The organism is Sphingomonas radiodurans, assembly GCF_020866845.1.
GTDB lineage: Bacteria > Pseudomonadota > Alphaproteobacteria > Sphingomonadales > Sphingomonadaceae > Sphingomonas > Sphingomonas radiodurans.
Map to the genome: position 1 here is coordinate 2,880,001 of NZ_CP086594.1, position 111,763 is coordinate 2,991,763.

The 111,763-nt window shown below is 63.9% G+C and carries 113 protein-coding genes, 1 tRNA gene, 2 rRNA genes and 2 pseudogenes (2 of these 118 running past the window's edge); 52 read left to right on the plus strand and 66 right to left on the minus strand.

Annotation, left to right across the window (positions count from 1 at the left end):
* The 3 genes from LLW23_RS13465 to LLW23_RS13475 form a co-directional block, all read left to right on the plus strand.
* Window positions 1-1,390: ribosomal RNA gene (locus LLW23_RS13465) — 23S ribosomal RNA — on the plus strand (it extends 1,399 nt beyond the left edge of the window).
* A gap of 194 nt (window positions 1,391-1,584) precedes the next feature.
* A 5S ribosomal RNA gene (gene rrf, locus LLW23_RS13470) occupies window positions 1,585-1,699 on the plus strand.
* A gap of 121 nt (window positions 1,700-1,820) precedes the next feature.
* Window positions 1,821-1,897, plus strand: a tRNA-Met gene (locus tag LLW23_RS13475).
* On the opposite strand, the gene LLW23_RS17700 is transcribed toward LLW23_RS13475, so the two are convergent.
* Window positions 1,854-3,521, minus strand: a complete 1,668-nt coding sequence (locus LLW23_RS17700) for a recombinase family protein (RefSeq protein ID WP_408642050.1) — start codon at window positions 3,519-3,521, stop codon at window positions 1,854-1,856. The genes LLW23_RS13475 and LLW23_RS17700 overlap by 44 nt on opposite strands.
* Before the next feature lie 278 nt (window positions 3,522-3,799).
* On the opposite strand from LLW23_RS17700, the gene LLW23_RS13480 reads away from it, so the two are divergent.
* The gene (locus LLW23_RS13480; RefSeq protein WP_228946013.1) at window positions 3,800-4,387 is read left to right on the plus strand and encodes a helix-turn-helix domain-containing protein; all 588 of its coding nucleotides are present in this window, start codon (window positions 3,800-3,802) and stop codon (window positions 4,385-4,387) included.
* A 210-nt stretch (window positions 4,388-4,597) separates the two neighbouring features.
* On the opposite strand, the gene LLW23_RS13485 is transcribed toward LLW23_RS13480, so the two are convergent.
* The 5 genes from LLW23_RS13485 to LLW23_RS13505 form a co-directional block, all read right to left on the minus strand.
* Complete coding sequence (locus LLW23_RS13485) at window positions 4,598-5,743, minus strand: phage N-6-adenine-methyltransferase (protein WP_228946014.1); 1,146 nt, start codon at window positions 5,741-5,743, stop codon at window positions 4,598-4,600.
* A 102-nt stretch (window positions 5,744-5,845) separates the two neighbouring features.
* Window positions 5,846-6,598: a ThiF family adenylyltransferase gene (locus tag LLW23_RS13490; RefSeq protein WP_228946015.1), complete on the minus strand. Its 753-nt coding sequence runs from the start codon at window positions 6,596-6,598 to the stop codon at window positions 5,846-5,848.
* A gap of 5 nt (window positions 6,599-6,603) precedes the next feature.
* Window positions 6,604-7,011, minus strand: a complete 408-nt coding sequence (locus LLW23_RS13495; protein ID WP_228946016.1) for a hypothetical protein — start codon at window positions 7,009-7,011, stop codon at window positions 6,604-6,606.
* Between the two features lie 2 nt (window positions 7,012-7,013).
* The gene (locus tag LLW23_RS13500; RefSeq protein WP_228946017.1) at window positions 7,014-7,967 is read right to left on the minus strand and encodes a P-loop NTPase family protein; all 954 of its coding nucleotides are present in this window, start codon (window positions 7,965-7,967) and stop codon (window positions 7,014-7,016) included.
* Window positions 7,964-8,437 carry a hypothetical protein gene (locus LLW23_RS13505; protein WP_228946018.1) on the minus strand — a complete coding sequence of 158 codons (474 nt, stop codon included), beginning with the start codon at window positions 8,435-8,437 and terminating at the stop codon, window positions 7,964-7,966. The genes LLW23_RS13500 and LLW23_RS13505 overlap by 4 nt, the downstream gene beginning before the upstream one ends.
* A 316-nt stretch (window positions 8,438-8,753) precedes the next feature.
* Here LLW23_RS13505 and LLW23_RS13510 point away from each other — a divergent pair, with 316 nt between their 5' ends.
* Entirely contained in the window at window positions 8,754-9,386 is a 633-nt protein-coding gene (locus tag LLW23_RS13510) for a hypothetical protein (RefSeq protein WP_228946019.1), read from the plus strand.
* Here LLW23_RS13510 and LLW23_RS13515 read toward each other — a convergent pair.
* Window positions 9,373-10,122, minus strand: coding sequence for a hypothetical protein (locus LLW23_RS13515; protein WP_228946020.1), 750 nt, complete (start codon window positions 10,120-10,122; stop codon window positions 9,373-9,375). The genes LLW23_RS13510 and LLW23_RS13515 overlap by 14 nt on opposite strands.
* Window positions 10,123-11,312: 1,190 nt before the next feature.
* Here LLW23_RS13515 and LLW23_RS13520 point away from each other — a divergent pair.
* The 8 genes from LLW23_RS13520 to LLW23_RS17555 all read left to right on the plus strand — a co-directional run bounded on the left by LLW23_RS13520 (window position 11,313) and on the right by LLW23_RS17555 (window position 20,972).
* Entirely contained in the window at window positions 11,313-12,041 is a 729-nt protein-coding gene (locus LLW23_RS13520) for a response regulator (protein ID WP_228946021.1), read from the plus strand.
* Window positions 12,042-12,079: 38 nt separating this feature from the next.
* Window positions 12,080-13,417, plus strand: coding sequence for an ATP-binding protein (locus LLW23_RS13525; RefSeq protein ID WP_228946022.1), 1,338 nt, complete (start codon window positions 12,080-12,082; stop codon window positions 13,415-13,417).
* A 113-nt stretch (window positions 13,418-13,530) separates the two neighbouring features.
* Window positions 13,531-14,970, plus strand: coding sequence for an efflux transporter outer membrane subunit (locus tag LLW23_RS13530; RefSeq protein WP_228946023.1), 1,440 nt, complete (start codon window positions 13,531-13,533; stop codon window positions 14,968-14,970).
* Entirely contained in the window at window positions 14,967-16,067 is a 1,101-nt protein-coding gene (locus tag LLW23_RS13535; protein WP_228946024.1) for an efflux RND transporter periplasmic adaptor subunit, read from the plus strand. The genes LLW23_RS13530 and LLW23_RS13535 overlap by 4 nt, the downstream gene beginning before the upstream one ends.
* Window positions 16,067-19,174 carry an efflux RND transporter permease subunit gene (locus tag LLW23_RS13540; RefSeq protein WP_228946025.1) on the plus strand — a complete coding sequence of 1,036 codons (3,108 nt, stop codon included), beginning with the start codon at window positions 16,067-16,069 and terminating at the stop codon, window positions 19,172-19,174. Before LLW23_RS13535 ends, LLW23_RS13540 begins: the two co-directional genes overlap by 1 nt.
* Window positions 19,175-19,457: 283 nt before the next feature.
* Window positions 19,458-20,213, plus strand: coding sequence for a GGDEF domain-containing protein (locus LLW23_RS13545; protein ID WP_228946026.1), 756 nt, complete (start codon window positions 19,458-19,460; stop codon window positions 20,211-20,213).
* A complete protein-coding gene (locus LLW23_RS13550; protein ID WP_228946027.1) occupies window positions 20,188-20,607 on the plus strand; it encodes a diguanylate cyclase domain-containing protein in 420 nt (139 codons plus the stop codon). Before LLW23_RS13545 ends, LLW23_RS13550 begins: the two co-directional genes overlap by 26 nt.
* A 236-nt stretch (window positions 20,608-20,843) precedes the next feature.
* Window positions 20,844-20,972 (plus strand): hypothetical protein, encoded by a 129-nt coding sequence (locus tag LLW23_RS17555; protein ID WP_270049238.1) that lies wholly within the window; start codon window positions 20,844-20,846, stop codon window positions 20,970-20,972.
* A gap of 267 nt (window positions 20,973-21,239) precedes the next feature.
* Here LLW23_RS17555 and LLW23_RS13555 read toward each other — a convergent pair whose 3' ends face one another.
* From LLW23_RS13555 to LLW23_RS13600, 10 genes are all read right to left on the minus strand, one after another.
* Window positions 21,240-22,145 carry a glycosyltransferase family 2 protein gene (locus tag LLW23_RS13555; RefSeq protein ID WP_228946028.1) on the minus strand — a complete coding sequence of 302 codons (906 nt, stop codon included), beginning with the start codon at window positions 22,143-22,145 and terminating at the stop codon, window positions 21,240-21,242.
* An 11-nt stretch (window positions 22,146-22,156) separates the two neighbouring features.
* Entirely contained in the window at window positions 22,157-22,741 is a 585-nt protein-coding gene (locus LLW23_RS13560; protein WP_228946029.1) for an SAM-dependent methyltransferase, read from the minus strand.
* Complete coding sequence (locus tag LLW23_RS13565; protein ID WP_228946030.1) at window positions 22,725-23,405, minus strand: PIG-L deacetylase family protein; 681 nt, start codon at window positions 23,403-23,405, stop codon at window positions 22,725-22,727. Before LLW23_RS13565 ends, LLW23_RS13560 begins: the two co-directional genes overlap by 17 nt.
* Window positions 23,402-24,499 (minus strand): acyl-CoA dehydrogenase family protein, encoded by a 1,098-nt coding sequence (locus LLW23_RS13570; protein WP_228946031.1) that lies wholly within the window; start codon window positions 24,497-24,499, stop codon window positions 23,402-23,404. Before LLW23_RS13570 ends, LLW23_RS13565 begins: the two co-directional genes overlap by 4 nt.
* Before the next feature lie 2 nt (window positions 24,500-24,501).
* On the minus strand, window positions 24,502-25,197 hold the full coding sequence (locus LLW23_RS13575; RefSeq protein ID WP_228946032.1) for a glycosyltransferase: 696 nt from the start codon (window positions 25,195-25,197) through the stop codon (window positions 24,502-24,504).
* Window positions 25,198-25,523: 326 nt separating this feature from the next.
* Window positions 25,524-26,441 (minus strand): glycosyltransferase, encoded by a 918-nt coding sequence (locus LLW23_RS13580; protein ID WP_228946033.1) that lies wholly within the window; start codon window positions 26,439-26,441, stop codon window positions 25,524-25,526.
* Window positions 26,438-27,556 carry a glycosyltransferase gene (locus LLW23_RS13585; RefSeq protein WP_228948588.1) on the minus strand — a complete coding sequence of 373 codons (1,119 nt, stop codon included), beginning with the start codon at window positions 27,554-27,556 and terminating at the stop codon, window positions 26,438-26,440. Before LLW23_RS13585 ends, LLW23_RS13580 begins: the two co-directional genes overlap by 4 nt.
* A gap of 985 nt (window positions 27,557-28,541) precedes the next feature.
* The gene (locus tag LLW23_RS13590) at window positions 28,542-28,889 is read right to left on the minus strand and encodes a DUF2200 domain-containing protein (protein WP_228946034.1); all 348 of its coding nucleotides are present in this window, start codon (window positions 28,887-28,889) and stop codon (window positions 28,542-28,544) included.
* A gap of 205 nt (window positions 28,890-29,094) precedes the next feature.
* Window positions 29,095-29,868, minus strand: a complete 774-nt coding sequence (locus LLW23_RS13595) for an SDR family oxidoreductase (RefSeq protein WP_228946035.1) — start codon at window positions 29,866-29,868, stop codon at window positions 29,095-29,097.
* A 277-nt stretch (window positions 29,869-30,145) separates the two neighbouring features.
* A complete protein-coding gene (locus tag LLW23_RS13600) occupies window positions 30,146-30,469 on the minus strand; it encodes a metalloregulator ArsR/SmtB family transcription factor (RefSeq protein ID WP_228946036.1) in 324 nt (107 codons plus the stop codon).
* A 79-nt stretch (window positions 30,470-30,548) separates the two neighbouring features.
* Here LLW23_RS13600 and LLW23_RS13605 point away from each other — a divergent pair, with 79 nt between their 5' ends.
* The 4 genes from LLW23_RS13605 to LLW23_RS13620 all read left to right on the plus strand — a co-directional run bounded on the left by LLW23_RS13605 (window position 30,549) and on the right by LLW23_RS13620 (window position 34,710).
* Window positions 30,549-30,884 (plus strand): hypothetical protein, encoded by a 336-nt coding sequence (locus tag LLW23_RS13605; RefSeq protein WP_228946037.1) that lies wholly within the window; start codon window positions 30,549-30,551, stop codon window positions 30,882-30,884.
* A gap of 14 nt (window positions 30,885-30,898) precedes the next feature.
* Window positions 30,899-31,549, plus strand: coding sequence for a hypothetical protein (locus tag LLW23_RS13610; protein ID WP_228946038.1), 651 nt, complete (start codon window positions 30,899-30,901; stop codon window positions 31,547-31,549).
* Window positions 31,546-32,925 carry an SRPBCC family protein gene (locus LLW23_RS13615; protein WP_228946039.1) on the plus strand — a complete coding sequence of 460 codons (1,380 nt, stop codon included), beginning with the start codon at window positions 31,546-31,548 and terminating at the stop codon, window positions 32,923-32,925. Before LLW23_RS13610 ends, LLW23_RS13615 begins: the two co-directional genes overlap by 4 nt.
* Before the next feature lie 234 nt (window positions 32,926-33,159).
* Window positions 33,160-34,710, plus strand: a complete 1,551-nt coding sequence (locus LLW23_RS13620) for an MFS transporter (RefSeq protein WP_228946040.1) — start codon at window positions 33,160-33,162, stop codon at window positions 34,708-34,710.
* A gap of 154 nt (window positions 34,711-34,864) precedes the next feature.
* On the opposite strand, the pseudogene LLW23_RS13625 reads toward LLW23_RS13620, so the two are convergent.
* The 4 genes and pseudogenes from LLW23_RS13625 to LLW23_RS13640 all read right to left on the minus strand — a co-directional run.
* A pseudogene (locus LLW23_RS13625) lies at window positions 34,865-34,999 on the minus strand (tyrosine-type recombinase/integrase); the annotation flags it as partial.
* A gap of 44 nt (window positions 35,000-35,043) precedes the next feature.
* Entirely contained in the window at window positions 35,044-36,750 is a 1,707-nt protein-coding gene (locus tag LLW23_RS13630; RefSeq protein ID WP_228946041.1) for a putative bifunctional diguanylate cyclase/phosphodiesterase, read from the minus strand.
* Between the two features lie 286 nt (window positions 36,751-37,036).
* Window positions 37,037-37,564: a DUF1440 domain-containing protein gene (locus tag LLW23_RS13635; protein ID WP_228946042.1), complete on the minus strand. Its 528-nt coding sequence runs from the start codon at window positions 37,562-37,564 to the stop codon at window positions 37,037-37,039.
* A gap of 220 nt (window positions 37,565-37,784) precedes the next feature.
* Complete coding sequence (locus LLW23_RS13640; protein ID WP_228946043.1) at window positions 37,785-38,342, minus strand: hypothetical protein; 558 nt, start codon at window positions 38,340-38,342, stop codon at window positions 37,785-37,787.
* A gap of 85 nt (window positions 38,343-38,427) precedes the next feature.
* Between LLW23_RS13640 and LLW23_RS13645 the strand changes: the two genes are divergently transcribed.
* Window positions 38,428-39,558 (plus strand): winged helix-turn-helix domain-containing protein, encoded by a 1,131-nt coding sequence (locus LLW23_RS13645; protein ID WP_228946044.1) that lies wholly within the window; start codon window positions 38,428-38,430, stop codon window positions 39,556-39,558.
* A 103-nt stretch (window positions 39,559-39,661) separates the two neighbouring features.
* Here LLW23_RS13645 and LLW23_RS13650 read toward each other — a convergent pair whose 3' ends face one another.
* Window positions 39,662-40,279: a glutathione S-transferase family protein gene (locus LLW23_RS13650; RefSeq protein ID WP_228946045.1), complete on the minus strand. Its 618-nt coding sequence runs from the start codon at window positions 40,277-40,279 to the stop codon at window positions 39,662-39,664.
* A gap of 397 nt (window positions 40,280-40,676) precedes the next feature.
* Between LLW23_RS13650 and LLW23_RS13655 the strand changes: the two genes are divergently transcribed.
* Window positions 40,677-42,797: a TonB-dependent siderophore receptor gene (locus tag LLW23_RS13655; RefSeq protein WP_228946046.1), complete on the plus strand. Its 2,121-nt coding sequence runs from the start codon at window positions 40,677-40,679 to the stop codon at window positions 42,795-42,797.
* A 78-nt stretch (window positions 42,798-42,875) separates the two neighbouring features.
* Window positions 42,876-44,060 carry a PepSY-associated TM helix domain-containing protein gene (locus tag LLW23_RS13660; RefSeq protein WP_228946047.1) on the plus strand — a complete coding sequence of 395 codons (1,185 nt, stop codon included), beginning with the start codon at window positions 42,876-42,878 and terminating at the stop codon, window positions 44,058-44,060.
* A 197-nt stretch (window positions 44,061-44,257) separates the two neighbouring features.
* On the opposite strand, the gene LLW23_RS13665 is transcribed toward LLW23_RS13660, so the two are convergent.
* A complete protein-coding gene (locus LLW23_RS13665) occupies window positions 44,258-44,632 on the minus strand; it encodes a hypothetical protein (RefSeq protein ID WP_228946048.1) in 375 nt (124 codons plus the stop codon).
* Between the two features lie 399 nt (window positions 44,633-45,031).
* On the opposite strand from LLW23_RS13665, the gene LLW23_RS13670 reads away from it, so the two are divergent.
* Both LLW23_RS13670 and LLW23_RS13675 read left to right on the plus strand, forming a co-directional pair.
* On the plus strand, window positions 45,032-45,757 hold the full coding sequence (locus tag LLW23_RS13670) for a hypothetical protein (protein WP_228946049.1): 726 nt from the start codon (window positions 45,032-45,034) through the stop codon (window positions 45,755-45,757).
* 41 nt (window positions 45,758-45,798) lie between these two features.
* On the plus strand, window positions 45,799-46,305 hold the full coding sequence (locus LLW23_RS13675) for a hypothetical protein (protein ID WP_228946050.1): 507 nt from the start codon (window positions 45,799-45,801) through the stop codon (window positions 46,303-46,305).
* 116 nt (window positions 46,306-46,421) lie between these two features.
* Here the strand turns inward: LLW23_RS13675 and LLW23_RS13680 are convergent, their stop codons facing one another.
* The 3 genes from LLW23_RS13680 to LLW23_RS13690 form a co-directional block, all read right to left on the minus strand.
* Window positions 46,422-47,330 (minus strand): TrmH family RNA methyltransferase, encoded by a 909-nt coding sequence (locus LLW23_RS13680; RefSeq protein WP_228946051.1) that lies wholly within the window; start codon window positions 47,328-47,330, stop codon window positions 46,422-46,424.
* An 81-nt stretch (window positions 47,331-47,411) separates the two neighbouring features.
* Window positions 47,412-48,302 (minus strand): metallophosphoesterase, encoded by an 891-nt coding sequence (locus LLW23_RS13685; protein WP_228946052.1) that lies wholly within the window; start codon window positions 48,300-48,302, stop codon window positions 47,412-47,414.
* On the minus strand, window positions 48,226-48,552 hold the full coding sequence (locus LLW23_RS13690; protein ID WP_228946053.1) for a hypothetical protein: 327 nt from the start codon (window positions 48,550-48,552) through the stop codon (window positions 48,226-48,228). Before LLW23_RS13690 ends, LLW23_RS13685 begins: the two co-directional genes overlap by 77 nt.
* A gap of 352 nt (window positions 48,553-48,904) precedes the next feature.
* Between LLW23_RS13690 and LLW23_RS13695 the strand changes: the two genes are divergently transcribed.
* Window positions 48,905-50,317, plus strand: coding sequence for a nitrilase-related carbon-nitrogen hydrolase (locus LLW23_RS13695; protein ID WP_228946054.1), 1,413 nt, complete (start codon window positions 48,905-48,907; stop codon window positions 50,315-50,317).
* Between the two features lie 170 nt (window positions 50,318-50,487).
* Here the strand turns inward: LLW23_RS13695 and LLW23_RS13700 are convergent, their stop codons facing one another.
* The 7 genes from LLW23_RS13700 to LLW23_RS13730 form a co-directional block, all read right to left on the minus strand.
* Window positions 50,488-51,507 (minus strand): acyl-CoA thioester hydrolase/BAAT C-terminal domain-containing protein, encoded by a 1,020-nt coding sequence (locus LLW23_RS13700; protein ID WP_228946055.1) that lies wholly within the window; start codon window positions 51,505-51,507, stop codon window positions 50,488-50,490.
* A gap of 11 nt (window positions 51,508-51,518) precedes the next feature.
* Window positions 51,519-52,304, minus strand: coding sequence for a DUF4386 domain-containing protein (locus LLW23_RS13705; protein WP_228946056.1), 786 nt, complete (start codon window positions 52,302-52,304; stop codon window positions 51,519-51,521).
* The gene (locus LLW23_RS13710) at window positions 52,301-52,738 is read right to left on the minus strand and encodes a hypothetical protein (protein ID WP_228946057.1); all 438 of its coding nucleotides are present in this window, start codon (window positions 52,736-52,738) and stop codon (window positions 52,301-52,303) included. The genes LLW23_RS13705 and LLW23_RS13710 overlap by 4 nt, the downstream gene beginning before the upstream one ends.
* Window positions 52,710-52,955 carry a helix-turn-helix domain-containing protein gene (locus LLW23_RS13715; RefSeq protein ID WP_228946058.1) on the minus strand — a complete coding sequence of 82 codons (246 nt, stop codon included), beginning with the start codon at window positions 52,953-52,955 and terminating at the stop codon, window positions 52,710-52,712. The genes LLW23_RS13710 and LLW23_RS13715 overlap by 29 nt, the downstream gene beginning before the upstream one ends.
* A 2-nt stretch (window positions 52,956-52,957) precedes the next feature.
* Window positions 52,958-53,419: a DUF2975 domain-containing protein gene (locus tag LLW23_RS13720; protein WP_228946059.1), complete on the minus strand. Its 462-nt coding sequence runs from the start codon at window positions 53,417-53,419 to the stop codon at window positions 52,958-52,960.
* 481 nt (window positions 53,420-53,900) lie between these two features.
* A complete protein-coding gene (locus LLW23_RS13725; RefSeq protein WP_228946060.1) occupies window positions 53,901-55,226 on the minus strand; it encodes a S41 family peptidase in 1,326 nt (441 codons plus the stop codon).
* Window positions 55,227-55,547: 321 nt separating this feature from the next.
* Complete coding sequence (locus LLW23_RS13730; RefSeq protein WP_228946061.1) at window positions 55,548-55,997, minus strand: MarR family winged helix-turn-helix transcriptional regulator; 450 nt, start codon at window positions 55,995-55,997, stop codon at window positions 55,548-55,550.
* A gap of 87 nt (window positions 55,998-56,084) precedes the next feature.
* Between LLW23_RS13730 and LLW23_RS13735 the strand changes: the two genes are divergently transcribed.
* Window positions 56,085-56,510 carry an organic hydroperoxide resistance protein gene (locus LLW23_RS13735; protein ID WP_228946062.1) on the plus strand — a complete coding sequence of 142 codons (426 nt, stop codon included), beginning with the start codon at window positions 56,085-56,087 and terminating at the stop codon, window positions 56,508-56,510.
* Between the two features lie 50 nt (window positions 56,511-56,560).
* Here LLW23_RS13735 and LLW23_RS13740 read toward each other — a convergent pair whose 3' ends face one another.
* The 5 genes from LLW23_RS13740 to LLW23_RS13760 form a co-directional block, all read right to left on the minus strand.
* Window positions 56,561-58,579 (minus strand): M3 family metallopeptidase, encoded by a 2,019-nt coding sequence (locus tag LLW23_RS13740; protein ID WP_228946063.1) that lies wholly within the window; start codon window positions 58,577-58,579, stop codon window positions 56,561-56,563.
* A gap of 365 nt (window positions 58,580-58,944) precedes the next feature.
* A complete protein-coding gene (locus tag LLW23_RS13745) occupies window positions 58,945-59,832 on the minus strand; it encodes an alpha/beta hydrolase (RefSeq protein WP_228946064.1) in 888 nt (295 codons plus the stop codon).
* A gap of 339 nt (window positions 59,833-60,171) precedes the next feature.
* Complete coding sequence (locus LLW23_RS13750; protein ID WP_228946065.1) at window positions 60,172-61,245, minus strand: Na/Pi cotransporter family protein; 1,074 nt, start codon at window positions 61,243-61,245, stop codon at window positions 60,172-60,174.
* Window positions 61,246-61,305: 60 nt separating this feature from the next.
* Window positions 61,306-62,760: a CYTH and CHAD domain-containing protein gene (locus LLW23_RS13755; protein WP_333473804.1), complete on the minus strand. Its 1,455-nt coding sequence runs from the start codon at window positions 62,758-62,760 to the stop codon at window positions 61,306-61,308.
* A 348-nt stretch (window positions 62,761-63,108) separates the two neighbouring features.
* A complete protein-coding gene (locus tag LLW23_RS13760) occupies window positions 63,109-63,423 on the minus strand; it encodes a hypothetical protein (RefSeq protein WP_228946066.1) in 315 nt (104 codons plus the stop codon).
* A 54-nt stretch (window positions 63,424-63,477) separates the two neighbouring features.
* On the opposite strand from LLW23_RS13760, the gene LLW23_RS13765 reads away from it, so the two are divergent.
* From LLW23_RS13765 to LLW23_RS13780, 4 genes are all read left to right on the plus strand, one after another.
* Entirely contained in the window at window positions 63,478-63,846 is a 369-nt protein-coding gene (locus LLW23_RS13765) for a hypothetical protein (protein WP_228946067.1), read from the plus strand.
* Between the two features lie 399 nt (window positions 63,847-64,245).
* On the plus strand, window positions 64,246-66,408 hold the full coding sequence (locus tag LLW23_RS13770) for a TonB-dependent receptor (RefSeq protein WP_228946068.1): 2,163 nt from the start codon (window positions 64,246-64,248) through the stop codon (window positions 66,406-66,408).
* Between the two features lie 376 nt (window positions 66,409-66,784).
* On the plus strand, window positions 66,785-66,982 hold the full coding sequence (locus tag LLW23_RS13775) for a hypothetical protein (RefSeq protein ID WP_228946069.1): 198 nt from the start codon (window positions 66,785-66,787) through the stop codon (window positions 66,980-66,982).
* Between the two features lie 165 nt (window positions 66,983-67,147).
* On the plus strand, window positions 67,148-67,312 hold the full coding sequence (locus LLW23_RS13780; protein WP_228946070.1) for a hypothetical protein: 165 nt from the start codon (window positions 67,148-67,150) through the stop codon (window positions 67,310-67,312).
* Window positions 67,313-67,340: 28 nt separating this feature from the next.
* Here LLW23_RS13780 and LLW23_RS13785 read toward each other — a convergent pair whose 3' ends face one another.
* From LLW23_RS13785 to LLW23_RS13805, 5 genes are all read right to left on the minus strand, one after another.
* Window positions 67,341-67,703 (minus strand): DUF6481 family protein, encoded by a 363-nt coding sequence (locus tag LLW23_RS13785; protein ID WP_333473774.1) that lies wholly within the window; start codon window positions 67,701-67,703, stop codon window positions 67,341-67,343.
* A gap of 143 nt (window positions 67,704-67,846) precedes the next feature.
* Window positions 67,847-68,017, minus strand: a complete 171-nt coding sequence (locus tag LLW23_RS13790) for a hypothetical protein (protein ID WP_228946071.1) — start codon at window positions 68,015-68,017, stop codon at window positions 67,847-67,849.
* An 82-nt stretch (window positions 68,018-68,099) separates the two neighbouring features.
* Entirely contained in the window at window positions 68,100-68,309 is a 210-nt protein-coding gene (locus tag LLW23_RS13795) for a hypothetical protein (RefSeq protein WP_228946072.1), read from the minus strand.
* A 118-nt stretch (window positions 68,310-68,427) separates the two neighbouring features.
* Complete coding sequence (locus LLW23_RS13800) at window positions 68,428-68,634, minus strand: cold-shock protein (protein WP_228946073.1); 207 nt, start codon at window positions 68,632-68,634, stop codon at window positions 68,428-68,430.
* A gap of 424 nt (window positions 68,635-69,058) precedes the next feature.
* Window positions 69,059-69,586: a sensor histidine kinase gene (locus LLW23_RS13805; protein WP_228946074.1), complete on the minus strand. Its 528-nt coding sequence runs from the start codon at window positions 69,584-69,586 to the stop codon at window positions 69,059-69,061.
* Window positions 69,587-69,594: 8 nt separating this feature from the next.
* On the opposite strand from LLW23_RS13805, the pseudogene LLW23_RS13810 reads away from it, so the two are divergent.
* Window positions 69,595-70,271: pseudogene (locus LLW23_RS13810) on the plus strand (IS5 family transposase); the annotation flags it as partial.
* A 139-nt stretch (window positions 70,272-70,410) separates the two neighbouring features.
* On the opposite strand, the gene LLW23_RS13815 reads toward LLW23_RS13810, so the two are convergent.
* On the minus strand, window positions 70,411-72,000 hold the full coding sequence (locus LLW23_RS13815; RefSeq protein ID WP_228946075.1) for a peptidase dimerization domain-containing protein: 1,590 nt from the start codon (window positions 71,998-72,000) through the stop codon (window positions 70,411-70,413).
* 165 nt (window positions 72,001-72,165) lie between these two features.
* Here LLW23_RS13815 and LLW23_RS13820 point away from each other — a divergent pair, with 165 nt between their 5' ends.
* A complete protein-coding gene (locus LLW23_RS13820; RefSeq protein ID WP_228946076.1) occupies window positions 72,166-73,362 on the plus strand; it encodes a GGDEF domain-containing protein in 1,197 nt (398 codons plus the stop codon).
* A 96-nt stretch (window positions 73,363-73,458) separates the two neighbouring features.
* Here LLW23_RS13820 and LLW23_RS13825 read toward each other — a convergent pair whose 3' ends face one another.
* A complete protein-coding gene (locus tag LLW23_RS13825; protein ID WP_228946077.1) occupies window positions 73,459-73,881 on the minus strand; it encodes a lipocalin-like domain-containing protein in 423 nt (140 codons plus the stop codon).
* Window positions 73,882-74,023: 142 nt separating this feature from the next.
* Between LLW23_RS13825 and LLW23_RS13830 the strand changes: the two genes are divergently transcribed.
* Both LLW23_RS13830 and LLW23_RS13835 read left to right on the plus strand, forming a co-directional pair.
* The gene (locus LLW23_RS13830) at window positions 74,024-74,539 is read left to right on the plus strand and encodes a TspO/MBR family protein (protein WP_228946078.1); all 516 of its coding nucleotides are present in this window, start codon (window positions 74,024-74,026) and stop codon (window positions 74,537-74,539) included.
* A 100-nt stretch (window positions 74,540-74,639) separates the two neighbouring features.
* Entirely contained in the window at window positions 74,640-75,089 is a 450-nt protein-coding gene (locus LLW23_RS13835; protein ID WP_228946079.1) for a DUF3617 domain-containing protein, read from the plus strand.
* An 8-nt stretch (window positions 75,090-75,097) separates the two neighbouring features.
* Here LLW23_RS13835 and dinB read toward each other — a convergent pair whose 3' ends face one another.
* From dinB to msrB, 3 genes are all read right to left on the minus strand, one after another.
* Window positions 75,098-76,201, minus strand: a complete 1,104-nt coding sequence (dinB, locus tag LLW23_RS13840; RefSeq protein WP_408641966.1) for a DNA polymerase IV — start codon at window positions 76,199-76,201, stop codon at window positions 75,098-75,100.
* Window positions 76,202-76,273: 72 nt separating this feature from the next.
* The gene (gene msrA, locus LLW23_RS13845; RefSeq protein ID WP_228946081.1) at window positions 76,274-76,795 is read right to left on the minus strand and encodes a peptide-methionine (S)-S-oxide reductase MsrA; all 522 of its coding nucleotides are present in this window, start codon (window positions 76,793-76,795) and stop codon (window positions 76,274-76,276) included.
* Window positions 76,792-77,241 carry a peptide-methionine (R)-S-oxide reductase MsrB gene (gene msrB, locus LLW23_RS13850; RefSeq protein ID WP_228946082.1) on the minus strand — a complete coding sequence of 150 codons (450 nt, stop codon included), beginning with the start codon at window positions 77,239-77,241 and terminating at the stop codon, window positions 76,792-76,794. The genes msrA and msrB overlap by 4 nt, the downstream gene beginning before the upstream one ends.
* 112 nt (window positions 77,242-77,353) lie before the next feature.
* On the opposite strand from msrB, the gene LLW23_RS13855 reads away from it, so the two are divergent.
* On the plus strand, window positions 77,354-77,599 hold the full coding sequence (locus LLW23_RS13855; RefSeq protein ID WP_228946083.1) for a glutaredoxin domain-containing protein: 246 nt from the start codon (window positions 77,354-77,356) through the stop codon (window positions 77,597-77,599).
* 6 nt (window positions 77,600-77,605) lie between these two features.
* Here the strand turns inward: LLW23_RS13855 and LLW23_RS13860 are convergent, their stop codons facing one another.
* The 5 genes from LLW23_RS13860 to LLW23_RS13880 form a co-directional block, all read right to left on the minus strand.
* Window positions 77,606-78,217 (minus strand): hypothetical protein, encoded by a 612-nt coding sequence (locus LLW23_RS13860; protein ID WP_228946084.1) that lies wholly within the window; start codon window positions 78,215-78,217, stop codon window positions 77,606-77,608.
* 9 nt (window positions 78,218-78,226) lie between these two features.
* Window positions 78,227-79,375 carry a zinc-dependent alcohol dehydrogenase gene (locus LLW23_RS13865; protein WP_228946085.1) on the minus strand — a complete coding sequence of 383 codons (1,149 nt, stop codon included), beginning with the start codon at window positions 79,373-79,375 and terminating at the stop codon, window positions 78,227-78,229.
* Window positions 79,376-79,472: 97 nt separating this feature from the next.
* A complete protein-coding gene (locus tag LLW23_RS13870; RefSeq protein WP_228946086.1) occupies window positions 79,473-79,775 on the minus strand; it encodes a hypothetical protein in 303 nt (100 codons plus the stop codon).
* A gap of 43 nt (window positions 79,776-79,818) precedes the next feature.
* Window positions 79,819-80,610, minus strand: a complete 792-nt coding sequence (locus tag LLW23_RS13875; protein WP_228946087.1) for an ABC transporter permease — start codon at window positions 80,608-80,610, stop codon at window positions 79,819-79,821.
* Window positions 80,607-81,539 (minus strand): ABC transporter ATP-binding protein, encoded by a 933-nt coding sequence (locus tag LLW23_RS13880; RefSeq protein ID WP_228946088.1) that lies wholly within the window; start codon window positions 81,537-81,539, stop codon window positions 80,607-80,609. Before LLW23_RS13880 ends, LLW23_RS13875 begins: the two co-directional genes overlap by 4 nt.
* Window positions 81,540-81,682: 143 nt before the next feature.
* Here LLW23_RS13880 and LLW23_RS13885 point away from each other — a divergent pair, with 143 nt between their 5' ends.
* Genes LLW23_RS13885 through LLW23_RS13895 form a run of 3 tightly spaced genes read left to right on the plus strand, consistent with a single transcriptional unit; the run spans window position 81,683 to window position 84,188 of the window.
* A complete protein-coding gene (locus tag LLW23_RS13885; protein ID WP_228946089.1) occupies window positions 81,683-83,293 on the plus strand; it encodes an NAD(P)/FAD-dependent oxidoreductase in 1,611 nt (536 codons plus the stop codon).
* Complete coding sequence (locus tag LLW23_RS13890; protein WP_228946090.1) at window positions 83,290-83,829, plus strand: pseudouridine synthase; 540 nt, start codon at window positions 83,290-83,292, stop codon at window positions 83,827-83,829. The genes LLW23_RS13885 and LLW23_RS13890 overlap by 4 nt, the downstream gene beginning before the upstream one ends.
* On the plus strand, window positions 83,826-84,188 hold the full coding sequence (locus LLW23_RS13895; protein ID WP_333473775.1) for a reverse transcriptase-like protein: 363 nt from the start codon (window positions 83,826-83,828) through the stop codon (window positions 84,186-84,188). Before LLW23_RS13890 ends, LLW23_RS13895 begins: the two co-directional genes overlap by 4 nt.
* 140 nt (window positions 84,189-84,328) lie before the next feature.
* Here the strand turns inward: LLW23_RS13895 and LLW23_RS13900 are convergent, their stop codons facing one another.
* The 7 genes from LLW23_RS13900 to LLW23_RS13930 form a co-directional block, all read right to left on the minus strand.
* Entirely contained in the window at window positions 84,329-84,733 is a 405-nt protein-coding gene (locus tag LLW23_RS13900) for a hypothetical protein (protein WP_228946092.1), read from the minus strand.
* A gap of 130 nt (window positions 84,734-84,863) precedes the next feature.
* The gene (locus LLW23_RS13905) at window positions 84,864-85,475 is read right to left on the minus strand and encodes a TetR/AcrR family transcriptional regulator (protein ID WP_228946093.1); all 612 of its coding nucleotides are present in this window, start codon (window positions 85,473-85,475) and stop codon (window positions 84,864-84,866) included.
* Between the two features lie 47 nt (window positions 85,476-85,522).
* Window positions 85,523-86,050, minus strand: coding sequence for a molybdenum cofactor biosynthesis protein B (gene moaB, locus LLW23_RS13910; protein WP_228946094.1), 528 nt, complete (start codon window positions 86,048-86,050; stop codon window positions 85,523-85,525).
* A 31-nt stretch (window positions 86,051-86,081) separates the two neighbouring features.
* Entirely contained in the window at window positions 86,082-86,780 is a 699-nt protein-coding gene (locus LLW23_RS13915) for an enoyl-CoA hydratase/isomerase family protein (RefSeq protein WP_228946095.1), read from the minus strand.
* Complete coding sequence (locus LLW23_RS13920; protein ID WP_228946096.1) at window positions 86,777-87,607, minus strand: 4-(cytidine 5'-diphospho)-2-C-methyl-D-erythritol kinase; 831 nt, start codon at window positions 87,605-87,607, stop codon at window positions 86,777-86,779. The genes LLW23_RS13915 and LLW23_RS13920 overlap by 4 nt, the downstream gene beginning before the upstream one ends.
* Entirely contained in the window at window positions 87,604-89,208 is a 1,605-nt protein-coding gene (locus LLW23_RS13925; protein WP_228946097.1) for a tetratricopeptide repeat protein, read from the minus strand. The genes LLW23_RS13920 and LLW23_RS13925 overlap by 4 nt, the downstream gene beginning before the upstream one ends.
* Complete coding sequence (locus LLW23_RS13930) at window positions 89,183-90,844, minus strand: electron transfer flavoprotein-ubiquinone oxidoreductase (protein ID WP_228948591.1); 1,662 nt, start codon at window positions 90,842-90,844, stop codon at window positions 89,183-89,185. Before LLW23_RS13930 ends, LLW23_RS13925 begins: the two co-directional genes overlap by 26 nt.
* Before the next feature lie 123 nt (window positions 90,845-90,967).
* On the opposite strand from LLW23_RS13930, the gene LLW23_RS13935 reads away from it, so the two are divergent.
* From LLW23_RS13935 to LLW23_RS13955, 5 genes are all read left to right on the plus strand, one after another.
* Window positions 90,968-91,726, plus strand: a complete 759-nt coding sequence (locus LLW23_RS13935; protein ID WP_228946098.1) for a uracil-DNA glycosylase — start codon at window positions 90,968-90,970, stop codon at window positions 91,724-91,726.
* Complete coding sequence (locus LLW23_RS13940) at window positions 91,723-93,522, plus strand: lytic transglycosylase domain-containing protein (RefSeq protein ID WP_228946099.1); 1,800 nt, start codon at window positions 91,723-91,725, stop codon at window positions 93,520-93,522. Before LLW23_RS13935 ends, LLW23_RS13940 begins: the two co-directional genes overlap by 4 nt.
* Before the next feature lie 295 nt (window positions 93,523-93,817).
* Window positions 93,818-94,906: a recombinase RecA gene (gene recA / locus LLW23_RS13945; protein WP_270049239.1), complete on the plus strand. Its 1,089-nt coding sequence runs from the start codon at window positions 93,818-93,820 to the stop codon at window positions 94,904-94,906.
* Window positions 94,907-95,265: 359 nt separating this feature from the next.
* Window positions 95,266-96,111 carry a class I SAM-dependent methyltransferase gene (locus LLW23_RS13950; RefSeq protein ID WP_228946100.1) on the plus strand — a complete coding sequence of 282 codons (846 nt, stop codon included), beginning with the start codon at window positions 95,266-95,268 and terminating at the stop codon, window positions 96,109-96,111.
* Window positions 96,108-96,740 (plus strand): glutathione S-transferase family protein, encoded by a 633-nt coding sequence (locus LLW23_RS13955; protein ID WP_228946101.1) that lies wholly within the window; start codon window positions 96,108-96,110, stop codon window positions 96,738-96,740. Before LLW23_RS13950 ends, LLW23_RS13955 begins: the two co-directional genes overlap by 4 nt.
* Here LLW23_RS13955 and LLW23_RS13960 read toward each other — a convergent pair whose 3' ends face one another.
* Both LLW23_RS13960 and LLW23_RS13965 read right to left on the minus strand, forming a co-directional pair.
* Complete coding sequence (locus tag LLW23_RS13960; RefSeq protein ID WP_228946102.1) at window positions 96,741-97,373, minus strand: cupin domain-containing protein; 633 nt, start codon at window positions 97,371-97,373, stop codon at window positions 96,741-96,743.
* 63 nt (window positions 97,374-97,436) lie between these two features.
* Window positions 97,437-98,786: a dicarboxylate/amino acid:cation symporter gene (locus tag LLW23_RS13965; protein ID WP_228946103.1), complete on the minus strand. Its 1,350-nt coding sequence runs from the start codon at window positions 98,784-98,786 to the stop codon at window positions 97,437-97,439.
* Between the two features lie 194 nt (window positions 98,787-98,980).
* Here LLW23_RS13965 and LLW23_RS13970 point away from each other — a divergent pair, with 194 nt between their 5' ends.
* The 4 genes from LLW23_RS13970 to LLW23_RS13985 all read left to right on the plus strand — a co-directional run bounded on the left by LLW23_RS13970 (window position 98,981) and on the right by LLW23_RS13985 (window position 104,704).
* On the plus strand, window positions 98,981-100,249 hold the full coding sequence (locus tag LLW23_RS13970; protein ID WP_408641967.1) for a M24 family metallopeptidase: 1,269 nt from the start codon (window positions 98,981-98,983) through the stop codon (window positions 100,247-100,249).
* Window positions 100,250-100,394: 145 nt separating this feature from the next.
* A complete protein-coding gene (locus LLW23_RS13975; RefSeq protein WP_228946104.1) occupies window positions 100,395-101,690 on the plus strand; it encodes a sulfotransferase family protein in 1,296 nt (431 codons plus the stop codon).
* 64 nt (window positions 101,691-101,754) lie between these two features.
* Window positions 101,755-104,409 (plus strand): alanine--tRNA ligase, encoded by a 2,655-nt coding sequence (gene alaS / locus LLW23_RS13980; RefSeq protein ID WP_228946105.1) that lies wholly within the window; start codon window positions 101,755-101,757, stop codon window positions 104,407-104,409.
* Window positions 104,410-104,485: 76 nt separating this feature from the next.
* Entirely contained in the window at window positions 104,486-104,704 is a 219-nt protein-coding gene (locus LLW23_RS13985; protein ID WP_228946106.1) for a hypervirulence associated TUDOR domain-containing protein, read from the plus strand.
* A 38-nt stretch (window positions 104,705-104,742) separates the two neighbouring features.
* Here LLW23_RS13985 and LLW23_RS13990 read toward each other — a convergent pair whose 3' ends face one another.
* Window positions 104,743-105,309 carry a hypothetical protein gene (locus LLW23_RS13990; RefSeq protein ID WP_228946107.1) on the minus strand — a complete coding sequence of 189 codons (567 nt, stop codon included), beginning with the start codon at window positions 105,307-105,309 and terminating at the stop codon, window positions 104,743-104,745.
* A gap of 162 nt (window positions 105,310-105,471) precedes the next feature.
* On the opposite strand from LLW23_RS13990, the gene LLW23_RS13995 reads away from it, so the two are divergent.
* Window positions 105,472-106,176: a glutathione S-transferase family protein gene (locus LLW23_RS13995; protein ID WP_228946108.1), complete on the plus strand. Its 705-nt coding sequence runs from the start codon at window positions 105,472-105,474 to the stop codon at window positions 106,174-106,176.
* Here the strand turns inward: LLW23_RS13995 and LLW23_RS14000 are convergent.
* Genes LLW23_RS14000 through LLW23_RS14010 form a run of 3 tightly spaced genes read right to left on the minus strand, consistent with a single transcriptional unit; the run spans window position 106,173 to window position 107,316 of the window.
* Complete coding sequence (locus tag LLW23_RS14000) at window positions 106,173-106,613, minus strand: DNA-deoxyinosine glycosylase (RefSeq protein WP_228946109.1); 441 nt, start codon at window positions 106,611-106,613, stop codon at window positions 106,173-106,175. The two genes, LLW23_RS13995 and LLW23_RS14000, sit on opposite strands and share 4 nt — an antisense overlap.
* Before the next feature lie 44 nt (window positions 106,614-106,657).
* Complete coding sequence (locus LLW23_RS14005; protein WP_228946110.1) at window positions 106,658-107,050, minus strand: type II toxin-antitoxin system VapC family toxin; 393 nt, start codon at window positions 107,048-107,050, stop codon at window positions 106,658-106,660.
* The gene (locus LLW23_RS14010; RefSeq protein ID WP_228946111.1) at window positions 107,047-107,316 is read right to left on the minus strand and encodes a type II toxin-antitoxin system VapB family antitoxin; all 270 of its coding nucleotides are present in this window, start codon (window positions 107,314-107,316) and stop codon (window positions 107,047-107,049) included. The genes LLW23_RS14005 and LLW23_RS14010 overlap by 4 nt, the downstream gene beginning before the upstream one ends.
* Before the next feature lie 101 nt (window positions 107,317-107,417).
* Between LLW23_RS14010 and LLW23_RS14015 the strand changes: the two genes are divergently transcribed.
* The 6 genes from LLW23_RS14015 to LLW23_RS14040 all read left to right on the plus strand — a co-directional run.
* The gene (locus LLW23_RS14015) at window positions 107,418-108,398 is read left to right on the plus strand and encodes a cysteine synthase A (protein WP_228946112.1); all 981 of its coding nucleotides are present in this window, start codon (window positions 107,418-107,420) and stop codon (window positions 108,396-108,398) included.
* Between the two features lie 47 nt (window positions 108,399-108,445).
* A complete protein-coding gene (locus tag LLW23_RS14020; RefSeq protein WP_228946113.1) occupies window positions 108,446-108,715 on the plus strand; it encodes a hypothetical protein in 270 nt (89 codons plus the stop codon).
* Window positions 108,716-108,969: 254 nt separating this feature from the next.
* Window positions 108,970-109,530 carry a division/cell wall cluster transcriptional repressor MraZ gene (locus LLW23_RS14025; RefSeq protein ID WP_228946114.1) on the plus strand — a complete coding sequence of 187 codons (561 nt, stop codon included), beginning with the start codon at window positions 108,970-108,972 and terminating at the stop codon, window positions 109,528-109,530.
* Window positions 109,527-110,516, plus strand: a complete 990-nt coding sequence (rsmH, locus tag LLW23_RS14030; RefSeq protein ID WP_228946115.1) for a 16S rRNA (cytosine(1402)-N(4))-methyltransferase RsmH — start codon at window positions 109,527-109,529, stop codon at window positions 110,514-110,516. The genes LLW23_RS14025 and rsmH overlap by 4 nt, the downstream gene beginning before the upstream one ends.
* Complete coding sequence (locus LLW23_RS14035; RefSeq protein WP_228946116.1) at window positions 110,513-111,157, plus strand: hypothetical protein; 645 nt, start codon at window positions 110,513-110,515, stop codon at window positions 111,155-111,157. Before rsmH ends, LLW23_RS14035 begins: the two co-directional genes overlap by 4 nt.
* A gap of 5 nt (window positions 111,158-111,162) precedes the next feature.
* Window positions 111,163-111,763: the 5' end (the start) of a peptidoglycan D,D-transpeptidase FtsI family protein gene (locus LLW23_RS14040; protein ID WP_228948594.1), read on the plus strand. Its footprint extends 1,118 nt past the window's final position; the window shows 601 of its 1,719 coding nt (coding positions 1-601); it begins with the start codon at window positions 111,163-111,165; its stop codon lies off the right edge, out of view.

A 111,763-nucleotide genomic window follows, 5' to 3' on the forward strand; every position in this document is an offset into this window, starting at 1 on the left:
GTAGTCGATGGGAATGCGGTTAATATTCCGCAGCCTGGTGGTGTGTGACGGATGGTGTGTGTTGTTCAGCCTTAACGGATTGGCTGGGCTTCGAAACTGTCCCGGGAAATAGCCCCACCGTATAGACCGTACCCGAAACCGACACAGGTGGTCAGGTAGAGTATACCAAGGCGCTTGAGAGAAGTGTCCTGAAGGAACTCGGCAAATTGCCTCCGTACCTTCGGAAGAAGGAGGCCCTCACAGCGGGCAACCGTTATGAGGGGGCACAGGCCAGGGGGTAGCGACTGTTTAGCAAAAACACAGGGCTCTGCTAAGTCGGCTTCAAGACGACGTATAGGGCCTGACGCCTGCCCGGTGCCTGAAGGTTAAGAGGAGGAGTGCAAGCTCTGAATTGAAGCCCAGGTAAACGGCGGCCGTAACTATAACGGTCCTAAGGTAGCGAAATTCCTTGTCGGGTAAGTTCCGACCTGCACGAATGGCGTAACGACTTCCCCACTGTCTCCAGGACATGCTCAGCGAAATTGAATTCTCCGTGAAGATGCGGAGTACCCGCGGTTAGACGGAAAGACCCCGTGCACCTTTACTGCAGCTTCAGAGTGGCATTAGGAAAGAACTGTGTAGCATAGGTGGGAGGCTTTGAAGCATTGGCGCCAGCTGATGTGGAGCCATAGGTGAAATACCACCCTGTTGTTTTCTGATGTCTAACCTCGATCCATGAAACTGGATCAGGGACCCTCTGTGGCGGGTAGTTTGACTGGGGCGGTCGCCTCCTAAAGAGTAACGGAGGCGCGCGATGGTGGGCTCAGGCCGGTCGGAAACCGGCTGTTAGAGTGCAATGGCATAAGCCCGCCTGACTGCGAGACTGACAAGTCGAGCAGAGACGAAAGTCGGTCATAGTGATCCGGTGGTCCCTCGTGGAAGGGCCATCGCTCAACGGATAAAAGGTACGCCGGGGATAACAGGCTGATAACCCCCAAGAGCTCATATCGACGGGGTTGTTTGGCACCTCGATGTCGGCTCATCACATCCTGGGGCTGGAGCAGGTCCCAAGGGTTTGGCTGTTCGCCAATTAAAGTGGTACGTGAGCTGGGTTCAGAACGTCGCGAGACAGTTTGGTCCCTATCTGCCGTGGGCGTCGAAATTTGAGAGGAGTTGACCCTAGTACGAGAGGACCGGGTTGAACGTACCTCTGGTGTACCTGTCGTCGTGCCAACGGCGCAGCAGGGTAGCTATGTACGGACGGGATAACCGCTGAAAGCATCTAAGCGGGAAGCCTCCCTCGAGATAAGATTTCACAGGACGGTCGGAGACCACGACCTTGATAGATCGGGTGTAGAAGTGCGGTAACGCATGGAGCTAACCGATACTAATCGTCCTATTCGCGCTTGAGAGTCCCACCATCAACGACAACCCTGGTTGTTCAAGATACGTGGATGATTGAGTTCGACGCCAGAATTTGGGTACGTCCCGTGGCACCGTCTGCCACGAGACAAACATCGGCTGGGCGCTCTTGCAGCCAGCCGACAACAAAGCACTCCCCTGCATCGATTTTAGAACTGTTCATCACACGCACAGGCCTTATTGCTTGGTGGCCATAGCGTCGGTGTCCCACCCGATCCCATCCCGAACTCGGCCGTGAAACCCGACCGCGCCAATGGTACTATCGCTCAAGCGATGGAAGAGTAGGTCGCCGCCAGGCATTGCGGCCTGTGCGCGTCATGAACAACACGAACCCATTCACAAACGTCTCGTCCACAAAGGACACCGTCGCCCCCGCCCAAAAGCGGGGGCGTTCGTGTCTCTCAAGGACCATATGGTGACGCGGGGTGGAGCAGCCCGGTAGCTCGTCAGGCTCATAACCTGAAGGTCACAGGTTCAAATCCTGTCCCCGCAACCACCGCTGTAGAACTGACAACGCCGCCCTTCGGGGCGGCGTTGTCGTTCGTGGCCCAGGTCAGCAAATCCGCCACCTTCGCTACGACCTCCGCCTCGGGGCCATGCTCCCCATCGGGGTAGATCGTCACGCTCTCGATAAGGGTCGATATGATTTCCGCCGCTTCCCCGCGAATGGGCTCGTCGTCCAGTGTTTCGCGTAGCTTGCCGACTTTCTCCTCGAACCTGCGCAGCAGGGCAGGATGCGGCAGGACGGTGGCCGTTGGGACCGAAGCCGCATTGCGAGTGAGCAGCATCTCCAATCGATCTTTCTCGGCCTCCCGGTCTCCGAGCAGTCGGATCAATGTCGGGCTGAGCACGCCGGTGAGCATGTTCGCGGCGAGATTGTCGATCTCGTTCGAGACCACGGCTAAACGATCGGCGGACGCCTGATCCTTCTGCACCGTGGAGTCCGCGAGACGCGCCATCTCCCGCCGAAATTCCTCTGCAAACAGCTGGGCATGATCCTCGGTTAGCAGATGGTGTTGAAGCACGGAGAGGGCTGCGGTTTCAAGCGGACCCTTGCGTACGGACACCGTGTTCGAGCACGTCCCACGCTCCTTCTGTCCGGCGCAGCGATAATAATCCTTCCCCGTGATCGTGTAGCCCGATCCGCAGCAGCTGCAGCGGATGAGGCCCGATAGTAGGTGCTTCTTCCGGTTCTGACGGGCGACCGGCACCAGCGCGTTGGGGCGACGACGCCGTTCAATTTCAGTTTGCACCGCCTCCCACTGCTCGTCGGCCACGATGCGCAGGTCCGGCACGGCGACTTCGACCCACTCCGATCGATCACGTAACCGATACCGGCGCTCGCGCTTTTCGCTGTCGGGGTTGCGGCGCCACTGACGGCGTCCCCATACAAGCCGCCCAACGTAGAGTGGATTGTTGAGAATGCCGGTAGCCTTCTTCGGGTCGCCGCGGATCGTCGATGCATTCCACTGTCCACCGCGAGGTCCGGGGATCCCGTCGGCATTGAGACCCGTGGCGATCTGAATGGACGAGGCCCCGGCGGCAAATTCTGCAAAGATGCGGTCAACAATAGGGGCTTTGTCCTCGTCGATCTCGAGCAGGCCGCGGATGAGTTCGCCGCGAGCATCGAGGCTGATCACGCGCTTGTAGGCGTAGGCCCGGCCGCCCGCGAACCGACCGGCGAGGACAGCAGCCTCCATGCCGCGCGCGGTCTTGTCGATCAGGTGCTTGAGGAAGATCGCGCCGAGGAGACCAGCGACCGCAAACTTGATCTCGTCGACGTGGCCTTCTGAGACCGTGTGCAGCGCCACGCGGTGATACACCAGCTTCTTGCCCGGGAAGGCAACGTCTTCGGCATCACGGACTAGCCGGTCAAGTGCCTCGCATACGACCATGTCGACCGCGCCTGTCTCGATGTCACGCAACATCTTCATCAATCCTGTTCGATTGCGGCGATAGCCAGATTGTTCGGGGTCCAGGTATGTCGCGACCACCGTGCCTCCGAGATAATCCACCAGCTTCATGCACGGTGCCGCCTGATCGGCGCTCGATGTCGCGGTCTGCATTGCGGTCGAGTGGCGGCCGTAGAGCGCGATGCGAGGTGGGGACTTCATCAGCATGACGGAGGGGCTCCGGTTAGATAGTTTGGGAGGGGTGAGTCGTCGCGCTCGAACCGGAAATGCTCCTGCGCGGCTTGGCGGGCGAGTAAACGGACAAGCGCTTCAAGCTGTTCGTTGAAGCTGGTGTCCGCGATTGGCTGTAGAGTGTTGCTCGACAACGGACGCAGCTCATCCCCGGCTCGGGCGCGCCCGACCGCATCGATGTCAGACGAGGATGTTCGTCGCGCCATGCCATGGTTATGGGATTGGCAACTTGGGTCTATGCAAGAACGTCACGCATGACGTCGATTCCGCGCCATACTTTTCCGAAAGACGCCATCCCGAACAACGTCGGAACCGAAATCTGTCGTTTGCGTGAGGTCCGTGGGTGGACGAAAGCGGAGCTTGCGGCTCGCAGCGGCTTGCTTCGGGAGACGATCAGCCGCATCGAGACAGGCAAGCGACCTCCGCGGGCAGATACGCTGTTGCGGCTGGCGAGGATCCTGCTGGCCGACCAGGATGATGTGGAGCTTAGCGACATCGTGCCCGGCTGGCCGGAGACGGATGGACGGCAGGTCGTCGGCCATGGTCCACGCAGCCGGGTGCGCCGTCAGCAACTTAAACTGACCGAGGCGGAGGTGGCGAAGAAAGTGGGCGTGAGCATCTCCACACTCTCGAGGTTCGAAGGCAACACCCGCGCCACGCCGACGCTCCTCGTGACCAGAACGACCCCGCACGGTGATGTCATCCAACTGCTGCGTAGCAGACAACTGGCGCAAGCCCTTCGATTCGCCGATCTCGCCGACCATGAGGCGTTCTGCGCTGCAGAGGACTGGCTCGATTGGCCGGTGGATCCGATTGACGATGCTGCAGCAGAAGACCGATGAAGTCCTTCGAACGAAGGGGCGAACCCCTAAACGAACGCTGGTCGTTCGCCTCATACGGGCTTGCTCATCGGGTGGGACGATCTGTTCTCCATGCTTTGCGAGCGTCTCGCACCGCTATCCAACGAGGGAACCCTAACGGACGCCGCCAGCTTGCCGACATCCTGCTGCCCTTAGCGACATCAAGAACCGTGCGGCGAGGCGTCCGCGCGCCTAGATTGTTCTAGGTCCGCAGCAAACGCGCACCCACTGGCTATCCAGCGCCTTGAAGGGGCAATCGCAGCGCGCCTCGCTGACCGTCCGCCAGACCGGTCGTCCCCGCACCTTCCGCCACCCTATTGAGGTCGCCTGCCGAGCTAGATCCGCAGCAACGGCGCTCGCCTTAACCCAGAGGCCCGGGACCCGCTTGGCGAAGTTGGCCTTCTGCCGGTCAGTGATCCCGTACGCGACCAGCATGAGGCTGAACGGCGTGGTCCGCGACTTGCCCGCCCTGTTCGAGAACGGCAAGCCACCGCGGAGGAGGTAGATGTCGGCGGCTGCCGCGACCTTGGTCTGGAAAAAGTCGCTGTCGGTCCTGACCGGCACCAGGCACAGCGCGACCTCGACCCGGCCTGCCGACCACTCGCCATACGCCCGGGTCATCCAAGGCAAATAGCCAGAGTAGGGCGGGTTCATAAAGACGAGTCGGCCGGACCAGGGGTCCTTAAGACCGTCGTCGCCTTCTGCCAGCAGGAAGCGGCGCCGCGCTGCAACCGGGCTTAGAGCATGTCCGCACGGATCGAGGTCGATCGGACCGAAGACCTCGACCATCGGCTTCAGGAATCTCTCCGGCGTGAACCGTGCGTCACGATCCTTCTTGTCGCCGGGGCCCCAGTGGGACCGCTCCTGAGCGTGCCGGCGCACTTTGGGGGCAACGGTGGCGAGCAGAGACAGCAAGTTCTCTACCGAACCCTCTCCGGCCTCGAGCTCGACGATTTGGTCGGGCAGCAGCGCGGCCTTCACCGCGAGCTCTTCGACCGACAGCTCGAGCGCGTCGCGGCGGTTCCGCAGCTTCTCCGCCAAATCTTCGCCTTGTGCTAGGCCCGCAACCTTGAATGGCAGCGCTTTGAACACCGCAGTCAGCGTGGCAACCGGTCCTCGGCCGGCTTCCAGCTCGACGATCGCTTCGGGAGCGACATCGGCCATCTCGGCTAGGTTCGGAACTGATCGGAATTCCGCGACGCGCGCCTTGACGAGCTCGTCGATCAGATTGCTGCGACGAGGGGCGCGTCCCCGCGGCTTCACGGCTGGGCCCACGGTCTCACCATCTGCTACGGTCTTGGTCGGCCCGTTTTCTGGTGCAACGATGCAGTCGGCCATGATGATCTCCTTCAGTGATATTCAGCTCAGCCCGCGCACCCGACCGTCTAGCCGGGTTGAGTGTCGTCCCTTCGGATTCGACGCGAACATGGACGGCCGGGGTCAGCGCGCCGCCCCGCGATGGTCTTCGTTAAGGATGCAATTGCCATCGACCGCGTAGGTCGCGTGATACTCACCTTCGAGATCGAGGTAGAATCCGCGCAGCCGCTTCCAGCGCATGACTGCAAGCGCCGCAGCCAGCGCGTTCATGTCGGCGATCTGGATGTTGCTGCGGTAGATCTCGAGGTCGCCGCCCTGCATCGGGATGCGATCCCGATCGTGAACATGCGCGCGCATGGCCGGCGTGCTAGTGGTGACGCGCACGAGCCCCATCAGCCGATCATCGACGATCGACAGCCCGACGCCAGCATCGATGAATGGTAATCCCAGATCTTCCAGCGCGGGGACGAGGAACGCGCGCGCCTCGACGCTGTCGATGCACAGGAACACGAAGTCGGCAGCGTCGAGTAGCGCGAGGTTGTCCGGTGCCAGGTGCGTAGCATGTGTAACGATTCCGGCGTGCATGCGCCCGTAGATGCGTGCGAAATACTCCACCTTGGGCAGGTTTCTACCGACGTCCTCCAGCGAAGCCGCGCCGGGGCTGCGAAACGCATTGTGCGGCTGCATGACGTCGCCGTCGATGAGGTGAATGGCATCGGCCGACGTCTTCGCGAGCTGATCGAGAATGTATGACCCGGTGCCGCCAAGGCCCAGGATCGCGACACTGCCGCCGACCAGCTTCTGCGACACCGCTTCGATCCCGGCGCGGGTCGTTGCAGTGTCCGGATAGATGAAAGGGCTGGGCGTCGGCCGCATGGCGATCAGCTCAGCACGGTGGCGTTGGCGTTGAAGAGCATGCCCTCAACGATCGGCACCACATCACCGGGGTTGAGCGACCCGGCCGTGCGGTCGGGCGCGCCGCGCCGGTAGGTGACCGAAAGCGAGGTGACGGTCTGGCCCGGGTTGACGGTGATGGCGAGGCCGACAATCTGCTCGAAAGTTGCCATGTCCGCACGCATCGCATGCCACTTGCCGTTGAGGCAGATCATCGTCCGCTCGGCCGCGACGGCCGGCTTGGCTGCCGAACGGTCCTCCTCCCCAACAAGGTACAGAGCGCGACGCCGAATGGTGGCGGGCTCGGACGCGGCGACGGGGCGGACCGCCGCTGGCGGCGAGGGAAGGCGGGTCGATGCGGTGCCTGCATGCTGGATCATGATGCTCTCCTTCATTTCTAATGGCTGTCGCCCGCGCCGCCGAGCCGCGCGGCGGCAGCGTCGTACTGGGCCTCAAGGACCGCCGTCCTGAGCTGGTCGTAGGTGTCGCGCGGCGAGTGCCACGACCCGGCCCACCAGCCAGGACGCAAGTTGCGGAAACGCGGTTCGTCTCCGCCTGCAGAGCGGCTCGACTGGCAGCGCTTCACGATATCTTGCCAGCGAACCGCCGGGTCGGCAGGCGAGATGTCTAGGTCGGCGAGCACCTCGGCTAGGAGCGAGACCATGATTTCGCTGCGCTCATGAAGGGGCACGCTCTGAATCGGGATCGTAGCGAGCTTGTCGGCGAGCGGCGCCGGCAGGCGCTCGGGCGCGTCTGCCTGAATGAGCCAGGTGACCTCGCCCAGGTCGACCACGGTCCCGATCCTCTCCTCCATCCATGCACGGCCGAGGACCGGGTCAACCATCGACGCCAGCGCGACCGCGGCATCGGCGTTGACGTCGGCGCCGATCACCGACACGACCGGGTTCGCGCACCGGGTCGCTGCCATGGCGGTGACGATCGGCGACACCCACAAAGCTTCGCTCATGTCGGTCGAGCCGGAAATGCTGGCGCCGATCACAGGATCGGACAGGTTGAGGAAGATGTGGAGCACACCAGCTGCGCGGGCGAGCGATCGCGCCGCGTGCGAGCGACCGGCACCGGCAGGTCCTGCCAGCAGCGCAGGTGCCATGCGGAACCAGGGACGGCCGGCTGCTACTAGGTCGTCACACGCGGTGCGTACGGAATGAAGGAAGGCTGGCTGCCACTCGTGTCCGACCAGGAATGGGATACCGGCGGGTCCGAGCCGATCGCCGCCCAAGAGGGCGAACGGCTCACTTAGCCCAAGCGGCGGTACGCCATCGCTCACCGAATGGCCGATGATCATCGCCGGGGTCGCCGGCTGGAAGACGCTGGCGAGGTCGGCGGTCATTCGCCCCTCCACATCCGCAGCGGTCGCGTGCCGCCGGCCCCGCGCCCTTTACGCTTCACGCAAGTCTCGGTCTCGAACATCTCCTCGACCATGCGCTTCTCCAGCGCATCCGCACCGTGCTCGGCCGCATAGTCGAGAAACTCGAGGAAGCGGTCGCTCTGCCAGCGTAGCCAGTCGCGCAGACGCTCCCGCTCGGCACGCCCTCGGTACGCGATCGACCATTCCGGCTTGCTCGCGCTGTCCCGCTGCAGCGTTAGACAGAACCAACCCTTCTTGTCCGACGCGTAGCATGACACGCGCATGTTGGCCGCGGCCTTCTCCAGCGCCTCGGCGTGTTCCTTGGCGGCACGCTCGCGTTCGGCGACGATCATCGTATCGACCTCGATGTCGAGCGTCGCTGGACCGAGCAGCAGTACCAAGCGCTCAAAAAACGCTGCTCCATCACCGTGCTCTTCCAACTGGAGGATCACCGTCTCAGCTTCGGTGGGGCAGGCGCATTCGCGCGACCAGACGGCCTGCGCCGCCGCAGCGCTGCCAACCGGTTGCAGTAGCAGAACAACGCGCCCGCCCCATACTCGCGCGAAGCGGAACGCCGAAACCGGGGCCGTGGGCGGCTGGACGCTGCTCGGTCGGGGAAGGTGTCGAAACAAGCTCATAGACGCACACCAATGTAGAGAACCATACACTCCCGTTAAAGGCTCCCGCATCATCGCGCAAGGAGAAAGTGGAGACCTGTACACTTATACGGCGCTTGTTGAAACGCACTTCGACCGGCAAGCACGAGCCATGGCGACTCAGGACGATACACCCGCTATCCTACTCGACTTCAGCGAGGCCCTACGCGTCCTCATGTCGGCGCTTGGCATGGAAGGGGTGACTCGATCGGCGTTCCAGTCTCGCGTCCGTCAGCTGCAGCGCATGGGGCTGCTGAGTCGCGAGGAGGGACGTACCTATGAGCGATTCAGTTATGGTCTGCTCGAATTGGCCCGGATGGCGATCGCGTTCCGGATGATGTCGGCGTTCATGCTACCGAGCGTTGCCGTCCGCTACGCGACCGAACGTTGGGCGGAAATCGTTCCGTCCCTGATCGGCGGTCTGGATGAGGCCGATGCCCGGAATCGCTGGAGCGGCGATAGCGCGCGGCACACACCCGTGCTTGCAATTGAGGGGGTGGCGCTGTCCCGGCTGGGGCAGAAGGCCGCGAGCGACAGCCGGTACGATGGCCCTCTTGGGCGCGTCATCGCTCATTCCGGCGAGACCGATCTGATCGGTGTATTGACCACCACTATGACCGAAGGGGTGGTGATCGACACGCGCTCGTTCATGTCCCGGCTCGTTGGAGAGCTACGTCGTCTCGATTACGTGTCGGAGGCCCAGGTCGCGAATGAGGTTGATCGGCTGCGCTTCAGCGCCCCCTAACCGCAACCGGCGGCATCCAGACGCGTATCGCCTCCAGCTCTCGCGGCGTCAGCTCCCATGGCCGACCCAAATCGGCGTCGGGTGGCACCACGCGCATCGCTGAGACCGGGACCGGCGCGAGCGTGACGTAGCCCGGCTCCATCGCCATCTCCACGGCTCCATCCACATTCGCAAGGGTGGTGATAGGCGGATCGTAGGCGGTGACGAACGGATGGTCGATGACGTCGCTGAGGCGCCGGCCACGATTGCTGTGATCTCTCGGCCCGTCGATGCTTACGACGACCGTCTCGGGCAGTGCTGACTGTGCGATGACGATCTTGGGCGCAGGTTCGTCCATATACTGGCACACCGGCCGCTCGCTGAGTGCGAGCACGCCGGTGAGCGTTCCCATGTAGATGCCGCCGCACAGCGAGGTCGCATGCGCTCCGACCGCTCGGTGCACTTCGACGCGGCCGCTGGACAGCGGCTGGTCGTTGTTCGCTCGCGCCGCTGCGATGATCGCGTGGAGGCATGATGTCCAACCGATCCACGCCGCAACCAGCGGGCGGGCCGAAAGCATCCAAGCCGGCATCGGTGCGGATGCAACGTCTGCTGCCTCCAGCATGGCGCTGGCGCGCGCTGCGCGGAGACGACGGGCGACCCTGCTTTTCGCGCGACTGAGTTGGAGCGCGCCGCTTAGCTGCGCCGCGCCTGATACTGCGATCTCGTCGGTGAGTAGGTTGTCGATCGCGTCCATAGGCCATAAAAGTGGAAGAGGTGAGATAGGTGTTCATGCGGTGGCTTCAGCCGACATGGGGAGGTGTCGCTGAATTTCACCTGAGAACCGTTCCGTTAGCAACTTGAGCAGTCCCGTGGTGAGGAGGGTCGCCTGAGCGGCTGTTCAGAACTAAGGCGGGTTGACGCACGTGTCGCGCTGTGTAGCGGAAATGGTTTCGTCAAAGCAGCAGCGATGCTCTCGAACAACCCGGATGGCAGAAGCTGAAGAATTTGGAAGGGCTGCTCCGAAAGTGCGCGGACGTGCATTCATGGTGGAAACCGGACTGGCAGCTTTCGGCAGGCGCTCGCGGTAAGTAGTCTTTCCTTCATAACGCTGCCCATGGCGGCTATCTGTTCACACCCGCGGTTCAGTGGGCTGCGTAGTTGTCGTCGGGACGATGGGTGGTGATCCGCCGGGTCGGATAGGCGGCGGTGCCGCCGCCGGGTGATCTACCGCCGCCTACCCTATTGGACCAGCGTATCGACTACAGGCGACAGCGTTGCCTTGCTCGCCCGCGCCCGGGACTGTACGTATCGGTGCGCCGGACGTAGGACTTGTAGCGGCGCGCACGCTGTCCGATGGGCATTGGATCGCTGATTCTGAACGTTGCGAGGTTGGGTCTGTCGGCCGCGTGCCGGCTGCGCCTGGGCTGCCCGGGGTGGCTGCGGGGCATTTTTCAGGCAGGTCTCGACATAGCGGCTGTCCTGCCGGTCGGGCGAGCGCTGCGCCTCGCCAGGGGCCGCGAGCAGCATCATCGCTGCAGCAGCCATCGTCATGCTAAATCTGAACATATTTTGTCATCCTGTGGTTGAGCCGTTCGATAGCCTGGGCGCCTTGATCGTCCGATTTCCGTGCGGAGTTCGAATGACGAAGGCGCGCGAACGACTATCGCCGATCAGCGTATGGGGGCTCGGGTCGGCTGATCGCCGAACTTGTCTCCACCACCAATATGTCCGGCGAATTTCGTCCACACGGGTGCGCCGGATCAGAACGGGGACAGAAATACCGCGGTAACGTCGATTGCCCAGCGGAGACATTTGCCGGAAGCTCGATGCCTCTTAGCGGTTGGCTGAAATATAAGCGAGTAGGTCTAGCGCACGAAAGCGCAGCAGGCGCCGATCTCTATGCCGCTATTACGATGTCACTCAGCCGAATTTGTCGAAATGGAGATGATTTCGAACCTCGAACGCGGAATATCGCTGGAAGAGCAAGTAGTCATTCTTGTCGTCGACGACGATGCCGATATCCGTGATCTTCTGGTCGAATATCTTTCATCTAGGGGCTATCGGGCCTTTGCCTGCAAGGACGTGCTTGCCATGGAGGCCGTACTGGCGCGCGAAACGGTCGACCTGGTGCTGCTGGACGTCATGATGCCGGGAGAGGACGGCTTGTCGGCCTGCCGCCGCCTTTCGGACCAGGCCGGGCCGCCGGTCGTGATGCTGAGCGCGCTTGGCCGCGAACATGACCGTATCCGTGGCCTGGAAGTTGGAGCAGGGCATTATTTGTCAAAGCCCTGCAGCGCGCGCGAAGTGCTTGCTACCGTGCAAGCCGCGTTGCGCTCGCGTGGCGCGGTCACGCTCTCGGGACACGGGTACGTCTTCGAGGGTTGGCGGATCGACGTCGAAGCGCATGAGCTCGTCGACCCTGACGGCGTGCTCGTGCAGCTGACCGATGGCGAATTCGCGTTGCTGCGCGCGATGATCGAGCGACCTCGCCGGGTCCTGACGAGGGATCAGTTGCTGCATTTCGCGCGCGGCCCGGACAGCGACGCCTTCGACCGCGCGGTCGACGTCCAGATCAGCCGGTTAAGGCGCAAACTACGTGCGCCGGGCGATGCGTTGATCCGAACCGTAAAGAACGAGGGATATGTGTTCGCCCCGCATGTGCGACGCGCATGATGTGGCACCGATCCATTCGCCCGCCATTGTATCTGCGGATGTTCACCATTGTCCTGGCCTGTGTGGGCGCCGTTCAATTGCTGAACGTGGCGTTCGTCGTACTCATCGGGCCACCATTACCGCGTATCTATACGGTCGCCCAGGTAGCCAATGCCCTGCGTCGCGGCGCAGACGCAGGCGGCGAGATCATCATTACGCCTGCTAGGGCAATACAGAGCGACGACAATCCACGCGCTGCGGCGCTGCGCAGGGCCGTCGCTCGCCAACTGGCGCTTCCCCTTGACCACGTTCGGATCTCCGGCGTGCTGATGCCGTCCCGCGACCTGCCGTTGTTTTCCAATCCGGGAGCGCGGCAGCAGGATATTCTGCAGGAGGTTCTCCTTGGCGGCTTCACGGTGTCAATTCGTCGCGCGGACGGCAACTGGGTGTCTGCGCGCCCAGCCCGGACCGGATTCGAGCGGTGGCGGATCGGCGCGCTCCTGCTCATTACCTCGTCTCTGCTCGCGGCGATCGGTTTTGCTTGGCTGCTTACGCGGCGCGCGGCGCGTCCAATCACCCTGTTCGCCGACGCCGCCGATCGGCTGGGCAAGGACCCCAGTAGCGCGCCGGTTCCGCTAGAAGGGCCGCCCGAAATCGCGCACGCTGCCAAGGCGTTTAACGAGATGCAGCGGCGGCTCAATCGGTATGTCGAGGATCGGACGATCATGATCGCCGCGATCGCGCATGACCTGCGCACGCCCCTGATGCGCCTTTCGCTGCAGATGGAACGGTTGCCCGAACAGCATCGGCCGCCCATTGCGCGGGCAATCACCGAAATGGACGCGATGATCGGTGCCGCGACGAACTATGTTCGCGACGTCAGCGAGCCCAGGGTGCGCCGCCGGCTCGACCTTCGTGCGCTTGTCGAAGCCGTCGTGGACGATTTCGTCGATCTTGGGGGCGATGTGAGGGTCGAGCCCGGAGAAGCGCTGATCATCGATGCGGACCCGGTGGCGCTGCGGGCGGTGCTGAACAATCTGATCGGGAACGCGCTGCGGTACGCCGGCACTGCGTGCGTCGAATTGCTGCACGCACAGGGCACGGCTGAAGTTCGGGTCAGGGATTACGGCCCCGGCATCGCGATCGAAGATCTCGATCGCGTGTTCGAACCATTTTTCCGGGGCGAACGGTCGCGGAACCGCGAAACCGGCGGCGTCGGCCTAGGGCTGGCAAGCGTGCGCGGCATGGTGCGGGCGCACGGCGGCGACGTGACCGTGCTGAACCATCCAGAAGGAGGCGTGATCGCCACCGTAAACCTGCCTTCCCAAGAACGAGACGAAACGAAATTCGGCAGACACACCGCGCAAACAGGAGGGCTGAGTTTCTTCAAGCAATAGGCGGCGGCATGCCCGCCTCTGCGCAGTTTCGAGATCGAATGAGCATCAACATCTATCGTCACGCGGGCGTCCGAGCGTCGGGAGCGAGGCCTGATCTAAGACATTGGACCATCTTGGCGGGGGCGAGCCTGCTCGCGGCATGCGGAACCCCGCTGCGGCGCGCCGACATTCAGCTGCCGCCAGCGTTCCAGGTCCAGGCGGATACGCTCGACGCGTCAGCGCTCGATCGGTGGTGGGTGTTGTTCGACGACCACCAGCTGGCGGTGATGATCGAGCAGGCGCTGGCCAGCGCGCCCGACGCGCGGTCCGCGATCGCCGTATTGGACGAAGCGCGAGCGAACCGCCGACAGGCGATGGCGCAATATGATCCACAAGGTGGCCTCAGCGGGTCTGTGACTTATCAGCGAAGCACGATCTCCGGCCTGAACACCGGCACCGGCGACGATTCCGATGGCACTAGTCTCGTCGGCGCGCTCACCGGGGCGGGGCAGACGACGACCTATAGCGGCGGCTTCAGCCCGAGCTGGGAACTGGGGCTTTTCGGGCGGCGCTCGGCGCTGCGGTCGAGCGCCGACGCCGATCTGGCGGTCGCGCGCTTCACCTATGAAGCCTCGCGCCAAAGCTTGGCGACCAATGTCGCCGGCGGGCTCTTCGAGGCACGCGGGTTAGCGGTTCAGCTCGAACAGGCCAGGGAAACCGAACGTGTCACGCGCGAGCTTGCCGATATCGGTCGCAAGCGGGTTGCGGTCGGCATCGGCGCCCCGGTCGATTCCGCAACGCTCGATTCCGATCTGGCCACCGCGATTGCCAGCCGGCAGGCGCTGGAAGCCCAGCTGACGGTTTCGAAGCGCACGTTGCTGGTTTTGCTGGGCCGCGGCACCGATCCTGTCGAGCAACTGCAGATCGAAGCCCGGCTCGGCACGCCCCCGGCGGTCCCCCAGACAACCCCCGGCGAATTGCTGATGCGACGCCCCGATGTTCGCGAAGCCGAGGCGCGCGTGCGCTCGGCGATGGGCAATCTGAAGCTGGATCAGCTGGCGCTGTTCCCCAGCTTCACGCTAAGCCCAAGCGCGACCCAGACAAAGATTACTGGCGACAATGCCTATTCTTCCGGCCTGTGGTCGATCGGCGCCAATTTCCTGATGCCGATCCTGGATCGCCCCCGGCTGTTGGCCGAAATTCGCGCCGAGCGGGCGCGAGGCGAGCAGGCGGTAATTGCCTACGAGAAGGCGGTGCAGACTGCTTATGGCGAAGCCGAAAACACGATCACCACCTACACGGCCGACCGGGCTCGCCTGCAACAGCTTGCGGTTGCCGAGGAGCGCGCCCGCTATGCTTTCAATGCCCAGCGGACGGGTTACCGCGCGGGGATCACCGATCTCACGACGCTTCTTACCGCCGAGCGCAGTTGGCGCAGCGCGACGACGCTGCTTTCCCAGCTTCAGTCCACGACACTTACCGACGCGGTGAACGTCTATCGCGCGCTCGGGGGCGGTTGGACCGCCGGCGACGCCACGACCACGGCTCTCAATGCTTCCAAGGGGTCCCAATGAAACGCCTGCCACGTACCAGCTGTATCGGCGCCGTGCTGCTTTGTACGGCCGCGCTGGCGGGCTGTTCGCAGCAATCGACCGACGTCGGCAAAGAAGCTGCCACGCCCCGAACCGTCAAATTCGTAACCATCGATAGCCGGGCGATCGAAAGCGGCATCGCCGCTTCGGGCCAACTGGCCGCGCGAGAGGAAGCAGCGGTAGCGCCGCAGCTTTCGGGCTATCAGGTCGAGCGGGTGATGGTGGACCAAGGTGATTGGGTTACCGCCGGTCAGCCGCTGGCCGTCCTTGACGACACACTGTTGCGATCCGAGATCGCGCAGCAGCAGGCCGCGGTAACGCAGGCCCGCGTGAGCGCCGAGCAGGCGCAAGCGCAATCGCAGCGAGTAGCCAGCCTCGACGACAGTGGCGTGCTGTCGGCCGAAGCCATTCAGGAGCGGCGGCTGGGCGCCCGCACCGCCCAGGCACAATTGGCACAGGCGCAAGCCATGCTGACCGACAAGCGCGTGCGCGAGCGATTGATGATTATCCGCGCACCGGTCGCTGGGCGCATCCTCGAGCGGACCGCGCGGCCCGGTGATGTTTCCTCGCCCCAGACCACGCTGTTCCGGATTGCGCGCAACGGGCAGGTCGAATTGAACGCCGAGATCCCCGAGCAGAGCATCACCCTGATACGTCTGGACCAGGCTGCCCAAGTAACGCTGGCCGATGGTGCCGAAGTGACGGGCCGGGTACGGCTGATTGCCTCCGAAATCGATGCGCAAACCCGGTTAGGCCGGGTGCGCATCACGCTGCCGGCGCAAAGCAACATACGCGCCGGCGGCTTCGCCAAGGCGATCCTGCAGGCTGACAGCGCGAAGGTGACCGCGGTACCCGAGGCGGCGATACGCTTCGGCGCCGATGGCGCGACCGTCACGACCATCGGCCAAGGCAACAGGGTGCGCGAAGTGTCGGTGAAGGTAGGGCGCCGAGGCGGCGGCTTTGCCGAACTGATCAAAGGACCGGCAGCGGGTACTCGGGTACTTCTGCGCGGCCAGAGCTTCGTTCTGGAGGGCGATCAGGTCAAGCCGGTTGCTGCCAGTGCGCAGGAGCTTCGCTGATGTATTTGTCCAGCTGGGCCATCCGCAATCCCATTCCGGTGGTGTTGATGGTGATCGCGCTGACACTCGCGGGTATTGCGAGCTATCGGTCGCTGGTCGTCAAGCAGTTCCCGAACATCGATTTTCCCAGCGTCCAGGTCACGGTCACTCAGAACGGTGCCGCGGCTTCGGAGGTCGAGACCCAGATCACGCGCCCGATCGAGGATGCGCTGACTGGCATCGCCGGCCTGCGCCATGTCAGTTCGACGGTTACCCTCGGCTCGTCGGTGACGACCGCCGAATTCGAGCTTGGCAGCGAAATGCAAAAGGCCACCGACGATGTCCGGACCGCAGTCGAAACGACCCGGGCTAACCTTCCACAAGGCATCGATGCCCCCAGCACCAGCCGGGTGGACCAGTCGAGCGCGCCGATCCTGACCTATGCGGTCAGCGCGCCAGGCATGTCCGATGTGGATTTGTCGTGGCTTGTCGACGACACGATCGCGCGCTCCGTCCAGGCGGTCGGCGGTGTCGCGCAGGTCACGCGGGTCGGCGGGGTCGACCGTGAGATCAACGTCACGCTCGATGCCGATCGGCTCAGTGCCTGGAGTTTGACGGCGGCCGACATCAACACGGCTTTGGCTAATCTCAACCGCGACGATACCGGCGGCCGCGCCGATATTGGCACGCGCGAACAAACGATTCGCGTGCTGGGCTCGGCGACGACGGTGGCCGCACTTAACGACGTCACCATACCGGTGTCGAACCGCTATGTCCGGCTGGGCGACGTCGCCACCATTTCTGATGGCAGGAGCGAGAAGCGCGGGTTCGCGCGGCTGGACGGCCGGCCTGCGGTGGCCTTCCAAGTCAGCAAGACCACCAATTCGAGCGATGTCTCGGTCGAGCGTGCGATCGACGAAGCCGTGCAGCAGCTGGACTCCAGGCGAACCGACATCGAGATACGCAAGATCGTGTCGACGGTGAAGGAAACGCGCGAGAGCTATTCGGCCACCGTCCATGTCCTGATCGAAGGCATGGTGCTGGCCGCGCTGGCGGTGTTTCTGTTCCTGCGCAACTGGCGGGCGACGCTCATCGCCGCGGTGGCGATGCCGCTGTCGCTCGTCCCGACCTTCGCGGCGATGCTGGCGTTCGGGTTCAGCCTCAACATCATTACGCTATTAGGCCTGACGCTGGTCATCGGCATTCTCGTCGATGACGCGATCGTCGAGATCGAGAATATCGAAAAGCGTATCGAGCGGGGTGAGAGCCCCTACCGCGCATCGCTGATCGGTGCTGATGCGATCGGCCTGGCGGTGATCGCGACCACGATGGCAATCGTCGTGGTCTTCACGCCGGTATCGTTCATGAGCGGGCAGGCGGGGCAGTTTTTCAAAGAGTTCGGCGTAACCGTCTCGGTTGCGGTCTTGTTCTCGCTGCTCATTGCCCGCTTCGTGACGCCGTTGATGGCAGCCTATTTTCTGCGTCCGCTAAAACATGAGGTGCCTCACCGGCCGCTGCCGCGTTTCTATGCCAGCGCACTCGATGGTGCGCTCAAGCATCCCTGGCTGACGATCCTGCTCGGCACGGTTGCGCTCTTTGCATCGCTTGCACTTGCCTCGACGATGCCGACCGGATTCCAGCCGACCTCGGACCCAGGCTATTTCTATCTCGAAGTCGAAGGGCCGCAGGGCGCCACGACCGCCGACATGGACGAGGCGGTTCGGCACGCTACCCACAAGCTTCTTGCCCGGGCGGATGTCGAAACCGTGTTCGCGCAGGTCGGCTCGATCAGCAGCGGCGGCATGGGCGGCAGCGGCGGGTCGTCGGGGGTTAGTTCGGGCACGTTGACCGTGGTGCTCAAGGATGACCGGTCCAAAACCACCGACGCGTTCCAGCGGTCGATCACAGCCATGCTGCGGACCATTCCTGATGTTCGCATTACCAACCAGGGCGGTTTCGGGTCCGCCGGCGTCGAGATCGTGCTTGCAGGATCAGACCCGGAAACGCTTCAGCAGGCGCAGAGCAAATTGCTGGGACAAATGCGCACCGTCAAGGAAGTGCTTGAACCGCGACCGTCGCCGCCGCCATCGGCGCCCCAGCTGGTGATCCGGCCGATTTCCGAGGCTGCGTCGCGCCTCAATGTTTCCTCGCAGGCGATAGCGCAGGCCGTCCGCGTGGCAACGATCGGTGACATCGACGCGAACACTGCGAAATTCTCCGAAGGTGAGCGGCAGATACCGATACGCGTGAGGCTGCCGCGGACCGCGCGCGAAGACCTGACGTCGATCGCCAGCCTACGTATTCCGACACTGGACGGGAAAACCACGACGCTGTCGTCGATCGCTGACATTTCTTTCGAAGCCGGGCCCGGCGAGATCATTCGATATGATCGCGAACAACGGCTGTCGGTTAAAGGTGATCTGAACGACGTTACGCTGGGCGAAGCGCGCGAAGAAATCATGAAACTGCCGATCATGCAGAATTTGCCGTCCGGCGTGCGGGAAGCCCCCACCGGCGACACCGAAGCTATGAACGAGTTGTTCGGCAATATCATCGGTGCAATGGCGTCGGGCGTATTCCTGATCTATTTTGTCCTGGTCCTGCTGTTTCGTAGCTTCTTCAAGCCGGTCACGATCCTGTCGGCACTGCCGCTCACGATCATTGGCGCGTTTGTCGCCTTGAAGCTTGCCGGGCTGGCGATCACGATGCCGGTGCTTATTGGATTGCTCATGTTGCTTGGCTTGGCGGCGAAGAATTCGATCTTGCTGGTCGAGTTCGCGATCGAGGATGAACGCGCCGGCCAGGCACAGCGCGATGCCATCGTTAATGCCTGCAAGGAGCGGGCGCGGCCGATCGTGATGACGACGATCGCGATGGGCGCGGGCATGCTGCCGACGGCGATCGGCATCGGCGAAGGGGCAACCTTTCGCCAACCAATGGCAGTTGCGGTGATCGGGGGGCTGCTGAGCTCGACCGTCCTCTCGCTGGTGCTCGTCCCGGCGGTATATGAGCTTATCGATCGCTTCGAGATGCGCATCCGGCCAAAGCTAGCGCGCTTTGTCACGCCCAAACAGCCTGGAGATGACGATCCCGTCACGTTCGTCGAACGCGCACCGGCAAGGGCGTAGGATTGTTCATCCGCCGCCTTGGCTACGCAGGCAGCCTGGTTCCGGCCAAGCCGATCTCAATCACGGCATCGCGGCAACCGGAGCGACTGACGGATTTGTTGGACGCGCTGGCGGGTGTCATCTTACGGGATGTGTCGATCGCGTCGTCAATGGCTAGGATTGGGTCTTATTGTCTGGCTGTTGTTCGGCTTCTGCTCCGAAGCGCACGGAGCAAGCTTAATGAAATCTCAATGGCGCAGACCTTAGGATCGTTGCTTCATCAAGCCCAAACAAGGACGGCACGTTGAGCCTTCTTCGACGGCTTTTTCCACCAGCGCCGGCGGCAATTGAGGTTGAACTGACCTCTAAACTGCTGAGCGGTGGCGGCGGGATTGGGCTGGTGGGTGCGATCGCCTGCGGAACAGGTGCGCAAGCGGCGCTCAACCGCGATTTGGTACCGGCAGTTCTCCTCCTAATGATCGCCCTCGTGTCGGCTGCTCGCCTGATCTTGATGCAACGTATGCGACAAACCGGCGGCTCGCATCCGCGCGATCTGTTGTCAGCGCGTCGCCGGGAGCTCGGCTATGGCTTGGGCAGTTGCATCACCAGCCTTCTCCTAGGCATCACCAACCTGCACGTGTTGTCCTACCGCGATCCGGCGCTGACGCTGCTCGTCGTGTGTGGGCTGTGCTGCTACGTCTTCTCCTTGATTTTGCGGACGGCGATACGGCCGTTGGTGTGCCTGCCGAGCATTATGCTGGCGCTGGTCCCGACAATCATAGGATTGATGTCGTTCCTCGACCACGGGACGCGACTTGATCCTACCTTCACCTTGCTCGCGTTGGCCACAATCGCGATCGTGCTATTCGTTGCATCGGTGCAGCTGACTAGGCATCTGTACGAGACGACGCTTGATCAGTTGGTGTCGCAGCGAGACCTGATGCAGTTTGCGCGTCGTGATCCGCTCACCGGGCTGAACAATCGTTTGGCTCTGCGCGAACATTTTGACACGTTGTTTCGGCCCAGTGCGACCAATGGCCCTGCTCTATCTCGATCTTGACGGATTCAAGCCGGTGAATGACCTGCACGGGCATCAGCTTGGGGACGCGCTGTTGAGCCAAGTCGCCGCCCGATTATGTGCCTGCCTCGGCCCTGGTGAGGATGCGTTCCGAATTGGGGGCGACGAGTTTATCGTGATCCTTTCTAGGGTCCGGCACCAGAGCGAAGTGACAGAGATGGCGCGACGGTTAACGGCGTGCGTGTCCGAGCCCTTTGCCCTTGGCCCTGAGGCAGTACGGGTCGGTGCATCGATCGGCATCGTGCTTTCCGAGACATCTGTGGAGTTGGATGATTTAATGGCCCGTGCAGATGTTGCGCTTTATGAAGCGAAACGAAGCGGCCGGGGCATGTTTCGCTTTGCAAAGGATGCGTCTGCGCTGCGGCTGGCGAGCTGAGCGGTTCCAATCATCGGTGTGTAGCGCAATTGTCGTTTTCAGGCTGAGGTTGCGTGTGCCGACATCTTCTTCTGTGCCTCCTGTGGAGGAGCCTCACCAGCGCAGTTATACCCGCAAGCCCGCTGCTGGTAATTCTGCCACACTCTAGCAAACGCGCGCTCAACGCGTTTATCAGAGTGGTTCCTTGTTGCGCCAGCAGGTCACAGGTCCTCCACCTTTCCACAATCGTGGCCTGGATGGCGACGTTCAGGCCCAATGGGAGGATCGACAGCGACTACGTCGGCGTGGAGATCATGCGCCCGAAGCGGCTACTGCACACCGACGCAGCAGAGCGCGGCACCGAACGCGCCATCGCCGAGCGGTAGAAGGGGCCCGCGGTTGAGATCCTGCACGAATTAGCATTGGAAACGCGGGTTAGCAGCGAGTTCCTCGGCGACCGTCCCGTGGCAGACGCGCAATGAACAAATGCCCGAAACTGGGTAACGGGCAGGAAGGTCTGAACGTCTGAAATGGGTCGAATCTGTTGTGATTAGTAGACGAACGAATTATCCAGGTGATTGGCGACCTAGCGCCCTTCCGCGTCCGTCCGTCAGCATTTTGAATGAGCTTAGCAAAAGCCTCTTTGTGGTACATCAACCAGTGCTCGCAATAGCGCTTACAACTCCGCAGCTTTGCAGCTTCGACGGAAGCGGGTTTGCAATAGGTAACAAGGTGTTCTGGACAACTTGCGCTTTGACGATCTCTGCTGGGTCGGGCGACCGAAGCACTATAAGACGGTCATCTTCAAAGGCTATAAGGCCAATAGCTTGAAAAGCTTCCAGCCAACCTTCCATCGGCCAGACGCTCCAAATCGTCTTAAACAGCTGCGCATTTCTGATGATATCGTTGAAGTGCTGCAGCGGTGGATTGTAGACGGGGTGATGTTGGTGGCAGGCGATCGCTCCGCCAACGAACAGTAGCGGAACGCCCGCCGCATCAGCGCGAAAACCGAAGTCGGTATCTTCAGCGCCATAGCCGCTGAAACGCTCGTCGAAGCCGCCCAGCGATGCAAAGCGCGCCCGATGCATGGCAAAGGTCAGTGACCAGAACAGTCCGGCGTTGCGCTCGCGTCGAACGCCGTTAGTTGGAAACGGACGTGCCGGATGCGACCTGCCTGCTTGCAACAACTCAACGTCAGTCCAATCGTTACCGGCATCACCAGGGCCCAGATACCGAACGTCGGCGCAGAGCAGGGCATCATTAGAGTCAAGCGCAGCGTTTAGCGTAGCGAGGCATTCGCGCAACGGGATGCAATCCACGTCTAGGAAAAGCAGTCGCTTGCTCGTCGCGGCACCGGCAGCGCGATTGCGCGCCATGGCGAGGGGCAGGCCGGTGGTCGGCAGGCGCAGTATCTTCACCGGGAACGTCGTTGACGGCGCAGCGATCGGCTCATCGCTCATGTCGACAACGACAAGCTCGGTTGGTTGCAGCGACGAACGCCGCAGTCCCTCGACCAAATTGACGAAATGCGCGGTCCGGTTGCGGACGATCGTCAGCACGCTTAGCCCAGTCACCGGCGCGTCCACATATCGAGCCGATATCGCTCGGCGCGGTCGGCGTGGACAACGGCTACCGCACTTCCCAGTATCTCACGCAGCTTCGTCGTCGCTTCGTCGCCGGTCTGCGGATAGTCGGTTTCGCCGATGTAGTGCACCAGTAGGATCCGGCCACCAGGTGCAATGTTCTGGCTCAGCCAATCTCCTGCCGCCGACAGATCATGGTCGCTCCAGTAGTAGGCGACCTCGGACAATACGACCAAGTCGAGCCCGCCGACCGCCGGTGCTTCGCGTGGAAACGCTAGCCGATCAAAGCGTACCTGAAGCAGCTTGGCGCATCGCTTGCGCGCGGCGTCGATGGCACCTTGCGCAATGTCTATCGCCAACAAGCGCGTGCAAAGCGGGGCAAGCTTCTGCGTGAGCACGCCGTGCGCGCACCCAATCTCGAGCGCAGAAACATAGCGGCGATCGTCCAGCATGCGCACGGTATGCGCGAATTTGGCCGCCTCATAATCGCTGCTAGCAAGCGACCACGGATCATCGTTACCAGCAAAAATGCCATCGAAGTAATTGGCGTCGAGGCTATTCCCGGACGACATGGCGCACCTCGTTCAAATGCAGGACATCGAAGGCCGGCATCCGCCGTGCAGCAGGAGCAAGGCGGAACCCCTTACCATATACAGCGCTCGTCTGGCTTCGGTGGGCCATCAATGCGTGACGACGTATTCCTGAAGACATTGCACGAGTACGGAAGGTTCGCCTTGCGGCCGCCAGTGCTGGATCACTCCATACGCGGTACTCGAACAGCGCGACGGACCGGCAGGCCGAGTAGATGGCCGCCGTGGCGAGTGCATGAAATGCGGCATGGTCGCAATGCGGCTCCTGGGCCCCGGTGACGGCGACTGCATCAATGCGGAGGGTACGGATGAGCATGGCAAGCCGGCGAACGGTCGACCGCCATGCCGCGCTTTCGGGGTCGTGCGGATGCGCGTCGGCCCATTTTAGGAACTCAGGCCGTCCGCTGTATCCCAAGCGACGTGCCGCAAGCCTTGCCTCGCGTTCTCGAACCCGCGCAAGCCACGGCCCGCCAGCGCGATGCGACGCTGCGCCGTCGGTTAGATACACCAATCCCGCCAAGCGATCCGCCGCGGCGGTTTCGGAGATGAGAGCGCCGGCGCCTAGCGTTTCATCGTCGGCATGGGGCGCCAGCACCAACCATCGTGCACGCGCATAGCGGCTCGTCAGCAGCAGCGGCGCGATCACCACAGCGGATCCTCGCCCCAGCAATCATGCTCAATCCAGTCGCGAACTGCGGTATCGCGAACTTGATCGGGGCCGGCTTGACGCAAGTACAGACTGAGATCGCGAGTGATCTTGTCGACACGTTGCTCAGTGAAGGCGCTGCGGGTGCCGACCAGCCGGGCCGCATGCTCCATCACGTCGAGCGCCGCGCGTTCCACCACGCCGCGGGTTATCCGCACAAAAGCCGCTGCGTCGGCATCTTCGCGACCGGCACGCAGAGCGGCCTCGCGCACCCATAGCCAAGCCGTTCGTGTCGCCACAATTGCGTGACCCAACGCTGCGCGCGACAGTGCATCGGCGCGAGCGGCATCTGACAGCATGGCTCGCGTTTCTGCCAGGAGCGCCTCGATCCCGCCAAGCTGCACCGCCGTGAACCGCCAAGCACCGGCCGTGAACCGCGGTTCGCGGTCGTAATCGCCCGGGGCGCCGAGCAGCGCGGGGTCATCGATCCGATATCCGGTCAGATCATACGTCCCGCTCATGCTCGCGCGCATCCCTCGAACCCGCCAGCCGCTCGCATCCGTTCGTTCAGTTTCATTTGCGGCGACGATCGCGAGACGTCGTGTTCCATCTGCGGGACGGACGGTAACGATCGCGAAGTCGATGCCGCCAGCACCGCTTGCGAAGCTTTTGGCACCTTGCAGCCGCGCACCGTCGTCATCTTCAATCAACGTCACGCCGGGTGCCGGTTGCGTCGCCCAAACGCCGAATACCGCATCCTGATCGAGTAGCTCGCGCAGCCACGCATTCTGGTCAGCCGTCGCATACCAGTCGAACAAAGCTAGCGCGTTAACGTGCCCTTCGAAGAGCCTCCCAACGCTGAGATCACCGCGGCCGACGCGGCGTAGCGCATCAAGCATTGCATAATGACGCTCTACCGGATCGCCGAACTTGTCGCCGCCAGACGCGACCGGCGCGAAACGTCGAAGGAGTCCCGAACGCGCCAGGACCGCAATACTATCGACCGGGTAGCCAGGCGCGTCGTCATAGCCGACCCCAAGCCGTGCCAACTCGCCGACGAGCGGGTCGTCCAAAACCTTTGGTAGGTCGGTCATGTTCACTCTCGGTCCGCAAGCGCAATCAGATGTGCCATCGCGCGCGCCGCCCCGTCGGGCGTATCCAGCGCTGCTGCCGCGGCAGGGTTCAGGCGTTCGGCGGCCGCAATCAACATGGGCCAGTCCGCAGCGGCAGCATCCTCGCACACCACCGCTGCACCGGCTGCAGCCAGGCCGCGCGCGTTCGAGTGCTGCTCGCCGAACGGGCGGTCTTCCGGAACGCACACGAACGGCCGACGCGCTGCCAGCACGATACCGATCACGCCATTTCCAGCACCTCCGATCACGACGCCTGCGCGCGCGATCCATGCCGCCGCATCGCCGACCCACCCAAGGATCAACAAGTTGATCGGAAGATCAGTCGCTTGCTCACACGGGCCGATGACGACCCATTTGCGATCGGGGACGACACGCGCCGCGCGCCCCCAAAAAGCAGCGTCAGTGGACGAGCCCCCGCCGCCCAGAACGACCAGCACCGTGTCGGTCGCCACCGTGACCGATGGCGGACGTGGGCTCAGCCCCGATATGTAGGTGGTCTTGTCGCTGACCCATCCCAGCATCGCCGGATCGTCGAGTGGCGATGCGAACGGTGCGACGATGGAGATCGCAGCGTTGAAGGCCTCGACATGCGGAGCATCGTCCCGCCTTCCTCCAAGCCGCACATAGACGATGGGCACCGAAGCGAGCCGTGCAAGCATTGCGACTTCGCATGACACATCGACAACCATCAGCGCGGGTCGCGCCTCGGCTATCCACGCACTGATCGCGGCAACCCGGCGGCGGATGTTATCATGATCTATCGGCGCGTAATGGAGCGCGGCCGGGCGGTTTACCTCGCCATCCCCGTTATTGAACGCGGTATCGATGCGGTCATCCGGCAAATCGACAAAGGGGTGTGATCCCGTTTTCCCTGCCAGACCCGTACCAAGCATCGTGACCCTGCCATTCCCTTCATCGGAAATAGCCAGAGCGCGGGCGCGATGGCCGACGCCGTGGTGATGAACATAATAACCGATCGGCCGAGTCATCGCACAACGTCCCAAAGCGCCATGTCCTTCGGCATCGGTGGCAAACGACTTTCATGGGCCAGCATTGCCGATATGCCCTTTTGCCGACGTTCCTCGCGCCGCCAGGCCGCTCGGCGCGCCCAGTGTTCCAATGCCGCCACCCGCGGCGCTCCACCATCGTTGATCGTGTCGGCAAGCTCGGCCATGGACGTGGCCATCCCACCGGCAGCGCGCCCTTCGGTCCGCGCGGAGACACGGGTCCAAACCGGCAGCGGGTGCACGAGCCGCGCACCCGCCGCGACCGCGGCGGTCACCAGCGCGCGATCCTCACCGCACGGGATTGCCGGCACGCCACCTATCGCATGATACATATCGGCGCCGATCGCCAGGCTGGCACCGGTGTGATCGCCATGGCGGGGCGACGGATCGTGCGGCACCGGATCGATCGCATCCTCGATCTCGCGCACCATTGCCCAATAACGATCGAACTGGGTGACGACCGACATCACGGCCATCGAGACTGGCTCAAGGTTATCCAGCACGATTCGTCCGCCGACCACGTCCGCACCCGCGTCCATTGCCGCCAGGTTGGCCGCGATCCAACCATCTGGCGGCCGGCAATCAGCATCGGTCGAGATCAGCACGCCGCGATCGCCGACGATGTCCGAACCGACGTGCATGGCGCGCCGCCTTGCCGTTCCCACATGCGCCTCGTCAGGCGCTAGCACGCATCCGTCGATCCGCACGTTGAGCCTTGAGCCGCGATGCGTGGCCAGATCCGCCGCAATCGATGCGCTCTCGTCATCGCTGTTGTTGATGCACAGTGCGACATGGATGGTTCCGGTGTAGGTTTGTGCTGCAAGCGCACCGAGCAGGATCGGCAGACGCGCCGCTTCGTTGCGTGCAGGTACGCAGATGCACACCGCCTTGTTCATGAGTTGTCGACAAGGCTCAGGGCAGAAGGACCGCTATCGTTTTCGGCCTGCAACGCGAGAGAGCGGGGCGCGACCAGCTCGTTGTACAAGGCTTCGTATCCGTCAATCATGGCGCCTGCATCGCAGATCGCTTCGGCTCGCGCACGGCAAGTCGCCCGGTCGAGGGCCATCGCCCGTCGGGCGGCATCGGCGAGCGATACGACATCTCCCGGCGTCGCCAACGCGCCGCTATCGGCATCGACCAGATTGGGTATCTCACCCCGGGCGAATGCCGCCACCGGCGTGCCGCACGACAGCGCCTCGGCGACGACCAGACCGAAAGGTTCATCCCAGCAGGGCGTGCACAGGAACGCTCGTGCACCCGCGATCTGCCGCGACAGGCTCTCATGATCGAGATGCCCGATGTGCCGAATGTTATCGTCGAGGTGAGGCTCGATCTCGGCCGCGAAATAGGCCGGGTTTGATATCGGACCCGCGATGCGAAGCGGCAAACCTACCAGTCGCGCGGCGGCAATGGCCAGATGCGCGCCCTTTTCGGGCACGATGCGGCCATACCAGATGAGGTAGGGCTCAGCGTCGGCTTTGGCGCGATACGAAAACTTGCCTAGATCGATGCCATTGCCGACCACACGGTCGATGGGAACGATTGGTGACCAGAGTTCACGAATCGTCTGGGACACCGCGACGAACCGAGTGCTCTTAGCGCGGCATAGCCGGATGCCGCTCTCCAACCAGCAGAACGGCGGGGTGTGAAGCGCCGTTACCATCGGCATCGGCAACGTGTCCGCCATCGCGACCGGCAGATAGTGCAGCGAATTGTTGTGGACGATGTCGAACGTGCTGCGGCGTAGATTAGACATCAGCCCCAGATATGCGTGGTGTTCGCGGAAGAACATGACATCGGATGCCTCGGCGAGGCCAGCGGCGTTCAACGTCGTTTCGTCGCATATCGCCTCAAGCCCGATCGTCGGATCGGATCGCGTCGAAGCGAATACGGTTACCGCATGTCCCCTGCCACGCAGCGACTTGGCCAGGCGGTGGGTATGCATTTCAAGCCCACCCGGGAACGGTTCGCTGATGGCATGCTTCAGGTGTGCAACCATCGCTATCCGCATCAATCCGTCTTCCTACAGTGAAAGGCCCGTACGAGCCGGACGGTGTGTTTGTTTGCGCACCGATCGGCAAATGAGGCGGACCATCGACGGCGGTTGAACGCTAAAACGGATAACGAACCGCAATTCAAAAATGATCCATAACCGAAATGATTTTCAGCCGGTGGTTTCGAAGGCCGCGTCGGAGAGGTGAAATGTTTTGAACGCGCTGACATAGTCTTCTGTGGTTGCGCGGTGACTAGCCACGACGCGGCTATTAAAACGTGCGGCACCGCTCATCAGGCCACTTAAAAGAGGTAAAGCTCCTATATCGTCTGCGGGCCCGAAATGTTTTGTGGTAATATTCCTGAGAATAGGATGAACAAACGTCGAGCGCTGAGAAAGCAAGGGAGACTGCCCAGCGTCGGAAAATTTATCCTCACTGCCGCTCCGACTACTCCAATGCTATCGACTATTCAGGCACAGGGCTTGTTAAAGTATCGCATGGACCGTCGATGATCGTCGTAACGCCGCATCCGCCCAAGATCTCGCCGCCATGTCGCAATAGAGGGGCATTGCTTCAAGATCCTCCTCTATGATGAGTGCGCGGTTGCTTAGAAGCTCCCAGGCAGCTCGACGAAGTCTTCGCCCTTGCGGGGAAGTACGTAGGGGCGGAGGCTGGCCTACAGGTGCTCTGACGATCACGCGCTACCCACCCCGCCGGTAACCAGATCGCCGTCGCAAAGCCCAATGAGCATCGCGGATAGAGCGATCCGCGTTGCACCGACAGCACCCCACCGCTGTATTCATCCAGTCGGCCGCACGACCGTCGTGCCCGTCATTCGATCTCCGGATCCGTTTTTCCGTCGAAGACTGTGGCTGGCGCTGAGAGCTGCGTACGAGTATGAACGACCGTCTGAAGCTGAGATGAAGACCGAGCGCACCTGACGTCCGCTTCTGGGTCGTGATCGCCTCCGAGTTGCTCGGAGGGGGCAGCACTTTGCGGTCACTAACCGCGTAGGATCTTGTCCATGGCCCGGCCTTTGGCAAGTTCATCGATCATCTTATCGAGCCGCCGAATCTCTCGCATCAGTGGTTCCTCGACCGCTTCGACCCTGACGCCACACACCACGCCTGTCACCAGGTTGCGCGAAGCATTCATCTCTGGCGCTTGTCCGAAGAAGTCGGCGACCGTCATCGATGTCGCAAGCGCGGCGTCCAATGATTGCTGCGTATGCCCGGTCAGCCAGCAGACGATCGCATCGACTTCCGCCTTGGTGCGACCCTTCCTCTCCGCCTTCGCCACATAGGCGGGGTACAGTCCGTTGAAGCTCGTGCCGTAAATGCGGTGCGTCATTCCCACCTCGCGTCCAAGAAGGGCTCGCTTAGCTCGGCCCGCCAGCGTTCGCCAACTGCCAACCCATGACTCTCCAGACGCTGCATCAATTGCCTGAGAGAGCGCCGTCAGCGTGAGATGAACGTGCTTCCGATTCTAGCATGAAGCAATGCGTCGTTGAGCGTCGGAGATTGAGCCGATGCGAGCCGACGACCGGCAACCCAGGTTATTTGCCGCCTGCCTCACGCTGCTTGGCGGCGCGCTCCGTCAAGGTCTTCAACGTCTCGTCGAACCTGCCCTCGCGCTCGGCTTGGCGTAAAAACTGCACCTCGTCGACGAGGATCTCGCGCGGGGTCGGTTGCAGGGAGAACTGGGCGACAACGGCGTCGGCGAAGGCATCAAGTGGCATGTAGCCGGGACGGTTCGCCTGCCCCGGTGTGAGATCAGTCTGCACGCCAGGCGGCGCCAGCTCGATGACCTCGACTTTGCCCGCCAGTTGGGTTCGTAGCGAGACGGTATAGGAGTGGATTGCTGCCTTGGTCGCCGAGTAGGTCGGCGCGGCCACCAGCGGCACATAAGCAAGACCCGAAGTGACGGTTACGATCGCTGCATCAGGCTGACCGGTCAGGTGGTCGATCAGCGCATTCGTCAGCCGGATCGGGCCGAGGATGTTGATTGCCAGCGTCGCCTCGGCATCTGCTAGATCACGCCGCGTCGTCAGGTCCTCAAACTTCATGATGCCGGCGTTGTTGAATAGCACATTCAGCGACGGGAAGTCTGCCACGACCTTTTTGGCGAACGCGTCGACTGCCGCTGTGTCCTCGACGTCAAGGGTCACGGTGTGGATGCGACCGCGCCCGGCTGCCGCTTGTTGCAACGCTTCCGGGCGGCGGCCGGCGATGATGACGGTATCGCCACGATCGTGGAAGCGGTGGGCCAGCGCTTCACCAATGCCAGTGCCTCCGCCAGTCATCAGGATCGTGTTACCGCTGGTCTTCATCGCTGACTGCTCCGAGCTGGGACGTGGTGGTTGGCTCAAAATGCCCGACACCGCGGATCGTTCATCGGCACCCCGACTGGACTTGCGACAGACGCGAGCCCTTACGTCGTGCTGCATGGCCGGATGTGCGTCATTGAACGCGCCTGTGACATCGGCAGTTTGCCCAACTCAAGCGATCGAAAGCGGCACAAAGTCGACGTGAACAAATGGCCAAGTCGGCCCACCTTGCCGCCATCGCGAATGACCGCAAGTGGGTCTCTGCCGCCAGCCTTCTAGCCTATGCGCTGTCGGAGGCCGTCTGCTTGCGCGCCAAGTCCGCACTCTCCGCTTTGAGTGGCCGCGATACGGGGCAGACCTCCTGAACATAGGCGTTAAGCGTGTTGGCGAGGTTGGCGGCGACCAAACGGTAGAAAACGAACTGCCCGCGCTTTTCGCTAGCCACCAGTCCAGCGTTCTCCAGCACTGACAGGTGCTGCGACACGGCGGGCTTGGACATCTCAAACCGCGACGCGATCTCGCCCGCGCTCAGTTCCGTGCGCGCGAGATAGGCCAAGATTTTGCGGCGGGGAGTGGACGCCAGAGCTTCAAACACTTTCTGCATGAAAAGGTAATTAAGGGATAAGCTAACCACTTGACAAGGGGTGGCTTGTCACAGATCATTTAAGCCGTGAGTTAAACGCTTGAAGGCTGACATGATGCCGGACCCTGATCGCTGCCATGTGAACTCGCTGGTGGAGCTGCCCGAAAGCAGTCCAGTGGAAGGCGTCGTACGATGGGACCCGGTGCAATCGCTATGGAACGGCACCATGCTGGCGGCGTCGCTGCTGGCGGCGTCGCTGCTGGTGGCGCCGGCGCTGTTCAGCTGGGGGGCGCTGGCAGTGTGCCTAGTGCGGACCGGTTCCACCCTGCTGCTGGGACATAGTGTCGGTTTTCACCGCCGGCTGATCCACCGCAGTTTCGACTGCCCGTTGTGGCTGGAACGCATGCTGGTCTGGGCGGTACGCTTTTGGGTATGAGCGGGCCATTGTGGATGATCCGCACTCATGACCTGCGCGACTGGGCACAGCGGCGCAGCGACTGCCACGACTATCTAGCGCACCGCCGCCCGCCGCTTGGCGACGCATGGTGGCAGATGCACTGCCGGCTCGAACTGGCGCGTCCGCCCGCGTTTGACCTTGGCAGGGCAGGGCGCGATCCGTTTTACCGTTTCCTGGAAGCGACGTGGATGGCGCAGCAGTTGCCGGTGGCGGCGCTGCTGTTCGCGGCGGGGGGGTGGGGCTGGGTGGTATGGGGCGTGTGCGTGCGCGTCTGCCTGTCGGTTACAGGTCACTGGTTCGTTGGGCATCTTGCACACCGGACGGGGCCGCAGAGCTGGCTGGTAACTGATGCGGGTGTGCAGGCGCACGATGTGCCCTGGGCGGCGATTCCCACCATGGGCGAGGCTTGGCACAACAATCACCATGCTTTCCCAGGATCGGCGCGCATCGGCCCCTATCCGGGCCAGAGCGACTGGGGCTATGCCTTCCTCCTGCTCCTGGAACGGGCGAGGCTCGTCTGGAACATCGCGCTGCCCGAGCATCTGGCGCGCGAGGGCGTACTGACCAGGGTGGCGCCCCGAGCACAGGCACGAGGCCGGACCCGTTGCCTCCGACGCTGCAGCAGTCAGGGTCTAAGCCGATGAGCCGATTGCTATCCTTCGCCGGCATGACGCGCCCGGTCGCTTACGCGATGCTCGCCCCGGTGTTGCTGCTTGTGCAGCACGCCACTGTCTTCCTGCTGCTCGCGACGAAGGGCAACTCTCTCTTGCCGGACGCCGGCTTCTGGCTGCTGCCGCTAAGGCGGTTGGCGACGAGCCCGGACCTGCCGGCCGGTCACGCCGCGCTGGCGTTCGCTGTCTCCTTGACGTCGGCGGGAGCGTTGGCGCTGCTGTCGTTCCGACGGGCCAATTGGTCAGGCGCGGGATACGCAATGGCGGCGGCCACGGTTATCCCGGCCGTGCAGATGTTGGCTGTTGCGGTGCTCACGCTGCTGCCCCGCTTCGCCAGACGGACGCAGGCCGGTCCCGAACTCGCGCCGGGCGCAGACGTCGCCCACGTGATCCAGGGCTTGCTCGCGGGCGTCGCGCTGATCGTGGCGGCTGTGCTGGTGTCGGCGCTAACGCTGGGCAGCTACGGCTGGAGCCTCTTCGTGTTCACGCCGTTCCTGGTCGGCGTGACCACCGGCTACCTGGTCAACCGTCGCCTGCTGCTGAGCTGGGGCTCCACCGCCCGGCTGGTGCTAGCCGCCGCGGCGCTGGGCACGGTCGCGCTCTTGGCTTTCGCGCTGGAGGGTCTGATCTGCATATTGCTGGCGGCGCCCCTCGGCGCGGTCGCAGCCGTAGTGGGAGGCGCTGCCGGGCGTGCGGTAGCTCGCGCGGCGCACGGCGGTGGCCGACCGCTAGCAAGCTTGGCGCTGCTGCCCGCCCTGTTCGCGCTGGAGGCGGCCGTGCCGCCGGTGCTGCCGATCGCCAGCCGCGCGTCGGTCGACGTCGCGGCATCGAACGCTGCGGTATGGGCGGCGCTTACCGACGGCGGCGCCATTACCGGCGGTCCCGGTCTGGTGGGTGCGGCGGGCCTTGCCTATCCAGTGCGCGGCCGGCTGCTCGGGGAGGGTGTCGGCGCCGTCCGCCTGGGCGAGTTCTCGACCGGCATCGCGCGCGAGCGCGTAACGGAGTGGGTGCCCGGCCGCCGGCTCGCCTTCGCCGTACTGACGCAGCCGCCCGCCATGGAAGAGACGAGCCCCTATCGTCGTGTGCACTCGCCGCACGTGCAGGGTTACTTCGATACCGGCACGACGCGCTTCACGCTGACTCCACTGCCAAGGGGAGGCACCCGGCTGGACATCGAGGCCCGCCACGTCATGCGCATCGAGCCGGTGCTTTATTGGGAGCCGCTGGCCCGGCTCGCCATCCGGATCAATCTGTCTCGGGTCCTAGACGATCTGAAGCAGAAAGCCGAGCAGTTGAACGCCGCCGGGAGTGACCCAGAAATATATAAGCAGCCTTCGGAGCCTGTTTGAGACCCATTGGAACCCAGATGAATGAAGGTCCGCTTGTGGGTAGCGACCTAATGCCGGCGAATGACCTGATGTGGGTCTTCGTTGACGCCAAGCTGGCGTCTGCTTAGCCCCGATCGCGGCCACGAACGCGCGGTGCAGTGATGCGCGACAACATCCATCCGGTGCGACGACGTGCGATTGCCTCGTTTCAACCTAGCGTACTACGGATTTCCTCAGGGTATTCGAGGGACGGCGATGGTTCTGATAGCAAGCAGCCGCGTGTCGATGGTCGGCGAACGGTGGCCACTGTTCTGGGCGGGGTGCTTTGCGATCAGCGCGGGCGTGCTGCTGCACCTTCCGATGCTCGCCATGGCGCATGCGATGGGCAACCACCTGTCGGGCATGCCGATGGACGGCTGGATGTACTTGGGCATGGGGCTGATCGGAGTAGGCGTACCGGCCGCGATCATCGGCGCACTCCCCAAGCATCGCTCCATTGACGATGCGAGCGTCGGCACGACGTTTGAGGCGCCCGACGATACGCCGCTGACGCGCTCGCATGCCGCCGTTCTGGTGGTGCTGACGCTGGGCCTGATCATCGACACGATGAAGCCGGCGACGCTCGGCTTCGTGCTGCCAGGTATGCGCGGGGAATACGGCATGGCCAAGTCAACGGCCGCACTGCTGCCGTTTGTGGCATTGACTGGCACAACGGTCGGATCGTTCCTGTGGGGCTGGCTGGCAGACATCTATGGGCGGCGCGTGTCGATCCTGCTGTCGACCATCCTGTTCGTCTCGACCTCCATCTGCGGCGCGATGCCGTCCTACGACTGGAACCTCGTCATGTGCTTCCTGATGGGGTGCTCGGCAGGCGGCATGTTGCCCGTCGTGTACACGCTGCTCGCCGAAGTCATGCCGCCGCGGCATCGCAGCTGGGTGCTGGTGTTGGTCGGCGGAACGGGACTGGTCGGTGGCTATCTTGCGGCGAGTGGCGCGGCGCACCTGTTTGAACCCTTGTTCGGCTGGCGCAGCCTATGGCTGCAGGGCTTTCCAACCGGGTTGCTGCTGCTCGCCATGGCGCGGTGGATCCCAGAATCGCCACGATTTCTGCTCCAACGCGGCATGCACGCGGAGCTCGCCGCCATGACCCGGCGGTTTGGGATCGTCCGACGCCCGCCCGTAGCAGCGCCGACGGATACGGCACCGGCAGCCGCCTATCCGCGCGAGCTGACCGCCGCACTGGTGATCACCGCGCTGTCCTGGAGCTTCGTTAATTTTGGCCTGCTGCTTTGGCTGCCGACTGACCTGCAGGATCGCGGCTTCAGCGCCGAGATTGCCAGCGGCATCATCGCCAGTTCCGCACTCGTCGCGCTTCCCACGATCGTGATCGCGGCTGTGCTGTACAGCCGGTGGAGCAGTAAGCGCACGCTGATCGGCACCGTGCTACTGACGTTGGCTGGGCTGGTCGGCGCGCTTCTTCCTGCGCAGACCCTGGCGTGGCCGCCGCTGCTGGTGGCTGTGATCGCGCTGCTGGTGGTAGGCACCAATGGGCTGATCGCGGTGCTGCTCCCCTATGCGGCGGAGAACTACAGTATGGGCGTGCGCGGACGCGCCACCGGCTTGATTGCGGCGAGCAACAAATTCGGCGGCGTTGCGGTCCAGCTCGCAGCGTTCGCAGGCATGATCCCGACCTTGGGCGGTGCCGCCGTCGCGCTGATCGTTCCAATGGGCCTGTCGGCGGCGCTGATTGCACGTGCCGGGCGCGAAACGCGCGGACGCAGCCTGCGCGAGCTGGAAGCAGCCTAGCGAACGAAGCTGGTCGCGATCGGTAAGGCCGTCCCCGAACACCATGACGTTAAGATGCCCAACTCAAGCGATCGAAAGCGGGACTAAGTCGACGTGAACGAATGGCCGAAGTCGGCCCACGATATCGCCATCGCGAATGACCAACTGGGGCAGCTCAGACCTCCATTCGTTTCGAGAGCTCAAGAGCATCGTCGACGTCCACGCCGAGGTAGCGGACGGTGCCCTCGATCTTCGCGTGACCGAGCAAAATCTGAGCGACACGTACGTTGCCGGCCGCCTTGTAGTAAACGACCTCGTGAATGTCTGCTGTGGGGTCATCAATTCAAAGGCGCTTTAGCTTCCCTCCTCGAAGAGCTTCTTTGGAGAGAACGAACCATTTAGGTATGTCTGGGTGAATGTGGCCGCGGGCATGGGACGTCCGTACAGGTACCCCTGAGCTTCTTGACACCCGAGCGTCATCAAGGCGGCCTCCTGCGCTGCCGTCTCTACACCTTCGGCGATCACGGCGAGCCCGAGACCCCTCGCCATGCCGACCACCGCCTCCACGATTGCCGCGTCGCCAGCCTTGCGGTCGATCCTTGCCACAAAGCTTCTGTCGATCTTCAGCCGTGTAAGCGGGAACTTTTGCAGCAAACTTAAGGATGCGAAGCCGGTGCCGAAGTCATCGAAGGCAATCCCCACGCCCAGTGCTTTCAGCTTCTTCAGTGCCTTCGTTGCTTGTTTGCTGTGACGAAGGACCGTGTTTTCCGTGATCTCGATCTCCAGTTGTTGAGGGTCCAGGCCGTTCCGCGTCAGAGCAGAGGAGACGACAGTGAAAAGGCGATCTGAGCGCAATTGAGCGGGAAACATATTCACGCCGACGCGCAGGGGCCCGAGTCCAGTACGACCCCAGGCGGCTGCCGCGACGCATGCCTGCTCGATGATCCAATCGCCCACCTCCTCCGCGATCGTGCTTTCCGCTAAAACTTCGATGAACGTTTGCGGCGGCAAAAGCCCGTGATCGGGATGGCGCCAGCGCAGCAGCGCTTCGACCCCCAACAATGCTCGGCTGGGCAACGCTACCTGCGGTTGGTACCAAAGCTCGAATTCGGCATTGGCAAGTGCCTGACGCAGCTCAGTTCCGAGGCGGTGCTTCTGTTCGGAACTGTTCTGCATCGCACGTGCAAAAAAGGCGCGCACGCCCCCACCGTTGCTTTTGGCGCTATACAACGCAAGGTCGGCGCTGGAGAGCAGTTGCTCAACGCCCGTCGCATCCTTCGGCGCGATCGCGATGCCAATGCTCGTGCCAACGAATATGAATTGACCGGCCAGTTCAAACGGAGCTTCCAAGCCGTCAAATATCGAGGTTGCGACTTCGTCTATTTTGAGAGGATCGTTACAATTTGCAATCAAGATGGCGAACTCGTCGCCACCTAGACGCGCCACGAAACCTTCAGTGCCCGCGGCAGACGTGAGCCGAGCCGCCACTGCTGCCAGGAGCGCGTCGCCGACGGAATGCCCTAACGTGTCGTTGACGTGCTTGAAGCCGTCCAGATCGAGCAGCAGCAGCGAACATGGAGACTTCTCGATCTCGACGGCCAGCTGCGCGCGCAGTGCGTTACGGTTCGGAAGCGACGTAAGCGTGTCGCAATGCGCAAGATGCTCCAGCCGGCGCTGAGCTGTTTGTCGGTCGGTGATATCGCGCAGCAGCGCGCCGAACATCGGCTTGCCACCCTCAAACCACATCGACAACGAGAGGTCCACGGGGAGCTCTTGACCATCCGCGTGCAGCGCCAGCATCTCGACCGCATGTCCTGCTAGTCGCGAGTGACCGGCCCGAACGGCACGCGCGAGACCGGCATCGTGCGCGGCCCTGTGCCTGGTAGGAATGATGATCGAGATCGGCTTGCCCACGACCTGCTGAGCGCTGTGGCCGAAGAGCTGCTCTGCTGCGGTGTTCCAGGAGACGATAAAGCCGTCCGGTCCGGCACAGATCGCGGCTGTAGCCGAACTGGCCAGCATCTGCTCGTAGCGACCTTGAGCCGGGAAATGATCATCCAACTTGCCCGCTCCCCGCCCGCATCTGCGCGGCTTTCGTGCTCTTTCCAATCGACTTAATGCTGTAGGGTTAAGGCTTTAGAAAGCGCTGCGTCCCAGCTAGCGCTCATCACTGCATTCTTTCCCAAACAGAAAACGGCCTGTCGAAGCGGACAGCAGGTCCCAATAGATGCTTTACGCGATCGCCGGGTCGTAAGAACGAGATGAACGAGTGGCTGAAGTTGGGAAGCAGCAAGGCGGCCGCCAGCGGCGGCTTCTGGGTCCTTGTCGACGCCATCATGGGGAGAGCTCAGCTGGCTTGCTGCGGCGTCAGCGTGCTCGCGACCTGCCGGCGCACGATCTCGCTCACGCCGCCAAAGACAATATGTGAGGCATAGGAATAGAGGTTGCTTGCGATCCCCGCGTCCCACGGCGCGCTGCCAAGCCCTGCCGCGGGGACCGCGGCTTCGTCCAATATAGTCGCGGTGCCGAGCCCGAATGCAGCACCATAGCCCGCGGTGACCGTAGGGCGGAACTCCGCGGCGATACCATAAGCGGCACCCAGAGCGATCCCGATCGCATAATGGACCGCCTGCCCGGTCAGCGGCTTGTCCGCGTCGGGGATCGCTCGGCCTGTGACGCCCGTCGCAACGGCATCGGCAGCTTTTTCGGTTGCCGGTTCGGAGTCGCCTCCGTTCGACGGCAGCAGCGGAGATACCACCGCCTGAAATCGGTCCATTGCAAAGGATGCGACGGCACCCGCGATCGTCCCTGCGACAAGACCGCGCGCGATTTTGGCAGCGTTGCTCTCGTCAGTCTTGGTTGGGGTCGAGGTCATCGCGTATCACCTTAGTTTCGAGACTCAGTAACTCCAAAGCTGCAGACGGGTTGCCGCATCAGGAGCCCCAGCTTCGAAACAGTGAGATTAACGAATGACCGGTTTGGGGAAGCGGGATCGGTCGCACGAACGGCCGGATTTGGGTCACTGCGGTGATGGTGGACATATTGTTGGCCATCACGAACGATCGGCGTCGAGACGGTAGGAGCAAAATGTCGACTCATCGCTCGGCAGCCCCTACTCGGTGGAAGAGGGCAGCCGCCGTAAGGAAGGCCACGACGAACGTAAGGTGGAAAGCAACCACACTCGCGGCGAATGCCGGGTCGCTGGCTATAACGGCGATGACGCCCGTGACCGCTAGCATAGCAGCGGCGCCGGCCGACCCGCGCGCGAGCGCTACGGTGCGGAAGCGGCCGACGGCCGCAACGACGAGCGCGAGTATGACAATGCCGGGATAAATAAGGTTTAAAGTCGCATGATCGTCATTGATGATGCCGACGGCCGCGTCGATCCAGATGAGCGCGAGAGAAGTTGCCGTCAGCAGTGCTGCGCCCATACGAGAGGAACGGTGCGAGTGTCGCCGAAAGGTGAGCTCGATAACGAGCCCCGCTGACCCGATCAGCATGCCCGCGAAGACGAAGTCACTAGCCGTCCAATCCACTTCTCGGGTGACCTGCATAGCGGCTAACGGTAGCAGCAGAACGAGCGCGGCAATGCTCCAGCCGGTCACCCTCCAGCAGTTCGTCGTAGCGGCCTGGCCTGCGTCTTCCCTGTTCATCGCTTTGGCTCCATTGTTGGTGGGTTGGTCAGCTGGAATCTGTCCGGGCGACCCGTGAGAATCATGAGCGGCAGGTGAGATCCTGGTGAAAAACGACGACTCTTTGCTCTTTTTCGCGAACTTCGTGCTCGATCCTCGCGATCGCATGCTGCGCCGCGCGGGCACGCCGGTGGAGCTGAGCGCTCGCTGCCTGGACGCACTAATCCTGCTGACGGATGAGGCCGGCCAGCTTGTGACCAAGGACCGCTTCATGGCGCAGGTGTGGCGCGGCGCTCCAGTGACGGATGAGGCGTTGACGCAGTGTATCAAGACCCTTCGCCGGCATCTCGGCGACGATGCGGCAGCGCCGCATTTAATCGAAACGGTGCCGCGGCACGGCTACCGCTTCATCATGCCCGTGACACACGGCGAGGAGGCGCTGCCATCCGCGCTTGGTCTGCCGGCCGCCGCCGCCCCGCTGTCACGGTGGCGGGACATTTTCTTGATCGGCGGGGCCGGCACACTGGGCGCTGCCGTCGCCGGTATCGCGGGCGGGATCGCCTTCGGTGCCCTGGGGGCCGGGCAGGCGAATGGCGACGCGGGCAACGGCGCATCGATCTTCCTTGTGCTGCTTTGGCTGACGATCGTCACCGCGACAGTTGGGGGCGCGGGTGTCAGCTTTGGCATTGCGCTCGCCGGGCTCGGGCGACCGCCTGGATGGCGGATCGTGGGTGGTGCGGTTGGCGGCCTGGTGGTGGGCTCGATCGTCAAGGTAGTAGGCCTCGACGCGTTTTATCTCCTCCTGGGCCGATCCCCGGTCGACATGGCAGGTGGGGGCGAAGGAATGTTGCTTGGCGGTGCCGTCGGCGCGGCGAGTTGGGCAATGGTTCGCGGGTCCCCGGTTCCGTTCGGTCGTCAACTTTCGCTGGCCGCGTTGGCAGGATGTGCCGGGGGCAGCGCGGTCGCCCTGCTGGGTGGCAACCTCATGGCCGGCAGTTTCTATGCCCTCTCGCGGACTTTTCCTACGTCCCACGTGGGCATGGCACCGCTTGGCAGCTTGTTGCTCGACAGGTCAGGCGGCATCGTTCGGGTTGTAACCTGGGGGGTGGAGGGCGCTCTGTTCGCAATCTGCATCGCTGGAGCCATGGCCTTATACGCCCATCAGCAGCAGCGAGCTCGATCCCTGGTAAGGCATCAGACTGATCCCGGGCGCTTCGACGTCGACCTTGTAATTTAAATCAATGAACGACCGAAGGTGGGAAGCTGAAAATCGGACGCGAATGGCGGATAGTGGGTCGTTGTCGCCGGCAGCTATCGGGGTGCAGGCAATGCGGTGGCGGTCAGGCCTCGTAGCTTGGTCGCGCGATCACGCGTTTGTACCATGCTTCCGCGTTCACGCGGTCGGACAAAGGAGCCATGCCGATCAACGCGGCGAAGTCGATAATCGTCACGGCGACAATGTCGGCCATATTGAAGACATCACCCACGACGAATGCACGCCCATCGGAAAGCTCGCGATCAAACCACATCATCGCCTGCGTCAACAGCCCCCGGTTCGAGGCACCAAAATCCCTGTACTGCTTAAGAAGTGTAGCGGTGGCGGGATGGGCGTGTCGCCAAAACATCTTGTTGGGCTCGCTAATCTGTATCTCGATCCGGCGAATCCACATGTCGATCAACGCCACATCGACCGGCGTCTGGCCGAACAATGGTGGCTCAGGATGAATCGCATCGAGGTACCGACAGATCGACACCGTTTCTGCGATGGACGTGCCATCACTCAGCACTAACACAGGGACTTGGCCTAGCACGTTTCGAGCAAGGTGGTCCGCGGCTTTATGCTCACGCCCGCGCAGGTCGAGCATAACCTCGTCGAGCGTGATGCCCTTTTCCGCCGCCGTGATACGCACGCGGCGTGGATTGGGCGCTGGCATGGGCGCGCTGTAGAGCTTCATCATACAACCTGTGGCATGCGGTGGAACGGCACGCAAATGGCGCGGGTCGCACCAGTTGCGCCATCGGCGTTCGGCAGCATGCGAAAGCCCATGAGCGACAGATGACCCATCCCGCTAGGGCAACCCAACGCGCTTTACCTTCCGATTTTGCCAAGCGATCCGAGCACTCCGGGCCTGAGGCGTGCGGTGCCATCTCGGCCGGGACTGTGGGATGTGATAATATTGCGTAGGCCGATCAAGCACTAAGCTGGACGGGGATCATTCGAGTTCGTGTAGCAGTGCTATTGCGATTGATCGCATCTCAGCCGCGGCTACCGCCTTGGTGAGAGTGATTCGCAAAGGGGCGGGTGTGTCAAGGTTGACTGGCTTGAAACTGCGCTGTGCGCTGACAGCGTAGTCGTTGTGGGTTTTTCCGTTAACTGCGATCGCGCAAACGCAGCCGTCGGCTGCGGACGAGACCGCCGCGCGTCGCGAAGCCGATGATATCGTCGTCACAGGCGTCCGCGAGCAGGGGTATGCGTCGAAGACTCAGACTGGCGGAACCTTCGCTGAAACTCCAGTGCTCGATACGCCCTTTTCGGTCACGGTGATTCCGCAAGAGCTTCTGATCGACCAGCAGGTTCGTTCGCTTAGCGATATCGCCCGCAACGACCCCTCGACAATCGTCAGCAGTCCACCCGGCTTCAACGACACGGTCAATGTGCGCGGTTATAATCTCGACAATTCTTCGAGTTACCGGCGAGAGGGGCTGATCTTCCAGAACCAGGTGCAAAGCCCGTTCGAGAACAAGGCCGCGGTCGAGATCATCAAGGGACCGACTTCCGTCCGTTACGGTTTCACGCCGCCCGGAGGCGTGATCAACTATGTGCTGAAGCGCCCGACGGCGGAGCCCTATCGGTTCGCGCAGGCTTTTGGCGACAGCTTCGGTGGTTACGGTGCCCATCTCGATATCGGCGGCCCGCTCGGCGATGGCTTCGGGATCCGGCTCAATGCAGTCACCGCGCGCGAGGCGACCTTCGTCGATGGTGTATCAGGGCCGCGCGTACTCGTCAGCGGCCTCGTCGAGTGGAAGCCGACCGACCGCCTGACCATCGATATCGAAGGCGAATATCAGTACCGCGATCTCGAACAGCAGGCGTCGATCACCACCGGCTCGTTCGCCGCTGGGCTCACGCCCGAGCAGCGGCTCGACCTGCTCGAGCGATTCGACCAGACCAAATTCATCGGACAGTCATTTGGGACGTATCCCACCTCCAACGTCATCGGGTCGGTTGGCGTAAAGTGGGAATTCGCCGACGGCTGGACCCTGCAAACACGCGCGCAGCAGATGCGCCTGGAACGCGACCAGCAGGCCGTAAGTATCGCGCCGGGCTCGCTACAGGCCAATGGTGATTTCACCGGGCGCATCTTCTTCAGCCCCAACCAGATCCGCGATCCCTTCTCGACCGAGCTGGTCCTCACCGGCGCGTTCGACACTTTCGGGATTCGGCATGAGGTCGCCGTCGGCGGCGCTTACAGCCGCAATCCGCTGCGCTACTCGCTGGTATCGGCGCAGCCGAACGTGGGCGTCTCGAACATCTTCAATCCTGTCGCGAATCCAAGACCGGCCCCTTCGGCGCTCGTCGTCAGCCCGGTCACTGACGCGCTGATCCTCACGCAGGAGGCGGTGTTCGTTTCCGATCTGATCACCGTGACCGACTGGTTGAAGCTGTTCGTCGCCGCACGCTATGCCGAGCAGCGCAACGAAGAGCGCACAGCCGCTGATCAGCCACGCATCACGACCTATGAAGACAATGCGATCTCGCCGAATTTCGGCGTCCTGATTCAGCCGACCGACCGGCTGACGGTCTACGGCAGCTATTCGGAAGGGATCACAACGGGCGTCCAGATACCGCAGGATGCAGCCAATTTCGGCAATCCGGCAATCTTCCTCGATCCTGCCCGCACCAGGCAGATCGAGATCGGCGCGAAGGCCGAGCTCTTCCGCGGCGCGCTTGCAACCATCGCCTATTTCGACATCAGCCAACCACTCGCGGCGCTAAGCGATACCAACGTCTTCGATTATATCGGCGACCAGGACCATCGCGGCGTCGAGGTTAGTCTTTCCGGCCAGATAAAGCCCGATCTGCGCCTTGTGGCCGGTGCGCTGTATCTCGATCCGACGATCAATAATCCCGCCAACGCAGCGATAAACGGCAACCGTCCCAGCGGCGTGCCGCGTGTCCAGTTCAATCTTTACGCCGACTATGAAGTTCCCGCGATTGACGGACTGGCGGTCAACGGAGGGCTGTTTTTCACAGGCGACCGCTTCGCCAACGACGCCAACACTTTCAAGATCGACGGCTATGTGCGGTTCGACCTGGGCCTGCGCTATGCCTTCGACCTGGGAGATCAGCGGGTGTCGGCACGCCTGAATGTCCGCAACGTCGCCAACAACGACTTCATCGAGGGCACTGCCTTCGGTTCGTTCCTGTTCGGATCGCCGCGTGCGGCGTTCTTCTCGCTGACGTCGGAGTTCTGATGCAGCGTCCGGCGATGATCTGCGCTGCTTCATCCCCAAGACGGGACGGCTGACGCGGTGCGCCGGCAATTCTGGGTCTTGGCACACCGATGGGCGGGACTGACGATTGCGCTGTTTCTGATCATCGCTGGCGGAACCGGATCGCTGCTGGCCTTCTACCCCGAACTCGAACGGATCGTCGCGCCGAGCTTCATGCAGTCGCAGACCAGCGGGCCACGTTTCGATCCGCTCGAGCTGCGGCGCCGTGCCGAGCTGCTGTCGGGGGGGCAGGTCGATTACGTGCCGCTTCACATCACACCGGGTTCGACCGCGATCATCTCAGTGTCGGCGCGGCCGGGGCAGAGCCAGCTCGGTTTCAATGAAATAGCGCTGGACCCGGTGAGCGGTCTCGAGCGCGGGCGGCGGCAATGGGGTGACATTACCCAAGGCACGGTCAATCTCATGCCATTTCTGTACAAGCTGCACTACAGCTTGGCGGCCGGCGATATCGGACGATACGCGCTGGGCATCGCGGCGCTGATCTGGCTCATCGATTGTTTTGTCGGCTGGTATCTGACGCTGCCCGCCATGCTTATTCAGCGATGGTCGGCTTGGCGCAAGGCATGGACGGTGCGGCGTGCCCCATCCGCCAAGCTCAATTTCGACCTGCACCGCGCTGGCGGGCTTTGGCTTTGGCCGGTGCTTCTCGTCTTCGCCTGGTCAAGCGTCGGGTTCAACCTTGAACCCGTCTATTCACCGGTTATGAAGGCTATGGTCGGCGATGTGCCAAGCTTCTCCGACGTGCCGGCGCGCGACGTGCCGCTCGTTTCGCCACGACTGGACTGGGCAGAGGCACGCGACCGTGGCCGGCAATTGGTCGAAGCCGCCGGCCGCCGCGACGGCTTCGTCCTGACTTGTGAGGAATGGCTGCGGTTCGACCGCAACCGCGGCGTTTACATCTCCGCGTTTCAATCCGACCGCGACATCTACAATCGCTTCGTTGGAGGCCGAGCCGCATTCGATGCCGACACTGGTCGCCTCGTGTTCCTGAAGTTGCCGACCGGCCAGCACGCGCGAACGACTGTCGATACTTGGCTATCCGGTTTGCACATGGGGGTGGTGCTCGGGCTACCGTGGCGGATCATGGTCAGCACGATTGGACTGGGTGTCGTTATCCTGAGCGTGACCGGCGTGATCATCTGGATGCGCAAGCGCTCCGCGCGCCTGTTCCGGACTCGCCGTATTGGCCTAGCGATCGAGCCGCTTGCGCAACCGGCAGAGTAGAACGCTGGTACAAGGGCTCGACAATCAGCCTTCGTTCGGGGCGTCCAATCTTCTCAAATGAGCGACCAGGACGGTCGGCGATTCTAGGTGAACGAACGTCCGCTTCTGGGAGCCAACGCATCAGACTTACATGTCCATTTATGGGTCTTGTAGAGCGGCGATGACCGGATGATCGAGGCGATCATCCGGTCGATCGATCACTTCTTCCGCGCGCGCTTCGGCGCTGCAGCTGCAGCAGCGTCTTCGTCTTCGTCCGCCTGTTCCTCGCCTGCCTCTGTCAGCGCTTCTCCCAACGCCTTGAGCTTGTCCTGCGATTTGTCCGCCTTGTCGGCGATTTTGGTCGTGGCCGCTCCGAGCCGATGCAAAAGGGCGTGGATGCGGTCGGCGTCCGGGGCTTCCTTCTCAAGCTGTTTTCGAAGAGCTCCCAAATCACGCAGGATGCCCTTGGCGCCCGGTATATCGACATCCGCGAGCGCAGCCTCCCAGTCCTCCACCATGTCAGCGCCCTTCACGGCTTTGGTTTCGTCCAGACCGCGATTGATTGCGTTCATTGTTCCGGCAAACTTGGCCATCAGTGATCCTCTCACATGGGGTATTCCCATGGCGCGAACGAGGTACGCCGTGCTTGTTTCCGCTTATGGGCGAGCCATCGTATTGATGCAGGACAATGCCTGCCTCCCGAGGCGCTTAGGCTCTGAGAAAAGCGCCGTCCCGGGATGAAAATACGATCGCATAGGCGTCTGCTTACCGCGTACGGCAAAGCGGCGCTGAATGCCTGCTTCTGGGTCTAGACTGCAGCAAAGTGAGCAGGCTCGATCTATTCGGCGAAACCTTCCAGACTTTAGACAAGCGTGCTGGGCTGACGCGGGAAGCAACCGAATTTGCCCCTTAAAGCGCAGGGGTGCGCCACGCATCACACTTTTGCAGCCCGTTACGCGAGGATAGGTTCGAGGATGGCGGAAGAGGGATGGATGCTGCCGCCGGTATTCGCAGCGGATGAGACAGCGCTCCTGCTACGGATCGCGCCGCATATCGATGACGCGATGCTGTGCATGATCGCCGCCGGCGACCGTGGCCGTGACCAGGATGCGCATGCACAGATCCTTCGCCGGATGCGCGATGCTGACGTGGTTCCTGACGCGCGCTGGGAGCCGCTCGAGGTTTTGTCGCTTGGTCAATGGTACGCCCCCGGCGATGACCCCGAAGATCACTGGATACGCGCGTTTTGTTGCGCCTGGATGCTGCGTATCGCGATTTCGAAGGATCCGCAGGCTGCAATCAATCCGCATGTGTCAGCCACATCGTTGGTACTCAGCCTGGCGCGACTGGGCATCAACTTCTGGGATGAAGCCGGGGCGCTTCTCGCCTGGATTATCGCATCCGCGCCCGACAAGGGAATGGGGCCAGAGACGGCCTTTCTGGGAATCGTGATGCTACGCTGCGCTCTTGGCGCTGACAGTGTAGCGGACGATCAGGTCATCGCCTTGTGCGAGTGGGTAGCCGATCGCGAGCAACGCGAACCCAGGGCGTGGGCCCTTGATGATCGATGGCTGCTGCGCATCCAGCACGACAAGGAAACCCGCGAAGCCGGCAGGACGTTGGCGCTGGAGCTGCAGGGTCTCGACATCAGCGATCGGTCGAGCGAGGTTTGCACTTGGGTGAGGTTGATCGCCTCATTACTGGCCGAGCCGAAATAAGGCGGTGCGCGTCGTAAGCGGTCGATCGGGAGAATGGTTCGATGGTGGCGTATGTGCCGCGGAACTTGAACGAACACCATGTCGAAAATCCGTTGTTCGGGAAGGTCTATCAAAGCGCAATAACGCTGACGGCTTGGAATGGCTGGATCGAGGTCGATGGCGTCGAGGTCGATATCCATATCCTGCTCCCGTCCGACACGGTCAACGAGATGCGGACGATGAAACCGATCGTGCTTGCGCTTTGCGAGCGTGCAGAGCCGATGATCCGAACAATCCTCGAGCGACGCGACCAATACCGTACCGAGGTCGCCACGCAGGCCGCGTTCTTCGTCCAGGACTGGCTCGAAGACGAAGATCCGGTCTCGCCGGAGACAATCGCCGAACGTTTGACGCTGACCAGTTTCGCTATCGATGCCGACGGCTATGATAACGGACCACCAAACACGTCGTTTCTGGGTTTGGACTTTATACTGGCCGATCAGCATCCGATCAGCGTCAGAGTCGATGTCGACGAAAGTCTGAATATTACGAACGTTGAGGCGGGCTAAATCGCGTTTTCGATATTCGGCCCTCAATCGACATGAACGGATGGCAAATCTCGGGACGCTGCAATCCGGCCCTAAATGGCCAATTCTGGGTCTTTTTGTCGGTCGAGGCGACCGTTTCAGCGGCTGATCGCCAAGTGATGCAACACGATGCCTGATGTGGTCGCGACGTTCAGCGAGTCGAACCCGGACGCCATTTCGATCCTCAGGCTTTGCATCCGGCCGAGCAGCGCGGGTGACAGGCCGGGCCCCTCGGCACCAAACAGCACCGCGTTGCGCAAGCCAGGACGCCAATCGCCTAGCGACATCGTTCCGGCAGGGCTGAGCGCCACGCCCGCGATCCCGTAACGTTCGAGCAGCGAAACAGGGTCGTCGCTCCGCGACAGTATTGCGTACGGGATGTCGAGTGCCGCACCTACCGACACCCGGATCGCTTTCCGGTAGAACGGGTCGCAGCAATCTGCATCGAGGATCATCGCGTCGATGCCGAATGCGGCGGCGTTGCGGAAGATGCCGCCCATGTTGTCGTGGTTGGCGATGCCCGACAGCAGCAGAACGTTAATTCCTCCATCGCTCCGACATGCGTCGCGCAGGAGAGTGTCTGCCGATAGCTTCTCCGATTGCCGACCGATCGCCAGCACGCCGCGGTGGAGTGGGAACCCCGCTACTGTATCCATCACCGGTTGCGCGGCGACGAAGACCGGCACGTTGTTCGGCAGCGACGCCAGCATGGGCTCGAGCGCGGTGACGCGCTTGCCGGCGATCAGCAGCGACAAGGGGCGGTGCCGGATGCTGGCGATCAGCTTCTCGACCACGACGGTACCTTCGGCGACAAACAGGCCAGTGCGGCCAACTAGGTCACGCTCGCGAATGTCGCGATAGGCATCGATCCGCGGATCATCTGGCTCGTCTATCGGTATAAGCAAAGCCATTGCGCACCGATAGTTTCCTGGCTCGCCCCCCGCCAGACCAACGTTCAGCCAGCAACAATGCGGTCTACCGCAAGCTGCTATCAACGGCAGGCACATCGGAAACGAACGAAGGGCCGAACTTGGGAAGCAGCGAGCCCAGCGGGAATGACCGCAGGCGGATCAAAAGAGACAAGCTGATTATAGCTGCGCCCGCAGGGTAATCCGGGTCAGCTCGGGCGGGCGCCCAAGCCGGAGTGCGAAACCGGGCCAGAGCGCGGTCCCGTTGCTGACGTAGAGCGTCATTCCGCCAACGTCGTAGCGCCCTGACACGTAACCGTTGTTGCCTCGGGCAACTAGCCGATCCAGGCCGACGATCATGCCGCCGTGGGTATGCCCGGACAGCTGAACCCCGACGCCGTTAGCGGCTGCTCGACCCGCCTCCTTCGGTTGGTGGTCTAGGAGGAGAATGGGGACGTTCCGCGGCGCTCCTGCCAAGGCGGCGGCGAGGTCGGGACCAGGATGGCCTTTCGCGGGCGCTGACAGGTCCGTGACTCCCGCAAGAACTAGCCGGGCATCATCCCGAGACAGAATTGTGTGAGCGTTCGGCAGCATCCTCAGCCCCAGGCCGGCGAGGTGCCGCATCCACGCTTCGTAATCGAAGAAGTATTCGTGGTTGCCCGGGATCGCGTAAACCCCGTCCGGCGCGCGGAGGTCGTGCAGCGGCGCGACATCTATCCGGCGCATCGCGACCGAGCCGTCGATGAAATCGCCGGTTGCGACAATAAGGTCGACACCGGACCCGTTGGCGCGCTCAACCACCGCGCGTGCCCAGCGCTCCGGAAACAAGCGGCTGATGTGCAGATCGGTCAGTTGGAGCAGTTGGTAACCGTCGAACTTCGCTGGCAAGTTCCGAACCGTGACCTCCAGATCCTTGATCGGCGGCACGCGTATCGCGTTTGCCACGCCGACTGCCGCGAGGATCACCGAAAGCCCTGCCGCCGAGTAGCGCACGTCATTCGGCAGAGTGACGCCGCGGCGTTGCACAAGCACCGCCACCAGCGTCCCGAGATCGAGCAGGACCTGCAGCACCGCGAAGCAGCACGATCGCGCCGAATGCCCAGTTGAACAAGATAACGACAACGCGCGGGAACTCGGGCGCGAACACCGACCCTGACGAGAGCCGGCTCCAGTAATGGTATTGCGATGCGACGAGCAGCAGCACCGCAATGGCGGCCTTGATCCACAAGGGCAGGGTCAGCGGCAAGAGCGTGCGCGCCAGCACGTAAAGGCATGGTGCCGCGAAGATCAGGTGGAAGATCGTCAGGGTCCTTCGGGTCAAACCCACGCGCATGAACGAACGTCCGGAGTTGGAGATGGCCCGAGCGGGCGCAAACGTCCATCTGGCTCTTCATAACAGCAACCTGCTGGAGACCTAACGACCCAAAGGTGGTCGTAACCGAGGTGAGTCGCGGATTGCGGAGGCGGACATTTTGAACGTAGTTCTGACACCCGTAAGGTTGCGGCGAACCTTACAGGTACGGCCGCGTCACGATCGACTGGTCATAACACTTCATCACCTTTCTAGACGACGGTACCAAGTTGAGTACAGTATCAACCGGTCGAAGGAGGGAGTCGTTAAGCGCACGGAAATCGGCACGTCTCGCCTTTTCGGCTTGTCGGTACTGTCTGGCGTGCTGCTGGCGCTCAGCTACTCGCTCCATTCGTTATGGTGGGTGGCCTGGGTTGCGCCTGCGCCCGGCATCGCGGCGGTGTCGCTCGCGCCCATCGCTCTCCAGCGGAGGTTGGGCCTTGCGGCGGGCCTGCTCGCGGGCTCAAGCACATTTGCCTACCACCTGACAGTCGGGGGCTGGGCTACTGCACTCGTCATCCTCAGCTTGGTCGCGGCCGCTTGGGCAAGCGTCTTTCGGCTCGCCGCAATGAGCGCCGAACGTCGACCGGCACTCGTGGCGGTTCTGGTCGTCCCCGCGGCTTGGTCAGCGATCGAGACACTCATGATCCACCTCTCGCCGCATGGCAGCGCGGGCAGCATCGCCTACAGCCAAATGTCGTTCCTGCCCGCGGTCCAGATCGCAAGCCTAGGCGGCGTCCCGGCCGTCAGCTTCGTTCCGCTGCTCGCCGGGAGTTTTGCCGGGCTCGTGCTCGCATCGGCGCTCGGTTCGCCTGTACGTGGATTGCGTTCCGCAGGTGCACTCACCGCCGTGGTGGTCGGGTGCGCGCTGCTGTTCGGCGTCGCGCGCCTGTCTGTCACGCGCCCGGACGAGGGCGTACGTGTCGCCATGCTTGCGACCGACGGCCTGCACGAGCGGCCGCGCGACTGGCGAAGCTTCCGAGAAACTTATGGTCCGGCGATCGCGCGGGCGGCCGTGCCGGGAGCCGTTGTGCTGTTGCCTGAAGCCGTGGCCGGCATGAATGCGGGGGAGGCCGAGAAGGCCGCCGGAGCGCTCTCCTCATTCGCTCACGCGCGCGCGACCACCATTGTCGCGGGCGTGGTGGTGACGGACGACGCGCGCGTCACCAATCGGGCGCTCGTCGCCCGGGCGAACGGCCGTCACGCCTGGTACGTGAAGCAGCATTTAGTGCCGGGCTTTGAAGCGAACATGTCGCCTGGGGACCGTCCGCTCATGCTGGACGCAAACCTCGAGAAGGTCGGCGTCGCGATTTGCAAGGATATGCATTTCCCAACGCTCGGCCGTGAGTATGCGCGCGCGGGCGCGCGGCTCATGCTCGTCCCTGCGCTGGATTTCGACGTGGACGATGAGATGGCAGCGCGCATTACCGCGCTCCGGGGTGTCGAGGGCGGATACTCGATAGCACGGGCGACCCGGCGCGGTTTCAGCATGGCCAGTGATCCCTACGGGCGTATCCTAGCCGAGCGTCGGAGCGGGCGGGCGCTGTCGACGCTCACCGCGACGGTGCCGACCGTTTCCGCAGGGCCAACCGTTTACGCGACGATCGGCGACGCGTTTGGCTGGTTGTGCGTTGTTGGCTGGGCGGCTCTGGTCCTAGCGCGATTTCTAAAACTGTTATCTCCGCCAGCCGTACCTGTGCCAGCCCTGACCTGTGCTAAAATCGAACGGTTGTGAAACGGGCATCAACAGTTCGACCGTTCCGGCCTTGAAAACTCTCCGGCGGGAAAGTCCCCAATCAAAGTCGTTCGGGGCGGTTGCTTGGTCTCCCACAGCGGCCAAATGCTCACCTGAATGGTCGTCGGGTTTCGGGAACGCCTTCTCGGCGCTGAACGGCCGGATCTGGGTCATTCAGACAGATGCTGTTGCAAGAACTCGACTGTTTTCGGCCAACTGTCTCGTCGAGCCGACATGTTCGCGGCCTCGGTCCCACCCATCATGCTCCAGTATCGGGCGCTGCCGCTGCCGGGCGGGAGGGCCGGTCCAAACACACCATGCCCGGCTTGCGGGTAGCGCAGAAGGGTCGGTGCTGCCTTGCCGTTCTGAACAAGGCGCCCCCCGATCATCTCGGACATTTCGCAACTCGGCCAGACAAGATCGGTGTCGCCGCAGATGAGGAGGATCGGGGCTGCAGTCCGCTCGACTGGGATAACGGACTTGGGATGCTCGCCGACCTTCTGCAATCCATTCGAATGCACCCCATATGTTCCACCTCGCGGGTGCGACCATGAGCCATAGGGCAGGCTCGGCACGTCCTTGCCGTGTTCTGTCCATGTCGATCGCAGACCGCCGGAAATCATGGTCAGCGGGCTCATCCCGTCCCAGACGACAGAAGACGGCATACCTACAGCCACCGCTCGAACATCTGGACGGCGGACGGCAAGCGTGAGCGCAGCTTCGGCACCCTTCGAGTAACCAATGATGCCGATACGCCCAGGATCGACCTCGGGACGCGCCTTGAGCCAATCGATGGCCTCGGTGAAACGCTCTAGGGGTAGCCGCGACATTTTGTTGGGAAGCGTATTGGCACAATGATAGCCGACCTGAAGTGCGCCGAAGCCTGCTGCCTGTAGCGCAAGCGCCTCCCGCTTGGCCTCGTTGCCGAGACCGCCATCATAGCCGCCGATAACCACGAGTGCAGGGCGTGGCCCGACGCCCCGACCGGGAAAGTAATTCCCGAAAGTATTTTCGGTCTGGATGCGCACGCCGGTCGGACCAGGCGCAGCAACTGGACAAACGCGTGTTTGGTTCAGACCCCATACAAAATAGCCGGCGAAGGCGAGCACGAGCAAGCCGAACGCGATTAAGATTCGTTTGCCCCAAACCTTCCAGCGCGGACGCGATCTCGGAGTGTCGGTATTCGCCATGACCGTTCCTGTCATCGAGGCTCTCTTTCTTGGGTGCCGTCGCTCTTAGCATGGCCAGCCTTTCGATGACGCGATTGGAAATTCATGCGCGTCGCCAGGGCGAGCAGCCAGACGATGAAGGGAAGCTCTCCTAATTGCATTAGGGCCGCGACCCTCTCGGAAGTCGCGATCGCTCCTGCCGGTGCCAGACCGGGCATCACGAGCATAGCGCCGGACCCGAGCAGCCAGCCCACTCCGCCTGCCAGCTCGCATAGGCCGAGCAGCTTCGGAACGAATCCGCTCTGGATGATGAGCAGGCCGAGGGGGAGCAGCCACAGCCCCCAGAAGATGCCGGCGATGCCCACGCCGTGACAGTGCATGCGGATCATCAGAGCGGCGAGCTCATCTCGTTGTGCTGGGGCGAAAGCGTTCGCGATGCCTGCATCGAGCGCCAGTGACAGCGCGCCGACCTCAGTCATAAGATTGAGGAACATGATTGGGATCGGAGCGAGCGCCAGGACAAACATCTGCCGTGCAAGGTCACCGCTTACCGGCTTGAACATGCGGTACATCTGCAGCGCGAGAAAGACCTCGACGGTCTGATAGACCGCCTCGCTCAGCATGTTCAGCCGGATCATCGGCTCGGCAGCGGCGATCCGCATGGTCAAGCCGGCTGAACCCGCGCTTCCGATTAGCTTGGCCGGATCAAGCGCGAACGAAACCGGTGCGATCACTGCGTCGAGCCCGTACAGGAGCGCCGCTATCGGAATTAGTTTTCGGAACTCTTGCAGATCTGCAATTTCGATTATCGGTTTCACCGGGATCGCTCAGCGGATCGTCGCGGCGAGCGCCACCGCCACGGATCTGCCGGCTGACCGAAGTAGGTAAAGGCTACATAACCCCAAGGTACGATAAACGGGAACACCACGACCATAAGTACAGCGACGAGCGTGCCTGCCACGGCCTCGTCAATCCGGTGCTCGGCCCAGAGCGGGAGCGCGATCCGGACCAGCCAGATCAGCTTCCACGTCATCTCGAAGAAGAGAAGCGGCAGCATCTTCAAAGGGTATCTCAGGCCCAGGATTGAGAGCAGCCCGAGCGCGCACAGCATCGAGAGGACGACGCCGTGCATGACCTCCAGCGTGGGGCCGCGAGCAATGAGTAGCGGCGCCATCTGCGAACCCAAGCCGAGGATCAGGAAGAGATAGCCGGAGCGCAGCAGGTTAAGGCGGAAAACGGACGGTTCGGTCATGAGATTTTCCCGGCTCGGCCTGGAATGACAAGATATCCCCCGGTTGGCAGTTCAACACGGCGCAGATCGCCTCGAGGGTGGAGAAGCGGACGGCCTTGGCCTTGCCAGTCTTCAGAATCGACAGGTTAGCGAGCGTGATATCGATGGCTTCGGAAAGCTCGGTGAGCGACATGCGCCGTCGTGCCAGCATGTCGTCCAGATGCACGGTGATCGGCATGATCAGACGGTGCCAGCCAGATCGTCGCGCATGGCTGATCCTGTGGCGAACACTCGGGCAAGTACGAACACCATCAGCGTCGCCAGCCATCCGCCGACCGATATGTCGCCGGCAGGTGCGGCCGCTCCGAGGCTCGGCCAGAACCGGGCCAGCAGCGCGCAGGGCACATCGAGCATTTGTAGGGCGAGAAGAGCCCAGCCGATCTGCCGCAGTCCGGCGGCATTAGCCGGTGCGAAGGGGTCTCCGTGCGCCGCGCTCGCTGCGATCGATGCCAGCGGCACCAACAGCCGATCGGAAGCAATTGTCATGGCCACGCCGATCAACATGAGGAGCCGGATGCCAAGGAGGGCGGCGGCCACATCGACCGTCGGATCGGCCTTCACGAGCATTGCGCGATAGAAGCCGTGGAACGCCCAAGAGCTGGCGAGCCCAGCCGCGATAGCAACGAACAGAAGCCCGTTCACCACGCGTCCAATGCGGAGGACTGCTGCCACACCCGGTATAAGTTGATCCCGCCGTTGCACCGACTTTTCCCTTATCGTTATTCAATAATCCTCCTGGCATAGCGAGGTCAACAGGTTTATTGAAAAACGATAACGAAATTGTTGCGGACACGATAGGTCGGCGGCGTAAAGCTATTCTTATTACGCACTAATTTATGGAAAGGCGGCGGCGCGGCGCGGCGCGAAAGCGGCTATCGCCGCCCACCGTCTCGAAGGCGGCCTGTCCGCACTCCACCGTCTCTAGCCGTACCGAGCTGATCCGGCTTGCTAAATTTGCGGTTTGGTCAACCTGAACGAATGGCCGAAGTTGGGTAGCGGGACAGGTCGCCAGGATGTCGCATTGTGGGTCAATTCGTTGGTGCGCGGAGGCTAGTCTGTGCCAAGCGCGGACCTTTGCGCGCTGCTAATTAACGTCTCGACCGAGATACTACGAGGGTTGAGCTTACCGCGCCGAAAAAGCCGATCTGGGAATTGCGGCACCATCGCCATCGGGTCGGCTTATGACCACTGATGTGACGCGGCCGTTCTCAGCAATGAAACACGCCTGATTGCCTGTTGCGCCGAGTAGAAACCAGTCATCTCCCAAGGCCTGCATCTCGATCTCCGCCTGCGCGCCACGCTTCCAATAGAGCGTACCGTCGCGGCTTGTTACGTGGCGGTCGCCGTAATTGCCGACATAACGAGCAAGCGCTGCGGCTGTCATTGTCGGAGGCGCGACGCGCGCGCGTGCGATCCGCAATTCCCAGCGTAGTCGTATTTGATCGTCGGTGGACGCACTAAGCGCGAGCTGCTCAAGTGCCCGCGCGTGAGCAATGAGCATCGCCGAGCCGACTGGCGATGCTATGGTCGGAAGCACGCCCACCCCTTCCCAATTGGTGTTCGTGATCGCGTCAATTGCTCTGGCCGTTGAAAGGCTGAGTACAAACCCGCCCGCAATGGGAAACACGTCGCTTTGATTGCCGGCACCCGCCGTTGGTTCACCGACGACCTCTCCCAGCTTGCGATTCGCGATCTGATAGGCAAGCTCTTCTGCGGCAGAGGCGGTCGCTGGACCGGTCAGGACAAAGATCGGCTTACCCTTGATCCTGCCAGACGGAAGGTCGCGGACAGACCGCAATGGCGTGGCCTTCGTCCCTTCGAAAAAGGTGACGAAGAGCGTGTTCGGTTCTACGAAGTGGCTCAACAAGTAATGCACGGCATCCGGAAAGCCGCCTGCATTTTGCCGGACATCGATAATAATCGCGTCGCCATCGCGCAGAAAACGCATCGCGCCGTCATAGACCCCACTGGTGACACCGTTGGTCCAATCGAAAGCGACGATATTCAGGTATCGGACGTTGCCTTCAAGGATACGCTGCTCGATCAGGCCTTGATTTTCCCGTCTGAACCTCTGAGCGGCAACTCCTGCTTGTGCGTTGAGTGCAGCATATCCCATCTGGGGAGCCGCACGGAGGACCGACGCTTTGGCAGGGTCGTGGACGAGATACACGTGCCTGTCCCGCGTGACGGCTTTTAGGTCCTCGGTCACCAGCGCCGCGAATGCGCGATCGTCAGCGATATCGTAGCGTCCCGACGCCACGCTCTCTGAAAGTTTTGATAACGCGGCCGCACGCGCCTCAGCAACTACATAGCGCGTCCGGATGAAGCGTTGAATCTGCTCGATCAGCAAAGTCCGATTCAGCTTAGACTCTGCCCTAAGCGGACTCGCAATTTCAAATGCGAGCGCGACGATCAAGACAAAAGATCTGAAGATCAGTCTTTTCAGCACCGGCGTTCTCCCGCTCGACTAAACGTACATCGAAAGGACGGCGGTGGACATGGGAAGCGCGCATTTCGAACGATTGGACGGCGCTTAATCGGTACGCCTTGCTGCCCTTGGTGTCGAAACCGAACGGCTGTGGCATTGCCCAACCTTCACTTCCCACGTCATCCGCCGAGAGCGGACTGCGAACTAACCACTATATTCTGCCGGGCGTAAGAACGAGATGAACGAATGGCCGATGTTGGGAAGCAGCAAGGCGGCCGCCAGCGGCGGCTTCTGGGTCTTTTGGGCAGCGGTCCTAACCATCGGTAACGAGGATCGAAGACCTTACGTCGCCGGTGCCGCGGGCAGCGTTGCCAGCGCGTGGCGGACGATATCGGCGTCGCGCTTCAGGCGGATGAGATGCTCGACGCTCAGCCCCATGCGCTCGAACAGCGCCTCGGCGAGACATCCGCAGCGGTCGCGCATCGCTGCGCCCTGCGGGGTGAGGCGGACGTTGACGCGGCGTTCGTCGGCTGCATCGCGCTCGCGCATCACATGCCCGCTCGCCTCCAGCCGTTTCACCAGCGGGGTGATCGTGCTTGATTCCAGCGCGAGCCGCTCGGCGATGGCGCCGATCGTGCGGCCGTCGGTCTCCCACAAAGCGTGGAGCACCAGATACTGTGGATAGGTAAGGCCGAGCTTGTCGAGCATCGGTTTGTACGCGCGACTGATCGCCATGCTCGTCGCATAGAGCGAGAAGCAGAGCTGGTCGTCGAGGGGGAGGGCAGCGGACATAAATTTCATATCGCGATAACGATGGGTCTGGACAAGGCTCCGTTCTTTTATATGTCACGATAACAAATATCGAGGAAAGGAATGCTCATGTCGGTCACTGTCGTTTACAGCACCCGCGCCACCTCCACCGGTGGCCGCGACGGCGACGCGCGGTCCGAGGACGGACGGTTTACCGCTAAGCTCTCAACGCCGAAGGAACTGGGCGGCGCGGGTGGCGAGGGGACCAATCCCGAGCAATTGTTCGCGGCGGGCTATTCGGCCTGCTTCATCGGCGCGCTAAAAGCGGCGGGTGCGCAGCTGAAGCTGCGCGTACCGGCGGAGACGAGTGTCACCGCAACGGTAGGGATCGGTCCGCGCGCGGCGGGTGGCTTCGGCATCACCGCCGATCTTGAGGTGAGCCTGCCCGGGCTCGACCACGCGGATGCGGAGCGGCTGGCCGAGGCCGCGCATCAGATTTGCCCCTATTCGAACGCGATCCGCAACAATGTGGATGTGGGGCTGACGGTCGTCTGAGGATTGGGCGCCTGAGGGATGGGTGCCTCCCGCATGACGTGGGGGGCACCTTACATCAGGCCATGCCGGATGAGCATTGCGTCCGGGTTGGGATCACGATCACGGAAGGCGCGGAAGCTCTCTGCCGCCGGACGGGTTGCGCCGCGCGCCAGCACTTCGCTGCGGAACCGGTCACCGGTGGCGCGGTCGACCAGCCCCGCCTGGGCGAAGGCCATGAAGCCGTCCGCCGCGAGCAGTTCCGCCCAGAGATAGCTGTAATAGCCCGCGGCATAGCCGCCCGCGAAGATATGGCTGAAGGCGTGCGGAAAGCGGTGCCACTCGGGTGGACGGATCACCGCCACCTCGTCGCGCACCGCCTCGATCACTTCCATCGGATCGCTGCCCATCGTGCCGAGGTGCAGCAACAGGTCGAACAGTGCGAATTCGATCTGGCGGACGAGGAACATCGCCGCCTGGAAATGGCGTGCCTTCACCATGCGATCGAACAAATCGGCGGGGAGGGGGGCGTTGGTCTTGTAATGGCCGGACATACCGGTCAGCACTTTGCGATCCCAGGCGAAATCCTCCATCAGCTGGCTCGGCAGTTCCACCGCATCCCATTCGACGCCGTTGGTGCCGGCGATGCTCGGCCTATCAACCTTGGTGAAGAGCAAGTGGAGGCAATGGCCCGTCTCGTGCAGCAGCGTCGTTACGTCGTCGTGGGTCAGCAGCGAGGGCGTCTCGCCGCCATTGGGCGCGAAATTGCAGACCAGATAGGCGACCGGCACGATTAGCGTATTGCCGTCGCGGAGCCGCGGGCGTGCCTCCGCCATCCATGCGCCGCCGCGCTTGCCGCTGCGCGCATGGAGATCGAGGTAGAGGCCGGCGATCACCGCATTATCTTCGCCGATGACGTCGAAGAAGCGCGCGTCGGGGTGGTACAGCGACACGTCGTCGCGCGCGACGAGGCGGATGCCAAACAGCCGCTGCAACAAAGTCTGCAAGCCGGCCATAACGCGTGCGACGGGGAAATAGCCGCGCACCTCCTGCGCATCGACCGCATAGCGCGCGCGGCGCAGGCGGTTGGAGACGAACGCATTGTCCCACGGCTGGAGATCGTCGATCCCGCAGTCGCTGGCGGCGAAAGCCTTCAACTTGACGAGGTCGCGCTCGGCTGCGGGCCTCGCGCGCCGGGCGAGATCGCGCAGGAAGGCGATCACCTCGCCGGCATTGGGCGCCATCTTGGTGGCGAGCGACCAGGCGACGGGATCGGTGAAGCCGAGCAATGCGGCGGCCTCGCGGCGTAATTCAAGGATGCGCGCGATGCGGGCGCTATTGTCGAATTCGCCCGGCCCCTGATCCGCGGCGCGGGTGCCGAAGGCGCGATAGACGCGGGCGCGCAGGTCGCGGTTCCCGGCGAAGGTGAGGATCGCGCTAACGCTCGGCTGCTGCAGCGTGATGCGCCAGCCACCGAGCCCCTTCGCGCGTGCGGCATCGGCGAACATCGCCATGTCCGCCTCCGACACGCCAGCGAGATCGGCGGGGTCGGTGATGTGCTCGCTCCACGCTTCGGTCGCGTCGAGCACGGCGCTGCCGAATTCGTTCGATAGCGCGGACAGTTCGATCGAGATTGCCTTGAACCGCTCGCGCGCCTCGGGTTCGAGCGCGACGCCGGCGAGGGAGAAATCGCGAATCGCGTGCTCCACCGCGACGCGGTCTGCCGTCGGGAGCTCCGCGAAAGCCGGCGCGGTGCTGAGCGCGACGAGCATGTCGTAGAGCTCGCGGTTCTGGCCGACCCGCATGTTGTACTCGACGAGGCGCTTCTGGCCCTCGGCATGGGCGGCGCGCAGCTCGGGCGTGTCGGCGACACCGTGGAGGTGCGAGACGGTGAACCAGATGGCGTTGAGCGCGGTTTCGGCGCGCTCATAGGGCAGCCAAGCGTTAGCGAAACCGGTCGGGCGCGTGCTGGTGAGCGCGGCGATGGTGGCGGCGTGATCGGCGATCGCAGTGTCGAGCGCGGGGTCGATCTGATCGGGCGCGATTTCGGCGAAACGCGGCAGGGTGAGTGGGTCGAGCAGGGGGTTGGTCATCGGTGGCGTCCTTCGAGTGCCGTCAGAGCAAGTGTGGCGGGTCGAGGCAAGAGGTGCCGCGCTCCAGTAGGGCGGCGCGAGCAGCGGGACAGATAACCGCGAGAAATGGAACCGGCGTATCAAGTCGCTGGCGCATTGGAGCAGCAGCTTGCGCAGCCTGGGTCAACCAACGTGCCAAAACAAGCCGTTCCGAGCCGATGGTTAGACCAGGAAGCCTGTCCGCTCACATGAATGGGCGGCAGGTTTGGGGTAGCGGAACAGGAAGCGTGAATGACCGAATTTGGGTCGTTGCGGACCGCTGTCCAGCCAAGACGGTCGCGCTGATCTCGGCGGCCAGAAGACCATGGCTCAGATCCGTCGCGCCGCTACCGCTTGCCTGGGATTGCTTCCCTGGCGATGAAGTCGATGACCGCTGCGCCGTTCGCGGTCGAAGGGGTGACAATGTCGAAGTGATTGGCGTTAGGCGGCGCAAGCTCCGCGACTGGATCCCCCGCGGCCTTTGCACCTGCAACATAGGGCTGCATGAAAGGGCGAAACTCGCCAATGACCAGCAATTGACGCAAACCCAGTGGGAGGTGTTCGGCCGGCGAAGCGAGTGCGTAGGCTGCTGGCTTGTCTGCTGGCAGCCCGCCCATCAGCGAAGCGATCACCGGCTGTCCGCAGACCTGCGCGTCGATGCCGACGAACGGCGCGAGCGCGGCGGGGCCGTCGATTGCCGCGACCGCGACCGGCCTGACCTTCACTGCGTTCCAAGGCGCCGGCAAGCGAGAGCGCGACGCCGCCCACATCGCCAAGTGCGCACCTGCCGAATGGCCGACTAGGATCACGCGCGACAAGACCAGCTTATAACGTTCGGCGATCTCGGCCAATTTGTCCTCGGCAGCAGCGACATCCTGGAAAGTCCCGGGCCAGCCCCCGCCTGGGTCGCCAATGCGGCGATACTCGATGTTCCAGGTCGCGAAGCCGCGCTTGCCGAGTGCGTCGGCGACCCCGGCGATGCCGGCGCGGGTGTCGTAATCATTGCGCCAGCAGCCGCCGTGGATGACGATCGCTACCGGGAATGGCCCGCGGCCGCTCGGTATGCGTAGGTCGGCGACCTGGAGTGGGTCCGCGCCATAGGAGATCGTCGCAAACGGCTTGGACGCCTTCGCACCGAATGCCTTGTAGATCGTCTCTGGTGACGGGGCGGGCGTTGCTGCGATTCCCCATCCAGCAAGCAGAGCCGCAGCCGATAGCTTCAACCAACGTGACATACGCGCCCCCTGAGAGAGCAATGCTATTTTGCAGCGCGCGCCTGTATTGGATGAATACGACACGCACCATCGCCGCCTGAGAGGAAAACCCTGGTAGGGTGAATGGCGGTGGTGTCGCTGAACCGGTCCGAACCCGTCACCTGTTTCGCTCCACCGCCGCCCATCAGACGCGAGAAGGTGAACGAGCGTCCGCCTCCGGGAACGCTTACATCGCCGTGGATGACTGCTTTTGGGTCAGATCCGCTGATCGGTAATCTCGCCTCGATGCTCCGTCAGACGACCTATCAGGAGCGCGGACCGACACTTCTGGGCAGATTTCCAAGCGCGGTACGGCTGTGGTCAGCTTGCTAGCTGTCCGCTGGGTTGCGTTGGGGTGACAAGCTCGGCACCCGACCGGTCTCCGGGCACGACGCGTTCGAGCAGGATCGCAATGGCGCCGACGAACGGTAGCACGATCAGCGCTCCTGCGAGATTGAACAGGACGTGCGCGTTGGCGATCCGCTGACCGGTGTCCTGAGCCGTTGCGGCACCGAACTGGGCAAGTTGATCAATCAGAAGAACGCCTATTAAGACCGCGCCAGCGTTAAATAGCAGGTGGAAGATGCCTGCCTTTACGGCGGCGCGCGACCGGCCGAGCGTTGCCAGCAGCGTGTCTGCACAAGTGCCGATTTCAGCGCCGAGCATAATGGCGACACCTGCGGGCAGGGTGATGACCCCGGTGCCTGCCAGCGTAATGACGATCCCCATCATCGCGGATGAAGACTGGATTGCTATTGTTACCAGTGCTCCAGCGAGCACACCGAGCAGCGGGTTCTCCAACCCGCGAAGCCACGCAACGATGCCGGCGTGCTCCTTGAGTGGCTCGGCCGCAGTGCCGATGATGTTCAGACCGAACAGTACTAGGCCCAGACCGAGCAGGATCGTGGCGTTTCGTCTGGCCGCGTCGGTTTTCGCTGACGCCTTCCATAGAAGGCCGGCGGCGATCGGCAGCGGCGCATAGGTGTCGATGTTCCAGGCGAATATCTGGCTGGAGAGAGTCGTTCCGATGTTGGCACCAAGGATCATCGGCAGCGCATGGGCGAACGAAATCAATCCCGCATCGACGATCGCGATCAGCAGGATGATGACCACCGAAGACGAGTCGAGCGCGATTGTCGCCGCGGTGCCGGCGCCCAACGCGAGGAAGCGGTTCGATGATGATCGCTCCAATAGCCTCTGAAAGCGGCCACCCTGCGCCTGCTTCAAGCTGCCTGCCAGTATGTCGACGCCATACAGAAACAGAGCGAGCCCACCGATTGCGCCCATCGCTAACGTGATCCAGTCGATACCTTCAGCCCGACCGCTGGCTTGGGCAGAAACCGAAGATGCGGCGCATAGCGATACGATCGCAGCAGCAGTGACAGGATAGATCAACGAGCGCCTGGACATGCATTGTCCTAACGTCGCTTTGCGACGCTGCGATGAACCCTCCGATCAGCGCCAGAAGGGCTTGCTGTCCATCAGCGTCGCATAAGCGTCGGCTGCTTCTTTGATCAGAGGATCACGCCTGGACATGTCGGGCTCAAGGGCGTCGGCGGTGGGAGTGCCGGCAAGCGAAAGTTCGGCAATGACGATCGGCGCTGTCGCCAGATCGTTCAGATCCCCAAGGTTGGCCTGAAGCGCGGCCAAGGCTTCGTGGAATGCCTTATAACGCCGCGCCGGCTTCTTGCCGCGGAAGAGACTTGCGAAAAACTCGGTAGCGTAGCGAAGCTTCTTCGCCTCGATACGGACGTCGTGCCGTTCGTCATCGCTGACTTCATCTAGATTTCGGCCAAGACGCTTGAGTCGACGCCGGTGTTTATCAAGAGCCGCTGCAGCAAAAACCTCGATAGCTTCCTCACGCACTGCGCTCCGGACGTCGTCGGAAGCCCACGAGCCGATCGCCGTCCATTCGGCCATGTCGAGCATCAACGCACGCGTCCGTTCGGACGCGAGCGCCGTCTGCACGGCTTCATAAGCTGACTTGCGAGCTGCATGCAGTGGCTTACCCGCCTTTCGGCTGGAGACCCGCTCCAGCATCACATCCAGGTTGCGAGCATGGCCGAGCTCCGCGGCGATCCAGCGCAGTTCGGTGCGAAGCTGATCGTATTGGTCGTCTGCAACGATGGTCTTGAAGGTCGACAGGGCGGAACGCAACCGACGCAGGGACACCCGCGCCTGATGCAGTGCGCCGGCATTCCCCGTGCGGCGCAAGATGTCCTCGTTGAGACGAAACTGGCGCACACAAGCCCCGACGATCATACGAAACCCGGCTGCGGTCGATGTACCAGGTCGCAGGGTCAATAGACCGGTCTTGACCGGCTTATCGAGGTCGGTGGTAGCCAACCTGTATCCGCGCTCCGACTTGGTAAGCACGCCTAGCCGTACCGGAACCGATTGATCGAGATCTCTTGCGAGCTCGAAGAGTGCGGCGGGTTCGCCGCGCTTGAGCTCCAGCTCGACTTCATGAACCGGGTCCGAGCGAGTTGCCGAGTGGACCGCGCCGCGATCGAATACCACCTCGATGACGGCGTCTGCTCGTTCAACCAAAACGGTCCTGCGAGTGACCTCGACACGGAAGAGCGGCTTGAGCCGATCGACGTCTGCGGCTGGTACCACACCGCTAATAGGGGCGTCATCGTCTTCGAGCACTGGTGCGTCGCCGTTGATCTCGCATTCCCACTCGGGACGGACGAACAGTCCAGCAGCAGCGCTACTCTCTGCCTTGATGGTTTGGATGCGTCGATCGCCAATCGTCCGGATACGCAGGGACAAGCCGGCCTCAAGCAGCTGCTGCTCGGGCGTATCGAAGTACACCGACTGCTGCTGTCGGTCGGTCGCTTGATCGCTGCTCAGCGGCTTTGTCGCTAGAAGCGCCGCGGAATTATCTGGATCGATGGCGAGCTTCAGCTCTTATTCTTCGTGCTGGCTGGTGATAATCCTGTCCCCGCCCGAAGCGAACCCCTTCGCGGGTACTATTTTGCGAGCACGTTCCAGCTTCGTCTTCTTGGTCAAAATCGCCTCCATGTCGGCCGAGCAACGCTCGAGGCTTCGTGAACCTAACTCACCGGCGATATCGAGGGTCCAAACCAGGAGGTTCGCCGCAGAGGACACGATCAGGCCGACAGCGTGCCTTCGGTCTGCATCTGCCAAAACCTGCCAAGATATTGAGATGGGACTATTAATTCATCAGAACTGTCTTCGCTCCCCAGCGCGACCCAAATGATGCCGCCGCCAGAGATAGGGGCATGCCCGGTATCAAGAATGACGGCGTACGGTGATGGCCAGCGCCAGCAAGCCAAGGACCGCGACGACGAATGGCACAACGAAAGCGATGAGAAGCGGCACGCCGAAAAACGCCCACAACAGGACCATCGAGACACTGATGCCCGCACAGACCATGATCCATACGAAGCCCAGGACGAAGGCCATCCAACCCTTGCGGTGAATCGGCGCGTAGCCATTCTCGTCGCCAGCCTCTTTGAACCAGATCTCCCGCCCGTGCCGGTTGAGTCTCGGTGGCTCGCGATTAGGCATCGTGTGTGGGTAGCGCGCCGTGCCGAACCGGTCCACCGCGCGACGCCTGATCCGGCGCCGGCTATCGGCGGTCTTCTAATGGCTATCCGCATGCTCGGAATTCTCGCGATTGCGGTCGCGATCGCGTTGATCGCGCTCATGCTGCACGAAGGCGAGCCCGGAGCCGCATGGTGGTGGCTGCTCGCGCTTCCGTTCGGCGTCTGGATCATCGGCCCCGCGATCGCACCCTACATCCTAGCGCACCGCGCTAAAAAACCCTGGTTTGCCCGCGCGATGCTGGCGTTTCCCTGCCTGTCCAGCGCATGGTCGGTCACGGCCTATTATCAGGCGTTCTTCGTTTCGGCATCGTCGTCCGCGGTGCTCGTCATGATCTTCGTGCCACTGTATCAATGGGCAGCGCTTTTGTTCACTGGCCTGGTGAGCGCTGGGATCGTCCGCTGGCGGGGCCGCTCTCGCTGACAACGCGACACTTCCAGTGCACGCCATGCCGATGTTGCGAAGCTTAGTCCGCGCGGGCGGGGGCGGCATCTGTGCCAGACGCTATGGGCAATTTGTCCACATTAACTAGCGTCCAGTTTTGGGGGCCGCGGTGGGAGCACCGAATGGCGGGGTGTGGGTCCTCACGGCCGCGAAGCCTACGACGCAAAAAGCGGTCGGAGGCAAGCAAGCTGCCAATCTCGGACGAACAAATCTGAACAGCGTTTCTGACACTCGGAAGTCAGCGGGAACCATACAAGCGCGGCTGAGGCACAACCGACCGGTTTGGACCCGCCAGCTTATGATGACCTTCGCCAGAATTGAGATTGACTTGCATTATGCGTATGCATAGCTGCTGCGAATGGTTCGCAACAGGGGTTAATGAAGGTGCTCATCGAAGGTCTTGCCGTTCTGCTAGCAGCTCATGCCGCAGCGCCGGTGAAGACTCGCTCTCCGGCTGAAGGCTCATCAGCAGGATCGGCGAAGGATGATGCGCAATCATCGCGTCATGAGCAAATCGGCGACGACATCATCGTTAACGGTGAGCGGATCAAGGGCGCGCAGGCTGCATCCAAAGCACAGATCGGGGTGCTCGGCGATAGTGAAGTGTTCAATACTCCGTTTTCGACCAGCGGCTACACCGACCAACTCATCCGCGACCAGCAAGCCCGCTCGCTCGCGGACGTGCTCGCCAACGATCCTTCTGTGCGTCAGGCGACCAGCCGCTACGCCGAGTCGGAGGTATTCGTGATCCGTGGCTTCCAGGTCTACACGACGCTGTTCAACGGCCTTCCTGGACTGGTCGACAGCCGCCAACCGTTTCTGGACGGTGTTGAGCGCATCGATGTCTTCAAAGGACCAAGCACGCTGGTCAACGGCGCTTCGCAGGAAGTGGGTGGGACCGTCAACTTCGTGCCCAAGCGAGCCGAAAGCGGCGGCACCCGCCGCGCCACGATCGGCTATATTGGCGATGCGCAAGGCGAGGCTCATTTCGACGTGGGCAGACGGTGGGGCAGCAACGACCAATGGGGGCTGCGGGGTAACGTCGGCCTCCGCTACGGCGATACGCCCGTCGACAATCAACTGGACCGCGCAGGGATCGGCGTTGTCGCCTTCGACTACCGTGGCGATCGGCTTCGCGTCAGCGTCGATGCCAGCTACCAAGATCGAAGGTTACTCGCCGAACTTTCCGGCTTCTCAGTACTACCCGGTTTCGGCATCCCGCGCGCGCCCGATCTCGACCGCAACATCTTCGACCGCTCGTCATCTTACCGAAAGCGCAACGGCATCGGCCTGGTTTCTGCAGAATACGATGTCGCGGACCGGATCACGGTGTTCGCGGCCGGCGGGTATCAGCACAGCAACGAGCGCTACTCAGGACCCTATTCGCCGACCATTACGACACCCGATGGGACTACAGATGTCTCAACCGTCCCGTACGTTCTCACCGACAACAGTTACGTCGGCCGTGTCGGCATACGGGCCGCGTTCGAAACCGGCCCTGTCAGCCACGCAATCACGGTGTCGGCGGAGAGCTATCTCGATCGCTATTATGGTGGATACGCCGTCTTCGACACGCTGACGAGAAACATCTACAATCCCCGCCCGCTGGCACAAGAAGTCTTAGCCTATCCCAATCCGGAGACCGCATATCGGCAGCGCAGTCTCACCAAGAGCGTGGTGATCGCGGACGCCGCCAGCATTCACGACGGGCGGGTGACGCTGATCGCGGGGGTGCGCCGCGTCACGATCGGATCGACCAATCGTGATCCTGCTGGAGCAATCAACTCTGACTATCGGCAGAGCCGCTACACGCCCGCCGTCGCACTTCTGGTCAAGCCTCTGCCGCGCCTCACGCTCTACGGCAACTACATCCAGGCGCTCCAGCTGGGCGCGACCGCGCCGGTGGGCACCGCCAACGCGAATGAGGTGTTTCCGCCAACTCTTGCCAAGCAGTATGAACTTGGTGCCAAATACAAGATCGGTGCCGCTGCTGGCGTAACCTTCGCCGCCTACAACATCACGCAGCCAAGCGGCATCACCGATCCGGTGACCCGCATCTTCTCGGTCGATGGGGCGCAGCGCAATCGCGGGCTGGAGCTCAGCGCCTTTGGCGAGGTCGCAGCGGGACTCCGCCTTCTGGGCGGCGCATCGCTGATCGACGCGGTTCAGACGCGAACCGAGGATGCGGACGGCGACGGGCGGGGCGACCTTGACGGTAACAAAGCAACCGGCGTGCCCGATTGGCAGGCGAACTTCGGCGGCGAGTGGGACGTGCGGTCGCTGCCTGGACTGACGCTCACTGGACGCATGCTTTACACGTCGCGGCAATATGTCGACCCGGACGAAAGCCGCACGATCCCTGGCTGGACCCGCTACGATGTCGGCGTGCGCTATACGGCGATTGTGGCGGGCAAGCCGTTGGCGTTCCGCGCGACTGTCGAGAACGTGACCGACCACAATTATTGGTCATCCTCGATCGGCTCCACGCTAGCGCTGGGGGCACCGCGCACCGTGCTTCTGTCGGTAACGCGGGACTTCTAAACTGGTGGGCGTCTCATGGCAGCTCTTGGGAGTGGCCCATCGCTGCGCAGAACTGACAATCGTCTTCTCCTGATTGTGGCTGGGGCTACCGGCCCGCTGCTAGCATTTGGTCAGCGCAGCAAGAGCACGTCGATCGGCCGCGAGCCGCTCCTGGGCTAATACATCGGAGCGCTTGTTATCATACATCTACATTATGCTCAGCCGAAGACGTCGGCGTGCCGAGTTGCATCAGCAAGCCAATAGTGATGCAATTTGCACGCCGGTTGTGCCAGCGCCAACATAGCCCGCTTAACCAGTTGCACATCGCATTCTTTTAAAGCTTTCCGCTTAGGTTACTGACAACACCGACAGCGCGATCAGTGCCGCCAAGAGCACCATGAAGCAAACGCTTGCGGCGTTCGGCGGTGGCGAGGTCGAGAGCGTGTCCGGGCTGGGCAAGGCAAGCTTCTGGGTCGCCAAGGTTGACCAGTTGCAGAGCTTTATCGGCGAGGATCGCATGGTGCTGATTACGGTGCCTGATAGTCCTGATGCCAAAGACAAGGCGATTGCTCTGGCGAGGAAGGCGGGGGCGTAAACCCATGTGGATCCTCGCTGAGACGGCTTTCAGTAAGAGCGTCGGCGGCCGTCCCGGCGGGGTGACCCTCGTATCAATCATGCGCGGCCGTTTCCTGGCAGACTATTCGATCCGTCGTGCGTTGTTGGTATCGCGTACTTTGCGCGCGCAACCTGAGGAACTGAAATGCCGGATCAGATCGACACTGATATGGACGACCAGAAGGATCGTCCAACCGACCAAACCACCGAGATGGTCGGCGAGAGCAGCGTCGATAAGGACGATCCACACAAGGCTGAAAAGCTCACCAAGACAGGTCGCGACATAGATCCCGACGAGGGGAGCGACTAGCAAATCCAGGCGCCGTCACCGCTAGAGGCTACTTTCGCGCTTTGCGGGCGGCATAACGGGCGTCTCGTGCTGCCTTCATTTCTTCCGGGCTGGCAGGCTTAAGGCGCGCGGCCTTCAATGCTTCCGCCGCCGCAACTCGGGCAAGTTCAGCGGCCTTGGCGGCGATTTTTTCGGCTTTGCCGGCGGCGACCGCAGCGGCCTTGGTGGCTCGCTCCTGCGCAAGGGCCTGATCCTGCTTGTCCGACGCTTCGCGTCTCTCTGCCATCAGGGCCGGGTCAACCGGCGGCTTTGCCTTCAGCTGATCCAGAGCCTTTTGCTTGGCGGTTCCAGCCGAGGCCGCCCGATCGCTAAATGAGGGGTCTTTGAATGAAGGCACCTGATTATCCAACAAAATTTGGGCCGCCGCTTATTGCGCGATCTGCTATCTTTCAAGATTGTGCCCGATCGAGGGACGGCGCCCTCACACCGCATTTCGGCGATGACGCTAGACAGGCTGGCGTTTGCCCTCGATCTCGCTGGCGATTTTGCCGATCATCACATCAAGGCCGACGCACCGGTGGGCGCGCCTGCATCGAGCAGCTTAACGATCAGCTTCAGATCGGCGCCGGTCAGGTGACTTACTGTGTCGACCTCCTCGTCGTCGGTCCAAGACAAGCTGAACCGGCGAAGGTGATCTATCGCCGCAAAGAGGTCTGGCGCCATCAAGGCAGCATCTCCTGAGGGTTCGGCGAACCGCCCTCGACAAATAAATGACGGGCGCTTGTCCGCCTCCCGATCTGGAAAGAGCTTATTTGGACGCGAACTGCCCGGCCTCCGCGCCTAACTGCTGCTTGGCATGGGCGCGTGCTGCCGTCGCGCTTTTGAAAAGCTCGGGCTGCAAGATGGAGGTTACAATCGGGTAGCTCTGAGAGTTAAAGCGCGTGTCGCGGATGGTAATCCGAAACTGGCCCTCTGCATCCTTGGCGATCAGAAACGGCGCGACGAGGGTTCTGGACATAAAGACCTTTCATTTGGCCGACGAAGGCGGCGTCCGCTCTAGGCGCTAGGTCGCCGAGCAGGTTCTGGAAATTAGCAGACAGGTAAGCGGCGGATGGTGTTACACCCGCCGCCAACTTTCAGGCGTCCTGCAGGTTTACGGCAGACGTCTTGCCGCGACGGTCGGTCTCCAGTTCATAGGACACGCGTTGGTCCTTGTTGAGCGTCGTCATGCCGGCACGTTCCACGGCCGAGATGTGGACGAACGCGTCGCTGCTGCCGTTTTCCGGCGCGATGAAGCCATAGCCCCTGTCGTTACTGAAGAATTTTACGGTGCCATTGATCATGAGGATTTCCTTGTCCCATGTGTCGGGCATGTGCCAACCGCGGCACATCCCGGCGTCTTGAAGCTAGAAGGGACAAAGGGAAGAGCCGAGGCGGCCCATCATCCGTCGCAGGCGACGTTCAGCCCGTGCTGCATAGCGCGGTTCCGCAGGAAAGTCATCCTCGTTCGGACGGACTGTGTAATCGTCGGCGGCCGAGGCGAAGGGGTTTAGATCTGGGTACGCACTTGGGTTCTGCTGGGACGGCTTTCAGTAGAAAGGGCGGCGCTTCCAGCAATGCATCGATTTTCGCATTGATCATGCGCGGCAACGGGGTACACTCCCTCGTCACCCATGGCCGGCTAGCCGACGACGCTAGCGAAGCGCCGGCTTTCGGCACAGGCAGCCATTGCCCAAGAAACTCCAAAATGGCTTGTTGTCCCACTGTCTATCGATGCGGAAATTCTAGGCAGAGTGTGGCTCCGCGTTCCGATGCCCAATCGGGCTTCGCACCAATCTGGCGGGCCAAGCCCTCGATCAGAGCCATTCCGGTCCCCGTACCAGGCCGCGAATTCTGGGCGCTGATCGGCAACCCCTTACCGTTATAACAAATCTGAACCCACATTCGATTATCGCGCTTGCGTGCCTCGACGACAATCGATGGCTGCTCCGGCCGGCCCTCGCCGTCGAAGGCGTACTTCACGCTGTTGGTCGTGAACTCATTTAGAATGAGTCCAAGCGGGATTGCCGTATCGCTGCTAATATCGACGTCATCGACCTGTGCGTCCAGTCGGACGCCAGCTTCCTCGTGGAGCGCGAGCAGGCCCTCAAGGAGCTTCATGACATAGGGACGCAGCGGCAGCCGGTCGGCGTTCTTGGCTGCATAGACCTGCTCATGGACAAGACGGAGCGCCTCAATGCGCCCGCCGACAACACCCAACTCGTATCGGATCTCGTCCGACGCGGCCGTGTTCATCCGCGCCGGTCGATGACCGACGGGTGCTGAGTAGCATCGTCTTCGTCAATCGCGACGGACTGCGCTGGTGTGATGCACCGAGCGCGTATGGTCCGCACAAGACGCTGTACAACCGGTGGAAGCGCTGGGGTGAACGGGGCGTTTTCCTGCGCATGATGGAGGGTTTCGCGGCAGCGGAGGCCGTGCCAAAGACGGTCATGATCGACGCGACCTACCTGAAGGCGCACCGCACGGCATCGAGCCTGCGGGTTAAAAAGGGGATCTCGGCCGCCTGATCGGCCGCACGAAAGGCGGCATGAACACCAAGCTGCACGCTGTCAGCGATGCAGACGGGCGGCCCTTGAGCTTCTTCATGACCGCCGGGCAGGTCAGCGACTACACTGGCGCGGCGACCTTGCTCGACGACCTGCCCAAGGCGCAGTGGCTGCTCGGCGACCGCGGCTATGATGCCGACTGGTTCAGGGATGCTTTGGAAGCCAAGGGCATCCAGGCCTGCATCCCAGGTCGCAGATCGCGCACCGAGCCGGTCAGATACGACAAGCGCCGCTACCGGCGCCGCAGCCGCATCGAGATCATGTTCGGCCGCCTAAAGGACTGGCGCCGCGTCGCCACTCGCTACGACCGCTGCCCAACGGTCTTCTTCTCCGCCATCGCGCTCGCTGCCACTGTCATCTTATGGCTATAACCAATGAGTCCTGACGCTAGCTACGGCCGCCTGCTCAAATGCTTGCGAGCCATGCGCATCAATGTGATCGCGCCGACGTCGTGATCTCCCTAATAGCCGTGAAACATACTGAAGCCGTCCGATGCCTGTTTTCCTTAAACTACTCCGGCTTAACCAAGCTCGGCCACTTGACGCCAATTTGTTGCAGATACGTGTCGTACTTCTTCGGGTCGTAATACTGCTGCCGCATCCGATCGCGAAATTGCGCCATGATGTCGGCGTTCATTTCGACATATGGCTTCTCGTCCGTCAGGATCGGCTGATACTTGACGTCCTTGGTCTGCACATCGGTGAAATAGCTCTTGGCGGCGGTCAGCAGCTCGGGGCGGGTCAACAAATCGAGTAGCGTCATCGCCATTGCCTTGCCGCCAGCCACTGCGCCCTTGTGCGCGATCGGCGTCGCCATCGCGATCGCGTTCGACCAATTGTGGCCGGGCAGTTCGGGGATGTTGGACGGATAGCGGATCGTGATCGTGGGCTTGGTCCACGAGACGTCACCGATATCGTCGGAGCCGCCGCTCTTGGGCTCTTCGTCGGGCGCCTTCAGCTCGTCGAGCTTGGTCTCCAGCCCCTTCTCCTTGCCGGCGACCAGCTTCTGCACCGCCTTGGCAAATTGCTGCTCTTCGGGAGTCCACTGCGGCAGGCCGACCTTCTTGATATTCTCATAGGCGGCCTCGGCGATCGGGCGGTTCATGTGCTGCGGTGCCGCCGTGCCGATAATGCGGCGGGTGACTTCGGTATCGGTCATCATTGCGGCGGCGGTGGCGATCTTGTTCCCAATCTCGTAATTCTTGCGGATGTCGCCGAACGATTGCTCGCGGAAATAATACCAGACGGTCGCGGTCGACGGCACGACGTTCGGGAAATCGCCGCCGTCCTTGATGACATAATGCGAGCGCTGCTCCGGGCGGAGATGCTCGCGGCGGAAATTCCAGCCGGCATCCATCAGCTCGACCGCATCGAGCGCGCTGCGCCCGCGCCACGGCGCGCCGGCCGAATGCGCGCTCTCGCCGCTGAACGTGTAGAGGACGGAGACGCCGCCGGTGCCCGATGGCTGGCCCCAGCTGGTCTGCAGGTTCGAGCCGACGTGCGTGAACAGCACCGCGTCGACATCCTTGAACAAGCCGTCGCGCACGAAGAACGCCTTCGCCGCTACCGGCTCCTCGGCGACGCCGGGCCACAGCAGCAGCGTGCCGGGGATCTTCTCGCGGATCATGATGTCCTTCACCGCGAGCGCGGCGGCGATGTTCACCGCCTGGCCGCTGTTGTGGCCCTCGCCATGCCCCGGCGCGCCGGCGATCATCGGCTCGCGCCAGGCGACTCCCGGCTTCTGGCTGGCCTTGGGGATGCCATCGAGATCGGAGCCGACCGCGATCGTCGGCCCGCCGCTCCCTTGCGTCCAGGTCGCGGACCAGGCGGTGGGGATGCCGGCGATACCGCGCGTCACCTTGAAGCCATTCTTTTCCAGCACTGCGGTGATGTAGCGCGAGGTTTCAACCTCCTGCATGCCGAGTTCGCCAAAGCTGAAGATCGAATCGATCATCTCCTGGACGAGCTTGGCGCGCTTCTCGACGCCCGTTGCGGCTTCCGCCTTCAGCGCGTCGAGCCGGGCGGGCGCCACCTGCGCGGGGGCGGCGGTTGCCAGTGACAGCGCCATGGTGCCGATCGTCGCCGTGCAAAGCAGCCGCATCTTTTTTCCCCGGTGAATACAGTCCCTAGGCGCTACCATGGCGGGATGCGGGCGATCCGCAAGGTCGGTTGGGCGTTGGCGGGGGCGAATTCTTCGGCGCTTGGCGGACGCTTTATGCGATCTTAACCGTCCTTACGCATCTTTGGCCCTCCGGGAGAGGATCGCATGAACGGCGCCGTCGCGTTATTAATCGTAAACGCGCTGGTGGCCGGCATGTTTGCCGCCACTTACTTTGGCGTTGCGCTGATCAAGCGCGCGGGACGCCCGGTCTACGCGTTCGGCGTCAGCTACTCGATCGGCGTGCTGACACCGCTTAGCGAACTTGCCATCCATTGGCGGGCCGCATCGGTGCCGCTGTTGATGCTCAGCCATGCGGCGCTGCTCGGCGGCTTCCTGTCGATGGCGGCGGCCATATCGCTGTTCGAGAAGGCGAAGCCGCGGTGGGTTGCTATCGCAGCGATCGGCGTCATTGGCGTCGGCCTTCGGTGGTCGATCCTGGGCGGCACACGGGACGAGCTACCCTATGAACTCCTGTTCCAGGCCCCGTTTGCGCTGGCGCTGGCCTTATGCGCGGTGACGACGGCCTCGCTGGCACGCGGGCGGCCGCTCCATCTGCTTCTCGCTGCCTTGTTCGGGCTGATCGCGCTCGACTTTCTCCTGAAACCGATCGTCGCGTCTGCGCTCGGATCCGGAAAGACCGCCGAAGAATATGCGACGAGCGCTTATGCGGTGTTTTCGCAGGCCAGCACAGGCATCCTGCTGATCGCCGCCGGTCTCCTGGTGCTGATCGTCGTGGTGCAGACAACGGTCCACGATTACTCGCACGAATCCGAAACCGACCATCTGTCCGGCCTGCTCAACCGTCGCGGCTTCGACCGCCTTGCGCAGCGACTACTCGCCGCCAACGAGCAGGAGGGGCGCGACATCACCGCGATCCTGATCGATCTCGATCACTTCAAGCAGATCAACGACAGGCTGGGACATGACGAGGGGGATCGCGTCATTCGTGACTTCGCCCAAGTGCTGCGTCATTCGGTGCCGCGCACGGCGCTGGTTGCCCGCACGGGCGGGGATGAATTCGCCATCCTGCTCGATCGCACCTCGCTCGCCGGCGGCCGCTTGATCGCCGAAGCCGTGCGCGAGCAGGTTAGAAGCAGCTGCAGCGAAGGAGCGGTGTTCACGCTCAGCCAAGGGCTGACGCAGCATCAGCTAGGCGATAGCCTTAGCGATATCATGCAGCGCGCGGACAAGGCCGCCTATCGTGCCAAGAAAGAGGGGCGCGATCGGGTGATATGCGACACGGCCTCGCAGGAAACCATTGCAGCGGGGCGCAACGTCTTTCCGCTGCGTACTGCACCGTAACACCAAGAACGCGGGGCGGCTGCCGATGCATCGCTAGGAGTTGTCGTCACACGATCTCGCGAACCGGCCGCAAGGTCGGGACGAGCACCTCGCACTTCACCGCGCCGCCATATCCTGCGCCGTGCCGACACGCTTCCACAGCAGGCGAGTCACATAGGTCCGGCCGGACTTCGACACCTCGGGCTTCGTGACGAGCTCGACCGTGTCATCGTCCACCGCGACGATCTGACGAGTGAAGCTGGTGCCGACGCGCGAGGGTTGCGAGGCGAATAGGATGTCGTGCGTCACCATGTCGCCATCGCGGCGCCAGAGGCCGCCGTAGGAAAAGAATTCGGTGAAGCCGTCGGCGACGGGATTGCCCGCGGCCGCCCATGCCGGATCCATCAGGAACGCCGACATGCGGCCGTCGGCGGTATATTGTAGCTGACCAGCGGGTGGCTCGCCGAAGGTCGACACTTCGGTGTCGCCGCGCTGGCTGATGCACGAGACGAGTGTCCAGGTGCCAAGCAGGTCCGTCATGTCATCATCCTCTTGCCTTGGTCGGTGTCTGGCCCGGACCCTAGCCGCAAAGGAGCGATGCTTCCGCGATTGTTTCGATGACCCGCTTGAGCGAAGCGGAACCGCCGACGCCACCACTCGTCTGTCGAACGGGAGACGATCGATGACCAAGAAAACAACGAATGGCGGCTTATCACCGCGGTGGTCTGCGGGTGTCGCCATTGGCGTCGTAGTCGGGGCTCTGGTGGTGGGCGGACGTGCCAGCCCGTCACCCGATAACCCGAAGACGAAGCGCTGGTATGACCGGCTGCGCAAGCCGGCCTTCACGCCGCCCGCACCTGTCTTCGCATTGGCCTGGCCGGTGATCCAGGCGGGCCAGGCGTATAGCGGGTACAGACTTCTGCGTGCCGATGGATCGCCGGAGCGGAACACGGCGCTGGCCTTGTGGGGCGCCAATCAGGTGGGCATTGCCGGGTGGAGCGAAATCTTCTTCGGCCAGCGGGCGCCGGGTTGGGCGACGGCCGGCTCGGCGGTCGTTGGGGGCAGCGCGATCGGCCACGTGGCGGCCAGCCGCGATGTCGATCAGCGCGCCGCGATCGCTGGGTTGCCACTGGTTGCCTGGGTAGGCTTTGCGACGCTCCTCGCCGAGGAGATCTGGCGGCGGAACGACACCGTTTGAACGTGATGCTGAGGGAAAGCTTGCCGGCCGCGAGGCTAAGTCTTCGTAAAGCTCCCTCTACTCCCTTGCGCCGATAAGCCGCAGGCGCCACGCTTCTCCAATGCGCATATTGATCCTGTCGGCCCTTCTCCTGACACTGCCGGCGGTCGGCTCCGCCCAGTCATCCATGCCCGAGCGGTGGGATGTCACCTCGACGGTGGTCGATATGGTGGTGCCAGGCGGGCCCGGCTTCGTCCTGCGCATGGCGAAGGGGAAATCACGGGCGGAGCAGAAGTGCGTAGCGGCCGGACACACGGTCGCCGCGCTCCTGACCCCAGATCCCAAAGCGCAATGCCGGATCGACAAGCAGCAGATCGCCGACGGGCGCTATGCGCAGACGCTCAGCTGCCCGCGGAAGCGCGGTGGGCCGATGCAAGTCACGCGCAGCGGCACGTACAACGCGAGCGGCTTTGTCGGACGCGCCGAGATGACCGGCGAAACGCCGAAAGGCGCGATGCGCGTCGTCCTCGACCAGCGCGCGGCACGGGTCGCAGGAAAATGCCGCTCCTGAAAGCTGCTTCAGCTCGCGCATGCAAGCTGGGCATCACCGAACAGCGGCAGCGTTCCGGTTTCGTCCGCGGCCGGTGCGTCGAAGTTCGACACTGTCACGCCGACCAGCCGGATGCCGGTCCCGGGCGGGTAGATCGAGCGGACCAGATCGAGGCTCGTCGCGTGCAGCAGGCCGCGCGAGGTTACCGTGCCTGTGTGGCTGCGGCTGCGGGTGATCTGGCGGAAATCCTGGAACTTGATCTTCACCGTCACGGTGCGGCCGAAGGCTTGGGCTTTCTCACACCATTCCCACACGTCGTCGGCCATGCGCAGCACGCCGGCCTCGATCTCGGCCGGGTCGGTCAAGTCGCGGTTGAAGGTGGTCTCCGACCCTGACGACTTGCGCACGCGATTGGGGTTCACTGGACGATCGTCCTCGCCACGCGCGATCGCGTGATACCAACCGGCGGCGCTGCCGAAATGCCGTTCGAGGAAGTCGCGCGACTTGGCGCGAAGATCGGCGCCGGTCTCGATCCCGAGCCGCTTCATCTTCGCCGCCGTCACCGGGCCGACCCCGTGGAAGCGTGACACCGGCAGCGTCTCGACCCAGGCCGCGCCCATGTCGGGCGTTACCGCGAACTGGCCGTTGGGCTTGCGATGATCAGAGGCGAGCTTTGCCAGGAACTTGTTGTACGAAATGCCGGCCGAGGCAGTTAGACCGGTTTCCGCCGCAATGCGCGCGCGGATAGCCTTGGCGGTCGCCCACGCCGTGGGCAGCCCGGCGAGGTTCTCCGTCACGTCGAGATACGCCTCGTCGAGCGACAGCGGTTGGATGAGGTCGGTGAACTCGGCGAAAATCGCGTGGATCTGCCGCGACACCGACTTGTAGACATCGAACCGCGGCGGCACGAACACGAGATCGGGGCAGCGCCGCAGCGCGGTGACCGAGGGCAGCGCGGACTTAACCCCGAACGCGCGCGCCTCGTAGCTGGCGGCCGCGACCACCCCGCGCGCCGCGGCATGGCCCACCGCTACCGGTCGCCCGCGCAGCGATGGATCATCACGCTGCTCCACCGAGGCGAAGAAGGCGTCCATGTCAACATGGATGATCTTGCGAGTAGATCCGGCCGGCATCGCGACGGCTATAGCAGAACGGATGAGGAACAGATAGGCCGCGCGCCTCGATCGGCGTGCGGCCTTTTCCGGTCAGGCGGCGTCGGCGGCTGCCGTTGCGCGATGCGGCAGCTTCCAATCCGGTCGCACGAAGTGGCAGGTATAACCGTGCGGGATGCGCTCGAGATAATCCTGATGCTCGGGCTCGGCTTCCCAGAAGTCGCCAAGTGGCGACACTTCGGTCACCACCTTGCCCGGCCACAGCCCCGATGCCTCGACATCGGCGATCGTGTCGTAAGCCGCGGCCTTCTGCGCGTCGTCGGCGTAGAAGATCGCCGAGCGATAGCTTGCGCCGCGATCATTGCCTTGCCGGTTAGGCGTCGTCGGATCGTGGATCTGGAAGAAGAATTCGAGCAGCGCGCGATAGCTGGTGCGCTCGGAATCATAGACGATCTCGATCGCTTCGGCATGGTTGCCGTGGTTGCGATACGTCGCGTTGGGGACTTCTCCGCCGGAGTATCCGACGCGCGTCGAGACGACGCCGGGAAGCTTGCGGATCAGATCCTGCATCCCCCAAAAACAGCCACCGGCGAGAACGGCACGTTCAGTGCTCATGCGACTTCCTCCACTTGCGAAATATATGCGCCATAGCCCTGCGCCTCCATGTCGTCGCGGTGGACGAAGCGGAGCGAGGCCGAGTTGATGCAATAGCGCAGACCACCGCGATCGCGCGGGCCATCCGGGAAGACATGGCCGAGATGGCTGTCGCCATGCTTGGAGCGGACCTCGGTGCGCGTCATGAACAGCGACTTGTCGACCAGCTCGGCGACGTTCGCCGGCTCGATCGGCTTGGTGAAGCTCGGCCAGCCGCAGCCGGACTCATACTTGTCGGAGCTGGCGAACAGCGGCTCCCCCGAGACGATGTCGACATAGATGCCCGGCTCCTTGTTGTGGAGCAAGGCGCCGGTGCCGGGCCGTTCGGTGCCGCTCTGCTGAGTCACATAAAATTCTTCAGGCGTCAGCGCCGCGATCGCCTCGTCCGTCTTGCGATAGGTTTCCATCACCGCCTCCTTGGTCTTCCCCAAGATGGTGATCGCCGTTTCGCATGTCGAGGGTTGCATCGGAACGCGAGCGTCGCTGATTCGCTGATGCGCCAAGAAATGGAGTTCACCGATGGCCGATACCAAGACCGCGACCTTGTACCGCATGGTGCTGCCCGACCATACCTGCCCGTTCGGCGTGCGCGCCAAGGAACAGCTCGAAGCAGCAGGCTACGCCGTTGAGGATCACATCCTGTCCGCACGCGAGGAGGTTGATGCGTTCAAACAGGAGCATGGTGTCGCGACGACACCGCAGGTCTTCATCGACGGCGAGCGGATCGGCGGCAGCGACGAACTCGCGCGCTACCTGACCGATTGATCCCGCCTAGGCGATGTCCGGCGCGATGAGGACGACCGGCGCTGCTGGCACCGGCGGTGTCTCCCAATAGGGCGCGGGTAGCATCGTTGTTGCAGGCTCCGCGGGTGCCGCCGGTTCCTCGGCACTGTCCGGGCGAGGCCCGCCGCGCAGCATTGCTGCTACGCCAAGGCCAAGCGCCAGCACCGTGCCGGCCTTCAGCACGAACCCCTTCTTGTTGTACTTCCACTCCGCTTTCGCGCCCAGTTCGGCGGGGATGTTCGGCACCTTGCCGTGCGCCAGATCCTCGATCACGCCTTCGACCACATTGATCCGGTCCGCACCCATCAGCAGCAGCCAATGCCACCAATCCGATTCGCTGCGACGGAAGGCGTAGCGGCGGATCGCACCCGATAGCCCGCTTGGCGGCGTCGAGGTGCCGATCACCGCAGGCAGGCGATTGTGCTCGATCGAGCGCAGCACTTCGACATGCGGGTGTTGCTGCGCCGGGCGCTGCCACGATAGCCCGCGGGTCTGCTGATTATCGATCTGCCGCATGGGCCACGTCGGATTGTTTTCCGCATCGGCATCCACGCCCCAGCCGGGCATCGCGGACGTATCGACCATCGCCTTCGTCATCATGCGTCTCCCTTACAGGCCGTTCGGCAGAAGCACCGGCTTGATGCAGCCGTCGAGCTTCGCGGCGAAGATATGGTAGGCGTCCGCCACGTCGGTCAGCGGCACGCGGTGCGTGATCATCGCCTTGGGGTTCATGTGCCCGTTCTTGATATGATCGATCAGCCGCGGCAGCAGGCGCTTCACCGAGGCCTGGTTGGCGCGGATCGTGATGCCCTTGTTCACGACATTGCCAATCGGGATGATGTTCCCGGTCGGGCCATAGACGCCGACGATCGAGACGATTCCGCCCTTCTTCACCGAATTGATCGCCCAGTGGAGCGCGATCGCATTGCCCGCCTCCAGCTTCAGCTTCGTGCCGAGCAGCGTCTGGATCGCGCTGCCCGCCGCGTCGCCGCCGACCGCATCGATGCATACGTCTGGCCCAAGCGAGTCGGTCAGCTTCTTCAGAAAGACGACCATGTCGTCGATCTCGCGGAAATTGTAGACCTCGGCCGGGCCGAAGACGCGGGCGAAATCCAGCCGATATTCGACATGATCAATCACGATCACGCGGCTCGCGCCGAACAGCCACGCCGAGCGTGCCGCCATCAGCCCCACCGGCCCGGCGCCGAACACGACCACCGTGTCGCCCGGCTGAATGCCGCCCATTTCGGCCGCCTGATAGCCGGTCGGCACCACGTCGGTCAGCAGCACCGCATCGTCGGGGTCCATCCAGTCGGGGATCACCATCGGGCCGACATCGGCATAGGGCACGCGGACATATTGCGCCTGCCCGCCATCGTAGCCGCCGGCGGTGTGTGAATAGCCGTAGATCCCGCCGACCGCGGTCGCTTGCGCGTTCGATTCGTGGCAATTGCCGAACAGGCCCTGCTGGCAGAAATGGCATTTGCCGCAGGCGATGTTGAACGGGACCAGCACGTGATCGCCCACGTTCAGGTTCCGCACTTCGGCGCCGACCTGCTCCACCGTGCCGCAGAATTCATGCCCGAACGTCATGCCCACGCGCGTGTCGGGCACCATGCCGTGATAGAGATGCAAGTCCGATCCGCAGATGCACGATCGCGTCACGCGGACGATCGCATCCTCGGGGTGCAGGATGCGCGGCATCGGCCGTTCGTCGGCCCGCACCCGATAGGGACCACGATAGTTCATCGCCAGCATCGATCGGCTCCCGCATGCGCGCTCGACTGCGCGCTTGGGCCATTCAAGCCGGAAATGCGGGCGGGGGTTCCTGACCTTGCGGCAGGTTAGCGAATTTCTAGCGCTCGCGCTGCTGCCGCCATCGAAGGCCGAGGAACAGCACCGTCGGCCAGAAGATCGTGTTGAGCGTGTCGCCGATGGTATCGGGCCACCGCCACGAGCCATGATTGTAGCGATCGATGCATTCGTTGAGGAACTGCAGCGCGAACACGCACAGGAGCGGGACCGGCGTTGCGAGCGACCGGCGCGTGATCAGTCGCGCGAGCAGCAGCACCGCCATCCCGCCATGCACGTGCGCCAACGAATCGCCGCTTGGCGCGATGATGTTCGCAACGCTGTTCTTGAACGCGATATAATCCATGTTGCGCCCCTTGGCGGTGACGCCGCCTGCGCGCAATCGCGAGTCAGGTCTTCAGCCGGTATCCCGTGCGAAAGATCCACCATACCGCGCCAAGGCACACCGCCAAGAAACCTGCCGTCACTGCCAGGCTGATCAGCGGCGATACGTCTGCCACGTTGAAGAAGGTCCAGCGGAAGCCGTTGATGAGATACGCGACCGGGTTGAACAGCGTCACCGTGCGCCACGGCTCGGGCAGCATGTCGAGCGAATAGAAGGCGCCGCCCAGGAATGTCAGCGGCGTCACGATCAGCAGCGGGATCACCTGCAATTGTTCGAACCCCTTGGCCCACACGCCAAGCACGAAGCCGAACAGCGAGAAGGCGCACGCGACCAGCAACAGGAAGCCGAACATCGCGAACGGATGCGCGACCTCAACGTCGACGAACAGATGCGCGGTAGCCAGGATCACCATCGCCACCACGACCGCCTTGGTCGCCGCCGCCCCGACATAGCCGAGCACGGATTCGAACGGCGACATCGGCGCGGAGAGCAGTTCGTAGATCGTGCCGGTAAAGCGCGGCATGTGAATGCCGAACGCGCCATTGAAGGTGCTTTCCTGGAACAGCGACAGCATCATCAGCCCGGGCACGATGAAGCTGCCGTAGGGGATGCCGCTCACCTCGGTCATGCGCGAACCGATCGCCGATCCGAAGACGACGAAATACAGCGTCGTGGTGATCACCGGCACGGCGAGCCCGGTCCACAAGGTGCGGCGGAAGCGGTGCATCTCGAAGCGATAGATCGCCCAGACGCCGCGCGCGTTGAAGCTGGCGGCCCGCTTTGTGCTCGCGCTCATGCCGCGCGCCGATCGTTGACGAGGCTCACGAATATCTCCTCGAGCGAGCTTTGGTGCGTGTTGAGGTCGGAAAAGCCGATGTTGAGGTCGCGCAGCCGCGCCAGCAGCGATGGCACGCCAGTCCGCTCGGCATGACGATCGAACACGTAGCGCAATTCTCTACCCTCGCCGATCAGCTCGAGCTGCCATTCGGCCAGCTCCGGCGGGATCGCATCGAGCGGCTCGGCGAGCTGGATCGTCAGCGCCTTGCGCCCCAGCTTCTTCATCAGCGTTACCTTGTCCTCGACCAGGATCAGCTCGCCCCGATCGATCACGCCGATCCGGTCGGCCATTTCCTCGGCTTCCTCGATATAGTGCGTGGTGAGGATGATCGTGACGCCGCGTTCGCGCAGCCGCCGCACCATGTTCCACATGTCGCGCCGCAGTTCGACGTCGACGCCAGCGGTCGGCTCGTCGAGGAACAGGATTTCGGGTTCGTGCGCCAGCGCCTTGGCAATCATCACGCGGCGCTTCATCCCGCCCGACAATTCCTTGATCTGTGCATCGCGCTTGTCCCACAGTGACAGATCACGCAGCAGTTGCTCGATGAAGGCGGGGTTGGGCGGATAGCCGAACAGCCCGCGGCTGAACGCCACCGTCGAGCCGACCGGCTCGAAGGCATCGGTGCTCAGCTCCTGCGGCACCAGCCCAATGCGCGAGCGCGCCTCGCGATATGCGCGCACGTGATCGTGCCCGTCGACCAGCACGGTCCCGCCGGTCGGCGTCACCAGCCCGCAGATCGCGCCGATCAGCGTCGTCTTGCCCGCGCCGTTCGGCCCGAGCAGCGCGAAGATCTCGCCGCGCGCGATATCGAGGTCGATCCCCTTCAACGCCTGATGACCGGAGGCATAGGCCTTCCGGAGGCCACGGATCGAGATGACGGGCTGCATGATTTCTCCGGAAGGATGGCGCGCACTGGCGGGCGCCGATCGGTACAGCCGCCATCTAGGAAGTCGCCCGCGGAATAACCATCCTCGGCAATGGTCGCGGCGCAATGTTAGCGCGCCGCGCGAACCCGCGATAAGGCGCCGCGATGATCCGCATCACCGAACTGAAACTGCCGCTCCGCCACGTCGAGGACGACCTGCCCGCCGCGATCGTCCGGCGGCTCTGCATCGGGCCGGCGGAGTTGCGGAACTACGCCGTCGCGCGCCGCGGCCACGATGCACGCGCGCGGGGAAAAATCGCGCTGGTATATGCGGTCGACGTCGATGTCATGGACGAAGCCGCGTTGCTCGCGCGCTTCGCGGATGACCGTAACGTCCAGCGCACCCCCGACACCAGCTACCGCCCGGTCGCCATTGCACCCGCCGGTGCCGCGCGCCCGGTGGTGATCGGCGCGGGGCCGTGCGGGCTGTTCGCCGCGCTGATCCTCGCGCAGATGGGCCACCGCCCGATCGTGCTCGATCGCGGCAAGGTGGTGCGCGAGCGCACGAAGGACACCTGGGGGCTGTGGCGACGTGGCGTGCTGAACCCCGAATCGAACGCGCAGTTCGGCGAGGGCGGGGCGGGCACCTTCTCCGACGGCAAGCTCTACAGCCGGATCAAGGATCCGCGGCACCTCAACCGCAAGGTGCTCAACGAATTCGTCGCGGCCGGCGCCCCGCCCGAGATCCTCACCGAAGCGCATCCGCATATCGGCACCTTCCGGCTCGTCACGATGGTTGAGAGCATGCGCGCCTCGATCGAGGCACTCGGCGGCGAATACCGTTTCGGCACCCGCGTCGATGGCCTCGACATCGCCGAGACGGGTGGCGAGCGACACGTCCGCGGGGTGCACCTCAGCGACGGCGGGTATCTCGCCGCCGATCGTGTCGTCCTCGCGGTCGGGCACAGTGCGCGCGATACGTTCGCGATGCTCCACGCAGCGGGCGTGTTCGTCGAGGCCAAGCCCTTCTCGGTCGGCGTGCGGATCGAACATCCGCAATCGTGGATCGATCGCGCGCGCTTCGGCGACGACGCCGGCCACCCGATCCTCGGCGCGGCGGAATATCACATCTCGCATCACTGCTCGAACGGCCGCACCGTCTACAGCTTCTGCATGTGCCCGGGCGGCACCGTCGTCGCCGCCACGTCGGAGGAAGGCCATGTCGCGACCAACGGCATGAGCCAATATTCGCGCAACGAACGCAACGCGAATTCGGGCTTCGTCGTCGCGATCGATCCCGCGCGCGACTACCCCGGCGATCCGCTCGCCGGCTTGGCATTGCAACGGGATCTCGAAACGCGCGCCTTCGTCGCCGGCGGTTCGAACTACAAGGCGCCGGCGCAGCGGCTCGGCGATTTCCTCGCCGGCCGCGCCTCGACCACGCTGGGCAATGTCGTGCCGTCGTACCGCCCCGGCGTGACCCCGGCCGATCTCGCCGATTGCCTCCCCGACTTCGCGGTCGCCGCGATGCGCGAGGCGCTCCCGGTCTTCGGCCGCCAGATCAAGGGCTATGACGATCCCGATGTGGTGATGACCGGCGTCGAGACGCGCACCTCCTCGCCGGTGAGGTTCACCCGCGGCAAGGACATGCAGAGCCTCAACACGCGCGGGCTGTTCCCGGCGGGCGAGGGGGCGGGCTATGCCGGCGGCATCCTCTCGGCGGCGGTCGACGGGATCAAGGCGGCGGAGGCGGTGGCGCTGAGCCTCGCGGCATGACGCTGATCGCGTTCAACAAACCGTATGACGTGCTGAGCCAGTTCACCGACCGCGGCAGCGCGACGACCCGCCCCGCGCTGTCGGCCTTCATCGACCTGCCCGGCGTCTATCCCGCCGGCCGGCTCGATCGCGACAGCGAGGGGTTGCTGCTGCTGACCGACGACGGGCGGCTCCAGGCGCGCATCGCCGACCCCAAGTTCAAGCTGCCCAAAACGTATCTCGTCCAGATCGAGCGCGAACCCGATTCCGTGGCGCTCGCTGCCCTGCGTACCGGCGTCGCGCTCAACGACGGCACGACGCGGCCCGCTGAGGTCGAGCGCATCGACCCGCCGGCCTTATGGCCGCGCAATCCGCCGATCCGCGTCCGCGCGAGCATCCCGGATTGCTGGCTGCGGCTGACGATCCGCGAAGGTCGCAACCGCCAGGTCCGCCGCATGACCGCGGCGGTCGGGCACGGCACGCTTCGGCTTGTACGCTGGCGCATCGGCGAATGGTCGCTCGATGGCCTCGCACCGGGTGAATGGCGGGCGGTGTGAAAATCTTCTTCGACGGCGGCAGCCGCCCGGCGGGCATGGAACTGGCGCTGGTGACGGGTGGCCGAACGATCGTTCACCGCGATCTCGGCCCCGGCACCAGCATGGACGCCGAATGGCTCGCGCTGATCGCGGCGATGCGGCTGGCGCAGGAGCTCGGGCTAGCCGATCCGTTGCTGCTGGGAGATGCCGCCGCGGTGATCGCTCAGGCGACTGGCGTGGCGAAATGCCCGCCAGCTTGTGCGGGGCATCTGGGAACACTCCGCGCGCTCCCGTCGCCGCCGGGCCGCGTGCGGATCCGCTACCTGCGTCGCACCCAGAACCTCGCCGGGATCGCGCTGCAACGGCTGCATGACCGCTGACTTGCGGTCGCATCGCTCGCCCACATCCCCGCGACGGCGGGGATCTATAGTCGCCGGATCCGGTGAGTCTCACGTCGTTCAGCGGCTATAGATCCCCGCCTCCGCGGGGATGACGGGTATTGTGGAGTGCGAGATCACGCTCAGCGGCGAAACCGCTCCGCGCGGTGCGCAAGCCGGTCGGCGCTGATGCTGTCGACCACCAGTTCGTACTGCTCGGGCGCGAAGCCTGCGGCGAGGAAGCGGGTCACTTCGCTGCCTGGCACGACATAGCCGTAATGCCAGCTCAGCACCGCAATTCGGCGCAGCGCCTCGAGCCGTTCGTCGGCGAGCCGCGGATTGCGCTGCGGCCCGAACAAGCTGCCCATCGCGACCGTAAGCCGCCCAGGCTGGCGCAACGAGGACATGCGATCGCGCTTCGCGACGGCGACCACCAGCCACTCCAGCGCCGACAGCGACGCGCCGGTCGCTTCCGCAGGCTTCGGCTCGACCGCGCGTGCGACCTGGCCACTGATCGTGTCGATCTCGGAAAAGGCGAGATATGCCATGAGGAGGTCCCTTTATCCCGAGCAGCGCCAGTGCGCGCCGCTGCTTTCTATACTGGTCGGTATATAAACGGGATTGGGACGCGTCAACCGCTTTTCGTACCAAGCGGTATTTATTGCTGCACGTGGGCGCTCACTTGCTCGGCCACACCGCCATGCTCGTGTCGATCAGCTGCTCGAGCGCCGCGCGTGTCGCGCCCGATCCGGCCTGCACCGCCATCCCCTGCAACAGCGCGATGAGGTACGTCGTCAGCCCCGCGGGGTCGACATGCGCGGGGAGATCGCCATCGCGCTGCGCCTGCTCGAACCGCTCGACCAGCATGCGCTGCGACGATGCCCGCCGCGCGACCACGTCGGCCTTGATCGCCTCGGCTTCCGCGCCGCACGCCACCGAGCTGATGACGCCGAGGCACCCCTTGGGCTCGCAGCTGCTCATCTGCGCATCGAGCGCGCCGCGCATATAATATTCCGCCACCGCGCGTGCCGTCGGCTGCTGCAGCGCCTCGCGCGTATAGGCCATCTTCTCGGCCTCGTAGAGGTCGAGCGCCTTGTGGAACAACGCTTCCTTGTTGCCGAACGCGGCATAGAGGCTTGGCTTGGTGATGCCCATCGCCTCGGTCAGCTCGGCGAGCGACGCGCCCTCATAGCCCTTGCTCCAGAACACGCGAAGCGCCGCCGCCAGCGCCGCATCGGTGCAGAATTCGCGGGGGCGACCCTTGGGGGCAGGGAGGGTAGCGGTTTCCATAACGGACGGTATATATGTCTTCCGCGCTGCGAAATCAAACGCTTGCCTTACCGCTCCAGCAACCGCGGCATCAACTCGACGAAGTTGCAGGGCATGTGCCGGCTGTCGAGCTGAGTCGCCAGGATGCCGTCCCATCCGTCCTTCACCGCGCCGGTCGAGCCGGGCAGCGCGAAGATATAGGTGCCGCGCGCCACACACGCGCACGCGCGCGACTGAACGGTCGAGGTGCCGATCGTCTGAAACGATTGCCAGCGGAAGAGTTCGCCAAAGCCCGGGATCATTTTGTCCGCGACGCGCTCGATCGCCTCGGGCGTCACGTCGCGCCCGGTCACGCCGGTGCCGCCGGTAGTGATGATGCAGTCGACCGCCTCGTCGTCGATCCAGCGGTGCAGCGTCGCGACGATCGCATCGGCATCGTCGCGCAGGATCGCGCGCTCGGCGAGTACGTGCCCCGCGTCGGTCAGCCGCGCGACGAGCGTGTCGCCCGAGCGATCCTCCGCCAGCCCGCGCGTGTCGGAGACGGTCAGCACCGCGATGCGGACGGGGATGAAGGTGCGGGTCTCGTCGATCGGCATCCGCGCATTATCGCGCGTCGCCGGGCGGCGATCAACGATAGCGTTGCGTCGCGGCGGCAAAGCGCGGGTTGGCGAAGCTATCCTCGAAGGCGGCTGCGTGGCGCCGGCCGGCTGGATCGCGCAGCATCGCCTTGAGCGTCGCGAGGGCGGTGGAATCGTTTGTGGCAATCGCTTCGGCCACCGCCGCGCCGTCGCCGATCAAGTCGATCAGCCCGATGCGGAGCGCCTCGTCGGCGTCGATCGTCGCGGCGGTGAACAGCAGCCGTGCCGCCTGTGCCTCGCCGACCCGCGCCGCCAGTCGCGCGACATCCTCCGCCGGATAGGCGATGCCGAGCCGCGCCGGCGGCACCGCGAACGCCGCCGCCGCGCTCGCGACACGCAGATCGGCGGCAAGCGCGAGTGCCACGCCAGCACCGAAACACCCGCCGTCGATCGTCGCGACTACCGGCATCGGCAGTGCCGCCAGTGCATCGATCGCCGCGCGCATCGCCAGCCGGAACGGCGCGCGGCGCTCGGGTTCGTCGGCGAGCCGGGCGAGATCGCGCAGGTCCGCCCCGGCGCAGAAGATGCCTGGCATCGACGATCGCAGCAACACGACGCCGGCGTCCTGTGGCACGGTCGCGATCGTCTCCGCCAGTGTCCGCCAGTCGTCGGTGGCAAGCGCGTTGCGCTGCGCCGGGCGGTCGAGCGTCAGCCGCGCGATGCCGCCCTGTTGGTCGAGCAAGATCACGCGAGCGTGGTCGCGAGCCGCCACCAGTGCGGTGCGGCAGCGGCGATCGCCGCATCGGCCGCGTCGCGATCCGCGGGCGTCTCGAACAGCGCGAAGCACGTCGCGCCCGATCCCGACATCCGCGCCAGCGTCACGCCGGGCTGTGCGGCAAGCAGCGCGATCAGCTCGTCGATCACCGGCGCCAGCGCGCGGGCAGGGGGCTCGAGATCGTTGCGCCCGGCCAGCGGATCGCCGGGATCGAGCGCGCCGCGGTCCGCGCCGTCCCACGCGCCGAACACCGCCCCGGTCGACACCGCGACACCGGGGTTTACCAGCAGCACCGGCACGCCCGCCCAGCCATCGAGCGGCACCAGCGCATCGCCCTTGCCGGTGCCGAACGCCGTCCGCCCGGAAAGGCACGCCGGCACGTCGGCGCCAAGCGCACCGGCGATCGCCACCAGCCGCGGCTCGTCCAGCGCAACGCCATGCCACCGCGCCAGCGCACGCAACGTCGCCGCCGCATCCGCCGACCCGCCGCCGATCCCGGAGGCGACCGGCAGGTTCTTCTCGAGCGTGATCGCATGCGCTGCGGCGACGCCAAACGCGTCACGAAAGGCGTGTAGCGCGCGGGTCACGAGGTTGTCGTCCGTTCCCCCGCTCAACGCCGCCGCGAAAGGCCCGACGATCGTGAACGCATCACGCTCGGCATCCGTCAGCGTCACCACATCGCCGTCGCGGCAGAAGGCAAACACCGTCTCGATATCGTGATATCCGTCGGCGCGCCGCCGCCGCACGTGCAGCGCGAGGTTCAGCTTGGCCGGCGCGACTTCAACGATCGGGTTGGTCATCGCTGCGCAGCCGGCCCATCGGCGATCTTCGCTTCCAGCCGCGCAGGCACGTCGCCCTCTGCCACCAACAATGCCGCGCGCCAGGCGTACCGCGCCTCGAAGCGTCGCCCAAGCGCCCAATAGATGTCACCGAGATGCTCGCCGATCTCGGCATTGTCGGGCGAGGCGGCGGCGGCGCGCTCGATCAGCGGCAGCGCGCGCCCCTGCTTGCCCGACAGGTGATAAGCCCAGCCGAGCGAATCGGTGATCGCCATGTCGTCGGGCCGCAGCCGGCTGGCGCGTTCGAGCAGCGCCTCGGATTCGGCGATCTGCTCGCCGCGCGTGATGCGGGCATAGCCCAGATAATTGAGCGCGAGTGGTTCGTTGGGCGCCAGCGTCACGGCACGTTCGAGCGCCGGACGCGCGGCCCGCCAATCGCCCGCCTCGTCGAGTGCGCCGCCATATTGCAACCACAGCGCCCATCCGTCGTCGGTGGTCGCGCGGCCGATCATCCGGCGGTAAAGCGGTGCGGCGTCAGCGGGGCGCTTCGCCGCCATCAGCAGGTCCGCATAGCGCTGGATTGCCGACGGATCGCCGCGCTCGGCGAGCGTCTTCGCGTGCGCGAGCGCCTCGTCCATCCGGTCGGCACCGGCGACGATCTGCACCCGGCCAGCGTTGGCGGACTCGGCATAGGGGCTATCGGGAGCGATGGTGGAGAGAGTCGCGAGCGCGCGATCGACATAATCGCCGCGGCCCAGCGCATAGGCGAGCAGCAGCCGGGCGCGATCGTTCGCGGGGTCGGCCAGTACCGCCGCCTGCGCCAGCGCGAGCGGCAGCGGCCCGGGCGGGCCGAGCGCGATGTCGGACGCGACGCGCGTGAACAGCGCCGAGGCCCCGAACCCGAGCGTTGCCTTGGCGCCATCGCCGGGCTGCGCACGCAACGCCGCGATCGGCGCCGCATCGCCAAGCAGCAGCCCGCGCGCTTCCTCGATCCGTCCCGCGCCGATCAGCAGCCGCGCCGCGCTGATCCGCAGATCCTCGCTCGATTGCCCGCCCGTGATGCCGAGTGCCACGCGCAACGCCGTAACCCCCTCGACGTGGCGGCCCTGCGCGATCAGGATCAGCGCGCGCGCTTCGCTCGCAAAACGCCTGGCGACCACGTCGTCGCGCTGCGTCGCGAGTAGCGGCATCGGATCGCGGCCACGCTCGAGCTCTGCCCAGGCGGCGAGCGGCGCGGCGAGGATCGAGAGTTGCCCCTTGGCAAGCCGCGCGATCGCACTGTCGACCGCCGCACGATCGCCGCGCACCGCCGCATCGGCGACCACCAGCAGGTCGGCATCCGCCGGCGCCGCCGCCCCGAGCGCCGCGGCGGCGCGCAGCGCGAGCGGCAGGTTGCCCGCCGCGATCGCCTGGCGATAGGCATAGGCCGCAACGGTCGGATCGTCCGGCGACGCATCCAGCGCGGTCGCGTAATAGGTCGAAGCGACGCCGGCGGCATCGTCGCCATCCGCCGCGCGCGCCTTCAGGTACGCGAGCAGATCAGGCGTCGCTGCCTGCGCCGGCGCGGCGACGACGAACGCCGCCAGCGCCAGCAGCTTACATGTTCGGATAGTTCGGCCCACCGCCGCCCTCGGGCACCACCCAGTTGATGTTCTGCGTCGGGTCCTTGATGTCGCACGTCTTGCAGTGGACGCAATTCTGCGCGTTGATCACGAACTTGGGATCGCCCGTCTCTTCGCCGACGATCTCGTACACGCCCGCCGGGCAGTAACGCTGCGCCGGCTCGTCGTACATCGGCAGATCGTATTCGACCGGGACGTTCGGGTCCTTCAGCGTCAGGTGAACCGGCTGGTCCTCCTCGTGATTGGTGTTCGACAGGAACACCGACGAGAGGCGATCGAACGTCAGCACACCATCGGCCTTGGGATAGTCGATCTTCTTGACCAGATCCTTGCGCCACAGCGTCTCGTGATCGGGGTGATGCTTCAGCGTGAACGGCATCTTGATGCCCAGATGCTCGGCCCACATCGTGATGCCCGCGAGGCCCGAGCCGAGGAAATCGCCGAACTTCTTCACCAGCGGCACGACGTTGCGGACGACCGACAGCTCCTTTTTCACCCAGCTCTTCTCGAACGCAGCGGGGTAGGCCGTCAGCTCGTCATGGCCGCGCTGCGACAGCACCGCGTCCGCCGCCGCCTCGGCCGCCATCATCCCGCTCTTCATCGCGGTATGCGTGCCCTTGATCCGCGGCACGTTGAGGAAGCCCGCGCTGTCGCCGATCAGCGCCCCGCCCGGGAAGACGAGCTTGGGGATCGACTGCAGCCCGCCATCGGAAATCGCGCGCGCGCCATAGCTGACGCGCTTGGCGCCCTTCAGGATCGCCGCGATCTCGGGATGCGTCTTCCAGCGCTGCATCTCGTGGAACGGCGAGAGGTGCGGATTGGTATAGTTGAGCCACGTCACGAAGCCGAGGCTCACCTGGCCATTGGCTTGGTGATACAGCCAGCCGCCGCCGTTGGTGCCCTCGGTCTCGCTGATCGGCCAGCCCTGCGTGTGGATCACGCGGCCGGGCTGATGCAGCTCGGGATCGATGTCCCACAATTCCTTGATGCCCAGGCCATAGACCTGCGGGCTGCTGTCACGCGCCAGATCGAACTGGCGGATCAGCTGCTTAGACAGATGCCCGCGCACGCCTTCGGAGAAGAACGTATATTTTGCGTGCAACTCGAGGCCCGGCTGGTAATCGCCCTTGTGCGTGCCGTCGCGGCCTACGCCCATGTCGCCCGTCGCGACGCCCTTGACCGAGCCGTCCTCGTTGAACAGCACTTCGGCCGCCGCGAAGCCGGGGAAGATCTCGACGCCGAGCTCCTCGGCCTTGCCCGCCAGCCAGCGGCACAAATTGCCCAGGCTCCCGGTGTAGGTGCCCTTGTTGTGCAGGAACGGCGGCGTGACGAAGTGCGGCATGTCGTACTTGCCGGTCTTCGTCAGGATCCAGTGCTGATTGTCGGTTACGGGCACCTCGGCCAGCGGGCAGCCATCCTCGCGCCAGTTCGGCAGCAGCTCGTCGAGGCTCTTGGGATCGATCACCGCGCCAGACAGGATGTGCGCGCCGACTTCGCTGCCCTTCTCGAGCACGCAGACCGAAAGCTCGCCTTCTTTCTCCGCCGCGAGCTGTTTCAGCCGGATCGCCGCGCTGAGGCCAGCCGGCCCCGCACCCACGATCACAACATCATACGGCATCGACTCGCGTTCGCTCATCATTCTCTCCAAGTGCCGGCAACAACAAAATGCGCGCCATCGGGCGCATGCCGGCCACGTCCCATCCCCATCGGCTGTTCAGCGAATTGACCGCTGCGTCAACACTCCCGCTATGTAGTGGCGATGGGGGCCGACCAAAACCACGATTGGCAACAACTTGCCGCAAGCGCGCTGGAATGGTGGCGCGATGCCGGCGTCGATACGCTCGTTGGCGACGATCCGTTCGACTGGCTGGCGGCGGAAGAAGCGCTTGCCGTAGCGTCCGCCGCACAGACACCGCCGCATGCCCGCGCCGCTGCGCCGACCGCGCCGCAGGAAGCCGCCGCGCTCCCGCAGGCGCTCGATGCGTTTCTTGCCTGGCGCACCGGCCAACACGCGCCGGAAAGCAGTTGGGGCGTGACGCTCGTCTCCGCCAGCGGTCCGATCGATGCCGACCTGATGATCCTGGTCGATTGCCCCGAACGCGACGAAGGTGATTCGCTGCTTCGCGGCGCTGCTGGGCGATTATTCGATCGCATGCTGGCGGCGATCGGCCGCAGCCGCGCCGACGTGTATCTCGCCAGCGTCTGCGCCGCGCGCCCGACTGCCGGGCGGATGCCGCGCGACATCGAGGCCCGGCTCGGCGAGATCGCGCGCCATCACGCCGGGCTGGCCGGGCCGCGCCGGCTGCTCGTACTCGGCGATGCGGCGAGCCGAGCCATTCTGGCGGCGAACGTGATGGAAGCGCGCGGCCGTTTACAGGTACTTAACTATAAGACTGGGACAAGCACCGAGGTCGTTGCGAGCTTCCATCCGCGGATGCTGCTCGAGCGGCCCACGCTGAAAGCCGAGGCGTGGAAGGATTTGCAGATGCTGAGTGCCGGAATGGGGAACACGAAGTGATCCGAACCTTGCTTGCCGCCGCGTCGATCGCCGCGCTGGCGCCCACGCTCGCGGCGGCGGAGCCCGCTCGGGCCGTCAGCCTCGCCAAGCCCGTCGTCCCGTCGCAGCTCAGCGCCGAGCAGCGCACGCAATATCGTGCCGTCCTCGCCGCGATCCGCGAAAGCCGCTGGCAGGATGCGCAGCTCGGGCTCGACGCGATGGCCCCCGGCCCGCTGCACAGCTACGCCCGCGCCGAGCTTTATACCGCCAAGGGCTCGCCGCGCGTCGAAATCGAACCGCTGGTCCGCCTGCTGACCGAGGCGCCCGAACTGCCGCAGGCTGAGGCGCTCGCGCGGCTTGCTCGTGCGCGTGGCGCGGAGGAGCTTCCGGCGCTCCCGGTGGCGCAGCGGCTCGTGTGGCAGGACGGGGCGCCGATCCGCGTGCGCGCCAAGACCACCAAGAGCGACGCGATCGCCGCCGATCTTGCCGCGAAGATGGTGCCCTATGTGAAGGGTGACATGGGCCGCGAGGCGGAATCACTGCTCGATTCGACCGGCGGCCTCACCCCCGAGGCCGAAACCGAATGGCAGTCGAAGATCGCGTGGATCTATTTCCTCCAGGGTCTCGACAAGGACGCGCGTCGCATCGGCGCCAAGGCCGCGCGCGGGCAGGGCGACTGGGCCACGCACGCCCGCTGGACTTCGGCACTGGCGGCGTGGCGCCAGAACGATTGCGCCGCGGCCGGCGAGGGCTTCGAAGCCGTATCGGCCCGCGCCGGTGACACCGACATGCGCGCCGCCGGGCTCTATTGGGCCAGCCGCGCCGACATGACGTGCGGCCGCCCCGACCGGATCGAGGCGCGACTCAAGAACGCCGCGCAATATGGCGAGACTTTCTACGGCCAGCTTTCGCGCCAGGCGCTCGGCATGTCTGCCGGCGGGATCAAGCCGCAGAAGGTGACGAGCGACTGGGCGAACCTCGAGCGTAGTCCCAACGTCCGCGTCGCCGCCGCGCTGATCGAGATCGGCGAGGAGGGCGCTGCCGACGATGTGATCCGCCAGCAGGCGAAGATCGGCCCGGTGAACGAATTCGCGTCGTTGATGCGTGTCACCGAGCAGATGAATCTTCCCGCGAGCGTCGTGTGGCTCGCGCACAATTGCCCGCAGGGCTTCGTTGCCACGGCCGAGACGCGCTATCCGACGCCGAACTGGACGCCGGACACTGGCTGGCGCGTCGACAAGGCGCTGGTCTATGCGCACACGCTCCAGGAATCGGGCTTCCGCAACAAGGTCGTTTCGCCCGCCGGCGCCTATGGTCTCATGCAGATCATGCCCGCCGCCGCGACCGATTACATGCGCGAGCGCGGCGTTTCGGTCGACAAGACCGCGCTGACTCGCCCGTCGACCAACATCGATATCGGCCAGCGCCACCTCGAAAAGCTGCGCGACATGGGCCTCACGCAGGGCCTGCTGCCCAAGGTAATCGCTGCTTACAATGCTGGTCCCAAGCCGGTCGGCGAGTGGAATTCACTCGTCCGCGACAATGGCGATCCGCTGCTCTACATCGAGAGCATCCCCTATTGGGAAACCCGCGGCTACGTCGTCACCGTGTTACGCAATTACTGGATGTACGAGGGCCAGACCGGCCGCAACACCTCCGCCAGCCGCTCCGCGCTCGCACAGGGCATGTGGCCGCGCTTTCCCGGCATGAAGGGCGATCCCGCGATCCGCATCGCCAACCGCGCGGCTGGCAATACCGTCGCCGTCAACGCGACCGTCTCTCCGGCATCGGGCACCACGGTCGCCAGCGCGCAGTAAGCCCTCTGTCATCCCGGCCTTGAGCCGAGATCCAAGCTTCAACAAACACTGCCGCTGAAAGCCACGCGGCACGCTGCCCCCCCCCCACCGTCATGCCGGGCTCGTCCCGGCATCCACCCGTCAGCGATTCCCCCGGCCGAGGAGCACGCGGCACCGTGGATGCCGGGACAAGCCCGGCACGACGGATCGCAACAAAAACCACCGTTCCCCACTTGTTCCACAAGAACAAACGCGATACATCATCATCACACGCGTTGAACGGTTCACGCGCTTGCTCTACCGGAAGGGGCTCCCAATGGCCGCCAATCTCAAGGTGATCCCAGGTAACATGGCTAGCCCGTCAACAGACCGTCAGACCGCCGATCGCCAGAAGGCGCTAGAGGCCGCGCTCGCGCAAATCGACCGCGCCTTCGGCAAGGGCTCGGCGATGAAGCTCGGCTCGAAGGAGACGATGAAGGTCGAGGTGATCTCCACCGGCAGCCTCGGGCTCGATATCGCGCTCGGCGTCGGCGGGCTCCCCAAAGGCCGCGTGGTCGAGATCTTCGGCCCCGAATCGTCGGGCAAGACGACGCTCGCGCTCCACGCCATCGCCGAATCTCAGAAGGTCGGCGGCACCGCCGCCTTCGTCGATGCAGAGCACGCGCTCGATCCGGCCTATGCCAAGAAGCTCGGCGTCAACATCGACGAACTGATCGTCTCGCAGCCCGACACCGGCGAGCAGGCGCTCGAGATCGTAGACACGCTCGTTCGCTCGAACGCGATCGACGTACTGGTGATCGACTCGGTCGCTGCACTCGTGCCGCGCGCCGAAATCGAAGGCGAGATGGGCGACAGCCACGTCGGCCTGCAGGCGCGGTTGATGAGCCAGGCGCTGCGCAAGCTCACCGGCACGATCAGCCGCTCGAACTGCCTCGTCATCTTCATCAACCAGATCCGCATGAAGATCGGCGTGATGTACGGCTCGCCCGAGACGACGACCGGCGGCAATGCGCTCAAATTCTACGCTTCGGTCCGGCTCGACGTGCGCCGCATCGGTTCGGTCAAGGATCGCGAGGAAGCGACCGGCAACCAGACCCGCGTGAAGGTGGTCAAGAACAAGGTCGCGCCGCCGTTCAAGCAGGTCGAATTCGACATCATGTTCGGCGAGGGCATTTCGAAACTCGGCGAGATGATCGATCTCGGCGTGAAGGCGGGCCTCGTCGAGAAGTCGGGCTCGTGGTTCAGCTACGATTCAATCCGCATCGGCCAGGGCCGCGAGAATTCGAAGAATTATCTGCGCGAGAACCCCGAAGTCGCCGACCGCCTCGAACGCGCGATCCGCGCCCGGCAGGAAGGCCTCGGCGAAGAGCTGATGGCCGGCCCCTCGGACGACGACGACCTGTAAGATCTTTTCTCCCCTCCCGCTTGCGGGAGGGGTTGGGGGAGGGCCTGTCCGCAAGCGCAAGGCTGGGCAATCACGGGCAACCACAAAAAGGGGCCGGCCACCGCAAGGTGCCGGCCCTCCGTCGTTGCGGGTGTGGTTTGCGAAAGTGCGCGACACCGTCAACTTCCTCAGCATTCGCGGGCAAAAACGAGAGTGATGAAGCAACCCGTCCGTCATGCCGGCCTTGTGCCGGCATCCACCCGTCCACACGCACACCGATTGATGGCTGCAAACCGTCGCCAAACCGCACCAGAGCCTCAACTTCCTCAACATTCGCGCTACACGACCACCGACGTCACGACCGCTGAAGGAGCCCGCCGATGACCGCCGCCCCCGAATGGCAGACCCGCGTCGGTGATGTCTGGGCCGCCGAATGGCGCCGCACCGACCGCAGCTTCGCCGATCTCGCCCGCCACCTCGACGCTGCGATCCTGACGGTCGCGCCCGAGCACGGCCGCGCCGTCGATCTCGGCTGTGGGGCCGGCGCGACGAGCCTCGCGCTCGCTGAAGCGCGGCCCGGCCTCGCCATCCACGGCGTCGACCTCTCCGCCGCGCTGGTCGAGGTCGCCCGGCAGCGCGCCGCCCGGCATGCGCTTGAAAACCTGTCCTTCGCGGCGGGCGCCGTCCCTGGCGCACTGTCTTCGCACGAACCCTTCGACCTCGCGGTATCCCGCCACGGTGTGATGTTCTTCGATGACCCCGCCACCGCCTTCGCAGGCATCGCCGCCGCGCTGCGGCCCGCCGCGCCGCTCGTCTTCTCCTGCTTCCGCTCGCCGCGCGAAAACCCCTGGGCCTCCGAGACGATAGCATCGGTGGGCGGACGCCTCGATCCGCCGGCGGGCTATGCACCCGGCCCGTTCGCGCTTGCAGACCGCGCCGTCATCGAACGGCTGCTCGGCGACGCAGGCTTCGCCGACGTGTCGATCGTTCCCGCCGACTATACCTACCATGCCGGCGCAGGTGCCGATCCGGCCGCCGACGCCGCCGATTTCTTCCGCCATATCGGCCCGGTCTCCAAGATCGTCGCCGCCGCGTCGGACGCGGATCGACCTGCGCTGCTCGACCGTTTGCGCGACGTGCTTGCCGCACAGGTGACCGGCGACGTAGTGGATTTCCCGGCCGCGGCATGGCTGGTCACCGCACGCGCCCAGGGGAGAGGCCAATGATCATCGTCCACCATCTCGAAAATTCGCGTTCGCAGCGCGTCCTGTGGATGCTCGAGGAGCTCGGCCTGCCGTACGAGATCAAGCGCTACGAGCGGAACAAGAAGACGATGCTCGCTCCCCCCGAGCTCAAGCGGATCCATCCGCTCGGCAAGTCGCCGGTGATCGAGGACACCGATGACGAGAACCGCATCGTCGCCGAGACCGGCGCGATCGTCGAATATCTCGTCGACAAGGCCGATGGTCGCCTCGGCGCTCCGGCGAACCGCGCCGCCGCGCTCGATTACCGCTATTGGCTGCATTACGCCGAAGGCTCGCTGATGCCGCCGCTGTTCCTCAAGCTGGTACTCACTCGCGTCCCGCTGTTCGGCAAGAGCATCACGAAGCGCATCCAGCCAATGATCGACGTCCATCTCGACCTCGTCGAATCGACGCTAGCCTCGCGCCCGTGGTTCACCGGCAATGCCATGACCGCGGCGGACGTGATGATGAGCTTCCCGCTCGAAGCCGCGCGCAGCCGCGGCGGCTTGGACGCCTCGCGCCCTGCGACGATCGCCTGGCTCGCCAAGGTCCATGCGTTGCCAGCGTACCAGACAGCACTGCGCAAGGGCGGGCCTTACGCCTACGCCTGATCAGCCATCGCAAAAGGCGCTTGGCTGCCAGCTCTCGTCGAGCGCCATCCACGGCGCCCCCGCCGGCGCGAGGATCAGCACGAGATTGCGCCGACCGCGCGGGGCGGCCTGCAAATGCGGTCCCGCGGCCACGACATAGGTATTGCCGGCTTCGATCATCCGGCGCTCGGTCGGCGTTTCCATACACTGCTGCCCATGGACGACGTAGAACGCCTCCGGCCCCGAGTGGCGATGAACTCGCGTCTTCATCCCCGGCGGAAACACCGATTGCATGAACCGCGCGACGATCGGCTTTCCCGCCGCAACCGCAAAGGGCCCTGCAACGCCGCGTCGGCCATCAGCGATCGGCGGCGTCGCCTCGCTCGTCATCACGTAGAGCCAGGTCTGGCGATGTGCCGACACGATCGTCGCCCACCGCTGCCGTACTGCTGCGGCCTTTGCCGAAGCAGCATCGGGGAAGCGATAGATATGCCAGTATAGCCGGGCCGGCGCAGCATCGATCGGTAGCTCAGCCGAAAGGTAGCACCCGGCCGCATCGGGATCGGCAGGCGGCGTCGCGCTGCACAGGCCGGGAACTGGCGGCGTCGCCTGCGCGGCGAGTGCGATCGGCAGCAACATCGACAGGAACGGCATCTGGCGGTCCTCAGGCTATGAGGACCATATCCTATCCGATCGCGCGGCCGCCCGCGACTCGCCTCACGCGTGCCGGTCCCCCTCCAATGTCGGGGTGTCATGGAAGCTTTCAGTCGCAAAGGCTGGCCCGCCGCCTGCCGGTGCCTGCGGCCCGTCGATGACGTCCGGCTCGAGCGGGTCGAGCTCGCCCTCCCATTTTGCGATCACGACGGCAGCGACGGCGTTGCCGACCACATTGGTCGCGCTGCGCCCCATGTCGAGGAAGTGATCGATCCCGATGATCAGCAACAGCCCCGCTTCGGGTATGTTGAAGAAGCCCAGCGTGGCGGCGATCACGACGAGGCTTGCGCGCGGCACGCCGGCAATCCCCTTGCTGGTGATCATCAGCACCAGCAGCATCGTGATCATCTGCCCCATGCTGAGGTCAATGCCATAGGCTTGCGCGATGAAGATCGTCGCGAAGGTCATGTAGATCATCGAGCCGTCGAGATTGAAGCTGTAGCCGAGCGGCAGCACGAAGCTGGCGATCCGCGGCGGCACCCCAAACTTGTCGAGAGCCTCCAGCGTGCGGGGATAAGCAGCTTCGGACGAAGCGGTGGAGAAGGCCAGCAGCAGCGGCTCGCGAATATAGCGGACCAGCAGAGTCGTGCGGCGCCCGACGATCGCATAGCAAACCGCGATCAGCAGCACCCACAGCAGCAGGATGCCGACGTAAAAGGTGCCCATGAAATAGGCGAGATTGCCAATGATCGACGGCCCACGCTCGACCAGCGTGCCCGTCACCGCGGCGAACACCGCGATCGGCGCCAGCCGCATTACATAGTTGGTGACGACCAGCATTACCTGCACCAGCGCTTCGATCCCGCGCACCAGCGGTGCGGCCTTCTCGCCGACTGCCGTGATTGCAACGCCGATGAAGATCGAGAAGATCACGATCTGCAGGATCTCGTTCTTGGCCATCGCGTCGATCCCCGAGGCGGGGAAGACGTGCGTGACGAAGTCCTTGAGGTTGAACGCGGCCTGCTCAACGCCGCTGCCCGCGGTGGCCGGCGGGATCGGGAAATCGAGCCCGACGCCAGGCTGGAACAGGTTCACCAGGATCAGCCCGAGCGTGAGGCTGACGAGGCTGGCGCCGATGAACCAGCCGAGCGCGCGACCGCCGATCCGGCCGAGCGCGGTGGTGTCGCCCATATGTGCGATGCCAGCGACCAGCGTGGCGAAGACCAGCGGGGCGATGATCATCTTGATCAGTCGCAGGAAGATCGCGGTGACGATCGAGAAATATCCGGCGATCTCTTCCAGCCGCGCGGTGGCGGCAGGAGTGCCGTCGTCGATCCAGGCGTTGAGCGACAGGCCGAGCACAATGCCGGCGGCAAGCCCGATCAGGATATAAATGGTGAGCCGCTTGGCCATGAATGCTCCCGAATTGTGCGCCTTACCTTAACCGTGGAGCACCAGCCCTGCGACAGGCGCCGGGCAAACGGTGGAGAGGTCGTCGGGCGCAAGGTGAACGGGATTAGGGCGCGAAGGTCAACCCCGCGAGTCGTCGCCCACACCGTGGCAGCGGATCGTGGCGAGAGGGTTGGCGTTCCCGACGCGGCTTGTGCATGAAGGCTTTCATGTTCGAGACCTTCTCCAGACGTACCATCCTCCGGGCAGCAGCTACGCTCCCGCTGCTGAGCGTCGCCAGCGTCCTCCGCGCCGCTGAACCGGATCTCGCCAGCCTCGCCGACATGACGACCGGCGCGCAACCGATCACCCCCGCCGAGCGCGCCGCTCGCGTCGCGAAGGCGCAGGCGCTGATGCAGGCGAACGGGATCGGGGCGGTGCTGATCGAGCCGGGTTCGAGCCTCACCTATTTCACCGGCATTCGCTGGAGCCGCAGCGAGCGGCTGACCGCAGCGGTGATCCCGGTCGAGGGCGAGGCGCTCGTCGTGACGCCGTTCTTCGAGGAACCCTCGGTGCGCCAGACACTCGGCATCCCCGCCGACGTGCGCGTGTGGCAGGAGGACGAGGATCCGCTGCGGCTAGTCGCTGGATTCCTGCAGGAGCGGCGGCTAGCTGCCCGCCCGATCGCGATCGAGGAAACGGTGCGCTTCTTTGCCAGCGATGGCCTCCGACGGCTGCTTCCCGAGGCGCGGCTCGTATCCGCCAACCCGGTCGTGCGCAGCTGCCGCATGATCAAGACGCCGGCCGAGATCGCGCTAATGCAGGCGGCCACCGACGTGACGATCGCTGCCTATCGCTGGCTGCACGCGCGCGTCGAGGCGGGAATGACGGGCAGCGAGATCGGCGCGCTGATGACTGCCGCGACGCGCAAGCTGGGTGGCGACGCCGAATTCTCAATGGCGTTGATCGGCGAGGCATCGGCCTATCCGCACGGCAGCCGCGAAGTGCATCGCGTGCGCGATGGGCAAGTCGTGCTGATGGACTGCGGCTGCACCGTGCAGGGCTACCAATCCGATGTGTCGCGCACTTGGGTCCACGGCACCGCCACCACCGAGCAGCGGCGCGTGTGGGATCACGTCGCGCAAGGACAAAGGATTGCTCTCGCCGCCGCTAGCATCGGCACGCCCGCGGGCACGATCGACGATGCGGTGCGCGCGCAGTACGAACGCTGGGGCTATGGCCCGCGCTACAAGCTGCCGGGCACCTCGCATCGCACCGGGCACGGCATCGGCATGGACGGCCACGAGCCGATCAACCTCGTCCACGGCGAGACGACGCCGCTGGCGGCCGGGATGTGTTTTTCAAACGAGCCGGGCATTTATCTGCCGGGCAAGTTCGGGGTACGTTTGGAGGATTGTTTTTGGGTGACGCCAACGGGGCCGAAATGGTTCAGCACGCCGCCGGCGAGCATCGAGCGACCGGTATGAGAATTGTTCTGCGCCTGGCATCGCCGTTCGCCGATGTCGCGGGCTGCGTGTTTTGTGATGCCGATCAACTTGGCTGATCCAGATGGATTGCAGCGACTCGACCGGCACCAAAGGCGCGGCGGTGGGTTTGACCGGAATGTCGACCATGGCCGCCGATAGGGCGCTTTCTTCCTTCGTGCCGCGCATTGCTGCCGACACCCACGGATCCCCCGTCAGCCGTCATCCTCGTGTCAACGAAGCGCTGGAGCAGGCCTGGTCGCGCGGCTGGCTCTCGCGGCCGATCCTGGAAAATGATGCGCTGATCGCGGCGGCGCGGCTTCAGGCGGGCGCCGGTCAACTCGGCGCCGATGGTGCGTGGCGCGCGCGGCTCGACGTGCTGACCGACGCGCTGCGGCGCGAGGCGCATCTGACCGCGCTCGGCACCGTGATCGCGCATGGGCAGCTTGTCGCGGCGCTCGCGAATCGCGCGCGAATGCAGGCGCTATGGCAGCAGCATCCGGAGATCCTCGCGCAGCCGATCCGCCGGCCGATCATCGTACTTGGACAGATGCGCTCGGGCAGCACGCGGATGCAGCGGCTGCTCGCGTGTGATCCGCGGCTGGCGCACACGCGCTTTTTCGAAAGCTGGAACCCGCTGCCGAGCGGGCGGCTTGGCCCAATCGACGACCGGCGCTTGCGTGGCTGGCTCGCATTGCGCTGTGCGGAATGGCTGAACCCCGAATTCCAGGCAATTCACCCGACGACGACTTCGGCGCCCGATGAAGAGACCGGGCTGCACAACATCTCGATCTTCGGCGCAGCGTTCGAAGCGCAGTGGCGGGTGCCGAGCTTCGTCGCGTTCACCGAGCAGATGGACACACGGCCGGTCTATGCCGAATTCAAGCGGATGCTACAGACGCTTGCGTGGCTGCGGCGCGAGCGCGGCGACCGGCCGCTGGTGCTGAAGCTGCCGCAGTTCACGCAGGATCTGGCAGCGGTCCTGGATATCTTCCCCGATGCGCGGCTAGTGTGCCTTGATCGGCCCGCGATCGCGACGGTCGCCTCGTCGGCCTCGCTCGTCCACAGTCAGATGCGCGTGCAGTCAAATGCGGTCGATCCGCACTGGGTCGGCGCCGAATGTCTCCGCAAGGTCGCGCTTCGCCAGCGCCGGACGGCGGAGGCACGACGCGCGGCGGAGGTGCCGCAGGTGGATGTTGGCTTCGAGGCGGTTGGCGCTGATTGGCGGACGGAGATGAAGCGCGTGTACCGTATGCTGGGCCTTCCGCTGACAGACGAGGTCGCTGCCCGCATGGCGCGCTATCTCGCGCGGCCGCAGGATCGCGGGATCGGCATGCATCGCTATTCGCTGGCCGATTACGGCCTGACTGAGGCTTCGGTCGCCAGAGCGCTGGCCGGCGAAGCACCATTACCGCTCGTCGAGGCGCCATTACGCGCTGCCTGAGCCCCGTTTCGCAACGATACGACTCCCGCTAGTCACCGCGCGCTTCCACGATTAAGCCGCGGCCATGACCTCGACGAACGATATCCGCCGCAGCTTCCTCGATTACTTCGGCTCAGCCGGGCACAGCATCGTGCCCTCCGCGCCGCTCGTGCCGCAGAACGATCCCACGCTGATGTTCGTGAATGCGGGCATGGTGCCGTTCAAGAACGTGTTCACCGGGCTGGAAAGCCGGCCGTATTCGACCGCGACCTCGTCGCAGAAGTGCGTGCGGGCGGGCGGCAAGCACAATGATCTCGACAATGTCGGCTATACCGCGCGGCACCATACGTTCTTCGAAATGCTCGGTAATTTCTCGTTCGGCGATTATTTCAAGGAACAGGCGATCACCCACGCCTGGAACCTGCTGACGAAGGAATGGGGGCTGCCGGCGGACAAGCTGACCGCGACCGTCTATCATACCGACGATCAGGCGTTCGAGCTTTGGCAAAAGATTGCCGGGCTGCCCGATCACCGCATCATTCGCATCCCGACCAAGGACAATTTCTGGGCGATGGGCTCGGATGGCCCCTGCGGACCGTGCAGCGAGATATTCTTCGACCATGGCGATCATATCGCCGGCGGCCCTCCCGGCAGCCCGGACGAGGACGGCGACCGGTTCGTCGAGATCTGGAACCTCGTTTTTATGCAGTTCGTGCAGGAAGCCGACACCATTATCGGCGATCTGCCGCGGCCGTCGATCGACACCGGCATGGGGCTGGAGCGGATCGCGGCGGTGATGCAGGGCGTCCACGACAATTACGATACAGACACGTTCAAGGCGCTGATCGCAGCATCAGGCGCGCTGACGCATACCGCGACGACGGGCGACAATCAGGCGAGCCACCGCGTGATTGCCGATCATCTGCGCTGCGCCGGGTTTCTGGTCGCGGATGGCGTGCTGCCGGCCAACGAGGGCCGCGGCTATGTGCTGCGGCGGATCATGCGCCGCGCCATGCGGCACGCGCATTTGCTCGGTGCGAAAGAGCCGTTGATGCACCGGCTGGTGCCCGCGCTGGTCGCTGAAATGGGCGTCGCTTATCCCGAACTGATCCGCGCGCAGCCGCTGCTCGAAGCGACGCTGGCGCAGGAAGAAACGCGCTTCCGCCAGACGCTCGACAAGGGGCTGAAGCTGCTCGACGAGGCGACCGCCGGCATGGCGCCGGGCGACGTGCTGCCGGGCGGCACCGCGTTCAAGCTCTACGACACGTTCGGCTTCCCCTATGATTTGACCGAAGACGCGCTGCGCGCACAGCAGTTCGGCGTCGATCGCGCGGGCTTCGATGCAGCGATGGCGGAGCAGAAGCGTGCGGCCCGCGCCGCCTGGAAAGGCTCGGGCGCGAAGGCCTCTGACGATCTGTGGTTCGATCTGGTCGAGGAAGTCGGCGCGACTGAGTTCACCGGCTATTCGAGCGACACAGGCGAGGGCGTCGTCCTCGCGCTGGTGAAGGAAGGTGCGCGCGTCCAGAAGGGCGTGGCGGGCGAGCAGGTCGACGTGATCGTCAATCAAACGCCCTTCTACGGCGAGAGCGGCGGGCAGGTCGGCGACGCAGGCAAGATCAGCGCCGACAACGGCTTGGCGGCCGATGTTGCCGAGACATCGAAGCAACTCGGCAAATTGTGGGTGCATCACGCCACGGTGAGCGCGGGCGAGATCAAGGTCGGCGATACGGTGAAGCTGTCGATCGATTTTGCCCGCCGCGCGGCGATCCGCGCCAATCACTCCGCGACTCACCTGCTGCACGAGGCACTCCGCCAGCGTCTCGGTACGCATGTCGCGCAGAAGGGGTCACTCGTTGCCCCCGATCGGCTGCGTTTCGACGTGAGCCATTCGACGGCGATGAGCGCAGCCGAACTCGCCGATGCGGAGGCAGCGGTGAATGCGAAGATCCGCCAGAATGGCGCGGTGACGACGCTGCTGATGACGCCTGACGACGCGATCGCGATGGGCGCGATGGCGCTGTTCGGCGAAAAGTACGGCGACGAGGTGCGCGTGGTGTCGATGGGCAGCACCGAAGACGGCAAGACCTATTCGGTCGAACTGTGCGGCGGCACGCATGTGAATGCGCTGGGCGACATTGGCTTGTTCAAGGTGGTCGGCGAGGGCGCGGTGTCCTCTGGCGTGCGGCGCGTCGAGGCGCTGACGGGCGAAGCGGCGCGGGCGTACCTTTCGGGTCGCGACGAGAAGCTGCGCGAGGCGGCAAGCACTCTGCGCACGACCCCCGACGAAGTGCCGGCACGCGTCGCGTCACTGCTCGACGACAAACGCCGGCTCGAACGCGAGCTTGCCGAGGCGAAGAAGGCACTTGCCATGGGCGGCGGATCGGGCGGAGCGCCGGCCGGGCCGGAGACGGTCGGCGGCGTCGCGTTCGTCGGCCAGGTGCTAGACGGCTTCGAGGCCAAGGGTCTGCGTGGCGCAGTTGACGAGGCGAAGCAGCGTATCGGCTCGGGCGTCGCGGCGCTCGTCGCGGTGAACGACGGTCGCGCGACGGTAGCGGTCGGCGTCACCGCGGATCTGGTGGCGACATGGAGCGCGGTCGAGTTGGTCAAGCGCGCCGTAGCGGCAGTTGGCGGGCAAGGCGGTGGTGGCCGGCCGGATATGGCGCAAGGCGGCGGCCCCGACGGTGCAAAGGCAACCGAAGCACTCGAGGCAGTCCGCGCGGTTCTAGAAGCTGGCGCCTGACTCCACCAGCTCAGCGCACAAAGGCCTGCATCCCGACGACAACTTGCGCGTTCAGCAGCGTCGAGGGAGACGATGCATGGCGAACACCTTTGCCAAGGGCGACAAGGTCAAGTGGAACTGGGGATCTGGGACCGCGCACGGCAAGGTCGACGAGCGCTTCGATCGACGGGTGCAGCGGACGCTAAAGGGTTCGAAGGTCGTCAAGAACGGCACAAAGGAAAACCCTGCGTTCCTGATCAGCCAGGAGGACGGCGCGAAGGTGTTGAAGCGCGGATCGGAACTCGAGAAAGGCTAAAGCTGCGGGGAGCATCACTCCCCGCAGCCATCGCAGTGTTACTTACCGGCCATTGCGGCTTCAAGCTGCGCCGCGGTCATGCCGATCGTCACGCCCTGCGGCCCGGGGCCGAACGAGGCGAGCGGCAACTTCGCATCGCCCTTCGAAGTCGTGAGCGTCACGAACTCCGCGTCCATCGACTTGATCGTACCGAGCGATGCGCCACCCGTGCCGTACACGGTTGCTCCGGTGGTAAGCTTCGACTTGAACTCTGCTGCCGCCTGCGCTGCACCTTGGCTGGCTGCCGCATCGAGCTCCGCCTTGGTCATGCCGAGCGTCGGACCCTTGGGGCCGGTGCCGAACGAAGTCAGTGGAACGGCCGCCTTCGCAGTGCCGGTATCGACCACAGCGTTGGTTCCGTCGGACGACGCAATCGTCCCGACAGTGCCGCCCTGCGCATCGAAGATCGTCGCGCCGACGGTTGGGGCTGCACCAGTTGCCGGTGCAGTGGTCGCCAGAGCAGGCGCGCCGGCCGCAGGGGCAGGCGCTGGTGAAGCCGGCGCGGTTTGCGCGTTGGCGGCGATTGGGCTGGCGGCAAGCGCCAGAACTAATGCGTAACGGTACATGATGACTCCTCGTTATGGCATCAAGAAAGCAACGTAGGGCAAGCCGGCGGGTTCCACGCAAGGTGAGCGCGGCAGGCCGCCGCGGCGGAAGGATGAGCCGCCACCATTGGCAGTCTGCAACGGTGCTCCTACCTGCGCCGTAGCTGCGAAGGAGCTTGCGCGATGTCCGAACTCAGTGCCTTTCCCGTTGCACGGCGTTGGCCGCCACAGCATGCCGACCGCCTGCAATACTATGGCTTGCCAACCCCCAACGGCGTCAAGGTCTCGATCATGCTCGAGGAGACTGGGCTGCCGTACGACGTGCATCTCATCGACTTTGCAGCGAGCGATCAGAAGACCCCCGAATTCCTCTCGCTCAACCCGAACGGCAAGATCCCGGCTATCCTCGATCCCGATGGCCCCGGCGGCAAGCCGCTGGCGCTATTCGAGAGCGGCGCGATCCTGCTTTACCTCGCCGAGAAGACGGGCAAGTTCCTGCCGAGCGACCCGGCGGCACGCTGGCACGCCGTGCAATGGCTGATGTTCCAGATGGGCGGCTTGGGCCCAATGGTGGGGCAGCTCGGGTTCTTCAACAAATTCGCCGGCCGCGAGTGGGAGGATAAGCGCCCGCTGCAACGCTACGTCGAGGAGACCAAGCGGCTGCTCGGCGTGATGGAGGTCGCGCTGGAAGGCAAAGAATGGTTCGTCGGCGAGGAATATTCCATTGCCGATATTTCGATGCTTGGCTGGATCCGCAATCTCATCACCTTCTACGAGGCGCGCGAGCTCGTCGGCTTCGATACGTTCCGAAATGTCGGCGCGTGGCTGGAGCGCGGCCTCGCGCGTCCAGCCGTGCAGCGCGGGCTGGAAATCCCGAAGCGCAGCTAAGCCAGGTAAGCTGCTATTGCGTTCCACGCCGGCTGCTTCGCGGCGAGGCCGATGGTGTGAAGCGGACTGGAGGAGGGGAGGGCCAGGATCGCGAGATCCCGTTCGGCGACGAGCGGCCGACCGATCGCCATCGCCTTGCCGCCATTGAACGCAATCGCGCGCAGGTCAGGCAGGCGGTCGATCAGGGTGGTAAGGTCGTTCGGCGCAGCGTCGCGGATCGTCGCGTCGGTGCTGCCGGTACGCCGCGCCGTGGCGACCACGTCCCATAGCGCGATGCCCGAGCGCTGCACGGCGGCAAGGCGAGCGTCGTAGTCGAGCGCAGGCAGGTCAACGCCGATGATTGGCGACAGCAAATGCCAGAACTGGTTCTGAGGGTGCGCGTAATACCGCTGTGCCGCGAGGCTTCGCTCGCCCGGCAGACTGCCGAGGATCAGCACGCGTGCATCGGGCGCCGCGATCGGCGGGAAGGACGCCTTGACCGTCAGACCGCTGCTTCGATGTCGGTATGGGCGAAATCGTCGCCCTTGAACAACAGCGGCCGGCCGGTCGACTTTGCCAGAGCGTAGGAGAAGCAGTCGCCGAAGTTGAGGCCGGCGGGATGGCCAGTGCCGCGACCGAATTGCCGATAAGCCGCACGACCTATCCTGGCTTGTTCGATCGAAACGCCGACGATCTCAACGCCCATGTCCGCCAGCATGCGTTCCGCCGCCGCTGCTAAAGCAGGGATGCCTCGACGAACAATCACCGCTTCCAGTTCGAGCCAGGAGCCCGCCGACATCGTGGCCTGATCCGCGTGGATCAGCGCTTCAACGAAGATCGGCTTCTCCGGCTCGTTCAATACGATGGCAACGATCGCTGAGGTGTCGACAATCATCGTGCGAAAGAGCCGTCCTCGTTGTAGATCGAATCCATCACCTCCTTGGAGGTCATGGTCTTCCATTCCTCGGGCATATGACGGCGAAAGTTGGCGATAGCGTCTTCGATCCGGAGCCGTTTCTCCTCAAGCAACTTCTCCCGCTCCGCCCACTCGCGTTCCAGCGCGGTGCGGATCGTCTCCGTCACGGTCTTGCCCGTTTTGCCCGCGAGCTCACGGGCGAGGCGCACCGTCTCGGGATCCTTGATGTTGAGCTGCACGCCCATCGATCTACCTCCACTGCCGACTGTATACCACGAGCGTCGCTATCGGCCAACAAAGTGCAGGCGCGGTTGCCGGTTTCGTCGTGTCACGCCATTTAGGCGTCATGCATATCGCCAACGACACGCTCTCGCTCATCGGCAACACGCCGCTCGTCCGCCTCAACGGGCCTAGCGCTGCAACCGGTTGTGACATCTACGGAAAATGCGAATTCGCCAACCCCGGCGCCAGCGTGAAGGATCGCGCAGCGCTGTTCATCGTCCTTGACGCCGAGGCGCGCGGCGCACTGTTGCCGGGCGGGACGATCGTCGAGGGGACCGCCGGGAACACCGGGATCGGGCTGGCTCTGGTCGCTAACGCAAAGGGTTACCGCACAATCATCGTGATGCCCGATACCCAGTCCAAGGAGAAGATGGATACGCTGCGCGCGCTCGGCGCCGAGCTGGTGACGGTGCCCGCCGCACCCTATTCGAGCCCGTGCCACTTCGTGCATCAATCGCGCCGTATCGCCGAGGAAACGCCGGGCGCCGTTTGGGCCAACCAGTTCGACAATATCGCCAACCGCCGCGCGCACATTGTCGGGACGGCGGAGGAGATCTGGACTCAGATGGACGGGCGGATCGACGGCTTCACTTGCGCGGTCGGCACCGGCGGCACGCTGACGGGTGTTGGCCTGGGGCTCAAGGAAAAGGACGAGCGGGTCACTATCGCGCTGAGCGACCCCGAGGGTGCGGCACTTTACGAATATTATGCCAACGGCGAGCTGAAGAGCGAAGGCTCGTCGGTCGCCGAAGGCATCGGGCAGGGGCGCATCACCGCCAATCTTGAAGGCGCGCCGATCGACACGCAGTTCCGCATCTCCGACGCCGAGGGGCTCGAATGGGTCGATCGGCTGCTCGCGGAGGAGGGGCTGTGCCTCGGCCTGTCGTCGGGCATCAACGTGGCTGGCGCGGTGCGGCTGGCGCGACATCTCGGGCCGGGCAAGCGGATCGTGACGATCCTGTGCGACACCGGTTTTCGCTATCTCTCGAGCCTCTACAACCCGGCGTGGCGCGAGGCGAAGGGGCTGGCGCCGGCGCGCCGCTGAGCGCAAATTCGACAAATGCGTGTCTTGCCGTTATCTCATGTTGTCGAATGAAGTCTGTCGCCTCTCACAATCAGATGGTGCAGCGTGTGAAGGTCGGTTTGATCGGCCTTGCCGCGGTGGTGCTGCTTATCGGCCTCGCGAGCGCGATCTTCAGCGCTTCCAGTCGCGAACAGCCGGTCGGCACACCGCAGGCCGAGGCCGCCGCCAATATGACCGCGGCGAACATCTCCGATCTCACTGATGAACCACTTGCCGAACTCGGTGTCGCACCCAGCGCCAACGAGCCGAGCCCTGCACCCGTGGAGCCACAGCGATGAACGTGGGAATGGCAGGGAAAACACGGGACAGCGTGGAAAAGCGCGCCTCCGCGCCAGCCTTTCACGATGGTTCGCTATCTATGGAGACGGGCTCGGGCCACGCCCCCCCGAAAGTTGTCCACGGAATACCGCCGGACTGACGGCGTATCCCCGTTTCTCCCCAGATTTCCCTTCCTTTCCCCGGCCCTCCCTGATATCCATCTGGAGGACAGCGGGGCAGGACCACTGTTTTTTGTCGAGGTCGACAACCGGGGGTGGCGAAGGCTGCTTCTCGGAACGGGGAGGTCTTGCGCACCGCGTGCGGGGTGGGCGTGTCGGAACGGGTGGATTATCTTGGAAAAGGGGTCGGTCTTGTCGATGACAAGGGCCGTGTCGCTATTCCCAGCACGCTCCGTGCAGCCTTGGCGCAGAACGCACCACGTCCCGATGGCAAAGATGGCGGCACCGTGCTGGTGGGGGTTCACCCCGATTTCCCCTGCCTGATCGCGCATGATCGCGGTTACGTCGAATTCGCCAAGACCCAGCTGATCCAGCGCCAGGCCGAGGTCGGCGCCCATACCGGATCCGCCGCTTACTACGCCCCCCGCATGCGTGGCGCCTCGGTCGAGCCGGTGCCGTTCGACGGCAGCGGCCGCTTCATCCTGCCCGCGGCCGAGCGCGAATTGGCGGGGATCGGCGAAATCGCCTTTTTCCTCGGCGACTATGAAAGTTTCATGATCTGGGATCCGCGTGCGCTCGTAGCGCATGACGGCGTCGACAAGCTGGTGAAGCAGCATGCCGTTATCATGTGTCGCGATAAAGGAATCGTGCTGTGAGTGGCCCGTCTCCCGCAGCCCCGCGCCCGCACATCCCCGTTCTGCTCGACGAAGTGCTCGTGGCGCTTGCTCCCGCTCCGGGCGAGACGATGATCGACGCCACGTTCGGCGCTGGCGGTTACACGCTCGCGCTGCTTGGCTCCGGAGCACGCGTATTCGCCTTCGATCGCGATCCTGACGCGATCGCGGCCGGCCGCGCGATGGAAGGGGCTGAGGCTGGCCTCACGCTCGTGCAGGCCGAATTCTCGCGCATGGATCGCGAGCTGGCCGCGCGCGATATCGCCGCGGTCGATGGCGTTGCGATGGATATCGGCGTGTCGTCGATGCACCTCGACCAGGCGGAGCGCGGCTTTTCGTTCCAGCAGGACGGCCCGCTCGACATGCGCATGAGCCAGTCCGGCGAGAGCGCCGCCGATTTCCTCAACACCGCGGACGAGGCGGATATCGCCGATGTCCTGTGGCGCTATGGCGAGGAGCCCAAGTCGCGCCGCGTCGCGCGCGCGATCGTCGCGGCCCGTCCGCTCACGACGACGGGCGAATTGGCCCGCATCGTCCGCAGGGCGCTTGGCCACCGCCCGCATGACAAGAAAGATCCCGCCACCCGCGCGTTCCAGGCAATCCGCATCCACGTCAATCGCGAGTTGGACGAGCTCGCTGACGGGCTCGCGGCGGCGGAGCGGGTGCTCGCGCCCGGCGGTCGGCTGGCCGTGATCAGCTTTCATTCACTCGAGGATCGCTTGATCAAGCGCTTCCTGCGCGAGCGGAGCGGTGGAACGCCGGCGGGGTCGCGGCATCGGCCAGCGGTCGCGGCGGCCAATGCGCCGACGTTCGAGATTACGGCCCGTGCGGTTCGCGCGGGCGCGGCGGAGGTGGCGCGCAACCCGCGCGCGCGCTCTGCGACATTGCGGACGGCGCGCCGAACGGCCGCGCCGGCGTGGGGCAATTACAACGGCTTGGGCGGGCCGGCAGTGGAGGCGAGTGAATGACGGCGGCGTATCGATTGAAAGGGCTTGGGTGGTTCGGCGGCGTGGTGATCGTGTCGCTCAGCTTCTATCTGGTGAGCTTGCAGGTGGCGGCGGAGCGCAAGCGTCTGGCGCAGGTCGATGCCAAGATCAGCGCTGCAGAGCGCGACATCCGCGCGCTCGAGACCGAGTTCGACGTCCGGTCGAACCTCGTTCAGCTCGAGCGCTGGAACGGCGATACGCTCGCGCTCGTCGCCCCGACTGCGCAGCAGTTCGTACGCGACGAAGCGCAGCTGGCGTCGATCAGCTTCGGTCCAAACCAGCTCGGCAGCGGCGAGGTGCAAACAGCACAGCTGATCGTGCCATCCCGCCCGAGTGATCCGGTGCCCGCCGTGATCGACGAGACGCCCGCAGCTCCCGCGACGCTCGTCCAGGTCGCCGCCCGGCCAGCCGCACCGCGCGCTGCTTCGGTTCAGGTCGCCGCGGCCGTTACGCAACCGGTGCGCCCCGCCGCGATCCGCACGGTCGCGATGACCACCGGCCAGCCCGTCGCAACGATCCGCAAGGCGAATGCGGTGGCGATGCTCGACAAGACACTGCTGAGCGACCGGACGCTGGGCGATCTGTTGAGCGGCGCGCGCTCCGAGACGAGCCGCTTGCGTTGAGCACCATGGCCGCCCGGCAAGCGGCGCGCCCGGTGCGCGCCGGCGAACAGCGCCAGGCGCTGCTCGCGACGCAGCACCAGCGGCTGATGATGCTGTTGCTGCTGTTCGCGGCGGCGATCCTGCTGGTGATCGGGCGGCTTGCCATGCTGGCGCTCGACGCCAGCCCGCGCCGTGCCGCGGCTATCATCACCGCACCACGCGGCGACATCGTCGATCGCAACGGCGCACAGCTCGCGCGGACAATCGACGCATGGACGATCGGCGTCCATCCTGACAAATTGCTCGGCGACCGTAACGAGATCGCCAAACGCCTCGCCGATCTGATGCCCGATACCGGCGATCAGGCCGATTTCTATCGCCTGATCAACAAGCCAGTCAGCTTCACTTATCTGAATCGCCGCGCCTCGCCTGCCTTGGTGCAGGCGGTGAACGCGATTGGCGAGCCCGGCATCGTGTTCGAGCGCGAGACGCAGCGGCTGTATCCGCAAGCCTCGCTCGCGGCGCACGTGCTGGGGTATATCGGGCCGACGCAGAAGGATCTCGTCGTCCGGGGCCGCTCAGGCATGGAGCGCGCGCTCGAGGAGCGGCTGACCAATCCGGCGCTTT

What these genes read in the sequence shown, in the direction of transcription:
- LLW23_RS13995 (WP_228946108.1), top strand. Translation starts at nt 105,472, where the DNA reads ATGTCCGAACTCAGTGCCTTTCCCGTTGCACGGCGTTGGCCGCCACAG.
- LLW23_RS13770 (WP_228946068.1), top strand. Translation starts at nt 64,246, where the DNA reads ATGAAGGTGCTCATCGAAGGTCTTGCCGTTCTGCTAGCAGCTCATGCC.
- LLW23_RS13800 (WP_228946073.1), bottom strand. Translation starts at nt 68,634, where the DNA reads ATGATCAATGGCACCGTAAAATTCTTCAGTAACGACAGGGGCTATGGC.
- LLW23_RS13585 (WP_228948588.1), bottom strand. Translation starts at nt 27,556, where the DNA reads ATGCGGATAGCGATGGTTGCACACCTGAAGCATGCCATCAGCGAACCG.
- LLW23_RS13950 (WP_228946100.1), top strand. Translation starts at nt 95,266, where the DNA reads ATGACCGCCGCCCCCGAATGGCAGACCCGCGTCGGTGATGTCTGGGCC.
- LLW23_RS13670 (WP_228946049.1), top strand. Translation starts at nt 45,032, where the DNA reads ATGCTGCCGCCGGTATTCGCAGCGGATGAGACAGCGCTCCTGCTACGG.
- LLW23_RS13885 (WP_228946089.1), top strand. Translation starts at nt 81,683, where the DNA reads ATGATCCGCATCACCGAACTGAAACTGCCGCTCCGCCACGTCGAGGAC.
- alaS (WP_228946105.1), top strand. Translation starts at nt 101,755, where the DNA reads ATGACCTCGACGAACGATATCCGCCGCAGCTTCCTCGATTACTTCGGC.
- LLW23_RS13820 (WP_228946076.1), top strand. Translation starts at nt 72,166, where the DNA reads ATGAACGGCGCCGTCGCGTTATTAATCGTAAACGCGCTGGTGGCCGGC.
- LLW23_RS13580 (WP_228946033.1), bottom strand. Translation starts at nt 26,441, where the DNA reads ATGAACAAGGCGGTGTGCATCTGCGTACCTGCACGCAACGAAGCGGCG.
- LLW23_RS13870 (WP_228946086.1), bottom strand. Translation starts at nt 79,775, where the DNA reads ATGGATTATATCGCGTTCAAGAACAGCGTTGCGAACATCATCGCGCCA.
- LLW23_RS13715 (WP_228946058.1), bottom strand. Translation starts at nt 52,955, where the DNA reads ATGCCGATCACCGTGCATCTGGACGACATGCTGGCACGACGGCGCATG.
- LLW23_RS13835 (WP_228946079.1), top strand. Translation starts at nt 74,640, where the DNA reads ATGCGCATATTGATCCTGTCGGCCCTTCTCCTGACACTGCCGGCGGTC.
- LLW23_RS14015 (WP_228946112.1), top strand. Translation starts at nt 107,418, where the DNA reads ATGCATATCGCCAACGACACGCTCTCGCTCATCGGCAACACGCCGCTC.
- LLW23_RS13485 (WP_228946014.1), bottom strand. Translation starts at nt 5,743, where the DNA reads ATGGCCGACTGCATCGTTGCACCAGAAAACGGGCCGACCAAGACCGTA.
- LLW23_RS13955 (WP_228946101.1), top strand. Translation starts at nt 96,108, where the DNA reads ATGATCATCGTCCACCATCTCGAAAATTCGCGTTCGCAGCGCGTCCTG.
- LLW23_RS13930 (WP_228948591.1), bottom strand. Translation starts at nt 90,844, where the DNA reads ATGAGCGAACGCGAGTCGATGCCGTATGATGTTGTGATCGTGGGTGCG.
- LLW23_RS13865 (WP_228946085.1), bottom strand. Translation starts at nt 79,375, where the DNA reads ATGCTGGCGATGAACTATCGTGGTCCCTATCGGGTGCGGGCCGACGAA.
- LLW23_RS13610 (WP_228946038.1), top strand. Translation starts at nt 30,899, where the DNA reads ATGATCCGCACTCATGACCTGCGCGACTGGGCACAGCGGCGCAGCGAC.
- LLW23_RS14035 (WP_228946116.1), top strand. Translation starts at nt 110,513, where the DNA reads ATGACGGCGGCGTATCGATTGAAAGGGCTTGGGTGGTTCGGCGGCGTG.
- LLW23_RS13640 (WP_228946043.1), bottom strand. Translation starts at nt 38,342, where the DNA reads ATGAACAGGGAAGACGCAGGCCAGGCCGCTACGACGAACTGCTGGAGG.
- LLW23_RS13965 (WP_228946103.1), bottom strand. Translation starts at nt 98,786, where the DNA reads ATGGCCAAGCGGCTCACCATTTATATCCTGATCGGGCTTGCCGCCGGC.
- LLW23_RS17555 (WP_270049238.1), top strand. Translation starts at nt 20,844, where the DNA reads ATGGCGACGTTCAGGCCCAATGGGAGGATCGACAGCGACTACGTCGGC.
- LLW23_RS13495 (WP_228946016.1), bottom strand. Translation starts at nt 7,011, where the DNA reads ATGAAGGAGAGCATCATGATCCAGCATGCAGGCACCGCATCGACCCGC.
- LLW23_RS13710 (WP_228946057.1), bottom strand. Translation starts at nt 52,738, where the DNA reads ATGACCGAACCGTCCGTTTTCCGCCTTAACCTGCTGCGCTCCGGCTAT.
- LLW23_RS13830 (WP_228946078.1), top strand. Translation starts at nt 74,024, where the DNA reads ATGACCAAGAAAACAACGAATGGCGGCTTATCACCGCGGTGGTCTGCG.
- LLW23_RS13535 (WP_228946024.1), top strand. Translation starts at nt 14,967, where the DNA reads ATGAAACGCCTGCCACGTACCAGCTGTATCGGCGCCGTGCTGCTTTGT.
- LLW23_RS13990 (WP_228946107.1), bottom strand. Translation starts at nt 105,309, where the DNA reads ATGTACCGTTACGCATTAGTTCTGGCGCTTGCCGCCAGCCCAATCGCC.
- LLW23_RS13765 (WP_228946067.1), top strand. Translation starts at nt 63,478, where the DNA reads ATGCTCGGAATTCTCGCGATTGCGGTCGCGATCGCGTTGATCGCGCTC.
- LLW23_RS13480 (WP_228946013.1), top strand. Translation starts at nt 3,800, where the DNA reads ATGACGTCGATTCCGCGCCATACTTTTCCGAAAGACGCCATCCCGAAC.
- LLW23_RS14010 (WP_228946111.1), bottom strand. Translation starts at nt 107,316, where the DNA reads ATGGGCGTGCAGCTCAACATCAAGGATCCCGAGACGGTGCGCCTCGCC.
- recA (WP_270049239.1), top strand. Translation starts at nt 93,818, where the DNA reads ATGGCCGCCAATCTCAAGGTGATCCCAGGTAACATGGCTAGCCCGTCA.
- LLW23_RS13745 (WP_228946064.1), bottom strand. Translation starts at nt 59,832, where the DNA reads ATGTCACGTTGGTTGAAGCTATCGGCTGCGGCTCTGCTTGCTGGATGG.
- LLW23_RS13935 (WP_228946098.1), top strand. Translation starts at nt 90,968, where the DNA reads ATGGGGGCCGACCAAAACCACGATTGGCAACAACTTGCCGCAAGCGCG.
- LLW23_RS13880 (WP_228946088.1), bottom strand. Translation starts at nt 81,539, where the DNA reads ATGCAGCCCGTCATCTCGATCCGTGGCCTCCGGAAGGCCTATGCCTCC.
- LLW23_RS13500 (WP_228946017.1), bottom strand. Translation starts at nt 7,967, where the DNA reads ATGACCGCCGACCTCGCCAGCGTCTTCCAGCCGGCGACCCCGGCGATG.
- LLW23_RS13650 (WP_228946045.1), bottom strand. Translation starts at nt 40,279, where the DNA reads ATGATGAAGCTCTACAGCGCGCCCATGCCAGCGCCCAATCCACGCCGC.
- LLW23_RS13960 (WP_228946102.1), bottom strand. Translation starts at nt 97,373, where the DNA reads ATGCCGTTCCTGTCGATGTTGCTGCCGATCGCACTCGCCGCGCAGGCG.
- LLW23_RS13860 (WP_228946084.1), bottom strand. Translation starts at nt 78,217, where the DNA reads ATGATGACGAAGGCGATGGTCGATACGTCCGCGATGCCCGGCTGGGGC.
- LLW23_RS13920 (WP_228946096.1), bottom strand. Translation starts at nt 87,607, where the DNA reads ATGACCAACCCGATCGTTGAAGTCGCGCCGGCCAAGCTGAACCTCGCG.
- LLW23_RS13665 (WP_228946048.1), bottom strand. Translation starts at nt 44,632, where the DNA reads ATGGCCAAGTTTGCCGGAACAATGAACGCAATCAATCGCGGTCTGGAC.
- moaB (WP_228946094.1), bottom strand. Translation starts at nt 86,050, where the DNA reads ATGCCGATCGACGAGACCCGCACCTTCATCCCCGTCCGCATCGCGGTG.
- msrB (WP_228946082.1), bottom strand. Translation starts at nt 77,241, where the DNA reads ATGGAAACCTATCGCAAGACGGACGAGGCGATCGCGGCGCTGACGCCT.
- LLW23_RS13680 (WP_228946051.1), bottom strand. Translation starts at nt 47,330, where the DNA reads ATGTGCCTGCCGTTGATAGCAGCTTGCGGTAGACCGCATTGTTGCTGG.
- LLW23_RS13900 (WP_228946092.1), bottom strand. Translation starts at nt 84,733, where the DNA reads ATGGCATATCTCGCCTTTTCCGAGATCGACACGATCAGTGGCCAGGTC.
- LLW23_RS13525 (WP_228946022.1), top strand. Translation starts at nt 12,080, where the DNA reads ATGTTCACCATTGTCCTGGCCTGTGTGGGCGCCGTTCAATTGCTGAAC.
- LLW23_RS13560 (WP_228946029.1), bottom strand. Translation starts at nt 22,741, where the DNA reads ATGTCGTCCGGGAATAGCCTCGACGCCAATTACTTCGATGGCATTTTT.
- LLW23_RS13975 (WP_228946104.1), top strand. Translation starts at nt 100,395, where the DNA reads ATGGCCGCCGATAGGGCGCTTTCTTCCTTCGTGCCGCGCATTGCTGCC.
- LLW23_RS13730 (WP_228946061.1), bottom strand. Translation starts at nt 55,997, where the DNA reads ATGTCCGCTGCCCTCCCCCTCGACGACCAGCTCTGCTTCTCGCTCTAT.
- LLW23_RS13600 (WP_228946036.1), bottom strand. Translation starts at nt 30,469, where the DNA reads ATGCAGAAAGTGTTTGAAGCTCTGGCGTCCACTCCCCGCCGCAAAATC.
- LLW23_RS13575 (WP_228946032.1), bottom strand. Translation starts at nt 25,197, where the DNA reads ATGCTTGCACGGCTCGCTTCGGTGCCCATCGTCTATGTGCGGCTTGGA.
- LLW23_RS13550 (WP_228946027.1), top strand. Translation starts at nt 20,188, where the DNA reads ATGGCCCTGCTCTATCTCGATCTTGACGGATTCAAGCCGGTGAATGAC.
- LLW23_RS13825 (WP_228946077.1), bottom strand. Translation starts at nt 73,881, where the DNA reads ATGACGGACCTGCTTGGCACCTGGACACTCGTCTCGTGCATCAGCCAG.
- LLW23_RS13540 (WP_228946025.1), top strand. Translation starts at nt 16,067, where the DNA reads ATGTATTTGTCCAGCTGGGCCATCCGCAATCCCATTCCGGTGGTGTTG.
- LLW23_RS13970 (WP_408641967.1), top strand. Translation starts at nt 98,981, where the DNA reads ATGAAGGCTTTCATGTTCGAGACCTTCTCCAGACGTACCATCCTCCGG.
- LLW23_RS13795 (WP_228946072.1), bottom strand. Translation starts at nt 68,309, where the DNA reads ATGTCCAGAACCCTCGTCGCGCCGTTTCTGATCGCCAAGGATGCAGAG.
- LLW23_RS13780 (WP_228946070.1), top strand. Translation starts at nt 67,148, where the DNA reads ATGCCGGATCAGATCGACACTGATATGGACGACCAGAAGGATCGTCCA.
- LLW23_RS13635 (WP_228946042.1), bottom strand. Translation starts at nt 37,564, where the DNA reads ATGACCTCGACCCCAACCAAGACTGACGAGAGCAACGCTGCCAAAATC.
- LLW23_RS13985 (WP_228946106.1), top strand. Translation starts at nt 104,486, where the DNA reads ATGGCGAACACCTTTGCCAAGGGCGACAAGGTCAAGTGGAACTGGGGA.
- LLW23_RS13805 (WP_228946074.1), bottom strand. Translation starts at nt 69,586, where the DNA reads ATGAACACGGCCGCGTCGGACGAGATCCGATACGAGTTGGGTGTTGTC.
- LLW23_RS13570 (WP_228946031.1), bottom strand. Translation starts at nt 24,499, where the DNA reads ATGACCGACCTACCAAAGGTTTTGGACGACCCGCTCGTCGGCGAGTTG.
- LLW23_RS13615 (WP_228946039.1), top strand. Translation starts at nt 31,546, where the DNA reads ATGAGCCGATTGCTATCCTTCGCCGGCATGACGCGCCCGGTCGCTTAC.
- LLW23_RS13590 (WP_228946034.1), bottom strand. Translation starts at nt 28,889, where the DNA reads ATGACGCACCGCATTTACGGCACGAGCTTCAACGGACTGTACCCCGCC.
- LLW23_RS13490 (WP_228946015.1), bottom strand. Translation starts at nt 6,598, where the DNA reads ATGCGGCCGACGCCCAGCCCTTTCATCTATCCGGACACTGCAACGACC.
- LLW23_RS13515 (WP_228946020.1), bottom strand. Translation starts at nt 10,122, where the DNA reads ATGGACGCGATCGACAACCTACTCACCGACGAGATCGCAGTATCAGGC.
- LLW23_RS13510 (WP_228946019.1), top strand. Translation starts at nt 8,754, where the DNA reads ATGGCGACTCAGGACGATACACCCGCTATCCTACTCGACTTCAGCGAG.
- LLW23_RS13775 (WP_228946069.1), top strand. Translation starts at nt 66,785, where the DNA reads ATGAAGCAAACGCTTGCGGCGTTCGGCGGTGGCGAGGTCGAGAGCGTG.
- msrA (WP_228946081.1), bottom strand. Translation starts at nt 76,795, where the DNA reads ATGAGCACTGAACGTGCCGTTCTCGCCGGTGGCTGTTTTTGGGGGATG.
- LLW23_RS13620 (WP_228946040.1), top strand. Translation starts at nt 33,160, where the DNA reads ATGGTTCTGATAGCAAGCAGCCGCGTGTCGATGGTCGGCGAACGGTGG.
- LLW23_RS13890 (WP_228946090.1), top strand. Translation starts at nt 83,290, where the DNA reads ATGACGCTGATCGCGTTCAACAAACCGTATGACGTGCTGAGCCAGTTC.
- LLW23_RS13740 (WP_228946063.1), bottom strand. Translation starts at nt 58,579, where the DNA reads ATGACCAACCCCCTGCTCGACCCACTCACCCTGCCGCGTTTCGCCGAA.
- LLW23_RS13855 (WP_228946083.1), top strand. Translation starts at nt 77,354, where the DNA reads ATGGCCGATACCAAGACCGCGACCTTGTACCGCATGGTGCTGCCCGAC.
- LLW23_RS13905 (WP_228946093.1), bottom strand. Translation starts at nt 85,475, where the DNA reads ATGGAAACCGCTACCCTCCCTGCCCCCAAGGGTCGCCCCCGCGAATTC.
- LLW23_RS13675 (WP_228946050.1), top strand. Translation starts at nt 45,799, where the DNA reads ATGGTGGCGTATGTGCCGCGGAACTTGAACGAACACCATGTCGAAAAT.
- LLW23_RS13700 (WP_228946055.1), bottom strand. Translation starts at nt 51,507, where the DNA reads ATGGCGAATACCGACACTCCGAGATCGCGTCCGCGCTGGAAGGTTTGG.
- LLW23_RS14005 (WP_228946110.1), bottom strand. Translation starts at nt 107,050, where the DNA reads ATGATTGTCGACACCTCAGCGATCGTTGCCATCGTATTGAACGAGCCG.
- dinB (WP_408641966.1), bottom strand. Translation starts at nt 76,201, where the DNA reads ATGCCGGCCGGATCTACTCGCAAGATCATCCATGTTGACATGGACGCC.
- LLW23_RS13815 (WP_228946075.1), bottom strand. Translation starts at nt 72,000, where the DNA reads ATGCGGCTGCTTTGCACGGCGACGATCGGCACCATGGCGCTGTCACTG.
- LLW23_RS13875 (WP_228946087.1), bottom strand. Translation starts at nt 80,610, where the DNA reads ATGAGCGCGAGCACAAAGCGGGCCGCCAGCTTCAACGCGCGCGGCGTC.
- LLW23_RS13595 (WP_228946035.1), bottom strand. Translation starts at nt 29,868, where the DNA reads ATGAAGACCAGCGGTAACACGATCCTGATGACTGGCGGAGGCACTGGC.
- LLW23_RS13520 (WP_228946021.1), top strand. Translation starts at nt 11,313, where the DNA reads ATGATTTCGAACCTCGAACGCGGAATATCGCTGGAAGAGCAAGTAGTC.
- LLW23_RS17700 (WP_408642050.1), bottom strand. Translation starts at nt 3,521, where the DNA reads ATGCTGATGAAGTCCCCACCTCGCATCGCGCTCTACGGCCGCCACTCG.
- LLW23_RS13735 (WP_228946062.1), top strand. Translation starts at nt 56,085, where the DNA reads ATGTCGGTCACTGTCGTTTACAGCACCCGCGCCACCTCCACCGGTGGC.
- LLW23_RS14020 (WP_228946113.1), top strand. Translation starts at nt 108,446, where the DNA reads ATGAAGTCTGTCGCCTCTCACAATCAGATGGTGCAGCGTGTGAAGGTC.